The organism is Luteococcus sp. Sow4_B9 (assembly GCF_052116585.1).
Lineage (GTDB): Bacteria > Actinomycetota > Actinomycetes > Propionibacteriales > Propionibacteriaceae > Luteococcus.
The window spans coordinates 1-88,505 of sequence record NZ_JBQKKT010000012.1; the positions used below are offsets into that span (position 1 = coordinate 1).

Annotated in this window: 73 protein-coding genes, 6 tRNA genes and 2 pseudogenes; 47 read left to right on the plus strand and 34 right to left on the minus strand. The window is 67.2% G+C overall.

The genetic code is table 11. The features are described from left to right. Positions 1-36: 36 nt before the first annotated feature. Positions 37-109: transfer RNA gene (locus ACTQ49_RS08905), tRNA-Arg, on the minus strand. Positions 110-465: 356 nt separating this feature from the next. Between ACTQ49_RS08905 and ACTQ49_RS08910 the strand changes: the two genes are divergently transcribed. From ACTQ49_RS08910 to ACTQ49_RS08925, 4 genes are all read left to right on the plus strand, one after another. Beyond that, on the plus strand, positions 466-1,869 hold the full coding sequence (locus ACTQ49_RS08910; RefSeq protein WP_441827495.1) for a UTP--glucose-1-phosphate uridylyltransferase: 1,404 nt from the start codon (positions 466-468) through the stop codon (positions 1,867-1,869). Further along, positions 1,862-2,236 carry a hypothetical protein gene (locus ACTQ49_RS08915; RefSeq protein WP_441827496.1) on the plus strand — a complete coding sequence of 125 codons (375 nt, stop codon included), beginning with the start codon at positions 1,862-1,864 and terminating at the stop codon, positions 2,234-2,236. Before ACTQ49_RS08910 ends, ACTQ49_RS08915 begins: the two co-directional genes overlap by 8 nt. A gap of 63 nt (positions 2,237-2,299) precedes the next feature. Next, the gene (locus ACTQ49_RS08920; RefSeq protein WP_441827497.1) at positions 2,300-3,211 is read left to right on the plus strand and encodes a hypothetical protein; all 912 of its coding nucleotides are present in this window, start codon (positions 2,300-2,302) and stop codon (positions 3,209-3,211) included. After that, positions 3,204-4,079, plus strand: coding sequence for a hypothetical protein (locus tag ACTQ49_RS08925; protein ID WP_441827498.1), 876 nt, complete (start codon positions 3,204-3,206; stop codon positions 4,077-4,079). Before ACTQ49_RS08920 ends, ACTQ49_RS08925 begins: the two co-directional genes overlap by 8 nt. A 145-nt stretch (positions 4,080-4,224) precedes the next feature. Here the strand turns inward: ACTQ49_RS08925 and mscL are convergent, their stop codons facing one another. From mscL to ACTQ49_RS08945, 4 genes are all read right to left on the minus strand, one after another. Further along, positions 4,225-4,590, minus strand: a complete 366-nt coding sequence (gene mscL / locus ACTQ49_RS08930; RefSeq protein WP_441827499.1) for a large conductance mechanosensitive channel protein MscL — start codon at positions 4,588-4,590, stop codon at positions 4,225-4,227. A gap of 304 nt (positions 4,591-4,894) precedes the next feature. Continuing rightward, positions 4,895-5,506 carry an SAF domain-containing protein gene (locus ACTQ49_RS08935; protein WP_441827500.1) on the minus strand — a complete coding sequence of 204 codons (612 nt, stop codon included), beginning with the start codon at positions 5,504-5,506 and terminating at the stop codon, positions 4,895-4,897. A gap of 123 nt (positions 5,507-5,629) precedes the next feature. Next, positions 5,630-5,989 carry an FmdB family zinc ribbon protein gene (locus ACTQ49_RS08940; protein WP_441827501.1) on the minus strand — a complete coding sequence of 120 codons (360 nt, stop codon included), beginning with the start codon at positions 5,987-5,989 and terminating at the stop codon, positions 5,630-5,632. A gap of 599 nt (positions 5,990-6,588) precedes the next feature. Then, positions 6,589-7,215: a 5-formyltetrahydrofolate cyclo-ligase gene (locus ACTQ49_RS08945; RefSeq protein WP_441827502.1), complete on the minus strand. Its 627-nt coding sequence runs from the start codon at positions 7,213-7,215 to the stop codon at positions 6,589-6,591. 18 nt (positions 7,216-7,233) lie between these two features. Between ACTQ49_RS08945 and glp the strand changes: the two genes are divergently transcribed. The 6 genes from glp to ACTQ49_RS08975 all read left to right on the plus strand — a co-directional run bounded on the left by glp (position 7,234) and on the right by ACTQ49_RS08975 (position 11,433). Continuing rightward, on the plus strand, positions 7,234-8,550 hold the full coding sequence (gene glp / locus ACTQ49_RS08950) for a molybdotransferase-like divisome protein Glp (RefSeq protein ID WP_441827503.1): 1,317 nt from the start codon (positions 7,234-7,236) through the stop codon (positions 8,548-8,550). Further along, positions 8,543-9,166: a cyclic pyranopterin monophosphate synthase MoaC gene (gene moaC, locus ACTQ49_RS08955; RefSeq protein WP_441827504.1), complete on the plus strand. Its 624-nt coding sequence runs from the start codon at positions 8,543-8,545 to the stop codon at positions 9,164-9,166. Before glp ends, moaC begins: the two co-directional genes overlap by 8 nt. A gap of 5 nt (positions 9,167-9,171) precedes the next feature. Continuing rightward, entirely contained in the window at positions 9,172-9,681 is a 510-nt protein-coding gene (locus tag ACTQ49_RS08960; protein ID WP_441827505.1) for a MogA/MoaB family molybdenum cofactor biosynthesis protein, read from the plus strand. Positions 9,682-9,695: 14 nt separating this feature from the next. After that, the gene (locus tag ACTQ49_RS08965) at positions 9,696-10,367 is read left to right on the plus strand and encodes a GNAT family N-acetyltransferase (protein ID WP_441827564.1); all 672 of its coding nucleotides are present in this window, start codon (positions 9,696-9,698) and stop codon (positions 10,365-10,367) included. Positions 10,368-10,497: 130 nt separating this feature from the next. Beyond that, positions 10,498-11,247, plus strand: coding sequence for a hypothetical protein (locus ACTQ49_RS08970; protein WP_441827506.1), 750 nt, complete (start codon positions 10,498-10,500; stop codon positions 11,245-11,247). A gap of 113 nt (positions 11,248-11,360) precedes the next feature. Next, positions 11,361-11,433: transfer RNA gene (locus ACTQ49_RS08975), tRNA-Ala, on the plus strand. A gap of 66 nt (positions 11,434-11,499) precedes the next feature. Here the strand turns inward: ACTQ49_RS08975 and ACTQ49_RS08980 are convergent. The 5 genes from ACTQ49_RS08980 to ACTQ49_RS09000 are packed head-to-tail and all read right to left on the minus strand — an operon-like array spanning position 11,500 to position 16,548. Next, a complete protein-coding gene (locus tag ACTQ49_RS08980; protein WP_441827507.1) occupies positions 11,500-12,588 on the minus strand; it encodes a tyrosine-type recombinase/integrase in 1,089 nt (362 codons plus the stop codon). After that, on the minus strand, positions 12,585-12,794 hold the full coding sequence (locus tag ACTQ49_RS08985) for a helix-turn-helix transcriptional regulator (protein WP_441827508.1): 210 nt from the start codon (positions 12,792-12,794) through the stop codon (positions 12,585-12,587). Before ACTQ49_RS08985 ends, ACTQ49_RS08980 begins: the two co-directional genes overlap by 4 nt. Before the next feature lie 3 nt (positions 12,795-12,797). Further along, a complete protein-coding gene (locus tag ACTQ49_RS08990) occupies positions 12,798-14,348 on the minus strand; it encodes a replication initiator (protein WP_441827509.1) in 1,551 nt (516 codons plus the stop codon). Beyond that, positions 14,345-16,120: an FtsK/SpoIIIE domain-containing protein gene (locus ACTQ49_RS08995; RefSeq protein WP_441827510.1), complete on the minus strand. Its 1,776-nt coding sequence runs from the start codon at positions 16,118-16,120 to the stop codon at positions 14,345-14,347. Before ACTQ49_RS08995 ends, ACTQ49_RS08990 begins: the two co-directional genes overlap by 4 nt. A gap of 2 nt (positions 16,121-16,122) precedes the next feature. After that, positions 16,123-16,548, minus strand: a complete 426-nt coding sequence (locus ACTQ49_RS09000; protein ID WP_441827511.1) for a plasmid replication, integration and excision activator — start codon at positions 16,546-16,548, stop codon at positions 16,123-16,125. Between the two features lie 122 nt (positions 16,549-16,670). Here ACTQ49_RS09000 and ACTQ49_RS09005 point away from each other — a divergent pair, with 122 nt between their 5' ends. From ACTQ49_RS09005 to ACTQ49_RS09015, 3 genes are read left to right on the plus strand one after another with little or no spacing between them, the layout of a single operon-like run. Continuing rightward, a complete protein-coding gene (locus ACTQ49_RS09005) occupies positions 16,671-17,492 on the plus strand; it encodes a hypothetical protein (RefSeq protein ID WP_441827512.1) in 822 nt (273 codons plus the stop codon). A gap of 20 nt (positions 17,493-17,512) precedes the next feature. Further along, positions 17,513-18,307, plus strand: a complete 795-nt coding sequence (locus ACTQ49_RS09010; RefSeq protein ID WP_441827513.1) for a protein phosphatase 2C domain-containing protein — start codon at positions 17,513-17,515, stop codon at positions 18,305-18,307. Positions 18,308-18,318: 11 nt separating this feature from the next. Next, on the plus strand, positions 18,319-19,047 hold the full coding sequence (locus ACTQ49_RS09015; protein ID WP_441827514.1) for a hypothetical protein: 729 nt from the start codon (positions 18,319-18,321) through the stop codon (positions 19,045-19,047). Positions 19,048-20,261: 1,214 nt separating this feature from the next. Here ACTQ49_RS09015 and ACTQ49_RS09020 read toward each other — a convergent pair. Beyond that, a complete protein-coding gene (locus ACTQ49_RS09020; RefSeq protein ID WP_441827515.1) occupies positions 20,262-20,825 on the minus strand; it encodes a serine/threonine protein kinase in 564 nt (187 codons plus the stop codon). A 582-nt stretch (positions 20,826-21,407) separates the two neighbouring features. Here ACTQ49_RS09020 and ACTQ49_RS09025 point away from each other — a divergent pair. The 3 genes from ACTQ49_RS09025 to ACTQ49_RS09035 all read left to right on the plus strand — a co-directional run bounded on the left by ACTQ49_RS09025 (position 21,408) and on the right by ACTQ49_RS09035 (position 24,839). After that, complete coding sequence (locus ACTQ49_RS09025) at positions 21,408-21,977, plus strand: hypothetical protein (RefSeq protein WP_441827516.1); 570 nt, start codon at positions 21,408-21,410, stop codon at positions 21,975-21,977. Positions 21,978-22,443: 466 nt separating this feature from the next. Then, positions 22,444-23,838: a hemolysin family protein gene (locus ACTQ49_RS09030; RefSeq protein WP_441827517.1), complete on the plus strand. Its 1,395-nt coding sequence runs from the start codon at positions 22,444-22,446 to the stop codon at positions 23,836-23,838. Next, positions 23,835-24,839, plus strand: a complete 1,005-nt coding sequence (locus tag ACTQ49_RS09035) for a CNNM domain-containing protein (protein ID WP_441827518.1) — start codon at positions 23,835-23,837, stop codon at positions 24,837-24,839. The genes ACTQ49_RS09030 and ACTQ49_RS09035 overlap by 4 nt, the downstream gene beginning before the upstream one ends. 94 nt (positions 24,840-24,933) lie before the next feature. On the opposite strand, the gene ACTQ49_RS09040 is transcribed toward ACTQ49_RS09035, so the two are convergent. Beyond that, positions 24,934-25,524 (minus strand): DNA-3-methyladenine glycosylase I, encoded by a 591-nt coding sequence (locus ACTQ49_RS09040; RefSeq protein WP_441827519.1) that lies wholly within the window; start codon positions 25,522-25,524, stop codon positions 24,934-24,936. A gap of 129 nt (positions 25,525-25,653) precedes the next feature. Here ACTQ49_RS09040 and ACTQ49_RS09045 point away from each other — a divergent pair, with 129 nt between their 5' ends. After that, complete coding sequence (locus ACTQ49_RS09045; RefSeq protein ID WP_441827520.1) at positions 25,654-26,886, plus strand: APC family permease; 1,233 nt, start codon at positions 25,654-25,656, stop codon at positions 26,884-26,886. A 224-nt stretch (positions 26,887-27,110) separates the two neighbouring features. On the opposite strand, the gene ACTQ49_RS09050 is transcribed toward ACTQ49_RS09045, so the two are convergent. The 3 genes from ACTQ49_RS09050 to ACTQ49_RS09060 form a co-directional block, all read right to left on the minus strand. Further along, positions 27,111-28,589: a uracil-xanthine permease family protein gene (locus tag ACTQ49_RS09050; protein WP_441827521.1), complete on the minus strand. Its 1,479-nt coding sequence runs from the start codon at positions 28,587-28,589 to the stop codon at positions 27,111-27,113. Positions 28,590-28,713: 124 nt separating this feature from the next. Then, complete coding sequence (locus tag ACTQ49_RS09055; protein WP_441827565.1) at positions 28,714-30,303, minus strand: dolichyl-phosphate-mannose--protein mannosyltransferase; 1,590 nt, start codon at positions 30,301-30,303, stop codon at positions 28,714-28,716. Between the two features lie 100 nt (positions 30,304-30,403). Then, complete coding sequence (locus tag ACTQ49_RS09060; protein WP_441827522.1) at positions 30,404-32,029, minus strand: Ig-like domain-containing protein; 1,626 nt, start codon at positions 32,027-32,029, stop codon at positions 30,404-30,406. 301 nt (positions 32,030-32,330) lie between these two features. On the opposite strand from ACTQ49_RS09060, the gene rsmI reads away from it, so the two are divergent. The 9 genes from rsmI to ACTQ49_RS09105 all read left to right on the plus strand — a co-directional run bounded on the left by rsmI (position 32,331) and on the right by ACTQ49_RS09105 (position 41,533). Further along, a complete protein-coding gene (gene rsmI / locus ACTQ49_RS09065; RefSeq protein ID WP_441827566.1) occupies positions 32,331-33,173 on the plus strand; it encodes a 16S rRNA (cytidine(1402)-2'-O)-methyltransferase in 843 nt (280 codons plus the stop codon). Between the two features lie 177 nt (positions 33,174-33,350). Continuing rightward, positions 33,351-34,247, plus strand: a complete 897-nt coding sequence (locus ACTQ49_RS09070) for a TatD family hydrolase (RefSeq protein ID WP_441827523.1) — start codon at positions 33,351-33,353, stop codon at positions 34,245-34,247. Then, entirely contained in the window at positions 34,240-35,094 is an 855-nt protein-coding gene (gene rsmA, locus ACTQ49_RS09075) for a 16S rRNA (adenine(1518)-N(6)/adenine(1519)-N(6))-dimethyltransferase RsmA (protein WP_441827524.1), read from the plus strand. Before ACTQ49_RS09070 ends, rsmA begins: the two co-directional genes overlap by 8 nt. A gap of 80 nt (positions 35,095-35,174) precedes the next feature. After that, entirely contained in the window at positions 35,175-36,125 is a 951-nt protein-coding gene (locus ACTQ49_RS09080) for a 4-(cytidine 5'-diphospho)-2-C-methyl-D-erythritol kinase (protein ID WP_441827525.1), read from the plus strand. A gap of 68 nt (positions 36,126-36,193) precedes the next feature. Further along, a complete protein-coding gene (locus ACTQ49_RS09085) occupies positions 36,194-36,727 on the plus strand; it encodes a MarR family winged helix-turn-helix transcriptional regulator (protein ID WP_441827526.1) in 534 nt (177 codons plus the stop codon). Between the two features lie 103 nt (positions 36,728-36,830). After that, positions 36,831-37,562 (plus strand): DedA family protein, encoded by a 732-nt coding sequence (locus ACTQ49_RS09090; protein WP_441827527.1) that lies wholly within the window; start codon positions 36,831-36,833, stop codon positions 37,560-37,562. 252 nt (positions 37,563-37,814) lie between these two features. Further along, positions 37,815-39,101: a phosphoribosylamine--glycine ligase gene (gene purD, locus ACTQ49_RS09095; RefSeq protein WP_441827528.1), complete on the plus strand. Its 1,287-nt coding sequence runs from the start codon at positions 37,815-37,817 to the stop codon at positions 39,099-39,101. 1 nt (position 39,102) lies between these two features. Continuing rightward, on the plus strand, positions 39,103-40,536 hold the full coding sequence (gene purB, locus ACTQ49_RS09100) for an adenylosuccinate lyase (RefSeq protein ID WP_441827529.1): 1,434 nt from the start codon (positions 39,103-39,105) through the stop codon (positions 40,534-40,536). 133 nt (positions 40,537-40,669) lie between these two features. Then, positions 40,670-41,533 carry a carbohydrate kinase family protein gene (locus tag ACTQ49_RS09105; protein WP_441827530.1) on the plus strand — a complete coding sequence of 288 codons (864 nt, stop codon included), beginning with the start codon at positions 40,670-40,672 and terminating at the stop codon, positions 41,531-41,533. Positions 41,534-41,536: 3 nt separating this feature from the next. Here the strand turns inward: ACTQ49_RS09105 and ACTQ49_RS09110 are convergent, their stop codons facing one another. Together ACTQ49_RS09110 and ACTQ49_RS09115 are read right to left on the minus strand one after the other, a co-directional pair. After that, entirely contained in the window at positions 41,537-42,709 is a 1,173-nt protein-coding gene (locus ACTQ49_RS09110) for a pyridoxal phosphate-dependent aminotransferase (protein WP_441827531.1), read from the minus strand. A gap of 128 nt (positions 42,710-42,837) precedes the next feature. Then, positions 42,838-44,622, minus strand: coding sequence for an alpha-amylase family glycosyl hydrolase (locus ACTQ49_RS09115; protein WP_441827532.1), 1,785 nt, complete (start codon positions 44,620-44,622; stop codon positions 42,838-42,840). Between the two features lie 368 nt (positions 44,623-44,990). On the opposite strand from ACTQ49_RS09115, the gene ACTQ49_RS09120 reads away from it, so the two are divergent. Both ACTQ49_RS09120 and ACTQ49_RS09125 read left to right on the plus strand, forming a co-directional pair. Beyond that, positions 44,991-45,887 carry a helix-turn-helix domain-containing protein gene (locus tag ACTQ49_RS09120; protein ID WP_441827533.1) on the plus strand — a complete coding sequence of 299 codons (897 nt, stop codon included), beginning with the start codon at positions 44,991-44,993 and terminating at the stop codon, positions 45,885-45,887. Between the two features lie 41 nt (positions 45,888-45,928). Beyond that, a pseudogene (locus ACTQ49_RS09125) lies at positions 45,929-46,807 on the plus strand (phosphoribosylaminoimidazolesuccinocarboxamide synthase); the annotation flags it as partial. A 202-nt stretch (positions 46,808-47,009) separates the two neighbouring features. On the opposite strand, the gene ACTQ49_RS09130 reads toward ACTQ49_RS09125, so the two are convergent. After that, positions 47,010-47,897, minus strand: a complete 888-nt coding sequence (locus ACTQ49_RS09130) for a DMT family transporter (protein ID WP_441827534.1) — start codon at positions 47,895-47,897, stop codon at positions 47,010-47,012. Positions 47,898-47,948: 51 nt separating this feature from the next. On the opposite strand from ACTQ49_RS09130, the pseudogene purS reads away from it, so the two are divergent. Continuing rightward, positions 47,949-48,250: pseudogene (gene purS / locus ACTQ49_RS09135) on the plus strand (phosphoribosylformylglycinamidine synthase subunit PurS); the annotation flags it as partial. Then, positions 48,250-48,927, plus strand: coding sequence for a phosphoribosylformylglycinamidine synthase subunit PurQ (purQ, locus tag ACTQ49_RS09140; protein ID WP_441827535.1), 678 nt, complete (start codon positions 48,250-48,252; stop codon positions 48,925-48,927). The pseudogene purS and the gene purQ, both read left to right, overlap by 1 nt. A 234-nt stretch (positions 48,928-49,161) precedes the next feature. On the opposite strand, the gene ACTQ49_RS09145 is transcribed toward purQ, so the two are convergent. The 3 genes from ACTQ49_RS09145 to ACTQ49_RS09155 form a co-directional block, all read right to left on the minus strand. Beyond that, complete coding sequence (locus tag ACTQ49_RS09145; protein WP_441827536.1) at positions 49,162-51,219, minus strand: PhoX family protein; 2,058 nt, start codon at positions 51,217-51,219, stop codon at positions 49,162-49,164. A 204-nt stretch (positions 51,220-51,423) separates the two neighbouring features. After that, entirely contained in the window at positions 51,424-52,098 is a 675-nt protein-coding gene (locus ACTQ49_RS09150) for a LuxR C-terminal-related transcriptional regulator (RefSeq protein ID WP_441827537.1), read from the minus strand. Next, on the minus strand, positions 52,095-53,042 hold the full coding sequence (locus ACTQ49_RS09155; protein WP_441827538.1) for an N-acetylglucosamine kinase: 948 nt from the start codon (positions 53,040-53,042) through the stop codon (positions 52,095-52,097). The genes ACTQ49_RS09150 and ACTQ49_RS09155 overlap by 4 nt, the downstream gene beginning before the upstream one ends. Before the next feature lie 183 nt (positions 53,043-53,225). On the opposite strand from ACTQ49_RS09155, the gene pepN reads away from it, so the two are divergent. Continuing rightward, complete coding sequence (gene pepN, locus ACTQ49_RS09160; protein ID WP_441827539.1) at positions 53,226-55,799, plus strand: aminopeptidase N; 2,574 nt, start codon at positions 53,226-53,228, stop codon at positions 55,797-55,799. 207 nt (positions 55,800-56,006) lie between these two features. Next, complete coding sequence (gene purL, locus ACTQ49_RS09165; protein WP_441827540.1) at positions 56,007-58,265, plus strand: phosphoribosylformylglycinamidine synthase subunit PurL; 2,259 nt, start codon at positions 56,007-56,009, stop codon at positions 58,263-58,265. Positions 58,266-58,341: 76 nt separating this feature from the next. Here purL and ACTQ49_RS09170 read toward each other — a convergent pair whose 3' ends face one another. Further along, the gene (locus ACTQ49_RS09170) at positions 58,342-59,292 is read right to left on the minus strand and encodes a type IV toxin-antitoxin system AbiEi family antitoxin domain-containing protein (RefSeq protein ID WP_441827541.1); all 951 of its coding nucleotides are present in this window, start codon (positions 59,290-59,292) and stop codon (positions 58,342-58,344) included. Positions 59,293-59,465: 173 nt separating this feature from the next. Next, a complete protein-coding gene (locus tag ACTQ49_RS09175) occupies positions 59,466-60,668 on the minus strand; it encodes an amino acid aminotransferase (protein WP_441827542.1) in 1,203 nt (400 codons plus the stop codon). Between the two features lie 162 nt (positions 60,669-60,830). Between ACTQ49_RS09175 and ACTQ49_RS09180 the strand changes: the two genes are divergently transcribed. Continuing rightward, a complete protein-coding gene (locus tag ACTQ49_RS09180) occupies positions 60,831-62,258 on the plus strand; it encodes an amidase (protein ID WP_441827543.1) in 1,428 nt (475 codons plus the stop codon). Positions 62,259-62,290: 32 nt separating this feature from the next. After that, on the plus strand, positions 62,291-63,634 hold the full coding sequence (locus tag ACTQ49_RS09185) for a dipeptidase (RefSeq protein ID WP_441827544.1): 1,344 nt from the start codon (positions 62,291-62,293) through the stop codon (positions 63,632-63,634). A 396-nt stretch (positions 63,635-64,030) separates the two neighbouring features. Here ACTQ49_RS09185 and ACTQ49_RS09190 read toward each other — a convergent pair whose 3' ends face one another. Continuing rightward, entirely contained in the window at positions 64,031-65,236 is a 1,206-nt protein-coding gene (locus tag ACTQ49_RS09190; protein ID WP_441827545.1) for a PQQ-dependent sugar dehydrogenase, read from the minus strand. Positions 65,237-65,287: 51 nt separating this feature from the next. On the opposite strand from ACTQ49_RS09190, the gene ACTQ49_RS09195 reads away from it, so the two are divergent. From ACTQ49_RS09195 to ACTQ49_RS09215, 5 genes are all read left to right on the plus strand, one after another. Next, positions 65,288-65,707, plus strand: a complete 420-nt coding sequence (locus tag ACTQ49_RS09195; protein ID WP_441827546.1) for a J-domain-containing protein — start codon at positions 65,288-65,290, stop codon at positions 65,705-65,707. A 132-nt stretch (positions 65,708-65,839) separates the two neighbouring features. Next, the gene (purF, locus tag ACTQ49_RS09200) at positions 65,840-67,327 is read left to right on the plus strand and encodes an amidophosphoribosyltransferase (protein ID WP_441827547.1); all 1,488 of its coding nucleotides are present in this window, start codon (positions 65,840-65,842) and stop codon (positions 67,325-67,327) included. Then, positions 67,324-68,391, plus strand: coding sequence for a phosphoribosylformylglycinamidine cyclo-ligase (gene purM / locus ACTQ49_RS09205; RefSeq protein WP_441827567.1), 1,068 nt, complete (start codon positions 67,324-67,326; stop codon positions 68,389-68,391). The genes purF and purM overlap by 4 nt, the downstream gene beginning before the upstream one ends. A 138-nt stretch (positions 68,392-68,529) precedes the next feature. Then, positions 68,530-68,751, plus strand: coding sequence for a DUF3073 domain-containing protein (locus ACTQ49_RS09210; RefSeq protein WP_441827548.1), 222 nt, complete (start codon positions 68,530-68,532; stop codon positions 68,749-68,751). Positions 68,752-68,846: 95 nt separating this feature from the next. After that, on the plus strand, positions 68,847-69,749 hold the full coding sequence (locus ACTQ49_RS09215) for an alpha/beta hydrolase (protein WP_441827549.1): 903 nt from the start codon (positions 68,847-68,849) through the stop codon (positions 69,747-69,749). Positions 69,750-69,826: 77 nt separating this feature from the next. On the opposite strand, the gene ACTQ49_RS09220 is transcribed toward ACTQ49_RS09215, so the two are convergent. Beyond that, positions 69,827-69,903, minus strand: a tRNA-Phe gene (locus ACTQ49_RS09220). A gap of 68 nt (positions 69,904-69,971) precedes the next feature. Beyond that, positions 69,972-70,045: transfer RNA gene (locus tag ACTQ49_RS09225), tRNA-Asp, on the minus strand. Between the two features lie 303 nt (positions 70,046-70,348). On the opposite strand from ACTQ49_RS09225, the gene ACTQ49_RS09230 reads away from it, so the two are divergent. Then, on the plus strand, positions 70,349-70,792 hold the full coding sequence (locus tag ACTQ49_RS09230; RefSeq protein WP_441827550.1) for a hypothetical protein: 444 nt from the start codon (positions 70,349-70,351) through the stop codon (positions 70,790-70,792). 6 nt (positions 70,793-70,798) lie between these two features. On the opposite strand, the gene ACTQ49_RS09235 is transcribed toward ACTQ49_RS09230, so the two are convergent. Continuing rightward, entirely contained in the window at positions 70,799-71,359 is a 561-nt protein-coding gene (locus ACTQ49_RS09235) for a TetR/AcrR family transcriptional regulator (RefSeq protein WP_441827551.1), read from the minus strand. 36 nt (positions 71,360-71,395) lie between these two features. Here ACTQ49_RS09235 and ACTQ49_RS09240 point away from each other — a divergent pair, with 36 nt between their 5' ends. The 4 genes from ACTQ49_RS09240 to ACTQ49_RS09255 all read left to right on the plus strand — a co-directional run bounded on the left by ACTQ49_RS09240 (position 71,396) and on the right by ACTQ49_RS09255 (position 76,853). Next, positions 71,396-72,379 (plus strand): alpha/beta fold hydrolase, encoded by a 984-nt coding sequence (locus ACTQ49_RS09240; protein ID WP_441827552.1) that lies wholly within the window; start codon positions 71,396-71,398, stop codon positions 72,377-72,379. 921 nt (positions 72,380-73,300) lie between these two features. Next, positions 73,301-73,852 (plus strand): hypothetical protein, encoded by a 552-nt coding sequence (locus ACTQ49_RS09245; RefSeq protein WP_441827553.1) that lies wholly within the window; start codon positions 73,301-73,303, stop codon positions 73,850-73,852. A 27-nt stretch (positions 73,853-73,879) separates the two neighbouring features. Beyond that, complete coding sequence (locus ACTQ49_RS09250) at positions 73,880-75,301, plus strand: DUF2079 domain-containing protein (protein WP_441827554.1); 1,422 nt, start codon at positions 73,880-73,882, stop codon at positions 75,299-75,301. Between the two features lie 436 nt (positions 75,302-75,737). Next, positions 75,738-76,853, plus strand: a complete 1,116-nt coding sequence (locus tag ACTQ49_RS09255; RefSeq protein WP_441827555.1) for a tyrosine-type recombinase/integrase — start codon at positions 75,738-75,740, stop codon at positions 76,851-76,853. Between the two features lie 93 nt (positions 76,854-76,946). Here ACTQ49_RS09255 and ACTQ49_RS09260 read toward each other — a convergent pair. The 5 genes from ACTQ49_RS09260 to ACTQ49_RS09280 all read right to left on the minus strand — a co-directional run bounded on the left by ACTQ49_RS09260 (position 76,947) and on the right by ACTQ49_RS09280 (position 81,721). Next, a tRNA-Glu gene (locus tag ACTQ49_RS09260) sits at positions 76,947-77,019 on the minus strand. Positions 77,020-77,065: 46 nt separating this feature from the next. Then, positions 77,066-78,436: an SH3 domain-containing protein gene (locus ACTQ49_RS09265; protein WP_441827556.1), complete on the minus strand. Its 1,371-nt coding sequence runs from the start codon at positions 78,434-78,436 to the stop codon at positions 77,066-77,068. Positions 78,437-78,821: 385 nt separating this feature from the next. Continuing rightward, positions 78,822-79,415 (minus strand): hypothetical protein, encoded by a 594-nt coding sequence (locus ACTQ49_RS09270; protein WP_441827557.1) that lies wholly within the window; start codon positions 79,413-79,415, stop codon positions 78,822-78,824. Between the two features lie 18 nt (positions 79,416-79,433). After that, positions 79,434-79,506 (minus strand) — tRNA-Lys (locus ACTQ49_RS09275). Positions 79,507-79,585: 79 nt separating this feature from the next. Continuing rightward, positions 79,586-81,721 carry a LamG-like jellyroll fold domain-containing protein gene (locus ACTQ49_RS09280; RefSeq protein ID WP_441827558.1) on the minus strand — a complete coding sequence of 712 codons (2,136 nt, stop codon included), beginning with the start codon at positions 81,719-81,721 and terminating at the stop codon, positions 79,586-79,588. Between the two features lie 218 nt (positions 81,722-81,939). On the opposite strand from ACTQ49_RS09280, the gene ACTQ49_RS09285 reads away from it, so the two are divergent. Continuing rightward, the gene (locus ACTQ49_RS09285; RefSeq protein ID WP_441827559.1) at positions 81,940-82,719 is read left to right on the plus strand and encodes an HAD-IIA family hydrolase; all 780 of its coding nucleotides are present in this window, start codon (positions 81,940-81,942) and stop codon (positions 82,717-82,719) included. A 32-nt stretch (positions 82,720-82,751) separates the two neighbouring features. Here the strand turns inward: ACTQ49_RS09285 and ACTQ49_RS09290 are convergent, their stop codons facing one another. Beyond that, positions 82,752-84,302 (minus strand): patatin-like phospholipase family protein, encoded by a 1,551-nt coding sequence (locus ACTQ49_RS09290; protein ID WP_441827560.1) that lies wholly within the window; start codon positions 84,300-84,302, stop codon positions 82,752-82,754. A 111-nt stretch (positions 84,303-84,413) separates the two neighbouring features. On the opposite strand from ACTQ49_RS09290, the gene ACTQ49_RS09295 reads away from it, so the two are divergent. Next, a complete protein-coding gene (locus ACTQ49_RS09295; protein WP_441827561.1) occupies positions 84,414-85,355 on the plus strand; it encodes a cation diffusion facilitator family transporter in 942 nt (313 codons plus the stop codon). A gap of 235 nt (positions 85,356-85,590) precedes the next feature. Then, entirely contained in the window at positions 85,591-86,040 is a 450-nt protein-coding gene (locus ACTQ49_RS09300; RefSeq protein ID WP_441827562.1) for a deoxycytidylate deaminase, read from the plus strand. Positions 86,041-86,055: 15 nt separating this feature from the next. On the opposite strand, the gene ACTQ49_RS09305 is transcribed toward ACTQ49_RS09300, so the two are convergent. Beyond that, positions 86,056-88,392 (minus strand): TIM-barrel domain-containing protein, encoded by a 2,337-nt coding sequence (locus ACTQ49_RS09305; protein WP_441827563.1) that lies wholly within the window; start codon positions 88,390-88,392, stop codon positions 86,056-86,058. Between the last annotated feature and the right edge of the window lie 113 nt (positions 88,393-88,505).

The window sequence follows — 88,505 nt, forward strand, 5'->3', positions numbered from 1 at the left end:
CCCCGCCCCCCCCCCCCCCCCCCTTCGCTCCTGTCGCGACCCTGGGAAGATTCGAACTTCCGGCACACGGTTTAGGAAACCGTTGCTCTATCCCCTGAGCTACAGGGCCTCGCACCAGATGGCGCTCGTCCAAGGATACGTTGCCCGATTCCGCTGGTGCGAATCGTGCCCCGTCCCGGGACGCCGATGGGCCTGATGAGGGGCTGAAGGTGCCCCTGTGGGGGAGTCTGCTGGCACCTGTCCCTCCTAGTGTGGTGGACACGGCGATGCCATGCGTCGTATGTCTCCTGGGGGTGGGTAGACGGCTTCGGCCCTGCGCGTGGCATCGCCGTCCTGTGTCCGCTTCCCGCATCTGCAGCGCCAGTCACGCGCAATAGCACACTCTTGGGACAGGCCTTCGCGTCGTCCGGTCAGGGCTGCCAGCGGGCTGGGCCCCGGCGCACCGCAAGCCCATAGGATCGAGACATGAGTGCCAATGGTCTTGAACTTGCAATCGAGAAGATGCGCACCGCGGGGGTCAGTGAAGCTGCCATCGAGGTGTTCAGCCACTACTACGGTCAGCTGGAGTCGGGAGCCACGGGGATGATCCCGGAGGACAGCATCGAACCGCTGTCCGCCCCGCCAATGCTCGACGACGTCCAGATCGACGAGGAGCAGGCTCGTGAGGCGATGTCCGCCACCGTGATCATCAAGCTCAACGGTGGGCTGGGCACGTCGATGGGCCTGGACAAGGCCAAGAACCTGCTGCAGGTGCGCGACGGGAAGACCTTCCTGGACATCATCGCCCAGCAGGTCCTCCAGGCGCGCGAACGCTATGACGCGCCCCTGCCGCTGCTGCTCATGAATTCCTTCCGCACCCAGGACGACACCCTGGAGGCCCTGGCCAAGTACCCGGAGCTCGCCGTCGACGGGCTGCCGCTGGGATTCGTGCAGAACCAGGAGCCCAAGCTGCTGGCCGACGACCTGACGCCCGCCGAGTGGCCCGCCGACCCCACCCTGGAGTGGTGCCCGCCCGGCCACGGTGACCTGTACACCGCACTGCTCGGCTCCGGTGTGCTGGATGCGCTGGTGGAGAAGGGCTACCGCTATGCCTCGGTGAGCAATGGCGACAATCTGGGCGCCGTGCCCGATGCCCGCGTCGCCGGATGGTTCGCCAGCACCGGTGCACCGTACGCCGCGGAGGTCTGCCGTCGCACCGTCAACGACCGCAAGGGTGGCCACCTGGCCGTGCGCAAGGCCGACGGACAGCTGGTGCTGCGCGAGTCCGCGCAGACCCCCAAGGAGGAGATGGACTTCTTCACCGACGAGCACCGTCACCCCTACTTCAACACCAACAACCTGTGGCTCGACCTCGTCGCACTGAAGGCGACGCTGGAGGAGCGTCGGGGTGTGCTGGGCCTGCCGCTGATCCGCAACGAGAAGACGGTGGACCCCGCCAATCCGGATTCGCCGAAGGTGATCCAGATCGAGAGCGCCATGGGTGCTGCGATCGAGGTCTTCGAGGGCGCCACCGCCATCTGCGTGGGCCGCGACCGCTTCCTGCCGGTGAAGACCACCAATGAGCTGCTCCTGCTGCGTTCCGACCTCTACCAGCTGGACGAGCAGGGACACCTGGTGGCGCAGGCCACCACTCCTGCCGTGACGCTGGGCAAGCCCTACAAGCTGGTGCGCGACTTCGAGGCACGCATCCCCAACCCGCCGTCGCTGATCCAGGCCACCTCGCTCGTGGTGGATGGGGACGTGACCTTTGGCAAGGACGTGACGGTCCAGGGCGACGTCCGGGTGAGCGCGAGCCAGCCGGCCACGGTGGCCGACGGTGCGGTCCTGACCGGTGAGGTCAACCTGGACGGTGCAGGCCAGGGTGAGTGAGCCCGATTCGCTGACGACGGCGGTGGCGCTCGCCCTCACCGGTGAGCGCCCGGCCGTCACTGCCGTTGCGGCCTCGACGCCGCAGGAGGTGGTGGAGGCGCTGGCGTCGGCTGAGTGGGACGCGCAGCGTGTGCAGGTCCTGCGGCTGGATCGCCAGGCTGCGGAGCTGCCCTGGCCCTTCCCCGTGCCCCGGGACGTCATCGCGCCCGTCGGCTTCGCCCGCTACGGCGCGGTCCTTGCCGAGGTCAGGCGATTGCTGGGCGTCGACGGGCTGGTTCCCACCCGCCACGAGGGCCCCAAGGTCTTCGGGCCCGCGGAGCAGCGGTTGTTGGCCGAGGTCCCGCCCCACCACGGCTTCGTCGGATAAGATTCTGTCATGTGACCAAGTGGTTGCTGCGATGTCCGGTGCGGTGGTGAGGAGCGGTCGACCATGAGTTCGACGCACGGCGAGGCCGACGGTCGCTTTGCGCAGGTGCTCTCGGACGCGATCGCACGCCACGGCCTCCGCCTCGACGAGATTCGCGACGCCCTCAAGGCGGCGGGTACGCCCGTGTCCATCGCCACCCTGAGCTACTGGCGCAATGGGCGATCGCTTCCCGCGCGCGAACGGTCGATGCGCGCCGTCGAGCAATTGGAACGTCTCCTGGAACTGGGCGTCGGGCAGCTGACCGGCGCCATCCCGAGTGACGCGCTGGAGCGGTGGGACATCGTCAAGGCAGCCAATGTCTCCGATCAGGGGCTGGCCCTGCTGGATGCCATGGGTCTCAAGCTCAGGGGCCAGTCCAGCAACGAATTCCTGCAGGACTGCGTCTGGGCTCACCGGGACGGACGTCAGCGCGAGGAGACGGTGCAGCTGCTCCGGGCGGAGATTGACGGGCTCGACCGGGTGCCGATTGCCTTCCGGATGGATTTCGCCACCGACGATCCGCCCCTGATCGAGTCGATCTCCGGGTGTGAACTGGGCCGCGTGGTCCAGCTGGATGACGAGGGTTTGCAGGCGGCTGAACTGCTGCTGCCCCGGCCCTTGGCCACCGGGGAGCTCCATCTGCTGGAGTACTCACTCGACTGGGACTACGGACCGGCAGCGGCGAGATTCGGCTTCTCCAGAGTGCTGCCGGCGGTCCTGGAGACCTATGTGATGCAGGTACACCTGGCAGAGCTCCCGTCCAGCATGGAGTACCACTCGCTGCCCAATGACTATCAGGGAGTGGACTCCGACAGTGACCTGATCCAGGTTCTGGAGCCCCGTCTGCACCAGCAGATGGTGCTCAGCGATGCGCTCGCCGGGCATCACTCCGTCAAGTGGTGGTACGACGAAGGACAGGGGCGCCGCGATGCGTGATCAGGCCGTCTTTGCCCAACGACTGCGGGAAGCACTGCACAACTCCGCGCTCTCGCTGGAGGAGTGTGCCTCCGCGCTGGTGGAGCGGGGAACGCCCGTCTCCGGGGCGACGCTCAGCTACTGGAGCACGGGACGCTCCGTCCCCAAGCGGGCAGGCTCCCTGCGGGCGGTCTCCGAACTGGAACGGATCCTCGACGTGCCGGCGGGGTGGCTGGCCGGTCAGGTGGGCACCGCCAATCCCTTCGGTTGGGCGCCAGGAGAGGTGCTGCCACGCCATCCCGATTTGTCGGCTGCTTTCGAACAGCTCGGAGTTGGACTGGACCGTCGTGTGCTGGTGACCCTGTTGCGGGATCGCACCGTCATTGGTGTCGACGCAGTGAGCAGGACCTTCTACCTGGTGGTGCGCGCCGACCGACCCGATGCCACGGTGCTGCCGTGGATCAACGAGATCCCGGGCGGTGCCGTGGACTGGCGGATGGAGCCGCTGGCGGATGCCGGGATGATGGACGTGCTGTCGCTCAGCCCGCTGGAGGGCCAGTCCTCGCGGCTGCTGGTGAGTGGCTTGCTGCTGCCCGGGCAACTGGCCAAGGGACAGCCCGCGGTGGTCTCGCACCGGCTGACTTTTTCCTGGGCCTCGCCCGGTGACCGCCTCCTGATGAACTCCGTCCACGCTCCTCGCCCGGACGGGGCGGGACATCTGGTTCAGGAAGTGGTCTTCGAGGCGGGGATCCCGCAGTGGGTGCGTTACGAGCACACGCCCGTGAGCGGTGGCCGGGCCGTGCCGCCCCGCGACCTGACTCCAGCGCGTGAGGTGCAGGTGACCCAGCGGGATGCCCCCGCGGGCCGGCACGTGATCACCTGGGGTTGAGGTGCCGCTGGGTTGCCGTCGACCGTGGGGCTCGTGAGGCGCGTGCGTGGGGCAGGAAGAACCCCCGCCGCCCACTGGGCGACGGGGGTTTCCTGTGGCTGTTGGGCGCATCGAGACGACGCGCCGGCGTGGCGATCGGCGAGGATCAGAGAGCGCGCTTCTGGTCGGCCAGCAGGTCGCGGATCTCGGCGAGCAGGCCCTCGGTGGTGTCATCGGCGTCGGCCGGGGAGGTGAAGCGCTCCTTGGCCATCTCGTAGGGCTTGACGACGAAGAAGTAGACCACGAAGGCCAGCAGGAGGAAGGCGACCAGGGCGGTCAGGAAGGGGCCGACCGTCGTGAGGCCGAAGATCTCCCACTCGTCGAAGGACGGGGCATTGCCGGCCTTGCTGATCAGCTCCATGATCACCTTGGTGAAGGCGGTCACGACGGTGGCGAAGGCGCCACCGATGATGAAGGCAACGGCCATCTCGACCAGGTTGCCGCGCATGATGAAGTCCTTGAAACCCTTCACGGGTTGCTCCTCTCGGTGGTGACAGGGGACCCGTGGGGTGGGCCTTCCGATTGTGTCGCGTCAAGCGTAGAGATGATTTGAACGTACAACAAGGCGGCAGGCGCCTGGTTCTCAATGTCGTCACAGGCAAGGCAAACATCCCGGCCGGTGCGGGCTCAGATGTTTGCGTTGATGAATGACCGAGCTGAACCGTGGGTGCTGTGGTGGCCGCGCCCTGCCACCTCTGGCAGTCCGGGCTGCGATGTCGCGAGTCCGCCGCCGGTATCGGGTGCGGTCATGGGTAGAGGGCGTTGCCTCCTTCGGGTCACCCCAGCGCAATCCCGAGCGGCTGCGAGGCGGCGGCAGCTGCCAGCCGACTGGCCGTGGCCGGATCACATGCCACCACCAGCAGCGGATTCCCCGTGCCGCCCAGGGCGTCCGACTGGCGCTGGGGTGTGGTGACCACCCGCACCCGCTTGGCCAGCGTCTGCACCTGGCCGTCGGCGCCAGGGCCCACCACGGTGATCCTGTCGCCGGGTTGCACCAGGGCCAGGATTCCCGCGTCGGAGATTCCGAACGGGACCAGCATCTCGCCGTCGACGGGTTGGTTCGTGGAGAGTAGGGAGCTGTCGGTCAGCGGCATGCCCGGTGGGGCGGTGGCCGTGAGGACCCGCCCCACCAGCGATTCGGTGGCCGTCGCGGCTCCTTCGGGGGCCAGCTGCGGGGGATAGCTGACGACGCGTAGGTCGGCCGCGGTGATGGTGCTGCCCGCGGCGAGCTCCCGGGCGGCCACCACGACGTCGGTGCCGTCGGGAGCTGGAGGGGAGATCGCCTGGATGGTCAGCAGGGTGGCCAACGCGGCGGTGACCGCGGCCAGGGAACGTCGGTGCCAACGCACCGCTCGGGCCAGCGCGGCCCACGAATCAGAAATCCTCACGCTGCACAGTGTGTGCATCGTGAGGACTTCTGGTTCACGTCATCCACAGGCGGGGCGGCCGGGCTCGCCTGTGGATGACGCCGCGGGGGATTACGGCGCGTGTGGATTGCGTCGCCGCGGGGATTACGTGGAGCTGCTCGTGGACTTCGACGTGGAGCTTGCGGACCCCGACGTCGAGGAACTGGCCGCCGAGCTCGATGATCCGCTGTTGGACGATCCACTGTCCGAACCGGTGCTGGAGCTGCCGGAGGAGTCGCTGGAGCTGCTGCTCTCCGACGAGCCGGTGGCTGCGGCGGCCTTGCCCTTGGTGCGGTTGTCGGTGGCATAGAAGCCCGATCCCTTGAACACGATCCCGACTGCGTTGTAGACCTTGCGCAGCGTTCCGCCGCAGTCCTCGCAGACGGTCAGGGCCGGGTCGCTGAACTTCTGCACCCGCTCGATCTCGACGCCACACTCGGTGCAGCGATATTGGTAGGTAGGCATCGTTCCCTCACTCGTGGCGGGGCGCTCGCCCCGCAGAACCGTTCGATTCTATCGACGCCACCTCAAACGCCCGAAATCCTGGACTTCTTCCCGGGCGCGCACGCCATTGCCAGAGGTCAATTGCCCGTGTTCCGACGCGGTGCTTCCTCGCGTGGGTTCGTGCGCTGGGGCGCGTCCTCGCGTGGGTTTCGTTGGAGCCCCTGGTGTTCGCGTGGGTTTCGTCGGGGCCCCTGGTGTTCGCGTGGGTTGTGTGTTCTCGCGACGGGTGTAGCGCACGCGGGATGACCAATCCCACGCGGCGCCGCTGGAACCCACGCGCGGTGATCATTCCCACGCGGGCCAGCCGCGCCGCCGCCGCAGTGGTGTGAGGGGCCTTGGTGTTCGCGTGGGTTTCGTCGGGGCCCCTGGTGTTCGCGTGGGTTGTGTGTTCTCGCGACGGGTGTAGCGCACGCGGGATGACCAATCCCACGCGCCGCCGCTGGAACCCACGCGCGGTGACCAATCCCACGCGGGCCGCTGGAACCCACGCGCGGTGACCAATCCCACGCGGGCCGCTGGAACCCACGCGCCGCTCCAATCCCACGCGCCGGGGCAAGACCTCAGCCAACCTCGCAGGGATGCAGTGCGTCGGGCAGCAGCAGGGCGTCGACGCGCTGGTCATGGGGCTCGGTCGGCAGATCGTCCAGCACCTCGTCGGGATTCAGCAGCATCCACACCGGCACATCCGCCCCCCGGTGCGCCAGTGCGCGGTCGTACCAGCCACCGCCCACCCCCAGGCGTCGGCCGTCCCGGGTTCCGGCCAGGCCGGAGCACAACACCAGCTCCGCCTCCGCCAGGGCTTCGGCGCCCAGTGCCGCGCCGGTTGGCTCGGGGATGCCCCACAGCCCGGGCCTCAGCGCCGCCGGACCTTCGAACCAGGCCCAGTCGGGATCTCGTCGCGGGCTCTCAGAGGTGGGGGAGAGCACGGGCACCAGCACCCGGTGTCCCAGGGTCCACAGGGCCGTCGCCAGCTCCAGCGTCCCCGGCTCGGGCCGCGGGGCGTGCGGCGGCACCGAGAGGTAGACCGAGATGGTGGCGGGTTCCACGTCGCGCAGCGCCTTCAGCACGATCGCGGTACGCGCCCGGTCATCGTCGAGCCGCTGCGCCACGGGGCGGGTCTGCCGGGCGGCCACCAACTGGCTGCGCAGCTCCTGCTTGGAGAGTCCGCTCAGGTGGGGTGAGGTCATTCGCCTATCGTAAGTGGCATGGCTCTGTTGCGTCGTAAGAAGAATGTCGTCGAAGAGGTCGTGGCTCCCGAGCCGCCGCCGGTGCTGCCCGAGCCGCCGGCACCCGGCCCCGACGGCCTGCGCATCATGGAGAACCATCGCGATTACCTGCTGAGCCTGGTGGAGCCGCTGTCGGCCTTCGGCATGGGGCTGCTCGACGCGTGGGACCTGGCGCTGTGTGAGGACATCGCCAGCCCCGTGGACCTGCCTGGCTTCGACAATTCCCAGATGGATGGCTACGCGGTGCTCGCTGCCGACGTGGCGTCGGCCACGGCGGAGGAGCCGGTCATCATGCGCGTCGCCGACTCGATCGCTGCCGGTGACGACGGGCAGGTGGAGCTCAAGCCCGGCCAGGCGATCAAGATCATGACCGGCGCCCCGATGCCGGCCGGCGCCGATGCCGTGGTCCCCGTCGAGTCCACTGACGGTGACATCCGTCGGGTGAGCATCTTCGCGCCGGTGGCCGCGGGGGACTATGTGCGGCTGCGTGGCTCCGACGTGACGGAGGGTACTGCCCTGATGTCGCAGGGTCAGCGGATGGACGCCCGCACCGCGGGCCTGTTGGCCGCCGCCGGCATTGACAAGGTGTTGGCACGCCCCCGGCCGCGCGTCGTGGTGGTCTCCACCGGGGCGGAGCTGGTGGAGCCTGGCCGTGACCTGGAGCGTCCCGGCCAGATCTACGACGCGAACAGCTACATGGTGGCCGCCGCCGCCAAGGCAGAGGGGTGTCAGGTCTGGCGCGTGCAGGTTCCGTCGGATGATCCCGAGCAGGTGCGCGAGGCCATCAGTGACCAGCTGATCCGCGCCGACCTGATCATCACCACCGGCGGCGTCAGCAAGGGCGACCACGACGTGGTCAAGCAGGTGATGCCGACGATGGGTCTGTGTGACTTCGCGGAGGTGGCCATCCAGCCGGGAAAGCCGCAGGGCTTCGGGTTGATCGGCGACGACGAGGTGCCGATGATCATGCTGCCGGGCAATCCGGTCAGCGCCTATGTGAGTTTCCAGGCCTTCGTGCGGCCGGTGATCCGCAAGCTGATGGGCGTCGAGCCCCAGACCCACACGCCGGTGCGCTGCATCGCGGGGTCGGTGATGCGTTCGGTGCCGGGCAAGCTGCAGTTCGGCCGCGGCTTCGTGATCGAGCAGGCTGGCCGTCGCACCGTCAACCTGGTGGGCGGTCACTCGTCGCACCTGCTGGGTGACCTGGCCACAGCCAACGCCCTGGTCCTGCTGGACGAGGACGTCGAGGTGGTCAATGCCGGGGAGCGCGTCATGGTCTGGATGCTCGATGACTGACCAGGACCGGCCCGTCTTCCGCCCCAGTTCCGTCGACGACTTCGTCCCCGAGGTCCCGCGTCACGAGGCCAACGAGGCCCACGATGCCCCTGAGCATCCGGTGCCGCGTCGGATGCCCGAACCGGCCGTCGAGAAGCCCGACGCCGCGCAACCTTTTCCCCACCTGAGCGGCACGGGCGAGGCGCGGATGGTCGATGTCAGCCAGAAGCAGGTCGCCGCCCGCAGCGCCACCGCGAAGGGGGTGGTCCTGCTCAGCCCGGAGTGCCTTGCCGCCCTGCGCGACGACGAACTGCCCAAGGGCGACGCGTTGGCCGTGGCCCGCATTGCCGGCGTGATGGGCGCCAAGAAGACCAGCGACCTCATCCCGCTGTGCCACCCGCTGCCGCTGACCGGCGTCGACGTCACGCTGGACCAGCAGGAGCGCGGGATCGAGATCACGGCGACGGTCCGCACCACGCACCGCACCGGGGTGGAGATGGAGGCCCTGACGGCCGTCTGCACGGCGGCGCTGGGGCTGGTGGACATGGTCAAGGCCGTCGACAAGCATGCCCGGCTCACCGACGTGCGCGTCACCGCGAAGAGCGGCGGCCGCAGCGGCGACTGGACCGAACAGTGACCCCGATGGAGCTCGACGGGCCGACCGACGGCCGGGGCCGGGGGAGGGCCGTCGTCATCACCGCCTCCGACCGGGCCTTCGAGCAGATCTACCCGGACCGCTCCGGTCCGCTGGCCGCCGAAGGCCTGGCGGCGATGGGATTTGCGGTGGACGACGTCCAGGTAGTGCCGGACGGAGAGGCGGTGGGCCTGGCCATCCGGGAGGCCGTGGCCGCAGGGGCGAGCGTGGTGCTCACGACGGGCGGGACGGGGCTGGGACCCCGCGATCTCACCCCCGAGGTCACCGAACCCCTGCTCACCCGGCAGTTGCCGCAGCTGGCCGCCCAGATTGCGCAGCGCGGCATCGACGCCGGAGTGCCCACCGCCTGCCTCTCCCGGGGGCTGGCTGGCATGGCGGGCCGCACGATCGTGGTGAACCTGCCCGGCTCCGTGGGCGGAGTGCGCGACGGTCTGGCCGTGCTGGAGCAGGTCTTGCCGCATGCCGTCGACCAGGCCCGTGGCGGGGACCACCCGTGACCTTCACCCTTCCGATGGGGGCGCAGTTCCCGTCGCGCCACCGTTGGCCGGTGGACCTGCGGTGTGGTCCGGTGGTGCTGCGCCCCCTGCGACGCAGCGATGCCGCACAGTGGCAGCAGGTCAGGCTGCGCAATGCCGCTTGGAATGGGCCGTGGGATGCCACCGTGCCGCCCGGTGCAGACCGCGTCGCGACGCGCTTCCCGCAGATGGCGAAGGCCTGGGAACGCCAGGCGCGGATGGGGCAGGCGCTGCCCTTCGTCATCTGCTGGGACGATTCCTGGCCGCAGCGGGAGACCCGCCCCCGACGTCTGCCGATGCAGGGGCAGATGACGGTCAGCAACATCGTCGGCGGATCGGCGCAGTTCGCCAGCGTCGGCTACTGGGTGGACGAGGCGATCGCCGGCCGCGGGGTGATGCCCACCGCCCTGGCCCTGGGGGTCGACTACTGTTTCCAGGTGATGGGTCTGCACCGCATCGAGGTGAACATCCGCCCCGAGAATGCGAAGAGTCTGAGGGTGGTTGAGAAGCTCGGACTCCGCGACGAAGGGGTGCGGGAACGCTACCTGCACATCGCCGGTGACTGGCGCGACCATCGCTCTTTCGCGGTCTGTGCGGAGGATGTCCCTGAAGGGCTGTTGAGCAGGTATCTCGCGGGGAATCCGCCTCGTTGGGCGCTGGGCGGATGACCCGGATCCTTGTCCACGCAGGGCCAGCACACATCCTTGGAAAGCGCAAGCCCTCAAAAAGCACAACTAGTCCTCGACACTCCGTTGAGGGTCCACCTTCGCCCTTCCGGCGGCCCGTAGCCTTGCACCCGTGACGGGACTGATCTTTGTGGCCATTGCGCTGGCTTGGCTGGCGTACCTCGTCCCGTCCTTCCTTGCGCGTCGCGACGGGAGCGAGATCGACGAGATCGACCCCATGGAGCGCTTCGGCGAGTCCGTGCAGATCGTCGCCCCCTCGTCCTTGGGTCGGGAGGATTCCGAGATCTCCACGCCGCTGACCCGACGGGCTGCTCGCGTGGAGATCCACCAGCTGGCCAAGCAGGCCGCCCGTCGCCGCCGCACGGTGCTGCTGGTGCTCTTCACCCTGACCGTCATCGCGTCCGTTGCTGCTGGTCTGGGCGCCGTCATCTGGTACACCCCGCTGGTTCCCGGTGCGCTGATGGTCGGATTCCTGGCGTTGTGCCGTTTCAGCGTGGTCAAGTTCAATGCCCGGCTGGATGCGCGGCTGGCCGAGCTGGACGTCGACTGGCGGGATGACACCGTGAGTTTTGAGGTGCCCTCCTCACTGCGGGAGGGTTCCCTGGGCGACGTGGAGAACTCGCACGAGCTGTCGATCGAGATCAGCGCGCCCGTCGAGGGGCTCAACGGCAGTCTGTGGGAGCCGATCCCGATCACCGTCCCCACCTATGTCAGCAAGCCGCTGGTGCCCCGCACGGTGCGCACCATTGACCTCTCGGCCCCCGAGCCGACGCAGGCCATCCAGCGCACGCCCGTCGTGGCGGAGGCTCCTGAGCGCGACCGGGGCGACGAGCAGGAGCGACGCCGCGCCGTCGGCGAGTGAGGTTGGCCCTCCGGCTCGACGAGTGACCGCGGGCAGCCCGTCGGTTTCCTGCTGGGGGCCGAGGAGTGCTAACCTACTTCTCGCGGCAAGTGCAGTGACACAACTCAAAACTTGGGGCATTGGCGCAGTTGGTAGCGCGTCTCGTTCGCAATGAGAAGGTCAGGGGTTCGAATCCCCTATGCTCCACAAGCAAGAAACCTCGCTGACTAGGAAGAACGTTTCCGGTCATGCGGGGTTCTTTCGATTTCTGGGTCATTGCGCCACCTCTCGCGGGCCCCCGGCGGTCCCCAGCCCTTCATCGAGGCTGGCATTGAGCCTTGCCAGACCGGCAATGTCGGCGGCGGTCCCCAGATGGTGCAGGTACCTGTTCGTCGTCGCGATGGACTCGTGGCCCATCCACGCCTGGACGGTCCCCGGGTCGACGCCACGGGCCAGCCACAGGCAGGCAGCGGTGTGGCGCAGGTCGTGGATCCGTCGGCCCTGGGCGGTGTGCTTCCAGTCGAGGGTGCGGACGACGGCGTTGCGGTGCAGCTGGGCGCCCATGTAGGTGGTGAGCAGCAGGTCGTCGGGGCCCTTGCCCAGGGTGAGGCGCTTGATGATCGGCAGCACCCGGTTGGCCACGGGTACGCGGCGCGAGCGGCCGCTCTTGGTGGCCTTCACGCCGACGCCCTCGGGAGCCGAACGACGTACCAGCAGGGCCGGGGTGGGCACCTCCACGAAGTCGGCGACGCGCAGCTCACGAGCCTCGGCCCAGCGAAGGCCGGTCCACCCGAGGACGAGCATCACGTCGGCCAGGCGCGGGTCACGCAGACGCCATGCTTCGTGGGCGGCCTCCAATTCCTCTTCGGTGAAGGGGTCCAGCTCGACGGGTGGCGCCGAACTCTTGGGCACCCGCACGGCCGTCACGGGGTTGGCGGCGATCAGCTTCTCCCGCACGCACCAGGCAAAGAAGACCGACAGGCTGGCGCGGTAGCGCACCACGGAGCTGTGGCCGAGCCCGCGAGCCAGCAGGGCTTCGAAGGAGCGGGCCACTTCCCGGCCACTGACTGCCGAGATCTGCAGCGCCTGCAAGCTCGTCGGCACCAAACGCAGCAGTTCGCGGTCGGTCTGCCAGGTCTTCGCCGCGACGGTGGTCCGCCGGATCTCGAGCCAGCGGGGGAGCAGATCACGCACCCGCTCCTTGCCGGCGCGAGGGTCGACGCCACCGGCCAGGGCAGCACGTTCCCGGGTGAGCCAGGCATTGGCTTCCCGGCGGGTGTCGAAGGTGCGGGAGGCGACCTTCACTCGTCCGCTCTTGAGGTGGGCCCGCCAGCGCCCATTGGGGGTCTTCTCGATGCTCATGCGGCAGCCCGCCGCAGCCAGGCCTCGACGTCGGCGCGCAGGTAGCGGGGGCAGGTGGGCGACAGCCAGGTGCAGCGCGGTCCCTGCCCGGTCTTGCGCCAGCGGCACAGGGTGGACGGCGAGACGCGGATCCACGCGGCCAGCTCCTCGCTGGTCAGGTAGTCGGACACGATGCCAGTGGCCGGCTTGGTGAGGGTGGTGGTCATGGTTCAGCTCTCCTTTGAGTAGTGGGGGATTGAGTGGTGGGGGTGTGTTGTTGTGGCCTTCCATTGCGCGTACTCGCGGGCGCGGGCGGCGGCAGCCAGGGCGAGTGCTTCGTCGGCGCTGGTGTCCCACCCGGTGCCGTCGTACGCCCAGTCGCGCAAAACGAGGGTGGTGTCGTCGTCCTCGTCGGTGAGCAGGTCGATGCTGTCCCAGTCGATGTGACGGCCGTTGTTCTGGTCGGCCATGAGCTTCTGGAAGCGGGCGCGGGCGCGTCGCAGGGCGCCGAGGGTGATGGAGTATCGGCGGCTCTTGGTGGAGAAGTGGCCGCGGAAGCCGAGTTCGTGGGACCACTTGCCCAGGTGCGTGTAGACGTCGAGCCCGTCCTTGCCCACCGAGCCTTCCACGGCGTCACCAGCACGGCGGCGGTTGTCGCGGCCCCGGGCGTATCCGCACCAGGTGCGACAGAGGGCGGCGAGTCGGTCGAGGTGCGGGTTGGTGGTGCCGTGCTTGGCGGCGGTGGCGTCCTTGGTGGCGTACTTGGCGAGGTAGCCGGCCACCTGGGCGGGTTGCAGCTCACGGTCGGGGTCATCCGGGCGGCGGCTGGAACGGACAGGCTTGGCATCGACCTGGGCGCCGAAGACCAGCAGCGTCGGCTTGATGGACGGGTGAGGCGACGGAGCCACGTAGGACACCGAGGCGGCAGCCTCGCGGGAGACCTGGGCGAGGACCTCGGCGGTGAGGCCTGCCGGTGCCGGGGCGCCGATGCCCTGGGCGGCGGGGCCGTCGAGGCGGATCAGGGCGTGGAAGTGGATGGCGCCGCGAGTCTGCATCTCGGCGACCTTGGCGAACTGCACTGAGCACACGTCGCGCAGCTTCGACGGCTTCACCTCGAGGAGGGTGGCGAGGTGTCGGCCGAGGGCGATGGTGAAGCGGCGCCACAGTTCGGGGGCCCACCACTGCCACAGGAGGTGGTGGTCGTAGCGGTAGCAGTCGGGGCAGATCGGCTGCCCGAGCAGCGTGTCGTTTTCGTCGTGCCGGGCGTTGCACCACTGGGGTTTGCCGTGCGGGCAGAGCTGGCCTTCACGACGCGCATGGCAGGGCTTGCCGCTGCGGGTGCCGTGCACGGGGCCGAAGGAGGGTGCGGTGAGGGTGAGGAAGACCAGGGGATTGTCGGCCACGGTCTCGGGGACGTTCTTGCCGCCCTGGACGCCGCAGCGGATCACCTCGAAGGTCTCGCGGGCATACAGGCGCGAGCAGGACGGGCAGACGGTCTCGCGGCGGTTGCCGCAGCGCTGGAACAGGACGCCGAGGGGCTGGTCGGTGGAGCGGAAGACGCTCAACACCTCACCCGTGGCGGCATCGATCCGGGTGGTGGAACCGGTAAGTCGGATTGGGTGGGCGCAGTGGCCGACGTGGGCGGCGGCCTGGGCGAAGGCGTCGAAGGTGCCGTCCTTGATGCGGTCGAGGAGGGCGGCCTGGGCGCGGGGGCTCAGGTCGAGGGTGAGAGGGGCGGCCTCTCCGAATCCCTCGAAGTGGGCCCCCGCGTGGCCGGTCATGCTGCCTGCGGTCCTTCCTGCTCGTTACGACGGTCATTGAGCTCGTCGCCCTCACGGTCCTTGAGCCTGTCGAAAGGACCATCGGCCTCAGGGCCACGGTCCCCGAGCGACCCATCCCGATCCCCGAGCCTGTCGAGGGGATTTCCCTGGTCCTCGCGGTTGCGGGGCTGGCGGGGCTTGCGCGGGGCCCTGGGCTTGCGAGCACGCGGGGCTGCGAACGCTTGGGCGGCGTCGACCACCGGCGAGGTGGCCGGGGGCAGGGCGTCCTCGGCGACCTGCTGCTCGGTGGGCAGGGCGACGTGGACGGGCGACGGGTAGCGGCGGGCGACCTCGCGGATGGTCTTGTCGGGCCAGTAGTCGGCGCGGACCTTGTCGAAGGTGCCGTCCTCGTCCTGGATCCAACCGGTGCCCTGCTGAGAGCGCAGGATGCGGTGGGCGGGGGCCACACGGGTGGTCTCGTCGCCGAGCACCATGCGCGTCTCGGTGGAGCTGTTGAGCCGCAGGGCGAGGGCCTGAGTGAACAGGTTCCGCATGCCGACGATCTCCTTGCGCGGGTCCTGCACTGCGGCGACCACGATGACGCCGAGGGCACGGCCCTGGGTGAGCACCTCCGACAGCAGGCGGGAGGCCTCCTTGACGATCTCGGGAGGGCCGTAGGAGGTGAGCACGGCCAGCTCGTCGATGACCAGGACATGCAGGGGGTCACCAGGGCGCGGCTGGTGCAGGCGCGAGACACCGGCCATCTCCGCGCCCCGTGCGTCGATCACTTTGCGGAGCTGACGCAAGACTTCCAGTGCCTGGGCGGGGGTGGTGGCCATGCAGCAGAACAACTGCTTGCCCATGGACAGTTCGAGGCCGTGCTTGAGGTCGATGCCCCACAGCTGCACCTCGCCCGTAGGGACGGCCGGAGCGAGGTTCCCGACCACCGACCACATGGGCGACCCCTTGCCCGAGCCGGACGCGCCGACGACCAGCGTGTGCCGCCCGATCACCTGCAGGTGCCACGTGGTGCCCACCTGGGTGCGGCCAGCCGGGACGACGCCTACGGAGCCCAGCGCCTCACGGCTCAGAATGCTGGCCTCACGGCCCGAGGCGAGGGTGTTGCGCATCATGAGCTGCACCTCCACCTGGCATTCCGAGACGAAGGCGCACCGGCCCGAGGTGGCTGCGGCTGCGACCTGCAGGGCCGGGACCGCGGCCTCGATCTCCTCCAAGGTCTGCCCGATGCGAGCCCTGATCCGGAGCACCAGCAGGTCACCCCGTGTCTCGACGCGCGACAGGTACGGGGCGACCCAGTGCTCAACCGTCCGCGGTTCCCGCACGTATTCGGTGTGGTCCCCGACGCGAACCTTCCGGGTCACCTTCACTGTGCGGGTGCGCTGCACCGACAGGCCGCACTCACGTGCCAGCACGTCCCAGTTCTTGCGTGCCCACCGACGCCACCGGCGACGACGCCACGGCCCGGCCACGAACCGGTCGAAGGTGAACGGGTTGACCACCGACCAGACGACCCCGGCAACCAATGTCGACAGATAGACGCCCAGCAGCACCAGGCCACCCAGATCCGCCGTGCGACTGTCGATGCCGTAGCCGACGATCAGACCGATCCATGCCAGGTAGCAGGTCAGCATCCACGGCCATCCCCGTCGCACGCCGAGGACAAGGCGCCACATCAGCACGCCGGACAGGCGAACGAACCGCGAGACACAGTCCCCAACCGCACGGAGGGTCGCAGTCCCCGGCATCGGGCGGGTGAGCGTTGCGGCGCTCATGCTCAGGCCGCCTTGCCCTGGTCTCGGGTGGTGCCGCTGGTGGGTTCGGCGAAGCCGGTGGCGCGCAGGGAGTAGGCGATCTTCGGGCGAGGCCCGTTGTCATCGATCCACGGCGTGACCGTCAGATCGGTGAACCGCACCGGGGTGAAGGGGAAGCCGGACTTGTTCTCCGGCGGCACCGGCTGATGCTGGCAGACCAGCTTCACGACGACGGTCTTCTCCCGGTTGCCAGCCTCCGGGTCAGGGTCGAGGACGGCGACCTGCCAGATCGGCAGGCCTGTCTCCTTGTCGAGCTGCTGGGGACGCGAACCGTCCGGACGACGCGCGGCCTGATCGAAGTTCAACACCGGTTCCACGGCGCCGACCAGGTACGGCGGGAGGGGGAAGACCGTCTCCTGGGCGACGGTGAGCTTGCGCGCAATGGCCATGACCAACTCCTGTTTAGTGGGTATGAACCCCATGTATCGCAAGAAAGCGATGAAGTTTGTAGGGGCTAAACCGAACTGTACTCACGGCCTCGGCCCTGTCAAGCACCTCTAAACTGGACCCCATGCAGAGCGACCCCAGGTTTGAGGCAGTGCGTCGGATGACCGACCCGCTGGCGCAAGCGCGCGCGGCGGGGGAGTTGATCGGCGTGTACCAGCAACGTTCCGTGGAGCTGTCTCGCATTCGCAAGGCGGCGATGGAAGCAGCCGTCGACCAACGAGGCATCACCTTCACCGAGCTGGCCAAGGAGCTGGGGCTCACCAAGGGCCGCGTTTCCCAGATCCGTTCGGCGGCACCGCCCAGGGAGCGTGCACTGTTCGGGGTCGGCCCCATCACCTTGGCCGCGCCGCTGCGCGCCGGCGACCGGCCCGAGGGCTACATTTCCCGGCATGACTCCATTGCGGTGGAGAAGATGGCTCAGCTCCTCACCTCGCTGAGCTTCTCGGTGGACCGCTACCTGATTCCCAGCGACGGCCAGTGGATCCCTGGGCCTGATGCCGTGGCCATCTGTGGCCCCAAATCCTCGCCGGTTACGGCCGAGGCCATTGCCAATGACCCATGGCTGGACTTCTCGCAGGATGCCCAGGGCAACTGGCTCTTGCGACACTGCGATGGGGAATCGTTCACCTCGCCATTTGACCTCGGTGATCCTTCGCGGGATCTGGCCTACGTTGCCCGCCTGCCGTTCGGTGAGGGCAGCATCTTCGTCATTGCGGGCGTTCACGCCTTGGGCTCCCTGGGGGCCGTGGAGTACCTGCAGCGCCATGCCCATGAGCTGTACGACCATGTAGGGGAGCAGCACTTTTCGATGATCGTCAGGGGTGCGTTCGACACCCAGGGCAACTCGACCGAGACGGAGGCGCTGTGGGGACCCGCGATCCACTAGTCCGCATCGAGGCGGCGACGTTGGCTGGCGGCGACCACAACCAGGACCGCTATGCCTACGGCGACGGATGGGCATTCGTGCTTGATGGAGCAAGCAGCTTCGGTGAAGCGCCACCCGTACATGACGGTGGCTGGTACGCCGAACGGCTCAAGGAAGCCCTGACGGAAGGCCTCGCCAATGACTCGAATGGTCCCATTTCTAAGATCGTGGCCAAAGCCATCCGACAAGCCAGCGCGGCTCACGATGAATTCACTCAGGGGGTCTGTCCAACCAGCACCATTGCATTGGCTCGCTGGGATTCTTGCGTACTGGAGTTTTATGTCTTGGGGGACTCCTTCGCTGTGTGGCGAGATGTCGAAGGGTGTCAAGAGATGTCGGACTTGAGGTTGGCCACTGTCGGCTCCGAGTTGAGGGAAATTTACCGAAATAGGCTCGCCTCTGGCACCGGTTTTGATGGCGAACATCGGCGGATCCTTACTCGTCTGCAAGAAGTGCAGGCTCGAGCACGGAATACGTCGGGTGGCTACTGGATCGCGGGAGCGGATGATCGCGCGGCGTGGAACGGCTGCCAAAAACGGTTATCATTGAGTTGTGTGCCAGAGTTTGCGCTGGTGACAGACGGACTATCAATAGATACTCGCCGAGAGATTTTTTCGAAGAAGTCCCTGGGTGAGCTCATGGAAAGACAGCAGGTGGAGGAATCCCTGGATGTGAATGGATGTGCCTATCCCAGAAGCAAACTGCATGACGATAAGACTGCAGTAAGAATTCGCGTGGCTCGAAATGAGCAGGTAGGTTCGGGAGGGTGTCGTTGAAGGAAACCAATATGACGAATCCCGCCGATGGTTCGAAGAACCGCAACCGGTCCAGGTCTTGGGAGTCCTCTCGTCAAAAGCCAGGCCGGCGCTTCGAGCCCCTCCAAGAGCTGCCTCTGCATCATGACGCGGAGCTGCTGAGCGCCGGGCTGCGTGGGGCGGGGGCAGGTCTCTTGTTGATGCGCGAAGTTGCGACTCCTACGGGAATTCCAGACCTAATTGCAGTCGTTGGCGACGAGAGCAGACTGGAGAAGCGCCTATCCTTAGATGTTCCACCTTTGGTCAATCAAATAGATTCGGCTCTTGTTGCAGCGCTTTCTTCTGGCTCTCCTAGGTCACTAGAATGGATTTCTAGGGATCTTGGATGGCCTATCGAAACTCTAAAGAGGCGAGTCCCGAATCTGTTGAGGCTGGGGGCTATTAGTACCAAAAACGGCACGACCTATCGACGCTCACCGAACCTTGTTGACATCGGGAGCATTATTGCTTTTGAGGCGAAAGTATCTGATTGGCGGCGCGCCGTGAAACAGGCGCATGCCTATGATGTGTGGGCGGACAACTATGTAATTGTAATGGGGAATTTGAGTGCGGGCGCTCAGCTTTCCCTCGATGCGGTAGTCAAAAGCGACGGTGCTGGTTGGGCGCTAGGTAGTCAGTGGAGAGTAAAGCCCAAGGCTCGACACACCTCGAGAAGTCGCCACATGTGGGGTTCTGAACACATCGTGGCGGCGCTGATGTGAGCAGGTTGCAGTTCACTGCTAACCTGACTCCGAACGTTCTAAGGCCTCGCGGATAGCGTGTCACCATCCCTCGGTGCTCTTGTACAGGCGTAGACCTGTGGCGAAGGGGCGGATCCACTCGACCGCTGATGTGTTCGTGGGGTGGCGGGTCGCGCACTGTGCCCACTCAACCTCAGCGCGGTCGTATAGATTTGCCAGGTGTATGCATCGTGCGCGGTAACTGCCTTGGGCCTGGATGTCAGCCACGACCCCCGCTAGGACGCCCGTGTGGTGGAGGAAGGCCTCCTTGGGGCCGGGCGCGGGTAGCCCCCCGGCGCCCGCAATAAATGCGGCATGACGCGCATTGAGGACCTGTGCTTCCTTGTCTTCAATCCACCCCAAGAGGCCGCGAAGTGTCGGGCGAGTGAACCAGCCACCGCCGCCGCCTGAAGAATCGCGGGGAGCATAGTCCGAGTAACAAAGAGCACGCTGTCGGCGATCCCAGCCAGTGCCCACCGTCGATGCCCCAGCGGCCACAGCTGGAAGGGCAGCGAGATCCCCATGGGACACGTGGATAGGCACGCCCCCCTCAGAGAGAGCTCGGACGGTTCGACATAGGCCATGGATAGCCTCGTCGCTCGTCGGGGCTGGCAGAATGTTGCTCGGTCTCGCGACAGAGATGAACCATCCAGAGGGTTGAAATTGAGCCAAAGCGCCAATATGACTGTCTAGGTCTCGGCCGCCAGCCCAGAAGGGATCAGTTCCGGAGATAGCTAGCCATGCATTTGGATCTTGAGATACGGCTTCTCTAGCTAGATCCAAAGCAGTCACGCTCGAAGGGCCAAGCCCTGCGTGCAACAAGACTGTTGGACTCAAGCGGGTCGCGTTGATGGAATCTTGAACAGCGAAAACCTTTTCGACGTGTGCTTGTTGTAGAGCTGGGGTTGAGAGATCTCCGCGAACTCCGCCCCAAAGATCGTACTGGTCGTAGTATCGGAAATCACCCACACCGCTCATCTGAAGAACCTCGGTCAATGGGTTGAACCAAACCTTGGTTCCAGCTGCGGAGAGATCATCCGATTGCTTTATGATACCAGGCTTCTTGCCGGGTCCGACAATGTGGGTCGAGGGGGTAGCCCAAGGGTTCAACACCACGCCGCTGCTGACACCGGTAGCAGTCGCTTCGTTCATCCACTTGGTCAGGTTCGGACGAGGGCTATCCTCGATCATAGTACTCATACGAGGGCTCCAATCGCGTCGCGCAGTCTCGCGCCATTGATGTAACGCCTAGCTGGCTGACGGTGTAGGCAGCGCATGACGAGCTCAACCACGCTGTCATCGAGGTCGGGCCGAACGCTCGTCAATGAAGTGGAGATATTGCCGTTAATTAGTCGTCGCAAATAGTCGTCGTCGTCCCCTTGGTAGGGGAAGGGGGATGTCCCCGTTAGTGCAGTGAACAGGAGGATCCCCACGCAGAAAACATCGGAAGCAGGCGTGGGGCCGCCGGAGTAGCTGTTGAGATGCTCGGGACTCAAGAACCCTGCAGTCCCAGGCTGCCCAGCCACGGTTATCCCTGAGAGCAGCGTGTGGCGAGCGAACCCGAAGTCCATAACCTTATAAGACCCGTTGTCGAGTCGACGCACATTATTGCTACTAAGGTCCCGATGAACCACTCCTACAGCATGGCCGGCCGAAAGGCCATCGGCTACATCCCATCCGAGTCGAGCAGCGTCGCTCCAGGTCCACGGGTGGGAGAGAAATCCCGTGAGTCCGCCCCATTCAGACGCTCTTCCAGCCAAGCCGCGCCCACAACGGGGTCGCCCAGTTCGACCAACGAGGATTCAACACGCACCACGTGGTCATTCGAGAGTCTCCCGAGAAGAGTCACCTCACGCTCAGCCCTTCTCACGGTATCGGGCGTGCCTTGCCCAACCATGACCACCTTGAGTACGAGACTTACCCCGTCTCGGTTCCTGGTTACTGCCCTCACCACCTTCTGCCCGCCTGGCGCACCGATTGGGCCAGCATCGGTGACGTCTAGGGCCTCCGCAGCTTCGCGGATCTTGTCATCAGACAGAACATTCACACTCGGAACATACCCCAAGGTAGGTCACGACTTCCTTGTGTAAACAGAGAATTCTGCGGGGTGTGAGAACTTTCTCTACTGACTCAAGGCGCCTTCGGCGCACGTGACCGGCGGCAGCGGGGCCTCGCGACAGGGGCCCGCGCTCCGGTCGCTTCGCTCCCTCTGCGCACCCCGTCGCACCCCACCACCACCGGCCACGCACAAGCGGGACGCCCTGGGCCAGGTGGTCCGAGGCGTCCCTCTAGTTCTGTGGTTCGATCCATCCTCGAGCGGCTATGGGCCATGATCAGGTGCCATGAGCAATCCCACCCAGACGCCATTCACCTGGGTCTCGTCCTCCGCAAGAACGGAGTGGCTCGACCTGAGCGAGCCCGCCTGGCGCGAGACCGTCGGTTTCGGGCCCGCAGGGTTCCCCGCCTACGCGCGGCTGGGCCTGCTCGCACCCCCGCCACCAGGACGAGGCGCACTCGCCCAGCTGTCTGGCGACGACGGCGCTGAGGTGCGAATCCTGGATGCGGCTGTGTCCGTGCTGACTGCATGGACCAGCACCCCCGAGGACGCGTACTTCCTGCTGTGGGACGGGATGCCCTGGCCCGAGTCCCTGCCGCGGCCTGCTCGACCGCCCCTGACCAGCTCTGCACGCAACTACTACATCCTGCGAGGCCCGCTCGACAGCCTGGCCGCCGGTGGAGAAGAACAGCTCGACGGAATCACCCCAGCCTTCATCTGGCCCGCCGACCGTGCATGGTGCCTCGCCTGCGACGTCGATCCCGACTGGGCAGGAATCGGCGCCCCAGCAGCAGCCATCCAGGCACTTCTGACGGCACCCGGACTCCAAGTCACCGCCGCCGGGCGATCCGACTAGGACGCCGCCACGATCCATGCCGGCAGCACCCGTCCGGGCAAAGTCCTCACCGGCATGGACCGCGCCGGACCGAAAATCGAACAGTGCGTGAGGCGCGGGCCCCCGGCGGGCCCCCGAGTCGAAATCGACGGCATCCGCGCACCCCGCGGCACGGGTGAAACCGCTTGTGAGCGACGTTCGATCCCGCACGGGAGGCGTTCGCAATGAGAAGGTCAGGGGTTCGAATCCCCTATGCTCCACAAGCAAGAACGCCGGTCCAGATGGGCCGGCGTTCTTCGTCGTCAGAGCCGTCTCCGCGCCGAGGTCAAAGGCCACTCCCCGTCGCCGAGCAGTATGTGTCTGCCCCGACCATCGCGGTGATGAATCCGTGGGAGCCTCGGCAGGCGGAGGCTGGGGACGGCGGTCGTTGAGTCCGCGGAATTGATCGGGTTAACTGGAAGCTCACCTCTCGACAATCACAGGGACCATGCCTCCTCTCATATCGCTCCTGCTCGGAGTACTGATCGTCCTGCTGATCACGGTCTTGACCGGCTACTTCGTGGCCCAGGAATTCGCCTTCATGGCGGTGGACCGCTCACGGCTGGGAGCCCGCGCCCGCGCCGGTGACAGCCGCGCAGCCAGCACGTTGGAGATCACCCGTCGAACCTCCTTCCTGCTCTCCGGCGCCCAGCTCGGCATCACCGTGACGGGCCTGCTCGTCGGCTACGTCGCCGAACCGATGATCGGCGGCGGCCTGTCCCAGCTCCTCGGCGGCGTCGGTGTGCCGCGTGCCGTCAGCATCACCATCGGAGCGGTCATCGCGATGGCCGTCTCCACCGTCGTGCAGATGGTCTTCGGTGAGCTCTTCCCCAAGAACTACGCCATTGCCCGCCCAGACCAGGTCTCCGACAAGCTGGCGCCCTCCACCAAGGCCTACCTCAAGATCTTCGGCCCCACCATCTCCGTCTTCGACAAGGCGGCCGAGCTGCTGCTGCGCGCCGTGAAGATCGAGCCGGTCCACGACGTGGAACACGCCGCCACCGCCCGTGACTTGCAGCACCTGGTGGAGGCCTCCCGCACCTCGGGTGACCTGCCACCCGAACTGTCGATCATGGTGGACCGCATCCTCGACTTCCCGTCGGAGGACGTCGACCACGCGATGATCCCGCGCGCACAGGTGGCCTCGCTGCCCCCGGAGACCACCGTCGGGGATGCTCGCGAGAAGATGGCCACCGGTCACACGCGCTATCCCGTCATCGACGACGACAACGACATCATCGGTGTGCTGAACCTGGTGGACGTGCTGGGCTGGCAGAAGGACCCCGACGCGTCCGTGCGTGAGCTCGCCCGGCCCGCCGTGGTGGTGCCCGAGCTGATGAGCCTTCCCGACTGTCTGGCCGAGCTGGATCGCGCCGGCCAGCAGCTGGCCTGCGTCATCGACGAGTACGGCGGTTTCACCGGCATCATCACCGTGGAGGACCTCGCCGAGGAGATCGTCGGCGAACTCACCGACGAACACGACCCCGACGAGCCCAGCTATGTCCCCGTCCCCGACGACGGCATCTGGGTGATGGACGGCGACGTGCACACCGACGAGGTGGAGCGTGCCCTGGGCGTCGACCTGCCCGAAGGCGACGCGGAGACCATCGGTGGCCTGGCGATCGACCAACTCGGCGCCCTCCCCGAGGAGGGCGACGTGGTGCAGGTGCCGCTGCCCGTCGGCCTCGACGAGGACCCGATCACCCTGAACGTGGAGGTGCTCGACGTGGAACGACACGTCCCCTCCCGCGTGAAACTGACTCTCAGCGACGAGCCCGTCCCCTCGGGGGCCACCGCGCTGCCCGACACACTCGCTGCCCAGGATGAGGAGGCCAACCGATGAGCTGGATCGGCGTGACCCTGGTCACCATCGTCATCATCGTGCTGAGCGCCTTCTTCGTGGCGGTGGAGTTCAGCCTGATCAACACCAAGCGCCACCGTCTGGAGGACGCGGCCGCCACCTCCGCCTCGGCACGGGCCGCGCTGCGATCCTCGTCGGAACTGACCCTGCTGCTGGCCGGATCGCAGCTGGGCATCACCGTCTGCACCCTGGCGCTCGGTGCCATCACCAAGCCCGCCGTGCACCACGCCCTGATGGGGCCGATGACCGCGCTCGGCCTGCCCAGCGCGGCCGCAGACGTGGCAGCCTTCCTGCTGGCGCTGGTGATCGTCACCTTCCTGCACCTGGTGGTGGGGGAGATGGCGCCCAAGTCATGGGCCATCGCGCACCCGGAGAAGTCGGCGATCATGCTGGCGCTGCCCATGCGCGGCTTCCTGTGGTTGACCCGCCCCCTGCTGAAGGGCCTGAACAGCATGGCCAACTGGTGCGTTCGCAAGGCAGGGGTGGAGCCCGTCGACGAGGTGGACGAGGTGCAGGACCGCGAAGGTCTGCGCTCGCTGGTGGAACATTCCACCGACGTCGGCACGCTGGAGCAGGGCTACGGCGAGTCCATCACCTATGTGCTGGACCTGGACACGCTCACCATGGGTTCGCTCGTCGAGGGCCGGCGCAATGTGCCCACCCAGGTTGCGATGGACGCGACGGTTGCCGACGTGCAGGCCGCGACGCTGCGCGCCGGCCACATGCGGGTGCTGCTGGTGGACGGGCAGGACGTGGTGGGCGTGGTGCACGTGCGGGACACGCTGTCCGAGCCGGTCGACCGTCCCGCGCGCGAGCTGGCGCACGAGCCCTATGTGGTGGATGTGGCCAAGCCGCTGCACGTGGCCTTCCAGGAGATGCGTGAGCAGGCCACCCAGCTGGCCGTGGTCACCGAGAATGGACGCTTCGCGGGAGTCGTGACGCTGTTCGACGTGCTGCCCCGGCTCTTCCCCAAGGCCGCTTGAGGCCGCGACAGGCTCGGGCCGCTTGAGGCCGCGACAGGCTCGGCCATCAGGGCCGAGCCCGTCGACTGGCCTGCTCCCCGAGCTTGTCGAGGGGTCAGCTCCACACCCCGGAGCTGCCCCGTCGCCACGAGCCCACCAGATGGGTGTCGACAATTCCCACGGCCTCCATCAGCGCGAACATCGTCGTCGGCCCCACATGGGCAAAACCCGCCTTCTTCAAGGCCTTGGACAGCGCCACTGATTCGGGGGACTGGCTCGGCACCTCGCTGAAGTCCCGTGGGGCGGGGGTGGCCGACGGCTGGAAGCCCCAGATGAAGTCCACCAGTCCGCCCTGCTCCCGCAGCGCAATGGTGGCGCGGGCATTGGTGATGGTGGCGTCCACCTTGCGTCGATTGCGCACGATCCCGGCATCGTGGAGCAGACGCTCCCGGTCTGCCGCCCCAAAGCTGGCCACAACCTCGGGATCGAAGTTGGCGAAGGCCGCGCGGAAGTTCTCCCGTTTTCGCAGGATCGTCGCCCAGCTGAGCCCCGATTGGAAGGCCTCCAGACTCAGGCGCTCGAACAGACCCCGTTCGTCGCGCACCGGCATGCCCCACTCAGTGTCGTAGTAGTGCCGCAGCAGCTCGTCATGCGCCGCCCACACGGGACGCGCGAGCCCGTCGTCGCCCGTGACCAGATCATCCATGCCCCCATCGTGACAGTGCGGTCCGACACTTTCGTCGGCCGGAAGTCAGGAGAGCCACCGGACAGTGGTGCTGGACGACTGCACAATTCGTTCACCTTCTGGTCGCCCGGACTCCCTAGCCTGCGCACCATGTCTGCTGCCCCCACCCTCGCCCGACGACTGGGTCTGACCGACGCCGTGACGATCGGGCTCGGCTCGATGCTCGGTGCCGGAGTCTTCGCCGCCTTCGCACCGGCCTCCAGGGCCGCCGGCCAGTGGCTGCTGCTCAGCCTGGCGATCGCCGCCGTCGTCGCCTACTGCAATGCCACCAGCTCCGCACAGCTCGCCGCCAAATACCCCACCAGCGGCGGCACCTACTTCTACGGACGCGAGGAGCTGGGGGAGTGGCCGGGCTTCATGGCCGGCTGGTGCTTCGTCATTGGCAAGACGGCCTCCTGTGCCGCCATGGCACTCACCGCCGCGCACTACCTGATCCCGGAGGACTATCAGACCTATGGCGCGGTGGCGCTGGTCTGGCTCCTGGCCGCTGCCAACCTGCGCGGCGTCACCCGCACCGCCAAGCTGACCCGCATCCTGGCCGCCATCGTGCTGGTGGTGCTGGCCATCGTCGTGGTGATCGGTTGGACCAGCACACCGCCCGCCCAGCCCCAGCAGCTGGTCAGCAGCCCCTTCGGCGTCCTGCAAGGGGCGGGGCTGCTCTTCTTCGCCTTCGCCGGCTACGCCCGGATCGCGACGATGGGTGAGGAGGTGGTGGAGCCCGAGCGGACCATCCCGCGGACCATCGTCCTGGCGCTGGGCATTGCCCTGCTGGTCTACCTGGCGGTTGGTGTCACGCTGGCGCACTTCTTCGGCGACGGAGGAATCGCCGCCCACAGCGCCCCACTGGCGGCGCTCGTGCAGCAGGCCGGTCAGGGGTGGGCCAGCCCCGTCGTGCGCTTCGGCGCGGGCGCTGCGGCTCTGGGGGCGCTGCTGAACCTGATGACGGGCATTGGCCGCACCTCGCTGGCGATGGCCCGTGAGGGCGACCTGCCCCGGGGCCTCTCGGTGATCGATCCCACCCACCAGGTTCCCCGACGTGCCGAGCTGACCCTGGCCATCATCGTCACCGTGCTCGTGCTCACCACCGACCTGCGGGGTGCCATCGGCTTCTCCAGCTTCGGCGTGCTCCTGTACTACTTCGTCGCCAATGCCTCCGCCTGGCACCAGAGCGACGGCCGGATGTACCCGCGCATCCTGCAGGGCCTGGGCATGGTGCTCTGCCTCGTGCTGGCCTTCACCCTGCCGTGGGGTTCGGTGCTGGCTGGTCTGGCGGTGCTGGCCGTCGGCGTGGTGGGACGTCTGGTGCTGCGGCGTCAGGCATGAGGCCCACCGGCCCGTCGCGAGGCAGCGTCCGCGGCGGTACCAGTGCCGGTCCGGCGGAATCGGACATCCCCACGGCCGTCGGCTGACGAAAACAGATGCATATCGACCCCTCCAGTGCATTTGGTGCACTGGAGGGGTCGATATGCATCTGTTTCTGGCGGGGAGGAGGTGGCAGACGAGGCCGGCGGCGTCAGGCCTGAGGCCCACCGGCCCACCCCACCGGCTCAACCCAGCGGGCTCTGCAGCTTCTTGCTCGGGTCGTACTTCTCGTACGGCTCGTCCTGTTCGCCCTCCACCGTGTAGATGCCGGGGGCATCCAGCACCAGGTTGGAGCCGCCGGCGGCGTCCGAGAGGTACTTCGGGGCAATCGCCCGGGCGGCGTGCCACAGCGCGACGGTGGCGATGGTTCCCAGCGCGATGCCGCCCAGCGTGAAGTTCTCGCCGAAGTGGAGGCTGACGTCGCCGACGCCGATGATGATGCCCGCGGAGACGGGGACCAGGTTCACGGGGTTGCCGAAGTCCACCCCGTTCTCCTTCCAGATCTTGGCGCCCAGCAGGCCGATCATGCCGTACAGCACCACGCAGATGCCGCCCAGCACACCGCCCGGGGTGGCCGAGATGACGGCGCCGAACTTGGGTGAGAACCCAAAGCCGATCGCCACCAGGGCTGCCACCACGTAGGCGGCGGTGGAGTAGACGCGCGTCGCGGCCATCACGCCGATGTTCTCCGCATAGGTGGTGGTGGGGCCGGCGCCCGCACCGGTGGCGATCATCGAGGTCAGGCCGTCGGCGATGATCGCGGTGCCCATCTGGTCGTCGAGGTTCTTGCCGGTCATCTCCGCGACGGCCTTCACATGCCCGGTGTTCTCCGCAATCAGGGCGATGACGACGGGCAGCGCCACCAGGATGAAGGCCAGGTTGAACTGGGGCAGGTGGAAGCCCAGCACATTGTCGCTGGCGCCATAGGTCCAGCCCGCCAGGTCGGTGACCGGTGGCAGCCCGAACCAGTCGGCCTGGCGCACATTGGTCCAGTCCACCCGGAAGGCCTCGACGGTCTTGCCGTCGACCATGCGGCTGACCGGCCCGAAGGCCTGGTCGAAGACGGCGCTCAGCAGGTAGCCGAAGACGAGCGAGAGGAAGATGGCGATGCGTCCCAGGAAACCCCGCAGGCCGACGCTGAGGAAGACCACCACCAGCATCACGATGAAGGCGGTCCACTGGTCCTGGGGCCAGTAGGTCTTGGCCACGACGGGTGCCAGGTTGAAACCGATGAGCATCACGACGGCGCCGGTGACCACGGGCGGCAGCAGCCGGTGGATCACCCGGGCGCCCGCGATGTGGATCACCACACCCACCAGCAGCAGCGCCAGGCCGACGCACAGCAGCGCGCCCGAGACCTGGGCCGGATTGCCGCCCATGCCGTAGATGGCCGTTGCGACACCGACGAAACTCGCGGAGCTGCCCAGGTAGCTGGGCACCCGGTTGCGGGTGAGCGCCAGGAAGATCAGCGTCGCAACGCCGCTCATCATGACCGCCAGCTGCGGGTTGAGCCCCATCAACAACGGGAAGACGAAGGTGGCGCCGAACATGGCCACCACGTGCTGGGCGCCGAGCCCAATCGTCTTGCCCCAGCTGAGGCGTTCGTCGGGGGCCACCACGGCCCCGGGCTTGAGTTCTCCGTTGCCGTGCAGCTTCCAGATCACGCGAGGTCTCCTGATTCCGGACGCGTCCGCGTCCGCCCCATTGTAGGGAGGGCGGCCGTGGGCGGCGCGACCCGGCGTGGCACTGCGAGCTGCGCGGAGACTGCGTCGGGTTGGCTGCCGGCGATCAGATCCAGCTCTTGAACCACATCCTGGCCAGCCACTGCTTCCGAGTGAGCAGGCCGTCGGTGAGGATCGGGTAGATGAAGGCGAAGTTCGCCGCCACCAGGGCAATCGCGCCGCCTGCCAGCAGGGAGCCGCGTCGACGGTGGGGTCCGTCGGCGGGACCGATCAGTCGGCCCAGCCACATCGACAGGATGATCACGGTGAACGGGATGATGCAGATCGCGTAGAAGAAGAAGAGCGGCCGGTCGGCGTAGCGGAACCACGGAAGGTAGGTGCTGGCCATGGCCAGGATCGGCAGGCCGAAGCGCCAGTCGCGGCCCGCGATCCACACGACGATGCCCGCGATTAGCGCGATGGCTGCCATCCACCACAGGATCGGCGTGCCGGCGCCAGAGATCACGCGCAGGCAGGTGTCATTGACGGCCTGACAACCGTCGACGCCCGGCTTGATGTCGTTGACGGCGTCGATGCCGATCGGACGGGCCATCACCAGCCAGCCCCACGGGTTCGCCTCGTAGGTGTGGGTGGCGTTCATCATGCCCTCACCGGTGTGGAAGTTGTACATGTCCACGTGGTAGTGCCACAGCGAGGCCAGCGGTGCGCCGAAGAGCTTCACGGTCCAGTGGTCGGGGTGCTCGGCGCCCCAGCCGCGGCCCCACCCGCCGTGGGTGGTCAACCATCCGGTCCAGGTGGCCAGGTAGACGGGCAGCGCCACCACCACCAGGTGGACGAAGGCGGGCAGCCCGTCGCGCAGGATCGACTGGACGGCACGGGGTCCCGCGCCGGCAAGGCGACGAGTGTTCCAGTCCCACACGACGGACAGGATGCCCATCGTCGCCAGCACGAACAGGGAATTCCACTTCACGGCGACGGCGAGCCCGAACAGGATGCCGGCGGTGAAACGCCAGGGCCGCCACAACAACGCAGGGCCGAACTGACCACCCAGATCGGGGTGGCCGGTGCGGGTCAGGTGGGCCGCGAGCCGGTGGCGGAACCAGTCCCGGTCGGCCGCGACGCAGGCAACACCGCAGACGATGAAGAGCGCCTGGAAGATGTCGAGCAGCCCGATCCGGCTCATCGTGAAGGCCAGGCCGTCCAAGCTGAGCAGCACGCCGGCAATGGCGCCCACCAGGGTCGATCGGGACAGTCGTCGGGCCAGCCGGATCGTGGCGAGCACCAGCAGTGAACCCGCCACGAGTGAGCTGAATCGCCAGCCAAAGGAGTTCATGCCGAAGAAGTGCTCACCCACCGCGATCAGCCACTTGCCCAGCGGCGGGTGCACGACGAAGGACGCGGTGGCATTCCACCCGTCGGTCATGCCCTGGGCGATGGCGTCGTTGATCTTGGTCTTGGTGCCGGGATGGACGTCCGGCCAGGTTCCCTCGTAGCCCAGGTGGAGCATCGTCCAGGCTTCCTTGGGGTAGTAGGTCTCGTCGAAGACCAGGTTCTTGGGCCGGGCGAGGTCAACCAGACGCAGCACGAAGGCGAAGGCCGTGATGCCCAGTGCCACCAGCCAGCTGGTGAGCCGGTCTGGGCCAGGTCCGTCGCTGAGCTGTTCGATCACGCTGGCGCGAGGGCGCTGGCTGGGCAGGGCGGTGGCGTCGGTCACGCGCCCATCCTAGGTTGCCGGCCTACAAATGGGTCGGACCCGACCGCTGGGGGCGATCGGGTCCGACGGAGAGGGTCAGGTCTCAGAAGCGCATGCGACGGGCAGCCACGGAGGCTCCGACGAAGCTGAGCGCCATCAGGGTCATGCCCGCAGCAGAGACACCGCTGGCGCCGGTGTCACCCGTCGACGGCAGGTGGTTCGGGCGGGGCATCTCCTGGGCCGGTGCCTCGGGGGTCTCCGGGGTCTGCGGCAGCGGCAGGTCGGGCACCGGGGTCTCGACGGGAGTCGGCTCCGGGGTGGGCTCGGGCGTCGGCTCCGGGGTGAGCTCGGGCGTGGGCTCCGGGGTGGGCTCGGGCGTGGGCTCAGGGGTGGGCTCGGGCGTGGGCTCAGGGGTGGGCTCGGGCGTGGGCTCGGGCGTCGGCTCGGGCGTGGGCTCGGGCGTCGGCTCGGGCGTGGGCTCCGGCGTGGGCTCCGGGGTCGGCTTCACCGGGGTACGACCGTCGGCGTCACCGCCGCCTTCCCACATGTTCACGGTGGCCTCCGAGCCCTGGGTCTTCTCCAGCGTGGTCACGGTGCCCTTGTCGGTCCACTCGGTCATGCTGCTGTCGGTGACCTTCACCGGGAACAGGATGCGGGCGGAGGTGCCCTTGGGCAGCGTGATGGTGCCGGACAGCGTGTCGGCATCGCAGTCGGTCACGGTGGCCTTGGTGCCATAGGCCAGGTTCTCCGGGTCGCCCCAGGCATCGGTCTCGGTCCAGGTCTGGACGAATGGCGAGACGGGGCAGGCGAAGGCCTGGCCCGCGCTGGTGAGCTGGTCGCTCCAGGTGTAGAGCTGGTTGTCCGTGGTGGCGGCCGGCAGCTGCAGCGTGATCATCAGCTGGCCATCGACGTCGTACCAGCCCCACTTGCCCAGGTGCGTGGGCATCTGGTCGCAGTCGGGGCACTCCACCATCTGGATGGGCGTGCGGCTGGTCTTGCCATTGACGTCCCACACGAACTCCTGGGTGGTGCCCGGCTGGGCGGTGCCCTGGACCGTGGCCTTCAGCCAGCCCGAGAGGGTCACGTCGGTGTGGGTCTCGACGAAGTCGGTCAGCGTCACGACGATGCGGCCGTCGGTGACGGTCATCGTGGCCGCCTGGATGCCGCCGGGCGTGTTGAGCGAGAAGGTGGAGCCGTTGGGGACCGACAGGCCCTCCGGGACGGCAAAGCTGAACTGGTCGCCTGCGCAGTGGCCGTCGGAGATGGCGCCGCTGAACTTGAAGCTCACGCGCTCCCAGGCCTGGACGTCGGTGGACTTGTCCACGGTGACGGTCATCGGGTCGGTCACGGGCGACGGGGTGCAGGTGGCGTCGGCAGCAGCCTTCATCTCCGGCTGAGCGGCCGCGGTGGTGGCAGGAGCGGTGGGCGCCAGGGTGGTCGCAACGGCAGCCGGAGCCTCGCTGGCCGTGGCCTGCGTGGTGGCAGCAGGCGCGGCGGTGGTGGCATCGGCGGTGGGCGCCCCGCTGGGCGCCGGCGCGGCCTCGGTGGTGGCAGCGGCGGCCTCGGTGGCCACGGGCGTGGCGGGCGAGGAGGCCTCGGCGGTGATCGCAGTGGTGTCCACCACATCGTCGGCGGCGAAGGCCGGTGCCAGAGCGATGCTGGTGCTTGCCAGGCCAAGAACGGCCGCAACCGCCAGGCCGGAGCGCTTGCGCGCAGAGCTGGAGTGCATTGAATTTCCCCCGAAAAATAGGTCGTTGACATCTCCCCAGATGTCGCGCTTCCCCCCGGAAGCATGCTCGAACACTAGGCACGACTCCGGGTCTGATGACAGGCAGATTTCGGGATGAGGGTCTTCCTTGGGGAAGTCTTCAGCAACTGAGTGACCAAGGTCACCTGATGGCGGGACAGTCCACAATGGAAGGGTGACTGACAACACGGCGACTGATGACCCGGGGACCGACAACCCGGGGACCGACAACCCGGGGACCGGCGATCCGGGAGGGCACGCCCCCACGCCCACCTCGCGACAGCTGGCCCCCGGCCCCGACGGGCGCGGCCGCGTGGTGCTGGCCGCCACTCCGATCGGCTCCAGCCTGGACGCATCCGAGAACCTCAGGGCCGTGCTGCGCGACGCGGAGGTGGTGGCGGCGGAGGACACCCGTCGCTTCCAGACCCTGCTGCGCCGCTTGGGCATCACCACCCGTGCTCGCGTGCTCAGCTATTTCGAGGGGAATGAGGCGGCCCGGACGCAGGAATTGCTCGGCGAGCTGCAGCAGGGGAGGAATGTGGTGGTGGCCACCGACGCGGGGATGCCCTCGGTCAGTGATCCGGGCTACCGCCTGGTGGACGCCGCCGTGGCGGATGGCCTGGACGTCACCTGCGTCCCGGGGCCGAGTGCAGTGCTGACGGCCCTTGCCGTCTCCGGGCTGCCCGTGGACCGCTTCTGTTTCGAGGGCTTCCTGCCGCGCAATGGCGGTCCTCGACGCCGTCGGCTGGAAGAACTCGCGGCCGAACCCCGGACCATGGTCTTCTTCGAGGCTCCTCATCGGCTGGCCGACTTCCTCGCGGACTGCGCGGCGGCCCTGGGCGCCGAGCGCCGGGCCGCCGTGTGCCGTGAACTGACCAAACCGCACGAGGAAGTGGTGCGCGGCGGGCTGGGGGAGCTGGCCGAGTGGGCTCAGGACCATGCACGCGGCGAGATCTGCGTGGTGGTGCAGGGGGCAGAGGTGGCCGTTGACGGAGATGGTGCGTTGGCGCTGGTGCAGCGGCGGATCGCGGAGGGGGAGAAGCTCTCGGCGGCCGTCGCCGAGGTGGCCGCGCTCACCGGGGTGAACAAGAAGCAGCTGTACCAGGCTGCCCTCGACGCCCGCTGACGACGGCAGGTTCGCGGGGTTCCGGTGCTGATGGGTCGTGGGGCGTGCGCGGCCGCCCCCAACATGGTCACTTGTCCTGGTCCGAGTTTCGCTCGTCCTGCGCACCAAAGTCGGACCAGGACGCCTGACCAGCTCATGTGGGGTGCCCGTCCCGCGTGATGCACCACAATGGAACCCATGGACATCTCCGCCCGGCTGGCCGATCTCAGGCTGCCCCCGCTGCCCGAGCCGCTTCCGGCGACGGTGATCGACTCGCACACCCATCTGGACTCGACGCGCGAATACTCGGGCCTGCCGGTGGATCTCAACATCCAGGCAGCGGCCTCCGTGGGGGTCACCCAGCTGGTGGAGGTGGGCTGCGATGTACCCAGCTCGCGAATCGCGGTGGAACTGGCCTCCCAGTACCCGCAGGTGGTGGCCGCCGTCGCCATGCACCCCAATGACGCGGCCCGTAGCACCCAGCTCGACGACGACATCGCAGCCATCGACGCCCTTGCCGGCGCCGGTCACAACGTCCGCGCCATCGGCGAGACCGGCCTGGATCACTACCGCACCACGGATCCCCAGCAGCACGCCGCGCAGGAGCGCAGCTTCGTCGCGCACATCGAGATGGCACGCAGGCACGGCAAGACCCTGGTGATCCACCACCGCGACGCACACCAGGACCTGCTGCGTGTGCTTGGTGAACAGCAGCTTCCGGAGCGGACGGTGATGCACTGTTTCAGCGGGGATGCGGACTTCGCCCGCGCCTGCCTGGCCCACGATGAGGCCGGTCGCGGCATGTGGTTGAGCTTCCCCGGCGTGGTCACCTACAAGAATGCGGGTTACCTTTCCGATGCGCTCAGGGTCACCCCGCGCGAACGGATCCTGGTGGAGACCGACGCCCCCTACCTGACACCCGTGCCCGCCCGGGGCAAGGCCAATGCCCCCTATCTGGTGCCGTACACGCTCCGTTTCATGGCCGACGTGCTGGGCGCGGATCTTGCCGATCTCTGCAACCAGGTGCGCACCAATACCCAGGATGCCTTCGGTGGCCCCTGGGGCGACGAGATGTCTGGAGACGCCCATGCCTGAGACCGGACTGCTGGACCCGCGGTCGGTGCGCGCCCTGGCCGAGGAACTCGACCTCAAGCCCACCAAGCAGCGCGGGCAGAACTTCGTCATCGACCCGAACACGGTGCGCCGCATCGTGCAGCTCTCCCAGATCGGCGCCGATGACGTGGTGCTGGAGGTGGGTCCGGGGCTGGGCTCGCTGACCCTGGGGCTGCTGGAGACCGGCGCTGCTGTCACGGCCATCGAGATCGACGAGAAGCTCGCTCCTCGGCTGGCCCGGACGGTGGCCGAACGGATGCCGCAGGCCGATGACCGGATGCGAGTGGTGCACTCCGATGCGCTGCTGGTCAACGAGTTGGACGGGCCGCCGGTCACGGCGCTGGTGGCGAACCTGCCGTACAACGTGTCGGTCCCCGTGCTGTTGCACCTGCTGGAACGCTTCGACTCCTGGCGCACGGGCCTCGTGATGGTGCAGCTCGAGGTCTGTGACCGTTTGGTGGCCACGCCGGGCAGCAAGATCTACGGCGTGCCGAGCGTGAAGATGGCCTGGTATGCGCAGGCAACGCGGGTGGGGACCGTGCCGCCCAAGGTCTTCTGGCCGGTGCCCAATGTGGACTCCGGTCTGGTGCGGATCATCCGTCGGGAACCGCCCCGGACCACGGCCACCCGGGAGCAGGTCTTTGCGGTGATCGACGCGGCTTTCGCCCAACGTCGCAAGATGATGCGGGCGGCCCTGGCCGGCATGTGCGGGTCATCGGCCGCGGCCAGCGAGGTGCTGGAGGCAGCGGGGGTCGATCCGCAGTGCCGGGGCGAGGTCCTGGGCGTCGAGGACTTCGCTCGGATCGCCGAGGTGCTCTCCCAGCGGTGACCCTCGTCAGAGCCTGTTCTCTCCAGGCGCGCCGAGGCTGCCGAGTCGTGCCCGCGACGCATCTGGGTTAGGTTCGCGTCATGGAGGAAATGCGTCGCGCAGCGGTGGACGACCCGGACCAGGTGGTGCGCGTGCGCGTGCCAGCCAAGGTGAACCTTGCCCTGTGCGTCGGGCCGCTCGGCGACGATGGTTTCCATCCGCTGGGCACGGTCTTCCATGCCCTGAACCTCTACGACGAGGTGGTGGCCGAGAAGCGGCCGTCGGGCCAGATCTCGTTGACCCTTTCCGGCGACGGATTGGACGACGTCCCGGCCGACGAGTCGAACCTGGCCTGGCGCGCAGCCAGGCTGCTGGCCGATCGGCATGGCACGCCGGATCTGGGGGTGCACTTGCACCTGAAGAAGTCGATCCCCGTGGCGGGCGGCATGGCCGGCGGCTCCGCCGATGCCGCGGGCGCCCTGCTGGCCTGTTCGGTGCTGTGGGACCTGGACACCACCCCGGATGACCTGCACGAGCTGGCGGCAGAGCTGGGCTCCGACGTGCCCTTCCCGCTGATGGGCGGCACGGCGATTGGCACGGGCCGCGGCGATCAGCTGGTGCCGATGCTGAGCCGCGGCACCTATCACTGGGTGCTTGCCCTGGCCCACGACGGGCTCTCGACCCCTGCCGTCTTCCGGCGCTTCGACGAGCTGCAGGCCCGCCCCGACGCAACGCCGACGGGCACCGCCATCCCCGACGGGGTCGCCGCGGCCCTGGCCAAGGGCGATGCCGCCGCGCTGGGAGGGGCCTTGCACAATGACCTGCAGGCGGCGGCGGTGGACCTTCGCCCCGAGCTGGGGGAGACCCTCCGGGCCGGGCTGGAGGCCGGGGCGCTGGGTGCGGTGGTCTCCGGCTCCGGACCCACCTGTGCCTTCCTGGCCGCGGACGAGGCGGCGGCGATGGACCTCGCAGCCGCCCTGGCCGCGGTTGCGTCGGTGCGTGCCACGCGCCGTGCCAGCGGCCCGGTGTCGGGCGCCACGCTGATCACCTGACCTGCGGCGCCGGGCTTCGTGAGGTGTCGTGGATCCCGTCGTCGCGTCCTTTCTGGTTTCATGTCCCCATGACCGAACTGCACCTGCCCGAGCCCTGCGCATCGGCCGGCTCGTCGGGTGACGAGGTCGACGAGCTGATTGACGCGTGGCGTCGTGAGCGGCCGGACCTGCCGGTGGAACCGATGCAGATCTGGTCGCGGATCCTGCGCCTCTCCTTGCACCTGGACCAGGCACGCCGCGCCGCGCATGCGAGCCACCACCTGGAGGGCTGGGAGTTCGACGTGCTGGCCGCGCTCCGCAAGGACGGAGCTCCGTACACGATGAGCCCGGGACAGTTGCTGAAGCAGACGCACGTCACGTCGGGGACGATGACCAACCGGGTCGATCGGCTGGTGGCTCGGGGATTCGTGGAGCGCCAGGCCGATCCCAATGATGGGCGATCCGTCCGGGTGGTGCTCACCGCCGAGGGCAAGCGGGCAGTGGATGCGGCGCTGGAGGCCCTGTTGGTGGCGGAGGAGGCGCTCCTGAGCGGACTCGACGACGAGCAACGGGCACAGTTGGCCGCGGCCCTGCGTCAGCTGCTGGTGGCCCAGCAGCCCTGACCGCCCACGGGCCACGGGCCACGGCACCGTGGCTCTTCACAGCTCGTTCTTGGCTGGGCTGGTTAGCTTTGGGGCCTCAGACTTCGTCGTAGATCGGTGTGCCATGTCCCTTGCTCCCCTGCAGATCTTCCTGCTCCAGACCAGCATCGTCGGTCAGGTGATGGGCTGGCTGGAGGGCCTGATGGAGACCATTGGTGCTCCTGGTGCTGCTCTGGCCGTCTTCCTGGAGAATGTCTTCCCGCCGATCCCCAGCGAGGTGATCCTTCCGCTGGCCGGCTTCAGCGCAGCCAACGGTCACTACACGATCCTCGAGGCGATCCTGTGGTGCACGCTGGGTTCGGTGACCGGTGCCTGGCTGCTGTACTGGGTGGGTCAGGTCTTCGGCGTCGAGCGTTTGAAGGCCATTGCCCGTCGGATGCCGCTGACCGACGCTGATGACATCGACACCGCGATGCAGTGGTTCGACCGGCACGGTGGCAAGGCTGTCTTCTTTGGCCGCATGATTCCCGGTGTGCGATCCCTGATCTCCATCCCGGCTGGTCTGGACCGGATGAAGGCGGGCAGCTTCACGCTCTACACGACGGTGGGCAGCCTGATCTGGAACAGCCTGCTGATCTACGCCGGTTACGCGCTGGGTGCCAACTGGACCCGCGTCGAGGGCTGGGTGGGCGATGTCCAGAATGTCGTGATGGTGCTGATCCTGGGTCTGTGCGCCTGGTTCGTGGTCGCACGCGTGCGCCGCAACAAGGCTCGCGCCCAGGCTCCCGCGCAGACTGCGGAGACGGGGGCACGTTCGGCCGAGTTCGCCGACGAGATGCCGCGTCGAGCGGAGTGAGCAGTTGACGCGAGCGGAGTGAGCAGTTGACGCGAGCGGAGTGAGCAGTTGACGCGAGCGGAGTGAGCAGTTGACGCGAGCGGAGTGAGCAGTTGACGCGAGCGGAGTGAGCAGTTGATCCGAGCGGAGTGAGCAGTTGACGCGAGCAGAGTCAGCCGTTCCTTGCACAGCCCGACACGGTCCACCGTGTCGGGCTGTGGTCATCCCCGGCACTTTTCCGTGCCGGAAGCGGCTCACCGGTAGGCTCAGGGGGTGACCGAATCCCTCACCGCCCTCGTCATTGGCTCCGGTGGCCGCGAGCATGCACTCGCCCTGGCCCTGAGCAAGGATCCGTCAGTCGTCGCCGTTCACGTCGCTCCCGGCAATCCCGGCACGGCGGCCTTCGCGACGAACCATCCCGTCGCTCAGGAGGACGGCCAGGCCGTCGCAGCCCTGGCGCAGGAGATCGGCGCCAACCTGGTGGTCGTGGGGCCGGAGGCGCCACTGGTGGCGGGCGTCGCGGACGCGGTGCGTGCGGCGGGGATCGCCTGCTTCGGCCCCGGCCGTGAAGCGGCGCAGCTCGAGGGTTCGAAGGCCTTCGCCAAGCAGGTGATGCTCGATGCGGGCGTGCCGACCGCCGCCGCGCGGGTGTGCACCACCGTCGAGGAGGCCCAGGCTGCCTTCGACGAGTTCGGCGCCCCGTACGTCGTCAAGGAGGACGGGCTGGCCGCGGGCAAGGGGGTCGTGGTCACTGACGACCGGGAGGTGGCGCTGGCCCATGCCGCCGCCTGTCAGCAGTTCGTGGTGGAGGAATTCCTGGACGGCCCGGAGGTGAGCCTGTTCGCCATCTGCGACGGCACCACCAGCCGCTGTTTCGAGCCGGCGCAGGACTTCAAGCGCGTCGGTGATGGCGATGCCGGGCCCAATACCGGTGGCATGGGTGCCTACACCCCGCTGCCGTGGGCGCCCGCCGACATCGCCGCGCAGGTGGACCAGGTGGTGATCCAGCCGACGCTGCGGGAGATGGCCCGCCGCGGCACCCCGTTCACCGGTCTGCTCTACGCGGGCCTGGCGCTCACAAGTCGTGGCATCCGCGTGATCGAGTTCAACGTGCGCTTTGGTGATCCGGAGACGCAGGCGCTGCTGGCCCGTCTGAAGACCCCGCTGGGTGCTGTGCTCCACGCCGCCGCCACCGGCAACCTGGACCAGGTGCCCCCGTTGGAGTGGGGCAGTGGTGCCGCCACCGTCGTCGTGATGGCCGCCGAGGGCTATCCGGGGACTCCCGCACAGGGAGGTCAGATCATCACCGCGCCGGACACCGATCAGGCGCACACCATCCATGCCGGCACCAGCGTCGATGCCGACGGGGTGCTGCGGGCCAGTGGTGGCCGCGTGCTGGGCATCGTCGGCACCGGAGAAGATCTGGCCGCCGCTCGTGAGGCCGCCTTCCGTCAGGTGGCCGCCACCGATTTCCCGAGCGGGTTCAACCGCACTGACATTGCCCAGAAGGCCGTCGCCGGTCAGATCCAGCTGGCCCCCTACTACTCGCAGGAGAACTGACATGACTGTCCCCAATGTCCTTGCCAACCGTTATGCCTCGCCGGCGATGCGTGAGATCTGGAGCCCCGAGGCCAAGATCGTCATGGAGCGCAAGCTGTGGATCGCCGTGCTGGAGGCGCAGCGCGATCTGGGTGTCTCCTTCGGCGGCGACGATCCGGACACCGTCATCGAGGCCTACCGCGCCCACGTCGACGAGATTGACCTGGCGAGCATCGACGCGCGCGAGCGAGTGACCCGCCACGACGTGAAGGCCCGGATCGAGGAGTTCAACGATCTGGCCGGTTTCGAGCATGTCCACAAGGGCATGACCAGCCGTGACCTGACGGAGAACATCGAGCAGCACCAGGTGCTCGCCAGCCTGCAGCTGGTCCGCGAGCGGATCATCACCGCCCTGGCGATGACCGCGGATCTGGCCGTGCAGTACACCAGCCAGCCGCTGACCGGTCGCAGCCACAATGTGGCCGCGCAGGTCACCACCCTGGGCAAGCGTTTCGCGTCGGCGGCCGACGAGATGCTGATCGCCTACCACCGTGTCGACGAGTTGGTGAAGCGCTACCCGGGCCGCGGCATCAAGGGGCCGATGGGGACCGCGCAGGACATGCTCGACCTCCTGGACGGCGACGCCGCGAAGCTTGCCGAGCTGGAGAAGCGCGCCACCGAGAGCCTGGGCTTCGCCTCGGTGCTGGACTCGGTGGGCCAGGTCTACCCGCGCAGCCTCGACTTCGACGCGGTCAGCGCGCTGTACCAGACCTCCGCCGGCCCCAGCAGCCTGTGCACCACCCTGCGCCTGATGGCCGGCAATGAGCTGGTCACGGAGGGTTTCAAGCCAGGGCAGGTGGGCAGCTCCGCCATGCCGCACAAGATGAATGCCCGCTCCTGCGAGCGCGTCAACGGCTTCAACGTGATCCTGCGCGGCTACGTCGCCATGACCGAGGGGCTGAGCGGTGTGCAGTGGAATGAGGGCGACGTCTCCTGCTCGGTGGTCCGCCGCGTGGCGCTGCCGGACGCCTTCTTCGCGCTCGACGGCATGTTCGAGACCTTCCTGACCATCCTGGCCGATTTCGGGGCCTTCCCGGCCGTGATCGAGGCCGAGCTGGAGCGTTACCTGCCCTTCCTCACCACCACCAAGGTGCTGATGGCGGCGGTTCGCAAGGGCGTCGGCCGCGAGGATGCCCACGAGGCGATCAAGACCAATGCGGTCGCGGTGGCCCTGGAGATGCGTGAGGAGGGCCTGCGCGTGAACGACCTGTTCGACCGTCTGGCCGCCGAGAGCGCCCTGGGCCTGACCCGCGACGAGCTGCAGGCACTGGTCAGCCAGCCGCTGGACCTGACCGGCGACGCGGCCAACCAGGTGGAACGCGTGGTGGCCCGGGTCAAGGAATTGGCCGACGCTGACCCGCAGGCCGCCGCCTACCGCCCGGGGTCGGTCCTCTGACCTTGTTGCCCGGGGCCTCGGCGGGTTCGGCCAGCGGTCCCCGGGCATGTCGAGCGGTCGTTCCGGGGTTGACTAGGCACTCGACAAGTCGACGCAGCCATGGGAATCTGGTGAGAACCATAGGAGGTCACCGATGACCAGCCCGAATGCCGTCTTCCTGGGGCTCACCACGCTGGACGTGGTGCAGCGCGTGGAGTCCCGGCCGCCCTGGGGCGTGAAGTCGGTCGTCGAGTCCACGGAGCTGGCCGCCGGTGGGCCCGCGGCCAATGCCGCCATCACCGCCGCAGCCATGCTGGGGCGCACGACCTTGGTCACCGGGCTGGGGCATTCGTCGGCGGCGCAGACGGCGCGGGCTGATCTGGAGGAGCACGGCGTCACGGTCGTCGACCTGGCCGAGCCCACCTTCCCCCTGCCGGTCAGTACCTGCATCGTCGAGGCCGACGGCACCCGCACCGTCTTCTCCACCAGCGCCCTGCGCTCCCGCTACCAGCTCAATGACGCGGCGCGCGCCGCCTTGGCGGGGGCCGATGCGCTGCTCGTGGACGGACATCATCCCGTCGCCGCCGGGATGGCCCTGGGGCTGCTGGCCGACTCGCCCTGCCTGACGGTGCTGGATGCCGGCAGCGTGAAGCCGGCCGCGGAGAGCTGGTTGAGCTGGCTCGACGTGGTCGCCGGGTCCGCCGACTACGCCACGGGTTTGGGGACAGATCTTCACGGCGCCGTCGAGCATGCGCTGGGCAAGGGCGCGACCACCGCCGTGATGACCGATGGCGCTGCCACGACGCTCTGGGCTGGCCCCACCGAGCGGGGCGAGGTCACCCCGCCCACGGTGACGGCCGTCGACACCCTGGGGGCGGGCGACGCCTTCCATGGAGCCCTGGTGGCCAGCCTGCTGCTCAACGACGGGGATCTGGGCACTGCCGTGCAGGAAGCCGTGCGCCAGGCCAGCATCCGCGTCCAGTACACCGGCGCGCGAGCCTGGCTGAACCACCTGTAGGAATCAGCGGGCCGTCAACCATTCCCCGGTGCGACGCAGCGCCTCGGCGGTCAGCTCCGGGCCGACGGCCAGACTGAGGCGCACGGTGGTGCCGCCGTTGACCTTGTCGAAGTCCCAGCCGGGTGTCATCGCGACGCCTGCCTGCTCCAGCAGGCTGGTGCACCAGGCGCGGGAATCCTCGCCGGGTTGCAGCGACGTGGAGATGTCCGCGTACACGTAGAAGGCGCCGTCGGCCGGGGCGAGCCGCCAGCCCTGCCGGGCCGCGAACTCCTGCGCCAGCACCCGGGCCTGGTCGTAGCCCACATTGGCGGCCCGTGCCTGGGTGTGGACGTCCTCGCCAAAGGCCTGCAGGGCAGCAATCTGCGCTGGCACCGGTGCGCACAGGGCCAGGTTGCTGCTCAGGGCGTCGACGGTGGCCAACAGGTCCTCGGGCACCAGCATCCAGCCCAACCGCCAGCCGGTCATGCCCCAGTACTTGCTGAAGGAGCTCACCACCAGCGCGTCGCGGCCATGGCTCCAGGCACATTCGCCCACCTCGCCGGTGGCGCTGATCCCGTGGTAGATCTCGTCGGAGACCAGCCGCACGTCGTGCTCCGTGCACCAGCCGACGATCTGGGCCATCTGCCCCGCGTCGAGCATGGTGCCGGTGGGATTGGCGGGGGAGGCCACCACCAGCCCCGCCAGCGGAGCCTCCTGCTGGGCCGCGTCCAGCATGGCGGTCGTGAGCTGGAAGTCATCGGTGTGGCTCACGTCGATCTCCACCACGTCGAGCCCCAGGCTGCCCAGGATGTTGGCATAGGCGGGATAGCCCGGACGGGCCAGCGCCACCCGATCACCCGCGTCGAAGGCCGCCAGGAAACCCAGCAGGAAGGCCCCCGAGGACCCGGTGGTGATCGCCACCTGACGGCTGGGGACCTCGATGCCGTACCAGCGGCGGTAGTGACCGGCAATGGCCTCGCGCAGTTCCGGCATGCCGAGCGCAGCGGAATAGCCGGTGGAGACCCCGGAGATCATCGCCTCGCTCATCGCGGCTCGCACCGCCGCGGGGGCGCCGGTGCTGGGCTCCCCGACGCACAGGCTCACCACGTCGCGTCCGTCGGCACGCAGCTGGCCCACGCGTTCGACGATCTCCATCACCTCAAAGGCCGGCACCTGTCCACGACGAGAAGTCTTCATGGCGTCATGCTCCCACGCGGGGCCGGCAGGTCTCGGCAGACGACGCAGCCGCGGACGCGCACGGGGCCGCGTGGGGATGCAGCATCCACACGCGGCCCCGTCCGCTGGGCCCCGTCAGCTGGGCTCGGTCAGCCCTTCCAGCTGTAGACCAGCATCGAGTAGGGCGCCAGGTTCACCGTCGCGGAGTAGGAGTAGCCGTCCTGGTCCTGGTCCTCCGCCGTGAGGTCGAAGGCGTCCGCCGAGCCGAAGCTGGGGGAGTAGGCCTTGGAGTCCGAGTTGAACTTCAGCTCCCAGCGGCCACCAGCGGGCAGGCCGATCCGGTAGTTGCCGCGCACGTCGTCATTGGCATTGATCACGACCACCACGTCGTCATTGGTGCCGTGGTCCTTCCACCGGTGCCAGGCCATCACATTGGCATCGTCGTTGACGTGGAAGATGTTCAGGCCGGCGCCGCGCAGGCCCTCGGTGTCGTCCTGCCAGTTGCGACGCAGCTGCATCAGGTCGGCGTGGAGCTGCACGATGCCCTGGTGGGTCTCGTTGAGGTTCCAGTCCAGCGGAACCTCGTCGGTGAAGTAGCCACCCTGCAGGAATTCCTGGCCCTGGAAGACCATCGGGATGCCGGGGCTGGTCAGGGCGATCATCGTGCCCAGCGTGGCGCGCTTGGTGGCATACCAACCCTGCTGGTCGACGGGGTTCACGTCGCTGACCGCACGCTGCTTGCCATTGGCAACCTCGTCGTGGCTCTCCGTGAAGATGACCCGACGGAAGGCCTCGCCGTCGTAGTTGTGGCCAATGGCGCCAGCCACCTGACCCAGGTTGCGGTCGGCGTCGTCGAAGGCGCGGATGAAGGCCCGCAGCGGGTGCACGAACTCGGCATCCCACTGGGCGTGGAAGGCGGCCTGCTCGTAGCCTTCGCCCACCATGTCGTCATGGCCGTGCATGTCCTCGGCGATCATGATCTTGCCCGGGAACTTGTCGCGCACCTCGCGGTTGACCTCGCCCATCAGCTCGAAGCCCTCGGGGATGTCATTGGTGAAGGCATCCTTGGAGCGGATGTAGGCCGTCATGTCCCAGCGCAGACCGTCGGCGTGGTACTCCTCCAGCCACATCATCGCGTTGTCGCGGATGAAGCGGCGCACCTCCGGGCGGCCGTAGTCCGGACGCGTGTCACCCCATGGGGTCTGCGAGCGCCAGTCGTTGTAGAAGTAGATGCCGCCCTTGCCGTTCTCGTTCCAGCCGTCGAACTGCCACAGGTCCAGGTCGCTGGGGCCGAAGTGGTTGTAGACAACGTCGATGATGACGGCGATGCCGTTCTTGTGGAACTCGCGGATGAGCTCCTTCAGCTTGTCAGGGCCGCCATAGGCGCTCTCGACGGCGAAGACGTGCGCCGGGTTGTAACCCCACGAACGGTCACCAGCGAACTCCATCACCGGCATCAGCTGGACGGCATTGACGCCCAGCTTCTTGAAGTGGTCCATCTTGGCCAGCACGGACTCGAAGTTGCCCACCTGCTCCGGCGTGGTGTTGAAGGAGCCGGTGTGCAGCTCGTAGATGACCAGCTCATTGTGGGCTGGGCAGATGAAGGAGTCGCCCTGCCAGTCGAAGGCATCGTGGTCGTAGATGATGCCATTGCCGACGGAGTTGGTGACCTGGTGGGCGTAGGGGTCCACCTTGTCCAACTGCATCTCGCCATTGGTCAGGTGGTACTTGTACTGCTGGCCGACGCTGGCACCCGCCACGTCGCCGTACCAGTAGCCATTGCCCTCGTTCTCCAGCGGATTGGCCGAATTGTTCCACTCATTGAAGTCGCCCATCACGCTCACCGTGGTGGCGTGGGGGGCCCAGACCCGGAAGGCGACGCCCCCGTCGTGGGGGAGTGCTCCCATGCCGTCGAGCCGGTCCTGCTGCGTCATGTCATACCTTCCGTGCGGGGCCTGTGTGATCGTTCCAAACCTAGCGCCTGTCCCGTGTGGGGGCGCGGTGAAGTGTCGTTGGTCAGGGACAGTTAATTCTTAATTCGTTCTCGTGGTCGTCTGGGCTGCAGGTGTGGGCCGTGCGTGTGACATATTCATAGGTGTCCACTCCCCCGATGGACAGCGCCATGGCCCGAGTGGAAGCCGAAAGGCTGCCCCGAGATCACTCGAGCCATGGCGCCCTGTGCTTTCGGGCCTTCAGCTGTGTGGCTGGAACCATCGCTCCGCGTCTGGTCACCGGGAGCTGCCTGACGGCCCATGAAGATGGGGAGAGGACGGGGAGCCGACGGCCAGCACTTGGAGGAACGATGCGCGACGACGAGACGCGTGATGACTTCGCCTCCAAACTCAATGAGGCGATCAAGTTGCGTGGGCTGAGCCTGGAGCGCATTCGGCACCGCTTGTCCGAGCTGGACGTGAAGGTCAGCGTCGCGACTCTCAGCTACTGGCAGAACGGCCGGTCCCAGCCCACCCGATCCCACTCGCACCGCACCCTGACGGCGTTGGAGGAAGTGCTGGAGGTGGAACCGGGCACGCTGACATCGGTGGCGCCAGTCAGCCAGACCCGGCGTCGCAGTGGCAACGGCCCCGTACCCCTCAGCCTCCCGAGCACCGTGCAGGAGGCGCTGGTGGAGACAGGGATGACGCCCGACAATCTCCGCAAGGTCAGTACCCATGTCACCGTCATGGTGGCCACCGATCGCACCCAGAGCTCCGAGGTGGTGCGCAGCGTGATCCAGTGCCTGACCCCGGGAACCACCTCCTTCCCCGTGCTGGCGGAACGGCAGCAGGGCAGCCCCCAGGAGCCCGGCGAGGCGCAGGAAGTGCACGCGCTGTCCAACTGTTCGGTCGGCCGGCGTTTCGTGCTGGAGAATGAACAACTCACCCTCACCGAGATGGTGCTGCCCCGCCCCTTGCGGCAGGGGGAGCTGGTGATGCTCGAGTACATGACAGCCATGCCGCCGGTGCCCGAGCCCTTCGATTCCTTTGGGGTGGCCGTCTCCCGACTCGGCGAACTGGTGGTGGAGATCCAGTTCCCGCGCGGAGACATCCCCCGACGTGTCGTGGGCTACACCCGCAGCGTCGACGAGGACCTTGGCTTCGACTCGCCCGACGCGGTGGAGCTGCCCGTCTCCGACGGGCTGGTGCAGGCCATCAAGCTGGACGCGCCGGCCGGCGTGTACGTCGTCAAGTGGGAGTGGTGAACGGTCCCACCAGGGCAGTACATGCCCACTAGGGTGTCCTCGTGAGCGAGTACACCAGCCTGCAACTGCCCCTCCTGCACAGCGGCAAGGTCCGTGAGCTGTATGCCCTTGAGGCCAATGACCGGATGCTGATGGTGGCCACCGACAACATCTCTGCCTACGACTTCGTCCTGGAGCCCGGAATCCCGGGCAAGGGAGTGGTGCTCACGCAGCTCTCACTGTGGTGGTTCGAGCAGTTGCGTGACCTGGTGGACAACCACGTGATCAGCGCGCAGCCGGCCGACGAGATCGGCGCCGAGCGGGCTGCCCTCGTCGAGGGACGGGCGCTGGTGTGCGAGAAGCTCGACATGATCCCGGTGGAGTGCGTCGCCCGCGGGTACCTGACCGGCTCGGGCTGGGCGGAGTACCAGGCAAGCGGCACGGTGTGCGGCATCGAACTGCCCGCCGGCCTGCAGGACGGTTCGAGGCTTCCCGAGCCGATCTTCACCCCGGCGACGAAGGCCCCGATGGGGGAGCACGACGAGAATGTCGACTTCGAAACCATGTGCCAGACCACCGGCCGTGAACTGGGTGAGCAGATCCGCGACCTGACGTTGCGGGTCTATGCGCGTGCCGAGGAGATCGCTCGTGAGCGGGGGATCATCCTGGCCGACACCAAGTTCGAGTTCGGACGGCGGGCCGACGGGACGATCGTGCTCGCCGACGAGGTGCTCACCCCCGATTCATCGCGCTTCTGGGATGCCGAGAGCTGGGCCCCTGGCGGTCGGCTCGACAGTTTCGACAAGCAGTACGTCCGTGACTGGCTGGCCAAGGAGTCCGGCTGGGACCGGGCTTCCGACGAGCTGCCGCCCGCCCTGCCGGAGGATGTCGTCGTTGCGACGCGGGCCCGCTATCTGGAGGCCTACGAGCGCCTGACCGGCAGCCCCCTCGCCCTGGCCTGAGGCTGTCCTGGCTGGCCCCGGGGTAGATGTGCCCCCGGGATCTCGTGTTTGCGCGCTGGTTTCGTGGGCCCCTCGCATCGGTTTCGTCGCGCCGCGTGGGTTTCGTGCTCCCGCGTGTGGTGTAACCATCGCGAGGCGTCTGAACCCACTCGAGCCCGCAAAACCCACGCGAGCCCGCCCGTCAGGCGCGTGACAGCAGCCCGAGACCGCCGAGCACCAGGGCGACGCCCAACCCCATCAGCCAGGTGAAGGGTTCGCCCAGCACCAGCACCGCCAACAGATTGGCCACCATGGGTTCGGCCAGTGCCAGCGTCGCGGCAGTGGCGGCGTCGATCGTGCGCATCCCGCTCTGGTAGAGCAGGTAGGCCACGGCCGTGGCAGCGACGCCGAGCCAGAGCAGGACCACCAGATTGCGGCCGTCGGTGACGAAGGTGAGGTCCTGGCTCGCCATCGGGATCGTCAGGACAGCCGCGGCGACGACGAAGATGAGGCTGACCAGGGCCAAGGGGTCGCCTCCGTGCTGGGAGGCCTGCCGGCCCGTGACGGCGTACAGCGCGAAGGCCGCACCCGCACACACAGCGAGCAGGAGGCCGCCAACATCGAGCGGCGCGGCGGTGCCGGATCCCAGGACCAGCAGCGCTGCACCTGCCAGCGAGATGACGGTGGCGAGAGTCCAGACCCTGCCCGGCCGGTTCCCGTCGAGGACCCAGCCGACCAGGCCTGCCACGAGGGGCGCGGTGGTGAGCATCACCAACGTCCCGACGGCCACCCCGGTTCGGGCGACGGCCGCGAAGAAGGTCAGCTGGTAGCAGGCGACGCAGACACCGGCGGCCAGCAACCAACGCCAACGCCCCTCGGCGGGGGCCGCCCGCAGAGCCGCGGGATCGCGGACGAGGGCCAGCAGCAGGAGCACGACCATGCCCACGATGGCCCGCAGACCGCCGACGGCGACGGGCGACGGGTCGCCCTGCAGGAGGGCCTGACTGGTCCCGGTCGTGCCCCACAGCATGGCCCCCGCCAGTGCCAGCAGAGCACCTCCGGTGCGGCTCGTCGAACTGGTCGTCGTCACCCAGCCACCCTAGGTGTCACCTGCACGGGGCCACCCGGGGTTCCGGACTGTGGTGCGCGGGTGTCCTGCTCGCCCTCGCACTCCGATAGGATCGGCGCATGGCCCGTGTAGTCGTCGATGTGATGCCCAAGCCCGAGATCCTTGACCCGCAGGGCAAGGCCGTCACCGGAGCACTGAACCGCCTTGGATACGCCGGTTTCACGGTGCGCCAGGGCAAGCGATTCGAGATCGAGGTCGACGGCGACCTCACCGATGAGCGTCTTGACCAGGTGCGCGATGCGGCAGAGAAGCTGCTCGCCAACACCGTGATCGAACAGTTCGACGTCCGGGTCGAGCAGGGCGAGGACAACTGATGGTGCGGATCGGTGTGGTGACCTTCCCCGGGTCCCTCGACGACCACGACGCACTGCGTGCCGTGGAGATCGCCGGTGCCACCCCGGTGCCGCTGTGGCACGGTTCCGATTCGCTCGACCAGATCGACGCAGTCATCCTGCCTGGCGGATTCAGCTACGGCGACTATCTGCGGTGCGGAGCGATCGCGCGATTCTCCCCGGTGATGGACTCGGTGGTCCGCGCGGCCAACCAGGGCATGCCAACGCTGGGCATCTGCAATGGCTTCCAGGTGCTGTGCGAGAGTCACCTGTTGCCCGGTGCGATGATCCGCAACGAGAAGCGCCATTTCGTCTGCAAGGACCAGCGCCTGCGCGTCGAGTCCAAGGACACCACGTGGACCTGTGACTTCGAGGCCGGCGACGAGATCACCATCGTCCTGAAGAATGGCGAGGGCAACTACCAGGCCGATCCCGAGACTCTGAAGATGCTCGAGGACAACAACCAGGTGGTCTTCCGCTACATCGACGGCAATCCGAACGGCTCGAACCACGACATCGCCGGCATCACCAATGAGCGCGGCAATGTCGTCGGCCTGATGCCGCACCCCGAGCACAACATGGAGGAGCTGACCGGCCCGAGCCTGGACGGCCGCAAGTTCTTCAGCTCCGTCCTGCACTTCCTTGAGGCTCGCGTCTGACGCAGGCCCTGTCAGCAGCAGACCGGCGCCCCCCCCCCCGGGGCGGCGCCGGTCTTCTCTTCGTCCATCAGGACTGTCAGTTCATGCCCTCGATCGGGTTGGAGACGATGGTGCAGGTCAGCGGCGGCTCGGCGGCGGCAGGAACAAACCTGTCTGTGAACACGCGAGTGGCCCCGGGCACGAAGCTCGGGGCCACTCGTCATTCAGCAGTCACTGTGGTGACCAGCGTGCTGATCAGGCGTCCTTGCGGCCACGGCCGCGGCCCTTTGCGGGGGCCTTGTAGACCTGCACCACGGTGGGGCGGGGCAGGGTCTTGTTGTAGTCGGGGAAGTAGCTGTTGGGCTCCTCCCAGGTGCCGTCCTCACCCGGGTGCTGGACGGCGACGAAGACCGTCTGGTCCTTGTCACGCACGATCGGGCCACAGGTCTCGGCGTCGCGGGGAACCGAGAGGAACTGGTCCACGCGGCCACGGTCGCGGCCGTCCAGGGTCACCTTGAACAGGCCGTCGTTGTAGCCGATGCCGTCCGGGGCACCGTCGGTGGAGATCCACAGGTTGCCCACCGAGTCGAAGGCCAAGTTGTCCGGGCAGCTGATCGGCGAGACGTGCTCACGGGGGAAGCCCGCGAAGTAGGTGTTCTCGTCGGTGGCGGGATCGCCACAGACCAGCAGCAGGTTCCAGGCGAAGCGGGTGGAGGTCTGCGAACCCAGCTCCTGGATCTCCACGACGTGGCCGTCGCGGTTGATGGCGCGGGGGTTGGCCTCGTCGACGCCGGCCTTGCCGGGCTTGGCGCGGTCGGAGTTGTTGGTGCAGGCAACGTAGACACGGCCGGTCTTCAGCGAGGGCTCGACGTCCTCGCAGCGGTCCATCTTGGTGGCGCCCAGCTTGTCGGCGGCCAGACGGGTGTAGACGAGCACCTCGTCGACGCTCATGCCCTTGACCATGGACTTGCCGTCCTTGACCAGCGCCATCCAGCGGCCGGTGCCGTCGAATTCGCCGTCGCTGGGCAGGGCGCCGGTGCCGTCGATCTCGGTGGCAGGCGAGTTGCCGCTGAACTTGGCCACGTACAGGTCGCCCTCCTCCAGGAGGCGCATGTTGTGGCGGCGGTCGCCAGCGCGGTACTTGCGCTTGGAGACGAACTTGTACAGGTAGTCGAACTTCTCGTCGTCGCCGGAGTAGGCCACCACGCGGCGGTCCTCGGCGATGATGACGTTCGCACCCTCGTGCTTGAAGCGGCCCAAGGCGGTGTGCTTGCGGGGGGTCGACTTCGGGTCGAAGGGATCAACCTCGACGATCCAGCCGAAGCGGTTGGCCTCGTTCTCGAAGCCCTCATTGCGGGTGTCGAAGCGGGGATCGGTCTCCTCCCAGCCGCGCACGGTCTCCTTGTCGGTGAGGCCGTAGCGCTTCTCCTCGGCGGAGGTGCCCTCGGCGCGGAAGTAGGAGTGGAAGTTCTCCTCACCGGAGAGCAGGGTGCCCCACGGGGTCAGGCCACCGGAGCAGTTGCCCAGGGTGCCCAGCACCTTGGTGCCCGAGGGATCAGCCTTGGTCTTCAGCAGGTCCGAGCCGGCGGCGGGGCCGGTCATGCGGTAGGCGTCGTCGATGACGATGCGACGGTTCAGGCGGGCTCCCTTGACGTAGTCGTAGGGAGCGTTGCGGTTCTTGCGCTCCAGCTCGACGACGGTCAGGCCGTGGTTGATCATGCCCAGCTCACGCTTCTGCTCGATGGGCATGTCCGTCGGGAACATGATGTTCTCGTTGGTGTACTCGTGGTTGCAGAACATCACGGCGCGACGACCATTGGAGCCCGGGATCTCCTGGATCTCGGTGTAGTCGTTGTTGTAGCCGAACTGCTTGCGGGCGGCCTCGGCGGTCTGCTTGTTCGGGTCGAACTTGGGCGAATCGGCGAACAGCGGGTCGCCCCACTTGATGACCGGCTTCCAGGTGTAGCCGTCCGGCACGTTGAACTCGTCAACCATGTGGTCAACAGGGCTGATCGGGTTGAAGTTCAGCGGGCTCTTGCGGGCGCCGCGACGGGCCTCGGCAAGGGCGGCCTCGGGCGCCGGGGTGGCAGCGGCCTCGTAGCGCGACGCGCCGAACAGGGCCACGGCGCCAGCGGAGCCGGCCAGCACGGTGCGACGGGAGACGGCCGAGGAGGCGATGTCGCGGAAGTAGTCGTTGTTGGTGGTGTTGCAGGTCTCACCAAGGCACTGGTTGTCGCACTTCAGGGCGCAGGTGACGGCCGAGCGCTTGCCGCGCACGTGGCCGATCATCGGGAGGAGACGCTTCTGGTCCATGGGTTCTACCTTTCGAGGCGGCTCCTAGAGGAGCCGGACTGTGGGGGCGCGCCAACGAGCAAACCAGTCTCCGATGGACAGCCCTCAACTCTGCGGCGAACGGTAGATGAACGTGAAAAAATGGTGGTCGTCAGACATGGAAGAGTGCTTCTCCTTGCAGGTAAGGAAACGACCGCGATTCCGTGGTGTGGGTGGCCGCTCCCGTCAGACGACGCGTCGTGAGGGCCTGGGGCGCATGTCGTGCTCGAGGGCCCAGATGACGGCCTGGGCTCGCGAGGTCACGCCGATCCTCCGATAGGCCGTGCGGATGAAGCTCTTCACGGAGTTCGGGCTGAGGTAGAGCGTCTGGGCGATCTGCTCATTGCTCAAGCCCTGCGCGATCAACGACATGACTTCCGACTCCCGCATGGTGAGTCCATGGCTTCGTCCCGGCCAGTCCCGTCGGCCCTCCGCCTGGCTGGCCTCGAGGTCCGACGTGGTCGCCCCGCCCGCCTCGATGACACGCTCACCACGGCCGATCCGCTCCAGCGAGGCTGCCAGTGCAGGGGCATCAAGACTCTTGGCCAACGCACCCATGGCGCCCGCTTCGAAGGCGTCGCTCACCAGGGGAGGGGTCAATGTCCAGGAATAGATCGCCAGCCGGTTGATCTGCGGGTCGGCCAGGTGCTCCCTGACAGTGGCCGAGAGATCGGTTGCCATGGCGTAGGTGTCCAGCAGGGCAATGTCACAGGGCTGCTCCACCTCCACCAACGAGTCGAGCTCCACGACGTCGAGCTGCTCGAAGGGGCGCAGCAGTGCGTGGAGACCTGCCAGGACCAATGGGTGGTCATTGACCAGGGCGATCCGCAGGGGTGATGTGTTCGGGAGCTGCGAGTTCATGACACGACCTCGATCTGGGGCTGGAGTGCGGACTTGTGGGAGACGAATGGTAGCTGTGCAGCCCCGTCGAGGCCCGTGCCGCGTGGTGGTGCAATCTGGACGCCATCCAGAGCCTGCCACAGATGGGCGTGGAAGGCCTCGCGGACGACGGCCGAGGAGAAGACCTTGCCGACGGTGCTCACCACGGGATGAGGTCGGGTGTCCTCGTCGACGCGACGCAGGCCGGCCAGGGCAGAGACCGCGAGCTCCTCGCCGGCCCGGGTGCAGATGCCTCGGCAGACCTCATCCCCGGATTCCGCCAGCTCGGCCACGGTCCGGCTCCATGCTGCGATGCGCCTGACCCGCTGCTCGTCGGCCTGCAGGACCATGTAGGCGCCCTCGAGATCCTCGTCGAAGTCCCGACGCACGGGCGCGGACAGGGCAGTGGCCGGGCCTCTACCGTCATGTGCCCGCATCACGGCCTCCAGCCCTGCCCGACCGATCCAGTAGCCAGACCCGGCATCGCCAATCAGGTTCCCCCAGCCGTCGACGCGCGCGGTGCGCTCCCGGCCGACGGCCAGCGTCACGACGCCCGTGCCGGCCGCCACCACCGCCCCGGGGTTGTCGCCCAGCGCCCCCAGATAGCTCGTGACCGAGTCATGGGCCAGGAAGACCTGCCCGATGCCCGACGAACCCAGATGGGCCTTGACATCTACGACGGATTCCTCCGCGGTAAGCCCCGAGCTTCCGATGGCCAGGACCGATGCGCTGCCTGACAGCAGTTCGGAAGCCTCCAGCGCCCGGTCTGCCAGTTGCGGTGCGACGGGGCGGTCGGTCACGACGGCGGCCAGTTCGACTTCCCCCAGCACCTTCGGGCCCCGGGAGAGCCGTGCGCGCACGCCGGTCTGTCCGGCGTCGAGTGCCAGCACGGTGCGCGATGCGGCGTCGGGCGTGGCGGGAAGCATGGGACCACACTAGGCGCCGCCCCGGACAATTCCCGACAGGGGTTCGGGACTTTAACAAGTGAAGAATTGGGCGTCGTCATTTCACGCGTGAATTCACCGGGGTCTTGAACAAGTGAAAGGCCCAGGTTGCCAAACAGGCGAACTGGCTTGCCGTCGAATGTCCGGATGTGAGGTTGTGCTGTGGTGAGCACTGCAAACATCACTCGGGATGAGGCAATCAAGCGCTCCGCAGGCCTGTCGGTGGAGAGCTACCACGTGACGCTGGATCTGCGCGGCGCCCAGGACCAGATGCGCGGCACCTTCGGCGTGCACGACGTGGTCGTCGTCGACGCCACCATCGACCATGCCCATCTGGACTTCCTGGACGGGACCGTTCATCGCGTGATGGTGAATGGGGAATGGCAGCGCCCCGACTACGACGGTGCACGCTTCTCCGTGGCCCTGGAACAGGGCCGCAATGTCATCGAGATCGATGCCGAGGCCAGCTATTCACGATCCGGTCAGGGAATGCACCGCTTCGTCGATCCGCTCGACGGGCAGACCTACCTCTACACACACTTCGAGCCGGCCGATGCCCGTCGGGTCTTCCCGAACTTCGAGCAGCCGGACCTCAAGGCTGTCCACAACATCACCGTGCTGGCACCCGAGGGTTGGCTGGTCCGCTCCAACCAGCCGCGCATCGCCGGGGGTACGGTCAAGCCGGAGCCGGGCGAGGAGGGCCTGCCGATGGCCACCCGCCACGCCTTCGGCCCCACCCCGCCGCTGTCCACCTACCTCACTTGCGTGATCGCGGGCCCGTGGCACGAAGTGACCGACAGCTGGCAATCGGGTGACGGCCTGGAGGTCCCGCTGGGGCACTTCTGCCGTCAGAGCCTGGTGGAGCACTTCGACCACGAGCGGATCCTGACCGTCACCAAGCAGGGTCTCGACTTCTTCCACCAGCACTTCGGCTTCCCCTACCCCTGGGGCAAGTACGACCAGGTCTTCGTGCCCGAGTACAACCTGGGCGCCATGGAGAATCCGGGTCTGGTGACCTTCACCGAGCACTATCTCTTCCGTTCGGCAGCCAGTCGCACCCAGTACCAGGGCCGTGCCAACACCATCCTGCACGAGATGGCCCACATGTGGTTCGGCGATCTGGTGACGCCCCAGTGGTGGGACGACCTGTGGTTGAAGGAGTCCTTCGCCGAGTTCATGGGCGGGCACGTCAGCGTCGAGGCCACCGAATTCCAGGACGCCTGGGTGGCCCTGGCCGGACGTCGCAAGGCCTGGGCCTACAACCAGGACCAGCTGCCCACCACGCACCCGATCGTCGCGGACATCCCGGACATCGAGGCGGCCCGGCAGAACTTCGACGGCATCACCTATGCCAAGGGCGCCGCAGTGCTCAAGCAACTGGTCTCCCACGTCGGCGTCGAGGACTTCTTCGCCGGATCGCGTGTCTACTTCGCCAAGCACGCCTACGGGTCTGCGCGGCTGGACGACCTGCTCGACGCCCTGCACGAGGTCTCCGGACGCGACCTGCAGGACTGGTCACGGCGTTGGCTGCAGACCGCTGGACCGGACACGCTGAGCCCAGTGATCGAGTGCGCCGATGGCCGCATCACGCGCCTGGGAATCCGCCAGCACTCGGTGGATGCGCGTGACGGTTCCTTCGTCGGGCGGCCGCACACCCTCGTCGTGGGCCTCTATGTGATGCAGGGCGGGGCCCTGGTGCGCCGCGACCGCTTCCAGGTGGAACTGGACGGCAGTGAGCTGACCTGGATCCCCCAGGCCACCGGACTTCCCGAGGCGGACCTCGTGCTGGTCAACGACGAGGACCTGACCTATGCCAAGACCGAGCTCGACGAGCGTTCGCTGGCCACCGTGGCCCAGTCGTTGTCCACGCTGGATGACGCGCTGGCCCGCGCCCTGGTCTGGTCCTCCCTCTGGAACCTCACCCGGGATGCCCAGCTGCGGGTGGAATCCTATGTGGAGGCGGTGCGGGCCCACGGGCTCATCGAGTCCGACGACGCCACCATGGTGACGCTGCTCGACAATGCCCGCTTCGCCATCAACAATTTCGTCCCGAACGATCTGGGTGCCCACCTGAACGAGCGCAGCACCCGCGCGCTGTGGGATGCCCTGCAGACGGCCGCTCCGGGTAGCGACGCCCAGCTCGCGATGGCGAGGGCCGTCGCCGCCATGGCAGGGCGCGTTCCCGCGATGACCGGTCCGCTCCAGGGCCTGCTCGACGGCTCGTCCGTCCCAGCCGGGCTCGAGGTGGGGGCCGAACTGCGGTGGGAACTGGCCAATGCGCTGGCAGCGCTTGGTGCCTGGGGCGAGGACGAGCTGGACGCTGAGCTCACGCGAGATCCGGGCAAGGACGGCGTCACCGCACGCCTGCGCGCCCTGGCCGCCCGTCCGGACTCCGCAGTCAAGGCGCAGGTCTGGCAGCAGCTGCACGAACCCGGTGCCCTCAGCAATGACCACATGGACGCCCTGATCGCGGGCTTCACCACCGCCGGCCAGGAGGCGCTGGTGGCACCCATCACTCGCGGCTACTTCGACGACCTGCTCGACGTGTGGCGATCCCACTCCATCGAGCTCGCGACCCGGCTGGTGGCCGGGCTCTTCCCGCGCACCGACGAAGCGCCCGAGCAAGCACAGACCTGGCTCCAGGAGAACCCCGAAGCTCCTGGTGCCCTTCGACGGCTGGTCCTGGAGTGCACGGATGGTGCACTCCGAGCCCGTCGTGCCCGGGAGTTCAACGCCTGACCCGCCTGGCCTGCCGGCCGACGGGACATCCACGAACACTCCCCATTTCCCGGGCATCTCCCACCCCACCGCTGCCCCCACCCGGTTACCGGGTGGGGGCGGTGTCATTGCGTGGCGCTTCCGGCGGCCTCGGTTGTCCGTTCCGCCCGCTGACCGTCGAGCGCGCTTCAGGAGGCACGCGGGGCGTTCAAACGGTAGATTGATCACGTGGCCGACACCGTTGACAATGCCCTGAACACTCCCGACGTCCAGCAGCCCTGGGCCGAGCTGGGTCTCAAGCAGGACGAGTACGACTCGATCCGCCAGATCCTGGGTCGCCGTCCCACCGGGGCCGAGCTCGCGATGTACTCGGTGATGTGGAGCGAGCACTGCTCCTACAAGTCCTCCAAGGTGCACCTGAAGCGCTTCGGCGTGCTGGAGCAGACCACCCCGCGCGGGCCGCTGCTGGCGGGCATCGGCGACAATGCCGGCGCCGTCGACATTGGCCAGGGATATGCGGTCACCTTCAAGGCCGAGAGCCACAACCATCCGTCGTACGTGGAGCCTTACCAGGGGGCGGCGACGGGCGTCGGCGGCATCGTGCGCGACATCCTGGCCATGGGCGCCCGGCCCATCGGTGTCATGGACCCGCTGCGCTTCGGGCCGCTGGAGGCGCCCGACACCAAGCGCGTGATGCCCGGCATCGTCTCCGGCGTCGGCGGCTACGGAAACTGCTTGGGCCTGCCGAACATCGGCGGCGAGGTGGTCTTCGACAAGACCTACTACGGCAACCCCCTGGTCAACGCCCTGTGCGTCGGCCTGATGAAGCATGAGGACCTGCGTCGCGCCAAGGCCACCGGTGCGGGTAACAAGGTCATCATGTACGGCGCTGCCACGGGCGGCGACGGCATTGGCGGTGCCTCGATCCTCGCGTCCGAGACCTTCGACGCCGACGGCCCGGTCAAGCGCCCCAGCGTGCAGGTGGGCGACCCCTTCATGGAGAAGCTCCTCATCGAGTGCACCCTGGAGCTCTTCACGGAGGAGCTCATCAACGGCATCCAGGACTTCGGCGCGGCGGGCATCAGCTGCGCCACCAGCGAGCTGGCCAGCGCCGGCGACGGTGGCATGCGCGTTGAGCTCGACGTGGTCCCGCTGCGTGATTCCACCCTCTCGCCCGAGGAGATCCTCATGAGCGAGTCGCAGGAGCGCATGATGGCGGTGGTCGAACCGGACAATGTCGACCGCTTCATGGAGATCTGCGCCAAGTGGGATGTGCTGGCCACCGTCGTCGGTGAGGTCACCGAGGGAGACCGGCTGATCATCACCTGGCACGGCGAGACCATCGTCGATGTCGATCCCAAGACCGTCGCGCACGATGGCCCCACCTACAACCGCCCGATTGCGCGCCCGGCATGGATCGACCAGGTGAATGCCGACGACGGGAACAAGCTCCCGCGCGCCACGTCCGGCCAGGACCTGGCGGACACCCTGATGGCGATGGTGGCGAGCCCGAACCTGTGCGACAAGTCCTGGGTGACCAACCAGTACGACCGTTACGTGCGGGGCAACTCGGTGCTGGCGCAGCCGGAGGATTCCGGAATGCTGCGCATCGACGAGAAGACCAATCTGGGCATCAGCCTGGCCACGGACTGCAATGGTCGTTTCGCCTACCTGAATCCCTACCTGGGCGCCCAGCTGGCCCTGTGTGAGAGCTACCGCAATGTCGCCGTCGGTGGCGCAGAGCCCGTGGCCATCACCGACTGCCTGAACTTCGGTTCCCCCGAGGACCCCGAGGTGATGTGGCAGTTCCAAGAGGCCATCATGGGCCTGGTGGCCGGCTGTCAGGAGCTCGGTACTCCCGTCACCGGCGGCAATGTCAGCTTCTACAACCAGACCGACGGCACGAACATCCTGCCCACCCCGGTGGTCGGCATGCTGGGCGTGATCGACGACGTCACCAAGCGCACCCCGATGGGCTTCGCCTACGAGGGCGATGCGGTCTTCCTGCTGGGCACCACGCGCGAGGAGATGAGCGGATCGGTCTGGGCTCAGGTCATGCACGATGACCACCTGGGCGGCATGCCCCCGGCCGTCGACTTCGCAGCAGAGAGGGCGCTGGCCGCCGTCATGATCACCGCCAGCAAGGAGGGGCTGCTGTCGAGCGCCCATGACCTGGCCGATGGTGGTCTGGCCCAGGCCCTGGTGGAGAGCGCCCTGCGCAAGAACATGGGAGTCGCGCTGACCCTGCCGGAGGGCAATCCCTGCGTGCAGTTGTTCAGCGAGTCGGCGGCCCGCGCGATCGTCAGTCTCCCGGCCAGTTCCTTCCCGCGTTTCAAGGCCCTGTGCGCCGAGCACGGCGTCCCGCTGACCCGTCTCGGTGAGGTCACGGGGGCCGAGGAGCTGGAAATCCAGGGGCAGTTCACCCTGCCGCTGGCCCAGATCCGCGAGGCCTGGGCAGCCACCATCCCCGCAGTGATGGACGCCTGAGCCACCTCTCGCGCGGCGCCAGCGCCCAGTTCGACATTGTGAGGAGGATTCCCACCGACATCGGTGGGAATCCTCCTCACGTTTGAGGCCACAGCGCTGAACCGGAGCACGAAGGGCAGGCGTGGGCTGTCGTCTGGTGGCCGATGCGGGTGAGGACGAGGTTCACCTGGGCTGCCACCTCGCAGGGCCGGTGCCAGCAGTCCTGATGGCCGTAGCGCAAGGTGGGCAAGCCATTGAGCAGGGCGTCGTTGTCGCGTGCCATGTCGCGAAAGCTCGAACGGGCATCCTCGTGGCCGAGTCTGCCGTCCAGTTCCACCAGCAAACCTTCATAGGCAACGTCATGTCGGGAGCTGCCTCGGCGCTGCTGGCGCCGACCTCGAGGTAGGCCGTGCGCCTGCTCGACGGCCACCGCATAGCGATGTTCCAAGGTGGACTCCAGCCCGTTGGCGTCACGCAGCAGGTTCGTCAGCATCACGCGCAGCTGGCGGCCCCCGCGCAGCTGTCGGCGGGCGGACAGTGCCCGTTCCAGCCGATCCGGGGTGGTGAGTCGCAGCCGCAGGGCCTCGGTCACCCACTCGACACTGCGTTCAGGAGCGAGGGCGCACAGGTCGAGCACGGTCGTCTCGGGTGGGCTCGTGGGAAGACTGCCCCGAGCACGCGGAAGCTCGCGGCGCCGGACATGGCGACAGCCCGGCGCTGGTTGTCTGCGCGTGCCTGCGGGTACCAGGACCGTGAGGTCGTCCTCGGGTTCCTCGCAGAGCCCCAGCTGGTGGCCGGCGGCATGCTCGCCCAGCATGGCCCCATCGCCAGCGGCGAGAACCCCCGCCCAGGCACGCGAGTGGAAGCCAAGGGGCAGCGGAAGGTTCGTGTAGAGGCCGGGGCTGATGCGAGTCCAGCGTCCGGTGTCGACGAGTCGCTGAAGGGAGCGCTCCGGCAGCAGTCGCAGTGCCTGTTCCCTGGCGATCACGCCCCCCTGGGCGCGGATGAGGCCCTGGAGTGCTTCACCGGGGTCCTGTCGTGCGTGCATGGGCCCACTGTCGCCGGGGCCGGATGGGGTGGTCCAACGTCATGCGGCCCCCTGTGGATGACGGGTGGGTTGGGGGTGGCCTGTGGATGCGGTCCGACACAGCAAAAGTGTGGAGCTTTCCCACCGATGTCGGTGGGAAAGCTCCACACTTTGTGCGTGGCGGCGGGTTCGTGTCAGATCACGTCCGCGATGGCCTCGCACACGTAGTCGATGTTGGAGTCATTGAGGGCCGCGACGCAGATTCGGCCCTTGTCAGTGCCGTAGACGCCCCACTTCTCGCGCAGCTGCACCATCTGCTCCTTGGACAGACCGGTGTAGCTGAACATGCCGGCCTGCTCCGCGATGAAGCCCATGTCCTTCTTGCCATTGGCGGCGGTCACGCCTGCAGCGGCCAGTCCGTCTACCAGACGGCGACGCATCTCCTTGATCCGGTCGCGCATGGCGGCCAGCTCGTCGATCCACTGGGCCTTGAGGTCCGGGTCGCCCAGGACGGCCGCGACCACGGCGGCACCGTGGGTGGGGGAGGAGGAGACCATGGTGCGGATCAGCACCTTCAGCTGGCTGAGCACGCGGGCGGCCTCGTCGGCATCCGTGCAGGTCACCTGCAGGGCGCCAATCCGCTCGCCGTACAGCCCCATGTTCTTGGCGAAGCTGACCGTGTTGAGCACGGGACGGCCAGTGGCGACGAACTTCTGGATCGCCTTCACATCCTGCTCGGGGCCCTCCGCGAAGCCCTGGTAGGCCATGTCCACCAGCGGGATCAGCTCGCCGTCGGTGACCAGCTGCACCACGGTGTCCCACTGCTCGTCGGACAGCTCGTAACCGGTGGGGTTGTGGCAGCAGGCGTGCAGCACCACGACGGTGCCCTCCTGGGCAGCCTTGAGGTCCTCCACGAGGCCGTCGAAGTCCAGGCCATCGCGATCGGCGGCCTTGTAGCGGTAGGTGGAGACCTGGTAGCCGCTGCGGGTGAAGACGGCGTTGTGGTTCTCCCAGGACGGGTCCGAGAGCAGCAGCTTGCCGTTGGACAGGGGCAGCAGGAAGTCGCCTGCCACGCGCAGTGCACCGGTGCCGGAGAGGGTCTGGACGGTGACGAGCTTGCCGGACGCGGCGGCGTCTGCTCCGTGCACCAGCTCGGCCACTGCGCCGGTGAAGGTCTTCAGCCCGTCGATCGGCAGGTAGCCGCGCGGCTTGGGGTCCTTGCCCATCTGCTGCTCGACGGTGCGCACGCACTCCAGCACGGGCAGCTTGCCGTTCTCGTCCTGGTAGACGCCCACGCCCAGGTTGACCTTCTTGGGATTGGGATCGGCCTGGAAGGCCTCGGTGAGGCCCAGGATCGGATCGCGCGGGGCCATTTCCACGGAGGAGAGGACAGACATGTGTGGCGCCTTTCGAGTCATTGGCTGTACGGAAGCATCCTTCCATGCGGCTGCGGCTTTGGGCAGTCCTTTTCCAGCGCCGTTGCCGAGGCGTCCACGCCGAATCCCGGGATGGACCAGGAAACCTCGGCCCGGCCACGGTCATGCCGCTAGCGTTGCGCCATGACCGAGATCCACCACCTGTCGGCACTGGAGCTGGCGGCCGCGATCAGGGCGGGTGAGCTGTCGGCGCTGCAGGCGACGGTGCACAGCCTGGAGCGGGCAGAGACGCTCTCGCAGACCGTGGGTGCCTTCGTCCATTTGGCCCATGAGCATGCCCTGCGCCAGGCGGCAACCCTTGATGCGCGACGAAGTCTGGCGGCCGACAGCCCGCTGCGCGGTGTGCCGTGCCCCGTGAAGGACCTGACCATGGTGGCGGGCATGCCCTTCCGCGCAGGTTCTGCCGTGCTGCAGGACAATGTGGCCAGCGTCGACGACGGAGTCGTGACCCTGCTGCAGCAGGCGGGGACCGTCATGGTGGGCAAGACCAGCACCCCCGAGTTCGGCCTGCCCTGCTACACCGAGCCGGACATTGCTTCCGCCTCACGAACACCGTGGGACCTGATCCGCTTGGCAGGCGGTTCCTCGGGCGGTGCGGCGGCGGCCGTCGCGTCGGGCATCGTGCCGATCGCGCACGGCAGCGATGGCGGGGGGTCGATCCGCATTCCGGCCAGTGCCTGTGGACTGGTGGGGCTGAAACCTTCGCGGGGAAGGGTCTCGCCCGGCCCCAGGGGGAGCGACGGGGTGGCGCTGGCCACCCATGGGGTGCTGACCCGTACGGTGCGTGACACCGCGGCTGGTCTGGACGCGATCACCGGGCACTGGCCCGGCGATGGTTTCCTGCTCCCGGAGCCGGCGGCCGGATTTCTGGGCTCCGTGGACAGGCCGCCGGGACGGCTGCGCGTGGGGGTGCTCACGGCGCCGACGAATGTGGAGGCCGAGGTGCATCCGGCCTGCCTGCGAGCCGTGGAGCACGCGGCAGCGCTGTTGGCGCAGCTGGGGCACGACGTGGTGGAGGCCCCGAGCCCCTACCCGGCCCAGAAGTGGGCCACCTTCATCGACCTGTGGTCGGTGATGGCGCTGTCGGCCCCGGTGCCCGAGACAGAAGAGCACCGGCTGCGTCCGCTCACCCGTTGGCTGCGGGCGGTGGGCCGCGAGGTCACGGGCCTGCGGCACGCCCAGGCGGTCTCCCTGGCCCAGATGCTGGCGCGCGAGACGGCCGAGGCGTGGGAGGGTCTTGACGTCGTGCTGACCCCGACGCTGGCACAACCTCCCGCCCCGGTGGGCGCCCTGCGTCGGGACGATGATCCCGAGGCGGACTTCTGGGGTCAGACCGCCTTCACTCCGTGGACCAGCACGTCGAACCTGTGTGGTCGGCCCTCGATCAGCCTGCCGTTGCACCGCGAGAGGATTGACGGTGTTGAGCTGCCCATCGGGGTGATGTTGACGGGTCTCCTGGGCGCCGACGAGATCTTGTTGCGTCTGGCCAGGCAGCTGGAACTGGCCGACCCGTGGCCCTCACTGCCGGTCGACGTGCGGCAGACCTCGTGAAGACTGTCGGAGGGCCTCGCTAGCATCGAGACATGAGCCTCGATGATGCCGCTGTCCGATCCGCCGTCGATTCCGTCCTGCCTCAGCTGCGTGCAGACCTGCAGGAGCTGGTGCGCGTCGAGTCGGTGAGTTCCCTGCCCGAGAAGTCCGACGAGGTGCGCCGCAGCGCCGAACTGGTGGCGGAGAAGCTGCGCGAACTGGGTTGTCCTGACGTGAAGGTGGTGGCCGAGGACGGTCACCCCGCGGTCATCGCGCACTTCCCGGCGCCCGACGGCCAGCCGACCATCTGCCTGTACTCGCACCACGATGTGCAGCCCACCGGCGATCCCGGGCTGTGGGCCACCCCGCCCTTCGATCTGACCGAGCGCGATGGCCGCCTGTACGGCCGCGGCTCCAATGACGACAAGGCGGGTATTGCCGTGCACCTGGGGGCCCTGCGCGCCTTCCAGGGCAAGCCGCCGGTGGGCGTCACCCTGTTCATCGAGGGTGAGGAGGAGATCGGCTCGCCGAGCTTGGCACGGCTGATCGAGAAGTACCACGACGAGCTGGTCAGCGACGTCTTCGTGATCTGCGATGCGACCAACTGGGAGGCCGGTCAGCCGTCGTTCACCACCACACTGCGCGGCGTGGCCGACTGCGTCGTGGAACTGCGCACCCTGGACCACGCCCTGCACTCCGGCGGTTTTGGTGGCGTGGTGCCGGATGCGCTGACGGCCATCTGCCGGCTGCTCGCCACGCTGCACGACGAGCAGGGCAATGTGGCGATCGAGGGCCTCAAGACCTCCGAGGCGCCTGATCTGGACTACCCCGAGGACCGGTTGCGCGCAGAGTCCGGGCTGCTCGACGGCGTCCACTGGATCGGCGACGGCTCGGCCGTGGCGCGTCTGTGGAACAAGCCGGCCTGCACCGTCCTGGCGATCGACTGCACCCGCGTGGCCGACGCGTCGAACACCCTCGCACCCGTGGCCCGCGCCAAGGTGAGCCTGCGCGTGGCTCCCGGTGACGACGCGTCGTCCGCCCTGGATGCCCTGGTGGCCCACCTGGAGAGGAATGCGCCGTGGGGTGCACAGGTCACCGTCACCCGCGGGGAGACGGGCGATCCCGGCATCGTGCCGCTGGAGGGAGAGCTGGCCGAGACGGCTCGCGGGGCCTTCCGCGACGCCTGGGACGGCACCGAACCCGTCCAGGTCGGTTGCGGTGGATCCATCCCGATGATCTCGGACTTCCAGCGGGCCTTCCCGGCGGCGCAGGTCCTGGTGACTGCCGTTGCGGATCCCGACGGTCGCCCGCACGGCATCGACGAGTCCCAGGACCTGACGGACCTGCAGAAGGCTTGCCTGGCTGAGGCCCTGCTGCTGGCGCGGATGGCTCGCTGACGCCCCGGGGCGCTTGCTGTCACCCCATCAGGGGACAGGGACGGGGCATTTCCTGATCCCGAGCTGATCGGAAAGGCCGTTCAGCGGCCTTAACTTCTCTTCACAGAAGCGATGCGGGAATGTTGAGACATCGCAGGAACGGATCGGGGGATCCAGACCGGCGAATCTCTTCGGGGGAAGAGGAAGCAGGCCTTCGGGGGAAGGTCGCACGATGGAGTTCCGGGGGGAGCTGCATCGGAGCGGTCGGGGATTTCGGGGGAGATCCAGACCGCAACAGGCCAAGCGCTCGCCACGTCGGGGGACAGGGGAGCGTGAACACAGTCGGGCCCGTCGGTGCACCAGCACCGGCGGGCCCGAACAGTTTTCAGCCCGACGCGTCACCCCGGACTGGTTGGGTCACGGGCGGGGCGTGATCCGCAGCAACTGGTCGTCGGAGCCATTGCTCGTCGTGACCCAGATGCTGCCGTCGGGCGCCTGCTCGACGGTGCGCAAGCGGCCGTGGGTGCCCTCGAGTTCGGACAGGGATCGGACCTCGGAGATGCCGCCGTCTGCGGCCACGGTCATGGCGAGCAGGCGTTGGGCCTTCAGACAGGCGACGAGCAGGGCACCGTCGAGAGCGCCCCACTGTTCCCCGGTCACGAAGCAGGCGCCGCTGGTGGCCAGCGTGGAATCGCCAGAGGACCACTTGGCCTCCTGCGCGTCAGGCAGCGACGTGTCGGTCATCGGCACCGATTCGTCGTACTCGCCCTGCCCCACGGGATTCCAGCCGTAGTTGGCGCCCTTGACAAGCAGGTTCACCTCGTCGTCCACATGACTGCCGTGTTCGACGGCGAACATCCTGCCGTCGGAGGGCCTGGCGCACAGACCCTGGATGTTGCGGTGGCCGTAGGTCTGGACCAGTGCACGGGGACGCTCGTCGCTGGCCCAGGGGTTGTCCGGGGCAGGCTTGCCGGTGGTGGGGTGGACGCGCAGGACCTTGCCACCCAGCTGGTCAAGATCCTGCGGGATGGGGCCACGGGCGGTGTCGCCGGTGCCGATCCACAGCATCTGGTCCGGGCCGAAGACCGGCCGGCAGCCGCTGTGGCGTCCCGACGGGTTGACCGGCAATCCCGTGACCAGGGGTGTGCCCGCAGTGGCGGAGCGCAGATCGTCGGTGAGTGTGAGCGGCACCACGCGGATGTCGGTGGGACTGTTGTGGCTGACGACGATCCGTCGGTCGCGGTCGAAGCCGGGGCTGACGGCAAGTCCGGTCAGACCCCCTTCGCCAGTGGCCACCACGTCCAGCTCGACGGCGATGGGACTGACCTTCTTGTCGCGCAGCACGGCGACTCGCCCGGGGCGTTCGGTGAAGACGACGGCGTCGTCCAGGAAGCCGAGCCCCCAGGGGTTCTCCAGACCGTCGGCCATCACCTCGACGTCGAGCTCAGGGATGCTGCCACTCGCGGTGGACCTGCTGGCCGGGGACGGTGTGGCGCTGGTGCTCTGGCCGCCGGTGGCTGACCGGGTGGGACGCTGGCCGGGGTCCGGCTCTGTGGTGGTGCCGCAACCGGCCAGCAGGGCTGCACCGGTGCCGACGAGGGCCGTTCGCCTGGTGAGTCGCATGGCTCCAATCTAGGTGGCCCGCACGCGGCCGGCCATGCCTAGGCTGGAGGCATGGACGAGAACCGGGAGGCACACCGATGGCAGCGTCCCGTGGTCTTCGAGAGCTGGATCGATCGGCAGATCCGGGAGGCCACCGAGCGCGGTGAGTTCAGCAACCTCCCGGGTGAGGGGAAGCCCTTGCGGGGCCTCGGCCGCCCCGATGACCCGAACTGGTGGGCGATGCAGAAGTTGGAGCAGGAGGATCTGCGCGGTGCCATGCCCGGCCCGTTGGCGGTCAGACGTGAGAAGCAGGACATCCAGCAGACCTTGGCCGACGTCCGGGACGAGGCCACGGCGCGGGCCATCGTCGAGGACCTCAACGAGCGGATCAAGCAGAGTTGTCTGACCCCCATCGAGGGGCGCACGATTCTCACCGGTCGGCTGGACGTCGAGGAGACGCTGGCGCTCTGGCGGGCTCGTCGCCGGCGGTGAGATGCCGATTGCGACGAAGTTCGCATGACTGACGCACGAGACGATGCCCGCATGGCTGACGCACGAGACGATGCCCGCATGGCTGCCGCACGAGACGATGCTCGCATGGCTGACGCACGATAGGGTGACTCCGTGCCTCTTCGCCCCGACGGATTGTTGACCCACGAGCTCGACCCGCACGACCGAGGTCCGCAGGATGCCTGCGGCGTCTTCGGCGTCCAGGCCCCGGGGGAAGAGGTGGCCAAGCTCACCTACTTCGGGCTCTTTGCGCTGCAGCACCGCGGCCAGGAGTCGGCGGGCATCGCTGTGAGCAATGACCGTCGCATCATGGTCTTCAAGGACATGGGGCTGGTCAGCCAGGTCTTCGACGAGCCCACCCTCAACACCCTGCAGGGCAACTGCGCCGTGGGTCACACCCGGTACTCCACCACTGGCGCCAGCGTCTGGGGCAATGCCCAGCCCACCCTGGCCGCCACTGCGGAGGGTTCGCTGGCCCTGTGTCACAACGGGAACCTCACCAATACCGATGAGCTCGAGGAGCTCCTGGCGCAGCGCATCGGCGCCAACAAGGTGCCTCGCAAGAAGAAGATGGACTCGTCGTCGGACACGATGATCCTTTCGGCGCTGCTGGCCAGCTACGAGGACCTCACGCTGGAGGAGGCGGCCATCGAGGTGCTGCCCAAGCTGCGTGGCGCCTTCTGTCTGACCTTCATGGACGAGCAGACGCTCTACGCCGCCCGTGATCCGCAGGGCATCCGCCCCCTGGCCATCGGCGAGCTGCCTTCCGGCGGCATCGTGATCGCCTCGGAGACCGCGGCGCTGGACATCGTCGGTGCCAGCTTCGTGCGCGACGTGGAGCCGGGAGAGCTGGTGATCGTCTCGCCCGATGGCACGATCGCGTCGCGTCGGTTCGCCTACGCGGCTCCGAAGCACTGCCTCTTCGAGTACGTCTACCTGTCACGGCCGGACACCGTCCTGACCGGGCGGCGCGTGCACAACATGCGCGTGAAGATCGGCAAGTTGCTGGCCAAGGAGTGCCCGGCCGACGCGGACCTGGTGATCCCCACCCCGGAGTCCGGTATTCCGGCGGCGATCGGTTTCGCGGCGGGCTCGGGGATTCCCTACGGTCTGGGCCTGGTGCGCAATGCCTATGTGGGCCGCACCTTCATCCAGCCGTCGAATGCGATGCGCCAGATGGGCATCCGGATGAAGCTGAATCCGCTGCCCGACGTGGTGCGCGGCAAGCGGATCGTCGTCGTCGACGACACGATCGTGCGCGGCAACACCCAGCGTCAGGTGGTGGCGATGCTGCGCAATGCCGGCGCCAAGGAGGTGCACGTGCGCATCTCCGCCCCGCCGGTGGAATGGCCGTGCTTCTACGGCATCGACTTTGCCACCCGCGAGGAGCTGATTGCCCCCGGGATGAGCATGGACGAGGTCTGCGAGGCGATCGGCGCTGATTCGCTGGGACACATCTCCATGGAGGGTCTGGTGAAGGCCACCCACGTTCCCAAGGAGAACCTCTGCCGTGCGTGTTTCGACGGCGAGTACCCGGTCGGCCCGCAGGACCTCCCGCTGGAAGACCTCCGCAATGCGACCCTGAGGAAGAAGGAAAGCTGATGAGCCAGTCTGCCTACGCCCGTGCCGGAGTGGACATCGAGGCCGGTGACCGCGCCGTCGAGCTGATGAAGGCCCACGTGGCCCGCACCAAGCGCCCCGAGGTGCTGGGAGGTCTGGGTGGTTTTGCCGGCTTCTTCGATGCGAGCGCCTTCAAGAACTACGAGCACCCGGTGCTCGCCACCTCCACCGACGGCGTCGGCACCAAGGTGGCCATTGCGCAGGCCATGGACAAGCACGACACCATCGGCTTCGACCTGATGGGCATGCTCGTCGACGACCTGGTGGTCTGTGGTGCCGAGCCCCTCTTCGTCACTGACTACATCGCCTGCGGCAAGGTGGTGCCCGAGCGCATCGCCGACATCGTCAAGGGCATCGCCGCGGCGGCCGAGGTGGCCGGCTGTGCGCTGCTGGGTGGCGAGACCGCCGAGCACCCGGGCCTGCTGGGCCCCGACGAGTACGACATTGCCGGCGCCACGACGGGCGTGGTGGAGCGCAGCAAGATCCTGGGCGCCGATCGCATCCAGGCGGGCGACGTGGTGCTGGCCATGGCCGCTTCCGGCCTGCACTCCAATGGCTACTCGCTGGTGCGCCACGTGCTGTTGAATGAGGCCGGCTGGGCCCTGGATCGCGAGGTTGCTGAGTTGGGCGGCACGCTGGGCGAGGCGATGCTGGTGCCCACCAAGGTCTACGCCAAGGATGTGCTCGACCTGATCGAGAAGGCCGAGGTGCACGCCATGAGCCACGTCACCGGTGGTGGCCTGGCCAACAACCTGGCGCGCGTGGTGCCCGATCACCTGACTGCGACGCTGCAGCGCAGCTCGTGGACCCCGCCGGCCATCTTCCAATTGGTCCAGCAGGTTGGGAAGGTCAGCCAGGCCGACATCGAGGCGACGCTGAACATGGGCGTCGGCATGGTGGCCGTGCTGCCGGAGAGCGCCCTGGATGCCGCCCGGGCGGCCCTGGACGCCCGGGGCGTCGAGAACTGGCTGCTGGGCAGGGTGGATGCCGCCGAGGCCGGTCAGGAGCGCGTCGTGATGGCGGGGGAGCACCCGAGCGCGGGGTGATCCGTCCGGCGCGGACGCGCCCCACTGGTGGGCCCTTTTGGCTGGCATCGGATAGTTCGGTAGCCTGTGTGTCACGAAAGTTACACACACATTGCCGCGGTCAAACCGCGAGGGACAGAGCGAGGGGGTCGACCCGATATGGGGCGCGGCCGTGCAAAGGCGAAGCAGACCAAGGTTGCAAGGGATCTGAAGTATCGCCCGGTCAACATGGATGTGGCATCCCTCGAGCGTGAGCTCGGGATCAAGGGATCGTCGGACCGTTACGAGGACGAGGTGGATGATCCGTACGCGGATCTGGCAGCGGCCTACAACGACTATGACGTCGACGGTGACGATGAGGATCCTCGTCGAGCCGTCTGACGACGGTTGCGATGCCAGATCAATCCTTCCGGCAATGGAGTGATGACACTCTTCTGCCCGGATATCAGCAGCTGACACTCCCGCTGCCTCTCGCTGTGCCCGCTCCGGGCGAGCCGGAGGCTGCGGGTGCGTTGGTGGGAACCCTCGTGCGCCGCAATGCACCCACGCGTCGCAGGGCGATGCTCTATGTGCACGGGTGGAATGACTACTTCTTCCAGACCCATCTGGCCGACGCCATCGACGCCATGGGTCTGGACTTCTATGCCGTGGACCTGCGCCGCTATGGCCGCAGTCTGCGCCCCGGGCAACTCGCCGGTTTCATCACCGACCTCGACGAGTACCACCAGGAGCTGGACGCCGCCCTGGACGTTCTGCGTGAGGACCACGACGAGATCTGCGTGATGGGGCACTCGACGGGTGGTCTGGTGACCTCGTTGTGGGCTGATGCCCGCCGCGGCGAGATCTCCGCCCTGGTGCTCAACTCCCCGTGGCTGGACCTGCAGGGCTCGCCGCTGTTGCGAGCGGTCACGGCGCCGGTGCTGCAGCGTTTGAGCGGCAGTCTGCCCACCACGGTGATCCCCTTGCCGAACAATGGCTTCTATGCCCGCACGATCGACGCGGCGCTGGGCGGCGAGTGGACCATGGACCAGAGCCTCAAGGGCGCCGAGGCCTTCCAGGTGCGCGTGGGGTGGCTGGCGGCCATCCTGGAGGGCCATGACCGTGTGGGTGCCGGGCTGGGCATCGATGTGCCCGTCCTGACCCTCACCAGCGCTCGCAGCGACTTCCGTCGCACCTGGGACGAGGCCTTGAAGCATGCCGATGCGGTGCTGGACGTGGAGAAGATCGCCGCCCGGGCGATTCGCCTGGGCCCGCACGTCACCATGGTGCGGATCGACGGGGGACTGCATGACCTGGCGCTGAGCGCGGCCGAGGTGCGGGGCGTCTACTTCGACGAGATCCGTCGTTGGCTGGGCGCCTATCTGCCGCAGGAGTCCTGATCCGGCAGCCGTCCTGCATCACGAATCTGCGTCATGCGGGCACCAAAAAACCCGCTCCGGCGAAAGAGCGGGTTGAATGGTGGCCAGGACCGGGATCGAACCGGTGACCTTTCACTTTTCAGGCGAACGCTGCTACCAGCTGAGCTACCTGGCCAACTGCATTGAAGACCAGTGGAAGTGGTGCTCCAATACAAAAGCGGTGATGCGAACATCACCGCTTTGCGACCCCGACGGGACTCGAACCCGCGACCTCCGCCGTGACAGGGCGGCGCGCTAACCAACTGCGCTACGGGGCCTTGCGGCCCTGCGGATCATTTCTGATCCGGCCGGCTGCCCGTTTCAGGCAGCTCGAGAAATATAGCGCGAACTCTGGGCAAAAGTGAAATCGAGATGGCGGATTTCCTCGAAATCGCTCTGACTAGGTGTGATGCTGTGGGTATTGGTGGCCGGTGGGTGTCCCCCGTGGAGTGGTCGTACGTCGCGGTGGCGCACGGGGTGCCTGGCGAGCTGTGGGTGGCTGCGAGAAGACTGGCGACGTGGGAATAGGTTGAGCCTTCAATCGGTTGTTCGGGAGAATCGACTTGAAGGAGTATCCCCCAATGAGCAACCGTCTCGCCCGCACCATCCTGTCCGTCGCCAGTCCTGTGCTGGTTGGCAGTGGTGCCGCTGCCTGGGCCACCATCACCAAGCAGCTCAAGGACCAGCGCATCACCGTCCACCCCGATTCGGAGAAGTTGGGTGGCAAGCCCGTGGCGGGCCCCGTGACGGCCTTCGAGCAGGCCAATGTGGTTGGAGCCCACGCTGAGCACATCGGTGGCGGCAAGACCTTCGCCGAACTCAGCGACGAGTACATGGCTGCCGCGCAGTCCGGCGACACGGAGAAGGCGGAGGCCCTGGCAGGCCCCCGCGAGCAGGTCATGCAGGCCAACTTCGTGAAGGCCTCGCTGTTCACCTCCGTGCTCGCCTATGGCGTCTCTGCGCTCGTCGTGGGCATGGGCGTTGTCACGGGTGCCACCGCGATCGCCCTTGGTAGCGACGACTGAGCCTCGTCAGTCACGTCCGGGGAGTCCGTCGATTGCCTGTCTGATGTGGGCGGCGGCGAGCTCGGGGCTCAGGTGGCCCAGATAGACCGCCTGGGTACAGCCATCCGCAAGCGCAACCAGCTGCTCGGCAGTGCGCTCGCGGGTGGCTGTATTCGTCTCCAGATCAGGTAGGCAGGCGGCGACAAGCCGGATCTGTCCCCTCTTGGCGTCGGCGAGCTGTTCTGCGATCCAGGGGTCGGTGACGCTCGCCGCCACGTACGCGTAGAAGACGCTCACTCCCGCACGTGATGCGTGGGCGGGGGTCAAGCTGTGGGTGAGCAGGCTCCACAGGGTCTCGGGCTTGCCGGGTTGTCCGGAGGCCTCGGGGTGACCCTGCTCTGCGGCTGAGAGCATCTCCGTCACACTGGCGCGCACCAGTTCCGCCTTGGTTCCGAAATGGTGCTGCACACGTCCGACGGATACCCCTGCGGCGGCTGCCACTGACCGCATGCTGACCTGGGCCAATCCTTGGGTGGCGATCACCTGCCAGACGGCCTCGATGATCTGCCTCTGCTTCGAGTCGGTCATGTTGCCACGGTAGCAATACGACCGTACTGTTGAGTCATGCAATACAAACGTATTGGAATCTGGCGCTCGGTACGGTGGATCGCCGCTGGCCTCGTGTTGGCACTCGCCATTGGGCAGCTGGTCAGTCTGGTGAGGCCTGAAGCCCGGGTGGGGCACTGGAAGTCCGCCGACGCGCAGTCGCGCTATGCCACCGCCCATGCCGAGGTGATGGCCACTCTTCCCGCGTCGGATGAGATGCACGATGTGCCGACACGCTTCGGGGCAGTGCGGACGGTCATGTGGCGCGGGAAGGCTGCAGGTCGTCCGGTCCTGCTTCTGCCCGGACACAGCAGCGGGGCGGCGATGTGGGCCGAGAACCTCCCGTCCTGGATCGGCAAGCGCACCGTGTACGCGCTGGACCCGCTCGGGGATGCCGGATTCTCGGCGCAGCACACACCCCTGACCTCCCCGTCGGACCAGGCCGCCTGGATCGCCGACGTCATCAACGGACTGGGGATCGGCCCGGTCCACGTGGTGGGGCACAGCTTCGGAGGCGCCAATGCCGCCATCCTGGCCGTCGAGCACCCGGAACTGGTGGCCTCACTGGCTCTCGAGGAGCCGGTGGCCGTCATCCAACCCCTGCCTGCCTCGATCTACCTGTGGTCCGCCATGCTGCTCCTGCCGACGCCGCGGGCCTGGAAGGACCATGCGCTGGCCAGGATCGGTGGCACGAGCGTCGAGGAGGTACGTCGACGGACGTCGATGTCCGTGATGATCGACGCGGCCAGCAATGGCTTCTCGACGGCCCTTCCCGCGCCTGGAAGTCTCACCGACGAGCAGTGGAGATCGCTGACCATGCCGGTGCGCGTCGATCTGGGTGGTGCCTCGACGCTGGCGGGTGGGGAGGAGTCGGCGCATCGGCTGCGCACGCTCCTACCCGGGGCACACGTCACGGTGTGGCCGGAGGGCACGCATTCGCTGCCCATGCAACGGCGTGAAGAGCTGGGCGGAGAGCTGCTGCACTTCTGGGGCAACTCGTGAGCGATCCAGTGCCGGGCACGCGAAGGCCCCCTGACCAGCATTGCGCTGGTCAGGGGCTCCTCGTGCGTTGCATCCCCAACGGGATTCGAACCCGCGCTGCTGCCTTGAAGGGGCAAAGCGAAGCCGCACGCGCCGTCAGGCGCCTTGAAGTCAGTAGGGAAAGTTCTCACCGGGGCCGGGACGACTGTTGACGGGCATGCGGGACATGGTTAGCCTCAGGGCAGCAGCAACGTCGCTGTTCCTTACCAGGTAGGAGATCGCCGTGATGGGACATTTATCGCGGTTGGTCGTTGGGCCTACAGTTGCGTTTGGGCTAGTTGCAGGGATGAACATGGCAGTAGCGCCGGAGGCTCAGGCAGTCAGGAGCCTCAGCTGCGGCCAGAGTTCGTATGTGAAGGTGCTCTACTCTACGACGAAGGCAATCTGTTTTGCGGACAGGGGCATCATGCACATTAATGTGCCCGGCTCCTTCCAAGTGTGGGGCGGGAGTAACTCCGGTTACATTCAGGGTGACATGGACACCAAGTACTTCCGTGTCAGTGCCTGGACGCCTAAGTGGACGCCTCGCACGGCCCGGACCATCAACATCCAGTCCACAAACGGATGGTGAGACCACTTTTGTCGGGGGGCGCCCGTTGGAGCGTCCCCCGGCGCGGTCTGTTGTCCGGTGTCCCGGGTGTCCTGTCCGCGACGATTCTAGTAGCGGGATGTGCCGCAGGTGGTGGAGGGGCGAGTCAGTCAAGTTCTCTGGAGGATTTTCCGAGCTTCACTGTAGAGCGAGCCATTTACGATGTCTTGCCGTCAGATGAGGTGATTCGCGGTGTGGCCGATCATCAAGCTCGGCTGGTCACTGCGTGTGTAAATAGCCACGGATTTGCGGGTAGCTATGGCTTGCCAGCGGAGTTGGCGAGCGCGCGCGAAATGGCGACGAAGCAGGATTCAGGGACTTCCCCGCTGTGGGGTCTGAATGTTTCTACAGTTGCTGCTTCGGCTCGTGGTTATCACGCCGGCTCGGAGGACTTCTGGAATTTTGAGGAGGCGTGGGCGGGTGAACAGCTGCCAGCCGGAACATTGCAGTCGTGTGTAAGCAAGGCCGCCAACCAGAGTCCTGGGGGGAGGTATTGGATGGAGTTGCTCTCCCTCGGTTATTTACCCTCGAGGGGGCCGGAAGTTCCGTTCAATGAAGTCGGAACGAAAAATGCTATTCGTGAATGGTCTGAGTGCATGCGAGCGTCGGGGATTTCGGCATCTTCGCCGAAAGAGAGTTTTCTGGAGTTCGCTGCGCAGGAAGAAGTGACAGATCGCGAGATTGAAACTGCGGTTCAAGAAATCAGGTGCAAGTATTCTGTTCGTTTATTCGAGAGACTCGTCGCCGAGCAAGACGCCTATGATAGGCGTTACATCGAAAGTAACCAAAAGCAGATCACTTCTCTCCAGTCCGATCTCTCTCGTTTTGCCGAAGCCAGGCGCTAAATGGCGCGTGCAAGATATGGTAGTGGAGTGAGCTACAGACTTCGGGAGTTGGCGCGATCGTATCGCTTTGCATTCGCCGCTGCAGCGGTGGTAGTGATGCTTGTGGTTTCGTCTCTGTGGGCGTACGTGAGCTACGCCTTGTTTAGGGACTTTCGCAGTGGTATTGATTTAACCATATTTTCCCAGGCGGCAGAGTCCATGGCTAATGGCAACTTGCCTCGGTCTTCTGTTAAAGGGAATGACTATATTCTCTGGGGGGATCATTTCCATCCTATTATCGCATTCCTTGGACCGATCTATTGGCTGTGGCCAAGTCCATTATCGCTCCTGTGGGTTCAGGCGGCGGCTATTGGGGTTGCTTCAGCTGTTTTGTGTTTCACGGGATGTGAAGCGCTCCATGATGTCGCAGGTTGGAGTGTTCCAAAGGCATTGCGAGGGGGGATCTTGGTCGGGCTGTTGTTTGGCGTGTCCCCTGGTATTGAGGGCGGGGCATTCTTTGACTTTCATGAGGTCGCCCTTGCTTTGCCTATTTTGGCATTGGCCTGCCGTGGTCTGCTGCTGGATCGGACGAGGTCTCTAATCCTTTGGTCTGCGCTCTTTCTTCTTACCAAGGAGGACGCCGGGCTGATTGTGATGGGGTTGGGGTTGGTTGCCTGGGTTCGGAATCGAAAATCGGTTGGCGGGATTCTTTTCGTTGGCGGATTTATGTGGACGATTCTTTGTATGCGAGTGTTTATTCCATACTTCGCCCGTGGGCCTTGGGCTTACGGAGGAAAGATCCCCATGGATCCGAGTGCTCTGCTGGACAACGTCGTCTCGAATCTGATCTATCCTGGGTCGCTCTCCATCATGTTGGCTGTGCTCGTGTTGAGGACTGGTCTGTTGGCGCCGTTTTCGTCATTCATCTTGGCCGTTGTTCCAAATATCGCTTCGCGTGCTCTTACGTCTCAGGCTGAGTATTATAGTCTTGGCTACCATTACAATATGGTTCTAGCAGTCATTCTGATTGCTGGCTTAATTGATGTATTGTGCAGATATCCTTGTATTTCTACCCTTTGGTGGAGAACGTTTTTGGTGGGATGCTTGGCCGCGACGCTCATTGGTGCGCGGTTCCCGCGCGCACTCCTTGCGGCATCGGATGCTGAGCGAGCCGTCAATGCCCGGTGTGCGAGTGCTTTGATCCCGCAAGGCGAGGGTGTGGTGGCCGACGCCTATCTGACGCCCTACTTGTCGATGGACCACAGTCCTGTTCGCGAGTTGCGCCCAGAGCTCAACGTTTCTATGCCAGGCGGAGTAGAGTTCCCCGAAATCTCCTGGGTTGTTGTTGATAGGGAGACCATTAATTATTCTGATCAGAATAAGTGGGCGGTGCGCTATCTTCAAGAGTCTAAGGATGCTGGCTGGCGTGAAATGGGTTCGTGTGGATCTTTTGTTGCACTTGCTAGGTAAACGTTTCCCGAAGATTGCGAGTCCCTTGGTGGCCTTGTAGTGTGCTTTGTGGGTGGTCGCTCGGATTGGCCGGTGTTATCGCTGAACGTTTGGATGCTGTACGTGACCTTGACTACGGTTTTGTCACCGTGGGTTTTGCTTCGTGGGTTTTTGATTCCTTTATGGTCTTTCAGTTCTCGATTTTGTAGTTCTTTAACGTAGTCACTGAGTGGGCGGGTAGATTTATTGGTATTTTCGGCCCATGGGGGTGTTGCTGTCGCTATGGCCCCATCACTTGCAAATAGCATCTACCATACTTCAGCGGGACGGGTCCTTATGGAATATGCTCGTGTGGCCGCGGCTGGTGAGTCACCGGTGATCCAATATCCATCTTCGGGTCGGGCTGAGGTGAACGCCTGGCTCGAAGGCCGGGCCGACGTGGCCAAGGTCGCCTGACGTGGCCTACGTCGATCGTGTGGAGCGCACGTCCACCACGGCCGGTGGAAAGGTCCGCAAAACCGTCCGCTACCGAGTGCGCTATCGCGACGGGGCCGGACAGGAACACGCAGAATCCTTCGCCCGTGCCCTGGATGCCGAGCGTCGTCGAGCCGAGATCGAGATGCAGCTGCAGGAGGGCCGTTGGCTCGACCCTCGCCGCGGTGACATGCCGTTTCGGCAGTGGGCAGAGCCCTGGGTGCAGACGCGTCATGACCTTCGCCCGACCACCAGGGCGCGACTGGAGACCACCATGGCCAAGCAGGTGCTGCCGACGTTCGGTGACGTGCCGCTACGGCGGATCAACAGCGCGCGCATTGCCGAATGGGTCCAGGAGCTCATGGCTCAGGGCTACTCTGCCGCGACGGTACGCAAGGCCGTCTTCGCCCTGCGCCAGTGCCTGCAGGCAGCCGTGGACGACCGACGGATCTCCTTCAACGCGGCCATTCACGTGAACCTCCCCACCGAGCGGGCCAAGACGCCCCGCTTCCTCACCCAGCGCGAGCTGGAACGACTCGTCGATGCCATGCCCGACAAGTACAAGGCCCTTGTCCTGGTCGGCGGGTATGCGGGACTTCGGTGGGGTGAGGTTGCCGGCCTGACTCGCTCGCACATCGATGTCACGCGTTCGCGGATCATCGTCGAGCACACCGCCGTCGAGGTGCATGGCGTCGTGCACCTGGGCCAGGAACCCAAGACCCGACGTTCCAAGCGCTCCATCCCGGTCGCACGTGCGGTCATGCGTAGGATCGAGGAACATCTGGACAGCTTCGTCGGGCCCGGCGCCGATGACCTGGTCTTCACCGGCACACACGGGGGACCGCTGTTTCGTGGGACCTTCGGCCGGCATGTGTGGCGTCCTGCGGTGAAGGCGGCTGGGATCGACGGTTTCACCTTCCACGGCTTGCGGCACAGCTTTGTGGCGATCCTGGTCGCGGCGGGATGCAATGTGCGTGAAGTCTCCGAATGGGCGGGCCACAACTCTGTAGCGTTCACCCTGACCAGGTACGGCGGGCTCTTTGCAGACGGTGCCGACGAGGCAGTCGACCGCCTCGACGCTCTGCTCGGGCCCGGCTGATGCGTACCAAATGCGTACCGCGGCCACCGTCCCCGGACAACGAAGAAGCCCCTGACTCGGTATCAAACCTGGTCAGGGGCTCCTCGTGTGTTGTATCCCCAACGGGATTCGAACCCGCGCTGCCGCCTTGAAAGGGCGGTGTCCTGGGCCGCTAGACGATGGGGACCCGACCGGGCAAGTCTAGGGGTTCTGGCCTCGGGCTCAAAACCAGGTCAGTTCACCGTGACGTGCACGTGGTCCTTGTGGTTGGCCGTGTCGCCACCGCGGTTGGCCATCGGACGCCATCCCTCGGAGCTGCGGGCCACCGACCAGATCTTCTGGTCCCAGATGATGTACTTGATTCCCAGCTCCCCAGCCCGTGACTGCAGGTCGCGGGCGATCTGCCAGCCCAGCGTCTGGTTGGAGCGGTAGCTGGGGATCATCACGTCGACGGCATGGCCGCTGGGGTGGTCGGGCAGCGGGTCCTGCCGGACGCCGTACAGGGTCGAGATCTGCGGCTGCGTGGCGCGGATGTGCCAGACGATGCCCTTGGCCGCGGGCACGAGCGAGTCGAGGCCTCGGGATCCCCCGGTGTTGAGCGACCCGCCGGGCGTGCCGGTGAGGGTGCGGGCCGGGCTGCCCTGGCTGCTCGTCAGGTAACGGGCGGTCACCCAGCGCACGGCGCCGTTCACCACCACTTGGGCGCGCCCGTTCTCGACGGTACCGGTGACCTTCAGGGCGGTGCCGGGCGGAACGTCGTAGAGGTAGCGCAGTCCGGTGGAGGCGGGACGAATGCTCAGTGTCGTCGTGGTCCACCGGGTGCCGATCGTTCCGGGGCTCTTCGGGCTGGCCAGAGTGGGGGTGCTGCCCACCGGGGTGAGGAAGTTGGCGTTCACCCAGCGCAGGGAGCCCTGCCAGATCACCTGCGCGACGCCGTTCTCCCGCTTTCCGGTGAGATCCAGGATGGTTCCGGTGGGAACGTCGCCCAGGTTGCGGAAGGACGAGTCCGAGGTGGTGCGCATCATCAGTGCGGTGGTAGCCCTGGCGCGAGACGTCGCCTTCACCGTGGTGGGGGTGGCGGGGGTGCTGCCCGGGCCGGCGAGCCAGGCATTGTTCACCCACGGCTGGCGGCCGTTGAGGGTGATCTGGCTCCAGTCGCCCTGGACACGTCCGGTCAGCGTCACGGAGGCGCCCTTGCCCAGCGTCGTGATCACGGCGCTGTCGATGCTGGGGCCTGAGCGCACATTGAGCGCTTCGAGGGTGTTGGCCCGGCCCTGGCCGGTGCGTGCGGCGGCGACGGGTGTGGTGGCACCGGCACTGGTCAGGTACTGGGCGGCGACGAAGGCCTTCTTGCCGCGGTAGGTGACCGGGGCCCATCCGCCCGACGAGGGGCCGGTCATCGTGATGTCCTCGCCCTGCTGGAGAACGCCCAGGATCTGGGTGCTGGTGCTGGGTCCAGATCGGACATTCAGCCCCACCGTGGCGGACATGGTGACATCCCTGGCCTGGGCGAGCTCGCCGAGGACCAGCTGGGTACCGCCAACCAACAGGGCGGCCGAGACGGCCGATGCCGTCAGTGCACGTGCACAGCGCAGCGCAGACACAGAGAACTTCCTTCCGGCGGTCTTCCCCACCGCCCGTGGACTCATGGGAGGTGGTGCCGATCGGACGCTTCCCCACGTCATTGATCGGCACCACCCCGTCGTCGCGGACTGTAGGACTGCTCCGGGGCGTCGATCCAGCCGACGGGACAGCTCGAGGGTTTGACCTCGTCATTTCTGGGCGTCGGTCTGGGGCAAATGACACAGACGAAATTCCAGAATTGTGATTCGTGCTGAAGGGACTGGCCAGAGGCGGGGCTGACTAGCGAATATGTCGAAAGTCATAAAGTCTTGTTTCTGTGTTTCCCAAGGATTTGGGGTGCTCTGGCGGGCAGCCGCAGGGCGTGTCTGAGGGAAGTTCAGGTTCGGCTCAAGCCGAGGTTGAGGTTTAGGCTTGGACGGACCGCACCCAGCAACCGTCCGGCGTGGCCAGGACGCGCTCCAGCCGGCCCAGGCTCGCGCCGCCCAGCCCGGCCTGCAGATCCCCGCGCGGGGCAGGTCGCGCACCGGACAGCATCGCAACGTCCACGCACGCCTTCGCCGGCGCCACCACCAGATGGATGTCGCGACGGGGTGAGGCAGCCAGGAGGGCGGCCAACTCCTCATCGATCGCCGGCCCAACCACCAACAGGGGGCGCGCCTCACGCCGGGCCCTGGCCAGGGCGTCGAGGAGCTCGCGCTGGCTCGCCAGCCCGTCGGGGCAGCACAGGACGGCAGGATCGGCGAGCTCCAGGGCCAGCGGATCGGACCAGGTGGCGAAGCGTTCATCGGCCAGCCGCCCGTCAACGGCGGTGGCGCTCTGCCGGAAGCGCGACATCTCCTCGCGCTGGCGCTCGTCGGCCGAGGACAGGGGCCTGGGCACCAACCTCTCGAGCGGTAGTCCGACGGTGGACTCGACATCTCGTCGGGATCTGCGATCACGCAGTGAGGCGATCAGCAGCAACACCAGCCCTACGGCCAGGACGACGAGGAAGCCCTTCACGACATCTCCTTGGAATCGTGCCCCCACTGGGGATCGAACCCAGGACCCATGGATTAAAAGTCCACTGCTCTGCCAACTGAGCTATAGGGGCGTGCGCGCCAGTCTAGCGACCGCGCGAGGGTGCCCGTGGACACCACCACCAGGTGACGGCCACGGGCGCCCGTGCGGGCTCAGGCCTTCCAGCGGTACAGACGGTGCTCCCACTCGTGCTCGAAGGTCTCCGTGAAGCGACCCCCATCGACGGCAATGGTGCGGTCGCCGTCCACCAGCTCCACCTCGGCCGGCTGGGCGCCGTCAGGCAGGACGATCTCGTAGTCACCCTTGTCGAAGGCCAACTGCTGCATCACGAGCAGGTAGCTCATGCCGTCGGGTGCCTTGGGCCAGTACCGGGCCGTCAGCTTGTCATTGACCAGCTTGCGATGTGAGCGGGAATTGAAGGCCTCCGCGTGGCGCTGCAGACGTTCCTTCACCTGTGCGACGCGATCGCTCACGCCCCGCGCGTAGTGGTCCTTCTGGCGCAGGCCGTGCGGATTGGGCCGCCAGCTGAGCCACGAGTCATCGGTGACGCTCGCCGGCTCGACGCCCTTGGCCGGCTTGGTGCGGGCCCACCAGAACAGGTACTCGTCCTTGGGGTCGTGGACGGTGTCGCCGGGCTGGTAGTCCTTGCCCGCCTCCCACTTGGGGGCCTTCTTCCCGTCGGGGAAGGCCTGCGGGAAGAGCAGGATGCCGCTGGCCCCGTGCGTGATGCAGGACATCATGGAGCCCTCTACCTCGTCGGCGCTGGGCACGGAGGTCCATCCGTCCTGGTCCTCCGCCGTGTTGTTGGAATGGCCCGTGGCGATCACGCCCCAGACCGGCTTCGGGGTCTTCAGGAAGGCCCGGCACCGATCGACGACGATTCCGTGCGCAGCAGCCCGACGCACGTGCTCCGGCTTGCAACCCCAGGCCTTGACCACGTCGTCGATCACCTTGGGGTTGACGCAGTACGAATACAGGTCGGCCGAGACCTGGTGCAGGTCAGGCCGTTCCACCATCTCCCGCACCTGGAAGCGATCGATGCTGGAGATCGTGACACCGATGCCATAGTTCGTGTAGGTGAACTGGTCGTCGGGGATGGCCGCCAGGTTCTCCACCAACTCCTCGGCCTTCTTCGGATCCATGTCCGGTTCGTCCTGCGGCATCCAGCCGATGGTCTCCGCGCCCGGAGTGCCGGTCATGTCCATGCCCTTCATCCGCACCACCCAGATGCCGGCCTGGCGAGGGCCTTCGGGTGCGGCCTTGGGATCAAGGACCACGGCCCCGTCGGCATACTTCTTCTCCTGTGCGAATTCCTCCGGGAAGCAGTCCATCCACCACTCCGCCACGGGGAAACGCTTGGGATCGGTGAGGACCTCGGCCCCCTTGAACTTGGCGTAGTACTCCACGCCACCGAACCAGTGGTCGACACCGCGCACGGCGGGGTCGGTCGCCGCCGTCCCGGCCTGGTACAGGGCTGCGATGCGGTCCTCGCCCAGGGCTCCGGCGTGGACGGCCAGCTGCGACCACAGGCCGGAGATGTAGGCGCCCCGGCCTTCCTTGCTGGCCAGCGTCGCGGCCTTGAGCGAGCCCTTGAAGGCGCCCACATTGCCGCCGCCGACCTTCTTCCCGTCGACGAAACCGGTCGCGGTGCCGTCGGGTGTCATGGTGATCGCGACGTGGTGCCAGCCGCCGACGATGTCCGGCCCGGGCATCTCGACGACCTTGTAGCCGGGGCCCTCGGCCACCAGTCCCTTGCCGCCGGACTTGAACCCGAAGGACCATCCGCCCGCCTCCTCGGTGGAGACCAAGTCCAGCAGCCGCTGGTTGAAGTTGGCCTCCTCCTGACAGACCCACATCTGCACCGTGACGCCCTTGCTGGTCAGGTTGGCCAGGTCCTTGGCGGCCTCCGGCAGCTCGATCCAGGCCTCGTCGCCTGCCAGCCCGGTGTACCAAGCGCGTCCGACCGCATTGGGGGCGGCCAGCCCCAGCCCGTCATTGGGCCACCACTTGGCGCCGTGCCAGACCAGCGTGCGATCGTGACCCGAATCGTCCCGCGGCTCGGTGGCGTCGGCGTCCTCCTGCATCGCGACGTAGACCAACGGCTTGTCCGCCATGACCATGTCCGTGAAGGAGCCCGTCGCCCTGCCACCCTGTGCAGTCACCCTGTCGCCGCCCTTCGAAGTCTCGGTCGGCTCCTCCGGGGAGTCGGCCGAACAGCTGGCCACGGCAGTGGCGGCCAGACCCCCAGCCCCCAGGGCAAGGAAGGTACGACGGTTGGTGCTGGTCACGTGAGTGGCGCCTCTCGGGGTCGACGGGTGTCCGGCCCGTCCCCGGGCTGGCGCTGGCAAGGCTAACAACGTCTCGTGCCATGCTCCGAGGGCCTGTCAGGCCCGTCTCAGGTGAACGTCCGACCCGCTGTGCACAGGCCATGCGGACATCCGGCCAGGCCGTGCCTTCGCCGTCGCGCCGCCGGGGGAGTGGATCGAGCGCGGGCTAGCGTGGTGGTGTGAGAACTCCACGAGACATCGAATGCTGGCTCACCGACAAGGACGGGGTCCTCGTGCACGAGGACATCCCGATCCCCGGCGCGGCCGACATGATCCAACGCTGGGTGGACACCTCTCAGCGATTCCTCGTCCTGACCAATGACTCATCCATGACGCCCCGAGACCTCAGCGCCCGCCTGGAGCGTTCCGGTCTGACGGTGCCCGAGGAGAACCTGTGGACCAGTGCCCTGGCCACGGCGGCCTTCCTGCAGCGCCAGAAGCCCGGTGCCCGCGTCTTTGCCATTGGTGAGGCCGGGCTGACCACCGCACTGCACCAAGCCGGCTTCATCCTGACCAGCACCGAACCCGACTACGTGGTGCTGGGCGAGACGCGCACCTACTCCTTCGAGTCCATCACCCAGGCGATCCGACTGATCGTGGGCGGGGCGAAGTTCATCACCACCAATCCCGACGCCACCGGCCCCAGCGCTCAGGGCCTGCTACCCGCCACCGGCGCCGCGGCGGCGATGATCACCGCCGCCACGCAGCGCAAGCCCTATGTGGTGGGCAAGCCCAACCCGATGATGTTCCGCTCGGCCATGAACAAGATCGAGGCGCATGCCGAGACCACCGCCATGATCGGTGACCGGATGGACACCGACATCGTCGCGGGGATGGAAGCGGGGTTGTTCACCGTCTTGGTGCTCACGGGGATCACCGGCCGCAAGGACCTGGATCGCTTCCCCTACCGCCCGGACCTGATCGTCGAGAGCGTCGCCGAGCTCAGGGACATGCTGTAGGGCCCATTCCGGCAGCCCTGGCCCTGGGATCCTCAGACCATCCAGGGCGGGTCCACCTGGGGCTCCAGTGCATGGGCCTCCCAGTTCTGCCACCATTCGTCGGCGCCTTCGGGGCGGACCTCCGGTCGCAGCTTGGGGACCTGCTCGCGCAGGTCGTACTTCAGGCGGGCCAAGAGCAGCAGCTCGCGCTCGTCCAGCACGCCGTCGGCCACGAGGTAGTCCCGCTCCAGCTCCCAGATCCGGCGTCGGGCGGCGATGATGCTGCGGGCCAGGGCCTGCTCGGCGGACGTGGCCCCCAGGTGCGTCTCCGCCGCACGGATCCACCCATAGTCGCGGCTGATCCGGATCAGACCCGGATCGATGGTCAAGGCATCGTGGACGTCGAACTCGGGCTCGATCACGATGGCTCCCGCACTGCGGGCATAGGCCACCTCGTCGCGCTCCGTCTCGTCCGACTGGATCTCTGTCGAGCGCATCATGATCGCGAACATGTCCTTGCTGGCGAAGCTCTCGCTGGGGCGAACACCGGGCGCATTGGAGGTCACCACCCAGGTGGTGGTGCAGCCCAGCGGGCCCATCGCCATCTCGGCCGGGAGGTTCTCCCGGACCCCACCGTCGACGAAGTGCTCCTCGTCGATCGGCACCGGGGTGAAGACCGTCGGGATGGAGCACGATGCGAGCACCCCGCGGGAGAAGTCGTGGACCTCGCCGTCCTGCAAGACGTCATCGCGGTCGACGAGCCGACCGTCCTCGCGCATGAACCGCAGTTCCCCGGACTCCAGGCCCACCAGCGCGATGCGGACCGTCACGCCGGAAGCAGCCACCTTGGACGAGTCGAACAGACCACCGTCGCCCAGCAGCTCGCGCAGGATCGGGCCCGGAATGTACATGGAGCGGGTGCGTTCGGCGCCGGACAGGATGATGCCCAGGTCATTGCCCACGCCCTTCATCCGGCTCAACCCCGCCAGGATCGTCATCACCTGGCCGGGGGAGAGGTCACTGCGCTGCACCTTGGGATCACGGGTGGCCAGAGCCAGCGTCTCCAGCTGACCGGACAGGTCGTGCGCCTCCTCTGTCCGGTGGTCCTCGACTGCCTCGTGGGGGCCGGTCTCCTGCGGGGCGTCGCTGGCGGAGATCTGCACGCCGCGGGTGAAGGGCAGCGGGATCTTGGGCAATGTTCCCAGCCAGTTGTTGCGCGCCTCACGGGTGGCCGGATCGCGGGTGGGCTGGCTCTGCAGCAGGGCCAGGAGTTCGGGTCCCCGGGCCCGGAAGCGACGGAACCAGGCGCGTTCGGTGAACATGTCGCTCTGCCGGTGCATCCCGAGCCACAGGGCCTCCAGGTCACGCACGGCCTGCGCCTGGTCCTCGCGGTCCTGGTACTGGGCGAGCAGGGCCGTGATGATCGACCCCGCGGAGGTGCCGACGATGACCTCCGGGGCGATCCCGGCATGCTCGTAGAGGTAACGCAGGGCGCCCAGCTGGAAGCTCGCCTTGGAGCCTCCGCCGGACAGCACCAGCCCTTCGCGGTCGGGCTGCAGGAGCCCGCGCGAATTGCCGAGACCGAGCCAGGACCGACGTGCCATGCGGACAGCTTAGACGCCCGTAGTCCTTGTGGACTGGAGGCAGTCGCTGCCCTGTCGGTCATCTGACCTGCTCGTTCAGGTGTGGTGTGAATGCATGCTTTCGGGTGGACAATGGAGTACGTGACTTCTCTGGAGACCTCCCCGAGCCGCACCGCGGCGCCGGTGGACCTGACGAAATTTGCGTGGCTCTCGATCGCGGCGGCCGTTGCCACGATTGCCCTCAAGACCACCGCCTGGCGCCTCACCGGATCGGTCGGCCTGCTGTCCGACGCCGCCGAGTCGCTGGTCAACCTGGCGGCAGCGGTCGTCGCCCTCATTGCCCTGAAGGTCTCCATCAAGCCGCCGGACAAGGACCACAACTTCGGTCACAGCAAGGCCGAGTACTTCTCCGCAGCCGTCGAGGGCGCGCTGATCTTCATCGCCGCTGGTGTCATCATGCTCACCGCGGTGCAGCGCTTCCTGAACCCGCAGCCGCTGGAGAATGTCGGCGTCGGTCTGCTGGTCTCCGTGCTGGCCTCCGTGCTCAACGGCTCCGTGGCCTGGGTCTTGCTCCGCGCCGGACGCAAGCACCGCTCCCTGACCCTGGTGGCCGATGGCAAGCACCTGCTGACCGACGTGTGGACGTCGGTGGGCGTCGTCGTCGGCGTCGCCCTGGTGGCCCTGACGCATTGGCCGCGTCTCGACTCGCTGGTGGCCTTTGGCGTTGGCGTCAACATCCTGTTCACCGGCTGGAAGCTGATGCACGAGTCCGGCATGGGGCTGATGGATGTGAGCCTGCCCAAGGAGGACAACCAGCGCATCCGCGAGATTCTGGAGGGCTTCACCGGTGAGCAGGTCATGTTCCACGGCGTGCGCACCCGTGAGTCCGGCCACCGACGTTTCATGGACATGCACCTGCTGGTCCCGGGTGCCTGGACGGTGCAGCAGTCCCACGACCTCGTCGAGGACATCACCGATGCCCTGGTGGAGGCCTTCCCCGACATGCACGTCATGATCCACGCCGAGCCGATCGAGGATCCGCGCTCCTACGACGACTACGACTTCGGTATCTGACCCTGGGGCGGTGCGGGGCGTCGTTCGCGTGGGTTCTGGTTGGGTCCCTTGGCCTCGCGTGGGTTCGGGCGGGGGTCCCTTGGCCTCGCGTGGGGTCGGGCGGGGGTCCCTTGGCCTCGCGTGGGTTCTGGAGCTTCGCGTGTGGTGTAGCGCACGCCAGGTGACGCAACCCACGCGAGCTGGTCCGCTGGGCCGGAAGGGGGCGCCCAAGTCCGGTCACCCTAGGATGAGCAGCATGACCGAGCAGCCGCATTCCGTCACCGTCCCGGACTGGGATGACTATTTCCTGGGCATCGCCACGGCGGTTGCGGCCCGTGCAAAGTGCACGCGGCGACGGGTTGGGGCTCTGCTGGTGATCGACCGGCGCATCATCGCCACCGGCTACAACGGCGCCGCTCCCGGCCGCCCCGACTGCCTGGAAGGGGCGTGTCCCCGGGGCCAACTCACCTATGACCAGGTGCCGGGGCTCGGCGACTACGACCGGCCGGGCACGCCCGGCTTCTGCATCGCCATCCATGCCGAGGTCAACGCCCTGCTCTTCGCCACGCGCGACACGAAGGGCGCCACCGCCTACATCACCGACGAGCCCTGCCCCGGCTGCCGCAAGGCACTCGCAGCAGCCGGAATCGTGAGAGCAGTGTGGCCGCAGGACAGTTTCGACGCCGATCAGCTCGTCGCCTGGTAGCACCTTGGCGGGCGGTCACTCCCGGGCCAGCAGCAGCTCCCGCAGTACCTGGAATGTTGCTCCGTCCACCTCGGGCATCTCCAGCAGGGCGGCCATCCGGGCAGCGGGGGAGGAGTGCAGCGTCATCTGCTGCAGGATCCGTTCCTTGGTGAGAATCTCGATCTGGGCCGCGTCCAGGAAGGCGAAGATCCGCTCGTCCACACGATTGTCCAACTCGCGAGAACCGTCGAAATGGGCCTCGGCGCCAACCGTGGTCTGGACAGCATCGAGCTCGACCACCTTCTCCTGGCCGGCCCCCACCAACACCAGACGGTAGCTTCGCGACGACGGGACGACGTCCAGCGCGCCGGTGGCGGGGTGGATGCGAACCAGACCAGTCCCCTGCTCGTACTCGAAGAGCGTGCGTGCGGTGCGCGCGTCGATCCGCCCGTCGTCCTCCACCAGCTCGTAGCGTGCGTCGGCCCCGGCGAAGATCCGCAGCTCAAGGGCATCGGGATTGTCCACGCCCAGCTCGTCGGGCCCGGACATCGGGACGATCGTTCCGGCGCGAGCGAGCACCGGGATCGCGTCGAGCGTGCGGCTCAGGGTCACGGCCCGGCCACCGCGGTAGGACAGCCCGGTGAAGAAGTCCACCCACGTGCCCTCCGGGAGCCAGGCCTGCACGCTGCCGTGGCCAGTGCCCTTGTCCATGGGCGACGTGATGGGCGCCACCAGCAGGTCGCGCCCGAACCAGTACTGGTTCTGCGCACGGTAGGCGGTCACCTCGTCGGGATCGGTCCAGTACATGGGTCGCATCAGCGGCCGAAGCTCGTCGGCCCCCATCACATTCTCCGTGAACATCCAGGGCACCAGTCGGTGCCGCAGACGCAGGAAGTGACCCATCACACGCTCCGCCTCGGGACCGAAACGCCAGGGTTCCTTGCCGTTGAAGATGCCATTGGAGGCGTGCAGGCGATTGACCGGGCTGAAGACCCCGAACTGGACCCATCGGGTGGCAAGTTCGTCGTCCTTGGTGCCGAACATGTGGCCGCCAATGTCATGGCTCCACCAGCCATAGCCAATATTGGAAGCGGTGACGGTGAAGTACGGCTGGAAGGCCAGCGATTCCCAGCTGATCACCGTGTCACCGCTGAAGCCCACTGGATAGCGATGCGAGCCGGGGCCCGCATAGCGACTGAACGTGAGGGGGCGAGCGCCGCGGCGGGCAGAGTCCAGGAAGTGCAGGTGGTTCAGCATCCACAGCGGGTCCAGGCCCGGGATCCGCGAGTGACTGCCCTGCTGCCAGTCGAGCCACCAGAAGTCGACGCCCTCGTCCTCCATCGGGTGGTGCACCTGTTCGAAGTAGGCCTTCCAGAAGAGTGGATCAGCGGCGTCGAAGGTGGCGGGAAGTTCCGTGGCAGGATCGATCCCCATCACCTCGGCAACACGGGGGTAGGCCTCCTCGAAGGCCCGGATGCCCTCGGCCGGGTGCACGTTCAGCGAGACCTTGAGGCCGTGCTCGTGCAACCAGCGCAGGAATCCTACGTGGTCAGGGAAGAGCTCGCGGTTCCACGTGTACCCCGTCCAGCCGGCCCCGTACTTCGGATCGATCTGGGTCAGGTGCCAGTCCATGTCCACCACTGCGACGCTGAAGGGCACGCGCTCCGCCTCGAAGCGTTCCACCAGCGCCTGGTATTCGGCCTGCGTGTAGGCGTGGTACCGGCTCCACCAGTTGCCCAGGGCATACCGGGGCAGGACGGGTTGCGGGCCGCTGATCCGGTAGAAGTCGGCCACGGCGGCCGCATAATCCCGGCCATGGGCGAAGACATAGACGTCGACGGCGCCCTCGACGCGCTGTGCGACCCAGCCGTCGTCGGTCAAGGCGAGGGTCTCGGAGTCATCCAGACTGGCAATGCCCAGCGCATTGGCCAGCCCCGGTTCCAGCTCCGTCGCCCCGTCCACGGCATCCAGCGTGCGAGCCGTGCCACCCAGTTGGGTTCGCAGGCCCAGGAGTTCGGCAAAGCGACTGTCGGCCTCCTCTCCCGGACGCCAGATGGAGTGGTAACCGCCAGTCAGCTCCTTCACGTTCAGGGTCTGGGGCGTGAACGGGCCCCCGGTGTGATCGAGGTGGAAGAAGCGCGTGATGATCTGAGTTCGATCACCATCCCGGTGCACCCGGAAGTCCGGCGTCGGCAGCGCCCTGTTGATGACGGTCTGCGTGGCGCGATCCTCGAACTGACCAGTGGGTGAGTACTCGACGCGCACCAGCCGTTCCGTCAGCACGGTGAACCGGGCGTTGCCATGGGTCACCACCGATTCGTCGGCGGCCACCGGTGTGGTGGACAGGCGCAGGTGTTCGGGCATCTCGATCATGCGTTTCTCCTATGTCAAGCGGCCAGTGGGATGCAAGTCCCGGGGGCTGCTTGGGTGGTCTTGGGTGGGTTCTTGAGGGTGGTGAACACGATGCGGATGAGGTGGCGTTTCAG

Excerpts from the sequence above, each read along its gene's own strand:
- ACTQ49_RS08965 (WP_441827564.1), top strand. The coding sequence starts at position 9,696 with ATGGGGGCGCAGTTCCCGTCGCGCCACCGTTGGCCGGTGGACCTGCGG.
- ACTQ49_RS09150 (WP_441827537.1), bottom strand. The coding sequence starts at position 52,098 with ATGAACTCGCAGCTCCCGAACACATCACCCCTGCGGATCGCCCTGGTC.
- ACTQ49_RS09210 (WP_441827548.1), top strand. The coding sequence starts at position 68,530 with ATGGGGCGCGGCCGTGCAAAGGCGAAGCAGACCAAGGTTGCAAGGGAT.
- ACTQ49_RS09070 (WP_441827523.1), top strand. The coding sequence starts at position 33,351 with ATGGACATCTCCGCCCGGCTGGCCGATCTCAGGCTGCCCCCGCTGCCC.
- glp (WP_441827503.1), top strand. The coding sequence starts at position 7,234 with ATGGCTCTGTTGCGTCGTAAGAAGAATGTCGTCGAAGAGGTCGTGGCT.
- moaC (WP_441827504.1), top strand. The coding sequence starts at position 8,543 with ATGACTGACCAGGACCGGCCCGTCTTCCGCCCCAGTTCCGTCGACGAC.
- ACTQ49_RS09015 (WP_441827514.1), top strand. The coding sequence starts at position 18,319 with ATGACGAATCCCGCCGATGGTTCGAAGAACCGCAACCGGTCCAGGTCT.
- ACTQ49_RS08985 (WP_441827508.1), bottom strand. The coding sequence starts at position 12,794 with ATGACCACCACCCTCACCAAGCCGGCCACTGGCATCGTGTCCGACTAC.
- ACTQ49_RS09060 (WP_441827522.1), bottom strand. The coding sequence starts at position 32,029 with ATGCACTCCAGCTCTGCGCGCAAGCGCTCCGGCCTGGCGGTTGCGGCC.
- ACTQ49_RS09145 (WP_441827536.1), bottom strand. The coding sequence starts at position 51,219 with ATGGACCAGAAGCGTCTCCTCCCGATGATCGGCCACGTGCGCGGCAAG.
- ACTQ49_RS08940 (WP_441827501.1), bottom strand. The coding sequence starts at position 5,989 with ATGCCTACCTACCAATATCGCTGCACCGAGTGTGGCGTCGAGATCGAG.
- ACTQ49_RS08910 (WP_441827495.1), top strand. The coding sequence starts at position 466 with ATGAGTGCCAATGGTCTTGAACTTGCAATCGAGAAGATGCGCACCGCG.
- ACTQ49_RS09305 (WP_441827563.1), bottom strand. The coding sequence starts at position 88,392 with ATGATCGAGATGCCCGAACACCTGCGCCTGTCCACCACACCGGTGGCC.
- ACTQ49_RS09235 (WP_441827551.1), bottom strand. The coding sequence starts at position 71,359 with ATGACCGACTCGAAGCAGAGGCAGATCATCGAGGCCGTCTGGCAGGTG.
- ACTQ49_RS09025 (WP_441827516.1), top strand. The coding sequence starts at position 21,408 with ATGAGCAATCCCACCCAGACGCCATTCACCTGGGTCTCGTCCTCCGCA.
- ACTQ49_RS09290 (WP_441827560.1), bottom strand. The coding sequence starts at position 84,302 with ATGGCACGTCGGTCCTGGCTCGGTCTCGGCAATTCGCGCGGGCTCCTG.
- ACTQ49_RS09005 (WP_441827512.1), top strand. The coding sequence starts at position 16,671 with ATGCAGAGCGACCCCAGGTTTGAGGCAGTGCGTCGGATGACCGACCCG.
- purB (WP_441827529.1), top strand. The coding sequence starts at position 39,103 with ATGACTGTCCCCAATGTCCTTGCCAACCGTTATGCCTCGCCGGCGATG.
- ACTQ49_RS08960 (WP_441827505.1), top strand. The coding sequence starts at position 9,172 with ATGGAGCTCGACGGGCCGACCGACGGCCGGGGCCGGGGGAGGGCCGTC.
- ACTQ49_RS08925 (WP_441827498.1), top strand. The coding sequence starts at position 3,204 with ATGCGTGATCAGGCCGTCTTTGCCCAACGACTGCGGGAAGCACTGCAC.
- ACTQ49_RS09185 (WP_441827544.1), top strand. The coding sequence starts at position 62,291 with ATGAGCCTCGATGATGCCGCTGTCCGATCCGCCGTCGATTCCGTCCTG.
- ACTQ49_RS09080 (WP_441827525.1), top strand. The coding sequence starts at position 35,175 with ATGGAGGAAATGCGTCGCGCAGCGGTGGACGACCCGGACCAGGTGGTG.
- ACTQ49_RS08920 (WP_441827497.1), top strand. The coding sequence starts at position 2,300 with ATGAGTTCGACGCACGGCGAGGCCGACGGTCGCTTTGCGCAGGTGCTC.
- ACTQ49_RS09180 (WP_441827543.1), top strand. The coding sequence starts at position 60,831 with ATGACCGAGATCCACCACCTGTCGGCACTGGAGCTGGCGGCCGCGATC.
- ACTQ49_RS09300 (WP_441827562.1), top strand. The coding sequence starts at position 85,591 with ATGACCGAGCAGCCGCATTCCGTCACCGTCCCGGACTGGGATGACTAT.
- ACTQ49_RS09240 (WP_441827552.1), top strand. The coding sequence starts at position 71,396 with ATGCAATACAAACGTATTGGAATCTGGCGCTCGGTACGGTGGATCGCC.
- ACTQ49_RS09110 (WP_441827531.1), bottom strand. The coding sequence starts at position 42,709 with ATGAAGACTTCTCGTCGTGGACAGGTGCCGGCCTTTGAGGTGATGGAG.
- ACTQ49_RS09245 (WP_441827553.1), top strand. The coding sequence starts at position 73,301 with ATGGCGACGAAGCAGGATTCAGGGACTTCCCCGCTGTGGGGTCTGAAT.
- ACTQ49_RS09040 (WP_441827519.1), bottom strand. The coding sequence starts at position 25,524 with ATGGATGATCTGGTCACGGGCGACGACGGGCTCGCGCGTCCCGTGTGG.
- ACTQ49_RS08990 (WP_441827509.1), bottom strand. The coding sequence starts at position 14,348 with ATGACCGGCCACGCGGGGGCCCACTTCGAGGGATTCGGAGAGGCCGCC.
- purQ (WP_441827535.1), top strand. The coding sequence starts at position 48,250 with ATGGTGCGGATCGGTGTGGTGACCTTCCCCGGGTCCCTCGACGACCAC.
- ACTQ49_RS09120 (WP_441827533.1), top strand. The coding sequence starts at position 44,991 with ATGCGCGACGACGAGACGCGTGATGACTTCGCCTCCAAACTCAATGAG.
- ACTQ49_RS09105 (WP_441827530.1), top strand. The coding sequence starts at position 40,670 with ATGACCAGCCCGAATGCCGTCTTCCTGGGGCTCACCACGCTGGACGTG.
- ACTQ49_RS09035 (WP_441827518.1), top strand. The coding sequence starts at position 23,835 with ATGAGCTGGATCGGCGTGACCCTGGTCACCATCGTCATCATCGTGCTG.
- ACTQ49_RS08945 (WP_441827502.1), bottom strand. The coding sequence starts at position 7,215 with ATGACCTCACCCCACCTGAGCGGACTCTCCAAGCAGGAGCTGCGCAGC.
- ACTQ49_RS08980 (WP_441827507.1), bottom strand. The coding sequence starts at position 12,588 with ATGAGCATCGAGAAGACCCCCAATGGGCGCTGGCGGGCCCACCTCAAG.
- ACTQ49_RS09000 (WP_441827511.1), bottom strand. The coding sequence starts at position 16,548 with ATGGCCATTGCGCGCAAGCTCACCGTCGCCCAGGAGACGGTCTTCCCC.
- ACTQ49_RS09175 (WP_441827542.1), bottom strand. The coding sequence starts at position 60,668 with ATGTCTGTCCTCTCCTCCGTGGAAATGGCCCCGCGCGATCCGATCCTG.
- ACTQ49_RS09090 (WP_441827527.1), top strand. The coding sequence starts at position 36,831 with ATGTCCCTTGCTCCCCTGCAGATCTTCCTGCTCCAGACCAGCATCGTC.
- ACTQ49_RS09195 (WP_441827546.1), top strand. The coding sequence starts at position 65,288 with ATGGACGAGAACCGGGAGGCACACCGATGGCAGCGTCCCGTGGTCTTC.
- ACTQ49_RS09295 (WP_441827561.1), top strand. The coding sequence starts at position 84,414 with ATGGAGTACGTGACTTCTCTGGAGACCTCCCCGAGCCGCACCGCGGCG.
- ACTQ49_RS09155 (WP_441827538.1), bottom strand. The coding sequence starts at position 53,042 with ATGCTTCCCGCCACGCCCGACGCCGCATCGCGCACCGTGCTGGCACTC.
- ACTQ49_RS09030 (WP_441827517.1), top strand. The coding sequence starts at position 22,444 with ATGCCTCCTCTCATATCGCTCCTGCTCGGAGTACTGATCGTCCTGCTG.
- ACTQ49_RS09085 (WP_441827526.1), top strand. The coding sequence starts at position 36,194 with ATGACCGAACTGCACCTGCCCGAGCCCTGCGCATCGGCCGGCTCGTCG.
- ACTQ49_RS09115 (WP_441827532.1), bottom strand. The coding sequence starts at position 44,622 with ATGACGCAGCAGGACCGGCTCGACGGCATGGGAGCACTCCCCCACGAC.
- ACTQ49_RS09190 (WP_441827545.1), bottom strand. The coding sequence starts at position 65,236 with ATGCGACTCACCAGGCGAACGGCCCTCGTCGGCACCGGTGCAGCCCTG.
- ACTQ49_RS08995 (WP_441827510.1), bottom strand. The coding sequence starts at position 16,120 with ATGAGCGCCGCAACGCTCACCCGCCCGATGCCGGGGACTGCGACCCTC.
- ACTQ49_RS09045 (WP_441827520.1), top strand. The coding sequence starts at position 25,654 with ATGTCTGCTGCCCCCACCCTCGCCCGACGACTGGGTCTGACCGACGCC.
- rsmA (WP_441827524.1), top strand. The coding sequence starts at position 34,240 with ATGCCTGAGACCGGACTGCTGGACCCGCGGTCGGTGCGCGCCCTGGCC.
- ACTQ49_RS09230 (WP_441827550.1), top strand. The coding sequence starts at position 70,349 with ATGAGCAACCGTCTCGCCCGCACCATCCTGTCCGTCGCCAGTCCTGTG.
- ACTQ49_RS09170 (WP_441827541.1), bottom strand. The coding sequence starts at position 59,292 with ATGCACGCACGACAGGACCCCGGTGAAGCACTCCAGGGCCTCATCCGC.